Here is a 111,400-nt window from a genome sequence, read left to right as displayed (position 1 = left end):
TTGTCCTGGGCCGATTTCATTTCCACGGCGGCAAACTCGGTGCCGCCAGCGCTGACGGCGCTGTTGACCGCAGATTGCGTGACCGCGTATTGCTCCGAAGGTGGGTTGCCGGCACAACCGGCCAGAATGAAGCTGCTACCGATAGCCAGGGCAGCCAACTTCAGGCCGCGCAGGCCAGTGGATGAGGGTTTGGCAGTGCAGGTATTCATAGGCTTCAACTCCATTGGAAAACTCCTGAAAAAAACACCATTCCATGCTGGGACCGAAGCCGTGACGTCTGTTTTGGCGCTGGCGCCAGGGCGCGTTTTTTTAAACGGCCGTTCCAGTATGGTTATTCGGTGTGACCCGAGGCGTTTTTCAAAAGTTCAGGCAAGGATGGCCATTCGCCAAAAGAAATACTGACTGATTGGTCAAGCGCCAAAAAGCTGAACTTTCAAGGCGGGCAGCGGTATTCCAGCGCGACTGGGACAGGCTCCGCGCTGGAATTTCGCACGCTGGAAAGGGCGGCAATCAGTGTTTGGATTTGTCGCTGTGGGAGGAAAGTTCGCGCAGATGACGGCGTGACAGCGCGAGAAAACGTGGCGTCGGGCCCACGTCTTCGTACAGCGGATCACCTTCCTCATCGGTCGATACGACTTGCGATCCCTTGACGTAGGGGAAGCTGGCTTCCAGCTCTTCCAACGCGGCGCCGATCAGCTCCCCGAGCAGTTCTTCGGGCTGACGCTTGGGGTACATGTCGCAGATGGCCGCCAGGCGCGCAGCGGCCTCTACATCGAGATGAATCGTGTAGCCGGTCTGGGTCAGGCGACCCTTGGCATTTTCTTCCCAATGCTGGGCAAGCTCACGGATTTTCATGATGACCTCATCAATAGCCCTGCTTATGGCAGGCGCGACAGTGACAAGCCGTTGTGTGGCTTATCTTGAGACTAGCTTTGTCCGACAAGGTTTAATGTCCCTTCGTCGCTTGTCATAAACGATCAGCATCGGCACTCTCTCCTACAAAGCTGTCCGGACCTTTTGCTGGAGAACTGCTGATGACCGATATCGATGCCCGCCTGCGCGAGGATGTCCACCTGCTCGGCGAATTGCTGGGCAACACCATTCGCGACCAGTACGGGGACACCTTTCTCGACAAGATCGAGCAGATCCGCAAAGGCGCCAAGGCGGACCGACGTGGTTCCATGGACGCCGAACTGAGCGCCAGCCTCAATCAGTTGAGCGAGGAGGAATTGCTGCCGGTCGCGCGAGCGTTCAACCAGTTCTTGAACCTGGCCAACATCGCTGAGCAATACCAGTTGATTCATCGGCGCGAAGAATCCAAGCCTGCGCCGTTTGAAGCGCGAGTGTTGCCCGAGTTGCTGGCACGCTTGCGCGCCGAAGGCCACAGCGCCGAATCGCTGGCCCGGCAGTTGGGCCGGCTCGATATCGAGTTGGTCCTCACCGCCCACCCCACGGAAGTCGCCCGGCGTACGCTGATCCAGAAATACGACGCCATCGCCGCGCAACTGGCGGCCCAGGATCACCGTGACCTCACCAGTGCCGAGCGCGCGCAGATCCATGAGCGCTTGCAAAGATTGATCGCCGAAGCCTGGCACACCGAAGAAATCCGCCGCACCCGGCCCACGCCCGTGGACGAGGCCAAGTGGGGCTTTGCGGTGATCGAGCATTCGCTGTGGCAGGCCATCCCCAATTACCTGCGCAAGGCCGACCAGGCCCTGCACGCCGCCACCGGGCTGCGCTTGCCGCTGGAAGCCGCGCCGATCCGCTTTGCCTCCTGGATGGGCGGCGACCGGGATGGCAACCCGAACGTCACCGCCGCGGTCACACGCGAAGTGCTGTTGCTGGCGCGTTGGATGGCGGCGGACCTTTATCTGCGCGATGTCGATCACCTGGCGGCCGACCTCTCCATGCAAAAGGCCAGCGAGGCCTTGCGCGCCCAGGCCGGTGACAGCGCCGAACCCTATCGCGCGGTACTCAAGCAATTGCGTGAACGCCTGCGGGCCACCCGCAACTGGGCCCAGGCCTCCTTGAAAGCCACTACGCCGGCCTCTGCCGAAGTGTTGCAGGACAACCGCGAACTGCTCGATCCGCTGGAGTTGTGCTATCAGTCCCTGCACGAGTGCGGCATGGGGGTGATTGCCGACGGGCCGCTGCTCGATTGCCTGCGCCGCGCGGTGACCTTCGGGCTGTTCCTCGTACGCCTCGATGTGCGCCAGGATTCGACGCGCCACACGACGGCCATGACCGAGATCACCGATTACCTCGGGCTTGGACGCTATGAAGACTGGGACGAAGAGCAGCGCATCCGTTTTCTGCTGGATGAGCTGAATAACCGACGTCCGTTGTTGCCGCCGCATTTCAAACCGTCGGCCGACACTGGTGAGGTCCTGGCGACCTGTCGGGAAGTCGCGGCGGCGCCGGCGGCGTCCCTGGGTTCCTACGTGATCTCGATGGCCGGTGCCGCTTCCGATGTGCTGGCAGTGCAATTGCTGCTCAAGGAAGCCGGCGTGTTGCGGCCGATGCGGGTGGTGCCGCTGTTCGAAACCCTCGCCGACCTGGACAACGCTGGGCCGGTGATGGAGCGCCTGCTGGCGTTGCCGGGTTATCGCTCGCGCCTGCATGGACCCCAGGAGGTGATGATCGGCTATTCCGATTCAGCCAAGGACGCCGGGACCACGGCGGCGGCCTGGGCACAGTATCGAGCGCAGGAGCGACTCGTGGACATCTGCCGCGAGCAGCAAGTCGAACTGCTGTTGTTTCATGGTCGCGGGGGTACGGTAGGCCGTGGCGGTGGCCCGGCGCACGCGGCGATCCTGTCGCAGCCGCCAGGTTCGGTGGCGGGGCGGTTCCGCACCACTGAGCAAGGCGAAATGATTCGTTTCAAATTCGGCCTGCCGGACATCGCCGAACAGAACCTCAACCTTTATCTCGCTGCGGTGCTGGAAGCGACCCTGCTGCCACCGCCGCCGCCCACGCCAGAATGGCGCCATTTGATGGACGAATTGGCCGCTGACGGTGTCAGTGCCTACCGCGCGGTGGTGCGGGAAAATCCGCAATTCGTCGAGTATTTTCGCCAGTCCACGCCGGAGCAGGAGTTGGGTCGTCTGCCCTTGGGCAGCCGTCCGGCCAAGCGTCGCGCCGGGGGGATCGAGAGCTTGCGGGCGATTCCGTGGATCTTCGGCTGGACCCAGACCCGCCTGATGCTGCCAGCCTGGCTCGGTTGGGAAACCGCCCTGGGCAAGGCGCTGGAGCGCGGCGAGGGTGAATTGCTGGGGCAGATGCGCGAACAATGGCCGTTCTTCCGCACCCGCATCGACATGCTGGAGATGGTGCTGGCCAAGGCCGACGCCGATATTGCCCAGTCTTACGATGAGCGTCTGGTGGAACCGGCATTGCTGCCGTTGGGCGAGCATTTACGCGACCTATTGTCGCAGGCCTGCTCGGTGGTCCTGGGGTTGACCGGCCAGTCGCAGCTACTGGCACATAGCCCAGATACCTTGGAATTCATTCGCCTGCGCAACACTTACCTCGACCCCTTGCACCTGTTGCAAGCCGAACTGCTGGCACGGTCGCGGCAGCAGGACGTTGCCCAAGGCAGCCCCGTGGAACAGGCATTGCTGGTGTCTGTAGCCGGGATCGCCGCCGGTTTGCGCAACACCGGCTGACGTCGGGTCGTTACCCGCGACAACTCGCCCGGCTCGTCCGGGCGTAGCCGTTTATGGAGAACGACAGGTCGGCCAGGCGACAGTTTGTTGTCAGGTTGCGACTCTCGCCACCTCGTACGAAGGTCGCGTTCGACGCGGGTTCCTCCGACTTTCGGCGGCTTGTGTGGGTCGGGCCTGCTGTGTATCTTGATCAGCCTTTGGCCGTTTGGGCGGCCACGATCCTGTTTTCCGAGATTGGCCCCACGAGGCGAATCCGAGCGTTTACATAAAAAAATTGAGGAGCACATCGATGCGCGTCATTCTGCTGGGAGCTCCCGGGGCCGGTAAAGGTACTCAGGCAAAGTTCATCACCGAAAAATTCGGTATCCCGCAAATCTCCACCGGCGACATGCTGCGTGCGGCGGTCAAGGCCGGCACCGAGCTGGGCATCAAGGCCAAGAGCATCATGGATGCCGGCGGCCTGGTGTCGGATGACCTGATCATCGCCCTGGTCAAGGATCGTATCGCTCAACCTGACTGCGCCAATGGCTTCCTGTTCGATGGTTTCCCGCGCACCATTCCACAGGCTGAAGCCCTGGTGAGCGCCGGCGTCGAGCTGGATGCAGTCGTTGAAATCGCCGTCGAGGACGAAGAAATCGTCCAGCGCATCGCCGGTCGACGTGTTCATGAGCCGTCCGGCCGTGTCTATCACACCGTCTACAATCCTCCAAAAGCCGAAGGCAAGGACGATGTGACGGGTGAAGAACTGGTGCAGCGCAAGGACGATACCGAAGAAACCGTGCGTCATCGTTTGTCGGTCTACCACTCCCAGACCAAGCCGCTGGTGGATTTCTACCAGAAGCTGTCGGCTGCCAACGGCAAGCCGAAATACAGCCATATCGAAGGCGTCGGTTCGGTTGAGGCCATCACTGCCAAAGTGCTTGCGGCCTTGAGCTGAAAAGTCTGATCGGCAGCAACAACTACGGCCCGCTTGCGGGCCGTAGTTGTTTATACTGGCGCACTTTTTCCCCACCTGATTTACGGACACATCGATGAGCACCTTGCTGGCCCTGGACACCGCGACTGAAGCTTGCTCCGTTGCCTTGCTGCACAACGGCAAGGTCACGAGCCATTACGAGGTGATCCCGCGTTTGCATGCGCAGAAATTGCTGCCGATGATCCAGCAGTTGCTCAGCGATGCCGGCACCAACTTGCAAGCGGTGGATGCAATCGCCTTCGGTCGCGGGCCCGGGGCTTTCACCGGTGTGCGCATCGCCATCGGCGTGGTGCAGGGCTTGGCCTTTGCCCTGGAGCGCCCGGTGCTGCCGGTGTCGAACCTGGCGGTGCTGGCCCAGCGCGCCCTGCGCGAACACGGTGCGCGCCAGGTCGCCGCGGCGATCGATGCGCGCATGGACGAGGTGTATTGGGGCTGCTATCGCGAAGCCAACGGCGAGATGCGCCTGGCGGGGCCTGAAGCGGTATTGCCACCCGAGGCGGCGGCGCTGCCGGCTGAGGCGAGCGGTGATTGGTTCGGCGCCGGTACGGGCTGGGGTTATGCCGAGCGGATCGGTGTCAGCCTTGTTGGCCAGGACGCCTCGATGTTGCCCCATGCCGAAGACTTGCTTGCGCTGGCACGCTTCGCCTGGGAACGCGGCGAGGCCATTGCGGCCGATGATGCCCAGCCGGTTTACCTGCGGGACAAGGTAGCAACGCCAAAATCCGAGCGGCTCTGACCTCAAGCGAACGGCCTTCGTGGCGAGGGAGCTTGCTCCCGCTGGGACGGTCCGACGCTTCGGGCGGAGCGGCCCCGACCTTGGTGTGAAAGCCAACTATCGAGCGAGTGCTACGCACTCGAGCGGGAGCAAGCTCCCTCGCCACAAGGGCATCGACCAATTTCAGATTTGCGCTTGAAAAGTCATTTCTCTAACTAAAAGTCACACGCCACATTGCCAGTCGTCACTTTTCCGGCCCGTTTTTAAACCTTTTTAGCTTTCTGTGTTCTAGTTATCACTTGCGCGTTTGCGCGGCTACGAATGTGCCGCTAAATTGCCATCATTGATACCGAGCATTCTGTCATGCGTATAGACGGCGTTTCATCCCAGTCCTACCCGATCAAGCGTCGGCCTCGTGCGGGTAAATCCGCTGAGCCCGAAAACTTCGATGATATCGATGGCGACCTGGAATTTCCGTCCGAAGAGCAACTGGCCGCACGTGCCGCCAAAGCCTCTGCGCAGCGCCTGAGCAATCTCCCCGCCCGTCAGCAGGACATGCTGTATCACCGCGCCATGAGCCGCAGTGTCGCCACGGCCCTTGCCAGTTATTTGAGCACTGCCGGTTTTGTCGACTGGGATATGGAAGTGCTAGGGCTCGACCTCTACATCTGATGCGGTTGCCTTATTACCTGGGCTGCCCATCCTGGAGCGAAAACGCCTGGCGCGATTATCTTTATCCCCAAGACGCAAAAAGCTCCGACTTCCTGAACCTCTATAGCCAGGTTTTCAATGCCGTGGAAGGCAACACGACCTTCTATGCGAGCCCGTCTGCGGCCACTGTCCAGCGCTGGGCGGAAATCATGCCCGAGCATTTTCGTTTCACGGCCAAGATCCCGGGCGACATCAGCCATGGCGGCGACTTGCGTGAACACCTGACCGCCACTGAAACCTTCGTTCAACTGCTCAGCCCGCTGGGCAAGCGCGTCTCGCCGTTTTGGCTGCAGCTGTCCAAGGCCTTCACGCCCAATCGGATGCAGGAGCTGGCGGCGTTTATCGACGCGTTCCCGAGCCCGTTGGCGGTCGAGGTCCGTCACGACGAGTTTTTTGCCAAGGGCGATGCCGAGCGCCGGCTCAATCGCCTGTTGCTCGATCGCGGCGTGGAACGCATCTGTCTCGATCCACGGGGCTTGTTCAGCTGCGCCTCGACCGATCCCTCAGTGCTTGATGCGCAATACAAGAAGCCTCGGGTGCCTACGCGGCCAGCGGCTTTCACTCAATGCCCGCAGGTGCGCTTCGTCGGCCATCCAGTGGTGGAAGCCAACGAGCCGTTCCTGACGCCCTGGGTGGAAAAAATCGCCGAGTGGATCGAAGAAGGGCGCACCCCGTACATGTTCCTGCACACCGCCGACAACCTTCTGGCGGCAAAGCTCGCGATGCGTTTTCACAGCCGCTTGATGAACCGTTTGCCTGGCTTGCCGGCCCTGCCTGAGCTATATAGAGAACCCGCCGCCGAGCAACTGGGATTGCTCTAAGGCAAACCCTCCCATTGCTCAGGAGCGACTCTGATGGATGCACAAACCCGGCGAGCCCAGGCGTTCAAGGCCCTGCATGAACGCGAAGGGGCCTTTGTAATTCCCAATCCGTGGGATGCCGGATCGGCGAAGATGCTCGCCAGCCTTGGCTTCGAAGCCTTGGCGACCACCAGTGCCGGCCACGCTTTTTCCCTGGCGCGGCCCGATGGTGCTCTGGGCCTGGATGACACCCTGGCCAACGTGCGAGCGATTGTGGCGGCCACGGATCTGCCAGTTGCGGTCGACCTGGAAAACGGCTTTGCCGATGCGCCCGACGCATGCGCGGCCAGCCTGCTGCGTGCGGCAGAGGCCGGGGCGGTGGGGGGCTCCATCGAGGACGCCACCGGGCGCGAAGACAGCCCGATCTATCGTTTCGATCAAGCAGTGGCGCGGGTCAAGGCCGCGGCCGAGGCGGTGCGCAGCCTGCCGTTCCCGTTCATGCTCACCGCCCGCGCGGAAAATTTCCTGCACAACAAACCCGACCTGGACGACACGATCCGACGCCTCAAGGCGTTCGCCGACGCAGGCGCCGACGTGTTGTACGCGCCAGGATTGAGCAGCGCCGAACAGGTCCTCGCGGTGGTACAAGCGGTGGCGCCCAAACCGGTCAATGTGCTGATGTCCGGCGCCCTGGACCTTACCGTGGCGCAGTTGAGCGAACTGGGCGTCAAGCGCATCAGTGTCGGCTCGGCGTTGGCGCTGGCGGCCTATGGCGAGTTCTTCCGCGCCGCGCAGGAAATCCAGGAGCAAGGCACGTTCACCTTCACCCGTCGCTCGATGCCATTCAAGCAGGCCAATCAATTATTCAAGGGCTGATGCCCGGGGCGTTGTCGTGCGGTTTTTCAAAGGTTTGATGGTGGTGCTGCTGATCGTCGGCGCCGCAGTGCTTGGCGTATGGCGCGGCTGGTTGTCGGTGCCGCCGCAATGGAATCCCTGGGCGCCGCTGGACGTCAGCGCCCCGCCGAACATGCTGACCCGCTACAAGCTGATGGCCCTGCGCAACGACCCGCAACTGTGCGACCAGGCGCTCGCTACGTCAGGGCTTCGGACCTCTCGCCAGGCGGACAGCGGCGCCAACACCACCTGTCCGTTGACCAATGTGTTGCGAGTGCAGGGCGGCGATGTGGCGCTGAGCAGCAGCTTCCTGGCCAGTTGCCCGCTGGCCGTGGCTTTCGCGTTGTTCGAGCGTCATGCGCTGCAGCCGGCGGCAACGGCGGCCTATGGGCAGAAAGTCACGCGGGTCGATCATCTGGGCAGCTTTGCCTGTCGCAACATGTACGGCCGTGAGAGCGGGGCGCGCAGCCAGCACGCCACCGCCAGCGCGCTCGATATTGCCGGGTTTCGCCTGGCCAATGGGAAGGCGATCAGCGTGCTCAGGGACTGGCCGAAAGACAACACCGATGCGCAGTTCCTGCGGCAGGTGCGAGATGGCGCCTGTGAGATGTTCAGTGTGGTGTTGAGTCCGGACTACAACGCGGCGCACCGCAACCACTTCCATCTGGATGTAGGGCCGTGGTGGATCTGTCGGTAAGAATCAGGCGGCGATACGAAGGTTCTGCAGAACGATCGGACGTGCCCAACGGGTATCGAAATCGAGTTGTTTCTGCTGCGCCACCAATTCCTCTTCCGGGAACGGAGGGAACGGTTTATCCAGCAAGTCGAGTTCGAACTCGGCGATCGGCAGGTGCAATGGACGCGGGTGCGGCGCCGGGCCCGGTTCCGACTGTGGCTGGCCGGCTGTGAGGACGATCGGGCGAACCCAGTTGCTCTCGAAGGTTTGCTGCTTTTGCTGGGCAACGATTTCTTCGGGCGGGAACGGTGGGAACGGTTTGTCCAGCAAATCCAGTTCGAACTCGGCAATCGGCAGGAACAACGGCTCTGGCGGCTTGACCTGGGTTTCCTTCACGTCGCAGGTGCGCTGGCTGACGATGTGCTCCAGCAGCTCGGCGCCAAGGGTCGGTTCAACCGCTTCATCGAGGGCGACGGGCTGGTAGCTGCCAGGCGCCGGTGCGTTTTCACCCAGTTGATCGGCCAGGGCCCGGGCAAAAAAATCCTGCCACAGGTGACTGACGCCGCTCAGCGCTTGGGTGTTACGCAGGCTGTAATCGCCGTAAGGGGAGATAACGCCTATCGATGTGGATTGAATGTCTGACATTTTTCTCGGTCGACGCTCAGCTCTGGCAAAATGCCGTTCACCGTTGTTATCGGCTGGTTTTGCCGATCCTTAATTTTTTCGAGCGTGTTTTCATGATTGAGCAACCCGCGGCCTGCCGCATCCATGTCGAGGCCTTGATTCCGGCGTTCCAGCCCCAGGCCGAACAATGGGCAGAGCGGCTTGGCCTGCCTTTGCAAGTGGACGATGGCGAGTTTGCCTTGCAGGTCGGCGAGCAGGGATTGCAATTGCAGCAATTGGGTCCGGACGCGCCGGGACCGGTGCGGGTGGATTTCGTCGAGGGTGGCGCGGCCCATCGGCGCTTGTACGGCGGTGGCAGCGGTCAGATGATCGCCAAGGCGGTCGGTGTCGCCCAAGGTGTGCGTCCGCGGGTACTCGACGCCACGGCCGGGTTGGGCAAGGACGCGTTTGTGCTGGCGAGCCTGGGCTGCGAAATGAGCCTGATCGAGCGCCAGCCGCTGATCGGTGCACTGCTGGAAGATGGCCTGGCCCGTGGCGCGGAAGATTTCGACGTGGCGCCGATCGTGGCGCGCATGCGTTTGCTCAAGGGCAACTCCATCGAGGTGATGCGCCATTGGGAAGGCGAGCCGCCCCAGGTGATCTACCTGGACCCGATGTTTCCCCATCGAGAGAAAACCGCCCTGGTGAAAAAGGAAATGCGCCTGTTCCGACCTTTGGTGGGCGATGACAATGACGCACCGGCGCTGCTGGCCGCGGCGCTGGCGCTGGCGACCCACCGGGTGGTGGTCAAGCGCCCGCGCAAGGCGCCTTGCATCGAAGGGCCGAAGCCGAGCCATGGGCTCGAGGGCAAGTCCAGTCGGTACGATATCTATCCCAAGAAGGCGCTCAAGGCTTGAAACCGAGGCGCCCCCGTTCGCGAGCAGGCTCGCTCCCACACGGAACACCACGATCCCTTGTGGGAGCGAGCCTGCTCGCGAATGAAGCCCCCAGGTGATGGCGCTTGGGAACTAGGGCCGATAGGCCCGCATGAACAACCCCACCACTTCCTGCACATGAGCCTCGGCCGCCTCGGCGTCTTGCGGTCCGTCGCAGCCGTACAGCAACCTGAAGTTGGCCGCCCCCTTGATCAGGCAGAAAAAATGCTCGGCGGCATTTCGCGGTTTGTCGATGCTCAAGGCGCCGCTCTGGTTGACCTTGCTCAATAACCGCTCCATGCCGCAGAGCATGCGTTGCGGGCCGGCCTCGTAGAAAATCGTCGAGAGCTTCGGATCCTGACTACCCAGGGCGACCATTAGCCGATGCAGATTCACCGACTCGTCGCTGTTGATCAGTTGATTGAAGCCCCGGGCGATGTTCATTAACACGTGCTCGATCGGGACGCCTTCGACCCATTCGAAGAACAGCGGCGGCACTTGCTCTTCGCACTTGGCGATCACCGCGGCGGAAAACAGCGTTTCCTTATCGTTGAAGTGGCTGTAGACCGTCAGCTTCGATACACCGGCCTCGGTCGCCACCGCATCCATGCTGGTACTGGCGTAACCCAGGCTCAGGAAGAGATTTTTGGCCGCATCGAGAATGGCCTGGCGTTTGGCCAGATCCTTCGGACGACCAGGGCCGCTGGGAGGGGGAGGATTGTTCGACATTCTTCGCTTTAATACTGGACTGGTGAGTTTGCTATTAATAACATACCCGCCAGTATAATTATTCCAAGCATCATTAGCGAAAGGTCATCCACCATGTTCCGCTATGTCCTGCCCCTCGCCGTGCCAGTCAGCCTGGCTTTTTTATTGTCTGCGTGTGGCCACGAGGAGCCGGTGGCCGTCACCGTCCGCCCGGCCATGGTGGTCAAGCCCGAGCCCTCGGCCCAGGCGATGGACAGTTATCCTGGCGAAGTGCGGGCGCGATTCGAGCCGGACCTGGCCTTTCGCATCGGTGGCAAAGTCAGCCGACGGCTGGTGGAGGAGGGGCAGCGGGTCAAGGCCAATCAACCCTTGGCTGAACTCGATCCCGAAGACGTGCGTCTGCAACTCGAGGCGAGCCGGGCCCAGGTCGCTGCCGCCGAGGCCAACCTGAGCCTGGTGCGTGCCGAGCGTGACCGCTACAAGACCTTGATGGAGCGGCAGATGGTCAGCCGCTCCCAATACGACAACGCCGAAAATCTCTTTCGCTCCGGGGCCGCGCGGGTCAAGCAGATCAAGGCTGAATTCGACGTTGCCAGCAACCAGGCCAGCTATTCGATTTTGCGTGCGCCCCAGGATGGCGTCGTGGCCCGGCGTTCGGTGGAAGTGGGTCAGGTCGTGTCGGCCGGTCAAACCGTCTTCACCCTGGCCACCGACGGTGAACGCGAGGTGCTGATCAGCCTGCCGGAGCAGAGTTTCGGTCGGTTCAAGATTGGCCAGCCGGTTTCGGTCGAGCTGTGGAGCCAACCTGACCAGCGCTTTAGCGGACGTATCCGCGAACTCTCGCCGGCCGCCGATCCCAGATCCCGCACCTTCGCCGCTCGTGTCGCCTTCACCGCCGGCAGCGTCCCGGCGGAACTGGGCCAGAGCGCCCGGGTGTTTATCCAGAATGCCGAAAAGGTCCCCCTGTCAGTGCCGCTGTCGGCCCTCACCGCCGAGAACGGCGCGACTTATGTCTGGGTGGTCAACCCCGACAACACCCTCAAGAAAGTCCCGGTGCGTGTCGGTGCCTTTGGCGAAAACAACGTGCCGGTGCTTGAAGGCCTGGGTGCCAATGACTGGGTGGTGGCCGCTGGCGTGCATGTGCTCCTGGACGGCCAGCAGGTGCGGCCGGTGGATCGCTCCAACCGCGTAGTCAACCTGGCGGCCAAGGAGTAACCCCCGATGGGCTTCAATCTTTCCGAATGGGCGTTGCGGAACCGCCAGATCGTACTGTTCCTGATGCTGTTGCTCGCAATCGTCGGGGCGCTTTCCTACACCAAGCTTGGCCAGAGCGAAGACCCGCCGTTCACCTTCAAGGCCATGGTCATTCGCACGATCTGGCCAGGCGCCACGGCTGAGGAAGTGTCGCGCCAAGTCACCGAGCGCATCGAAAAGAAGCTGATGGAAACCGGCGATTACGAAAAGATCGTCTCGTTCTCCCGCCCGGGCGAATCCCAGGTGACGTTCATGGCTCGCGACTCCTTGCATTCCAAGCAGATTCCCGAGCTGTGGTATCAGATCCGCAAGAAAATCAGCGATATCCGGCATACCTTGCCGCCGGGTATCCAGGGGCCGTTCTTCAACGATGAGTTCGGCACCACGTTTGGCAATATCTACGCACTCACCGGTGACGGCTTCGATTATGGCGTGCTCAAGGATTATGCCGACCGCATCCAGATCCAGCTGCAGCGGGTCAAGGATGTGGGCAAGGTCGAATTGCTCGGCCTGCAGGACGAGAAAATCTGGGTCGAACTGTCGAACGTGAAACTGGCGACCCTCGGCCTGCCGCTGGCGGCGGTCCAGCAAGCCCTGGAAGCGCAGAACGCGGTGTCTACGGCCGGATTCTTCGAGACCGCCAGCGAGCGATTGCAGCTACGGGTTTCCGGGAATTTCCAGACCGTGGAAGAGATCCGTGACTTTCCGATCCGCGTGGCCGACCGCACCTTCCGCATCGGCGATGTAGCAGACGTGCGTCGCGGCTTCAACGATCCACCCGCGCCGCGCATGCGGTTCATGGGCGAAGATGCCATCGGCCTGGCCGTGGCGATGAAGGAGGGCGGTGACATCCTTGTGTTGGGCAAGGCCCTGGAAGTCGAGTTTGCCCGCATCCAGAACACGCTGCCGGCGGGTATGCAATTGCGCAAGGTTTCCGACCAGCCCGCGGCGGTGAAGACCGGTGTCGGCGAGTTCGTCCAGGTGCTGGTGGAAGCGCTGACCATCGTGTTGCTGGTGAGCTTTTTCTCCCTGGGGCTGCGTACCGGGATGGTGGTGGCGCTGGCGATTCCGCTGGTGTTGGCGATGACCTTCGCCGCGATGTACTACCTGGGGATCGGCTTGCACAAAATCTCCCTCGGCGCGCTGGTCTTGGCCCTGGGGCTGCTGGTGGACGACGCGATCATCGCCGTGGAGATGATGGCGATCAAGATGGAGCAAGGCTTCGACCGGATCAGGGCGGCCAGCTACGCCTGGACCAGTACGGCGTTTCCGATGCTCACCGGGACTTTGATCACCGCGGCGGGCTTCCTGCCGATCGCCACCGCCCAATCGGGCACCGGCGAGTACACCCGTTCGATTTTCCAGGTGGTGACCCTCGCACTGTTGGCTTCCTGGGTGGCTGCCGTGGTATTCGTGCCGTACCTGGGGGAAAAACTCCTGCCGGACCTGGCGAAGATTCATGCGGCCAAGCATGGCACGGTGGACGGCCAGCCCGATCCCTACGGTACGCCGTTCTACCAGCGTGTACGGCGATTGGTGGAGTGGTGCGTGCGTCGGCGCAAGACCGTCATCGCGTTGACCGTGCTGCTGTTCCTGGGCTCGGTCGTGTTGTTCCGTTTTGTCCCGCAGCAGTTTTTCCCGGCGTCGGGGCGCCTGGAGCTGATGGTCGATTTGAAATTGGCCGAAGGCGCTTCGTTGGTCAACACCGCCGAGCAGGTCAAGCGCCTGGAAGCGTTGCTCAAGGACCACGCCGGTATCGACAACTACGTCGCTTATGTCGGCACCGGTTCACCGCGTTTCTATCTGCCCCTGGATCAACAACTGCCGGCGCCGAGCTTCGCCCAATTCGTGGTGTTGGCCAAGACCATCGAAGACCGCGAGCCGTTGCGCAGTTGGCTGATCACCACCCTGAACGAGCAATTCCCAACCTTGCGCTCGCGGGTGACGCGCCTGGAGAACGGTCCGCCGGTGGGCTACCCGGTGCAGTTTCGCGTGACAGGCGAGCACATCGAGGAGGTGCGGGCCCTGGCGAGGAAAGTGGCGACAAAAGTCCGGGAAAACCCCTACGTTGCCAATGTGCATCTGGATTGGGAAGAGCCCAGCAAAGTGGTCTATCTGAACATCGACCAGGACCGTGCGCGAGCCTTGGGGGTGACCACCGCGAATCTGTCGAGCTTCTTGCGAAGCTCCCTCACCGGATCCAGCGTCAGCCAGTACCGTGAAGACAACGAGTTGATCGAGATTCTGCTGCGCGGCACGGTGCATGAGCGCACGGAGCTGTCGCTGTTGCCAAGCCTGGCGGTGCCGACCGACAACGGCACGACCGTTGCCCTGTCGCAGATCGCCACGCTGGAGTATGGCTTTGAAGAGGGCGTGATCTGGCACCGCAACCGCCTGCCGAGCGTGACCGTTCGGGCCGATATCTACGGCAAAGAACAGCCGGCGACCCTGGTGCAGCAGATTTTCCCGACACTGGATCCGATCCAGGCGGAACTTCCGGATGGTTATCTGCTTGAGGTGGGTGGCACGGTAGAGGACTCGGCCCGAGGCCAGAAATCGGTGAACGCCGGTGTGCCGTTGTTCATCGTGGTGGTGCTGACCTTGTTGATGCTGCAACTGCGCAGCTTCTCTCGCACGGCCATGGTCTTCCTCACCGCGCCGCTGGGGTTGATCGGCGTGACGCTGTTCCTGTTGGTGTTCCGCCAGCCGTTCGGTTTCGTTGCAATGCTTGGCACCATCGCCTTGTCCGGCATGATCATGCGCAACTCGGTGATCCTGGTGGATCAGATCGAACAGGATATCAAGGCCGGGCTTGCCCCGTGGCAGGCGATCATCGAAGCGACGGTGCGACGGTTCCGCCCGATCGTGCTCACCGCGCTGGCGGCGGTGCTGGCAATGATCCCGCTGTCACGCAGCCTGTTCTTCGGCCCGATGGCGGTGGCGATCATGGGGGGATTGATCGTGGCAACGGCATTGACGCTGCTGTTCCTGCCGGCGTTGTATGCGGCGTGGTTCAGGGTCAAGAAGACTTGAACCGATTCTGATAGCACTGAAAATCAAATGTGGGAGCGAGCCTGCTCGCGATTGCGGTGCTACAGCCAACAGAGATGTTATGGCTGATACCGATATCGCGAGCAGGCTCGCTCCCACAGTGTTTTTGCGCTTGGCTTAGAGAGTGCCAAAAACCTTCTTCGCCAAACTGGTCGCCGCAGCCGCCGGATTCTGGCGAATGGTGGCTTCCTGTTTTGCGATCATCTCGAACAAACCATCCAGCGCCTGTTCAGTCACATAGTTCTCGACATTGGCGCTCTTGGCATCGACCACTCCCAGTGTCGCGGCTTGGCCGGCAAAGGCGTTGTATTGCTGGGCCAGGCCGACCTTGTCGGTGGCTTGCTTGACGATGGGCAGGAACTTGGCGCGAATCTGCTCGCGGCTGCTCTTGTTCAGGTACTGGGTGGCCGAATCGTTGCCGCCGCTCAATATGCCCTTGGCGTCGCTCACGCTCATGTTCTTCACGGCGTCGACCAGGATCGGCTGGGCCTGCACCACCGCGGCTTCGGCCGCCTGGTTCATGCTGGTTTCCAGCTGATCCACCTGGTCGCCCATGCCGAAGGCTTTCATCTTGCTGGCGACTTTGCCGAGCTTGCCTGGCAATTCAATCTTGACGTCCGGGTTGTTGCTGAACCCGCCTGGGGTGCCCAGCTGCTTGACCGCCACCTGGGCGCCTTGGGTCAGGGCATCCTTGAGACCACCCGTGGCGTCTTTCTGGGAAAGGTCGCCGAGGGACAGGGCCATGGCATTGGCGCAGATCAACAGGCCGGCGCACAGGCCGGTGAAACGAAGGGTAAAGCGGAGCATGGCAGCTTCCTTGAAGAGTGGAACAGGAATCAGCGTGCAGCGTTGACGCGAATCTTCAACGGCTGCGGATCTTTGCCATCGAGCTGCACGGTGTGTTGTTCAGTGCTGATGAACATCAACTGGCCGTCGACTTCGATGCGGGCGCTCACGGCATAACGGTGGCCGGGCTTGACCTGCGCCGGATCATAACTGAGCTTGAATGGTAATGGGACTTGGCCTTTGACGGGGCCCCGCTGCTCATCGACCGTCACGGCTGGCGCGTCGGCGAGGGAGACGTCTTGCAGGCTCACGGTCAAGGTAGCAGTGGGCGGCAAGGCGATGCGTTGCAGGTAGAACACCTCGCCGTCGAGGCTGTTCTTGCTGGCCAGCGGCGTGCTGGAGCAGGCGCTGAGCAACGTGGCAGCAGCGACGAGAAGAAGCTTTTTCATGGGGACATTTCCATATTGGGGGCCCCAGTGAAATCCTGGGGCCTGTGACAGAATCAATCCTGGGTGACTGGCGTGTCCGGAGCCATGGCGTCTTCACTGCGATGCAACGCCACCTGGCGGATCGACAAGCGAATCTCCGCCGGCAACACACGCTTGGCCGCGCCTTCGGCCAATTCGCCGAGCAGCTCGTGATAGCTTAGCTTGCCCGCTTCATCACGGCGCAGTACGTCGAGGTCGAGCATCGTCTGGATGAAGTGGCGGAACAGGCTCTTGTCGAAGAACTCCGGCGCGTTCAGTCCGTGCAGGATCGACAGCCGCTGGGCCATGACTGTGCAGAGGTCTTCCAGTTCTTCGGCGCTGATGCTGTTCTGCCCGCTGTTGAGCAGCAGCGAAACGGTCATGTAGAAGCGCTGCAAGGTCTGGGCGATGCTCTTCGATAGCAAGGTCAGCAGCACAAAGTGTCGAGAACTTGGAACGGGACGCAAGTACAGGTCTTTCTCGAAGCGCAGCAGGCCCTGCTCGACGAACGCTTTAAGCCACTGGTCGACCACATCGTCCAGTTCTTCCAGCGACCAGCGAATGAACAGCTCCGATTGCAAGTACGGATACAGGGCCCGTGTATAACGCAGGATCTGTTCGCGGCTCATGCGCGAGCTGCTCTGGAAGAAGCTCGCCAGCAGCGCCGGAAGGGCGAAGATGTGCAGCACGTTGTTGCGGTAGTAGGTCATCAACACGGCGTTCTGTTCATCCAGATACAGAATCTTGCCCAAGGCATCGCTCTGTTCCGACAGCAGGTCCATGCCTTTGACATGCTCGATCAACGCCCGGCCGTCGCCCTCAGGCAAGGTGGTGTGGGGCGAATAGGGCACTTTGCGCAGCAGCGCGAGGTACAAGTCCAGCACGCGGGCCATGGCCTGGTCGTCGAGAGCCAGTCGGCTGGTGGACAGCAATGCCAGGGCGACAAGGTTGACCGGGTTGATAGCGGCGGCCTCGTTCAGGTGCCGCGCCACGCGTTCGCCGAGGCGGTTGGTGGTCGCGTTGAGCCAGGCCGGCTTGAATTGCGGGCCCAGCTCCTGCTGGCGCCAGCCAGGTTGCTCGCCGTCGAGGAATTCCGCCAGCTTGATCGGCTCGCCGAAGTTCACCGCCACTTGGCCGAAGCGTTGCTTGAGGGCGCCGATGACCTTGAAGATGTCGAAGATCGACTCCTTCTTCTTGCTCGCGCCGCGCAGTTCGCCCAGGTAGGTACGGCCTTCCAGGACCCGCTCATAACCGATGTACACCGGCACGAAGACGATGGGCATGCGTGACGAGCGCAAGAAGCTGCGTAGGGTAATGGCGAGCATGCCGGTCTTGGGTTGCAGCATGCGCCCGGTGCGCGAACGGCCGCCTTCGACGAAGTACTCCACCGGGAACCCCTTGGTGAACAGCGTATGCAGGTATTCGTTGAACACGGCGGTATAGAGCGGGTTGCCCTTGAACGTGCGGCGCATGAAAAACGCCCCGCCGCGGCGCAGCAGGCTGCCGATCACCGGCATGTTCAGGTTGATGCCGGCGGCGATGTGCGGTGGCGTCAGGCCATTGCGAAACAGCAGGTACGACAGCAGCAGGTAGTCGATATGACTGCGGTGGCAGGGGACATAAATGACTTCATGGCCTTGGGCAACGTTTTGCACGCCTTCGATGTGGTTGACCTTGATGCCGTCGTAGATCTTGTTCCAGAACCAGCTCAGCACCACTTCCAGGAAGCGGATGGCCGTGTAGGTGTAGTCCGAGGCGATCTCGTTGCCGTAGCGCAGGGCCTGGGCTTTGGCTTTCTCCGGCGAGATCTTCTCCCGCTCGGCTTCTTCGGCGATGGCCTGCTTGACCAGCGGCTGGTTCAACAGACCCTTGACCAGATGGCGTCGGTGGGAGATGTCGGGACCGATGACCGCCGCTTTCAAGTTGCGAAAGTGTACCCGCAGGATCCGCTGGGCCATGCGCACGGTGCGTTCGTGGCCCTTATCGTGCTCGATCAGTTCGCGCAGATGGATCGGGGCGGAGAACTGCACGCGGGTCTTGCGCCCCAGGATCATGATGCTCAGCAATCGGCGCAGGCGTCCGGTGACCGCCCAACTGTCGGCGAACAACAGTTTCCACGGGCTGGATTCGCTGTCGGGCGATTGGCCCCAGAACACGCTGACCGGAATGATCTGCGCGTCCTCGGCGGCGTTGTGGGTCAGCACGTCGACCAGCCGCGTCAGGGTGGGCGGCGCACCGCGTTTATCCTGGCGCCCGAGCCAGTCCGGTGCCGGCGTCAGGTAGAAAAATGCCGCCGGCTCCAGCAGGTTGCCCACCGAGACCGGCAGTACCGGGCGCGGCAGGCCGGCCTTGGTGCATTCGGTGTCGAGCACCGCCAGGTCGGTCAGCGAAGGGTCTTGCAGGACGTAGAACACGGGGCGACTGCGGTCGAGGTTGAGGGTAAAGGACGACTGATTGATCGTCTCGGAGCGAACCCAGAGATATAAAAGTCGGCGCAAGGTGCCAAACACAAGACGGCGGAACGGGGAGCGGGTCATACGGCTTCTGCATGAGTGAATGGGATGGAGCGGGCGCCAGTGTGCCGGATTCGTCGAAAATCGGCAAAAAAGCACCGAAGTAAAGTCAGTTGAGAGTTTTTCCGGGTGTCATATACTCGGCCGGTTACTGCCCGGGGCTTCCCCATGGACGTTCGGACGGTGGCTTAGGTTCGTACGGCTTTGCCTTTTCAATCGGGCGGGAAAAGCCGACTTAACAATAAGAAAACAGGAGTGAGCATCATGGCAACACGCGAAACCGGCAGTGTGAAGTGGTTCAACGACGCCAAGGGCTACGGCTTTATCCAGCGCGAGGGCGGAGCGGATGTGTTCGTGCATTACCGCGCGATCCGTGGCGAGGGCCACCGCTCACTGACCGAAGGCCAGCAGGTCGAGTACGCGGTCGTGGAAGGCCAGAAGGGCCTGCAGGCTGAGGATGTGGTGGGGTTGTAAGCCGCATTCACCGGCAACACAAAACCCTGTGGGAGCGAGCCTGCTCGCGAAAGCTGTGTATCAGACAATGACTCATTAACTGTCACACCGCTTTCGCGAGCAGGCTCGCTCCCACATTAGATCAGCGCTGGGCGCTAAATCACGCCGTTTTCCAGGTAATCTCTTCTTCCCCATCGGCGCTGATGCGGATCCAGCGGTCCGCCGATTCTTCCCCTTCTTCTTCCACCCAGGAGCCGGGCGCGCAGCGCACTTCGACGTTCAGCGCGGCGAAGGCGGCGCGGGCGCAGGCAATGTCGTCTTCCCACGGGGTCTGGTCACTTTCCAGATAGAGGCTGTTCCATTTTCCTACGGCCTTGGGCAGCCAGGTCACCGGAATGTGGCCAGCCTTGCACTTGTAGGTCTGGCCTTTCTGTACCCAGTCGCTGCATGGGCCCAGGGCCTCGCCTAGCCAGTGGGCGATGGCCTTGTGGTCAACGTCGGCGTCCTTCAGGTAAATCTCGATATCGGGTTGGCGCATGGATGTCCTCACTGTGGTCTTGAAAAATCCATTCGCGGATTTAGCTGGCCCCAAGCGATTGCCAGGGGCCAAAGGTTAATTATTGAACAATGAAATAATCGTAGCGCATCGACACCGTGACTTCGAACGGCTCGGCCTGTTCGATCACGTTGGCGCGGCGCTCGGCGCTGGCGCGCCAGCCGTGGGGCGTCATCGCCAGCAGATTGGCGCGGTCCTGGCCGCTGTCGAGCGTCAGCTTGAATTCCAGGGTTTCGCTGTGATCCAGCGCCATGCCGGGCGGCACCAAGGCCAGGTGCTTGTCGTCCGTGTACCCGCGCACTTCGTCGTACAGGCGCTCGCGCAATTCCATCAGGTGGCCGGCGGTAGGGCCGACTTTCATCAGGCCGCCGCCGGGGCTGAGCAAGCGCTTGGCCTCTTGCCAATCCAGCGGGCTGAACACACTCGCGAGGAACTGGCAGCAGCCATCCGCCAGCGGCACCCGGGCCATGCTGGCGATCAACCAGGTAAGCCGCGGGTTGCGTTTGCAGGCGCGCTTGACCGCTTCGCGGGAGATGTCGAGGGCATAGCCATCGGCGTTGGGCAGGGCATCGGCGATTTGCGCGGTGTAGTAGCCCTCACCACAACCGATGTCGAGCCAACGTCCAGGTGCCCGTTCGGCCGCCAATTCGGCCAGGCGCCGGGCGACCGGGGCGTAGTGCCCGGCGTTGAGAAAGTCGCGGCGAGCTTCGACCATCGCCTGGTTGTCGCCGGGGTCGCGGCTGTTCTTGTGCTGCACCGGCAACAGGTTCAGGTAACCCTGCCGCGCACGGTCGAACCGGTGGCCGGCGGGGCACACGACGCCGTTGTCCACGGCGTTCAGCGGTTCACTGCAGATCGGGCAGGCGAGCATCAGGCGAGCAACTTGATCAGCGTCTTGTAGTAGATCTCGGTGAGCACGTCGAGATCAGCCGCCAGCACGCGTTCGTTGACCTGGTGGATGGTCGCGTTGACCGGCCCCAGCTCCACGACTTGCGTGCCCATGGTGGCGATGAATCGACCGTCGGACGTACCGCCGCTGGTGGAGGCTTTCGTCTCGCGGCCCGTCACGTCCTTGATGCTCGATGACACGGCGTCCAGCAGGGCACCCGGCTCGGTGAGGAATGGCAGGCCGGACAAAGCCCAGTCGATGTGCCAGTCCAGCTGATGCTTGTCGAGGATATCGGCGACGCGCTGTTGCAGGCCCTCGACGGTGGATTCAGTGGAGAAGCGGAAGTTGAACACCGCTTCCAGATCGCCGGGGATCACGTTGGTCGCGCCGGTGCCAGAGTTCAGGTTGGAGATCTGGAAGCTGGTCGGTGGGAAGAAATCGTTGCCATGGTCCCAGTGCTCGGCGGCGAGTTCGGCCAGGGCCGGCGCGGCCAGGTGGATCGGGTTCTTCGCCAGGTGTGGATAAGCCACGTGACCCTGTTTGCCGCGTACGGTGAGTTTCGCGCCGAGGGAGCCGCGACGGCCGTTCTTGACCACATCGCCCACCAGCGTGGTACTCGACGGCTCGCCGACGATGCACCAGTCCAGGCGCTCCTGGCGGGCCTTGAGGCGTTCGACCACGGCTTTGGTGCCGTGGTGGGCCGGGCCTTCTTCATCGCTGGTGATCAGGAAAGTCAGCGAGCCCTTGTGGTCCGGGTAGTCGGCGACAAACCGCTCGGCCGCCACAACCATCGCCGCCAGGCTGCCTTTCATGTCCGCCGCGCCGCGGCCGCAGAGCATGCCGTGTTCGTCGATGACCGCATTGAACGGGTCGAGCTGCCACGCCTGCACCGGACCGGTCGGCACCACATCGGTGTGGCCGGCGAAGCACAGCACCGGGCCGTCCTGCTTGCCATGGCTGGCCCAGAAGTTATCCACATCCTCGATGCGCATCGGCTCCAGCTTAAAACCGGCGTCGCCCAGGCGCTGCATCATGATTTTCTGGCAATCGGCATCCAACGGCGTCACGGACGGACGGCGGATCAGGTCGATGGCGAGTTGCAGGGTCGGCGAAAGGTCGGCGTGGGCCGTCATGGAAGCTCCGGGAATAATGTGGACGCAAGGCTAGTGCGGGAGCGGGCTGGCTCGCGCAAAATGGCGGTTATCTTATAGCAAAACGACTCTCATGGGCCCCTGGTGCTGGTCGGTTGGAACACAAATCCTGTGGGAGCGAGCCTGCTCGCGATGGCGGTGGATCAGTCGATACTCTATTGACTGGATTGACGCCATCGCGAGCAAGCTCGCTCCCACAAGGGGAAATTGGTGGGATTCAATTCGCGAACAGCTCGAATTGCCACGGCAAAGCCCTATAATGCGCGCCGGTTTTTGGGGTAACGGTCATGAGTACAGAAGATCCACGGTTTGCCGGCATCGCCCGTTTGTATGGCATCGAAGGCCTGGAGCGCCTGCGGGCGGCCCATGTGGCAATTGTCGGTGTTGGCGGCGTCGGATCCTGGGCGGCGGAAGCCATTGCCCGTTGTGGCGTAGGCGAGATTTCGCTGTTCGACTTGGACGACGTCTGCGTCAGCAACGCAAACCGCCAACTACACGCCCTGGATAGCACCGTCGGCAAGCCCAAGGTCGAGGTGATGGCCGAGCGGCTGCGCGGCATCAACCCCGATTGCACCGTGCATGCAGTCGCGGACTTCGTCACCCGCGACACCATGGCCGAGTACATCACGCCGAACATCGACTGCGTGATCGACTGCATCGACAGCGTCAACGCCAAGGCCGCGCTCATCGCCTGGTGCAAGCGCCGCAAGATCCAGATCATCACCACCGGCGGCGCGGGCGGGCAGATCGACCCGACGCTGATCCAGGTCTGTGACTTGAACCGCACCTTCAATGACCCGCTGGCGTCCAAGGTGCGCTCGACCTTGCGCCGCGACTACGGCTTCTCCCGCACCGTGACCCGCCACTACAGCGTGCCGTGCGTGTTCTCCACCGAACAGCTGCGCTACCCGAAACCGGATGGCAGCATTTGCTTGCAGAAGAGTTTTGTCGGAGACGGCGTCAAGCTCGACTGCGCCGGCGGGTTCGGCGCGGTGATGATGGTCACGGCGACGTTCGGCATGGTCGCGGCGACCAAGGCTGTGGATAAGATTGTCGCGGGCGTGCGGCGGCCGGCGGACAGGGTCAAGCCCGGGGAGTGATGCAGCGCGGTTGACTAAGGGAGTGATGACCTGTGGCGAGGGAGCTTGCTCCCGCTGGGCTGCGCAGCAGACCCATTAATGTGAGCGCTTCGCGCTCAAGCGGGAGCAAGCTCCCTTGCCACAGGTTATTGCGTCAGTTCGCGCATGCGCTTCAACACCGCATTCAATCCATTGCTGCGCGACGGCGATAGCTGCCGCGATAACCCCAACTGATTGAACCAATCCGGCAAATCCACCTGCTGTAACTCGTCAGCGGATAAGCCATTGACCCGCGCGAGCAACAACGCCACCAAGCCACGGATCAATCTCGCATCGCTGTTGGCGGAGAACTGCCAGTGGCCATCGCGCAACTGCCCCACCAACCACACCTGGCTCTCACAGCCGTGGACAAGGTTGGCGTCGCACTTGTCTGCATCGCTCAATGGCGCCAGGCGATCGCCCCATTGCATCAGCAGGCGGGCCCGCGGTTCCCAACCGGAGGCGTCCTGAAAAACTTGCAGCGCGGCGACCGCATCGGCAGGCAGGTTCATCGCAGCATCTCCAAGGCCTGGTCCAGGGCCTCGAAGAAACGTTCGAGATCGGCGGAGTCGTTGTACAGCGCCAGCGACACCCGAATCGCCCCGGACAGCTTCATATGCCTGAACAGCGGCATTGCGCAGTGATGCCCGGCGCGCACGGCGATGCCTTGCTCGGTCAGCAGGTGCGCCAGGTCGGCATTGTGGATACCGTCGACCACAAAACTGACGAGGGCCCGTTGCGGCTCGCCCACCAGGCGCACGCCGTTGCGCGCCTGCAGGCCGTGAAGCAGATAGTCATGCAGGGCAGTTTCATGATCGATGACCGCCTGCCCGTCGAGGCCGGACAGGTAATCGAAGGTCGCTCCCAGGCCGATCACACTGGCGATAGGCGGCGTCCCGGCTTCGAAACCCAGTGGCGCCGGGCGGAAGGTGGCGCTGTGGTAATCGGCCTGCTGCACCATTTCGCCGCCAAACTGCCAGTGACGCAGTTGGCCAAGCGCTGCGGTGCGGCCAAACAGCACACCCAAGCCTTCCGGGCCGTACAGCTTGTGACTGGAAAACACATAGAAGTCGCAGCCCAAGGCCTCCACATCATGACGACCATGGACGACGCCTTGGGCGCCATCGATGACCGTCAGCGCACCCTGCGCCTTGGCCATCGCCAGCAATGCCGGCAACGGCTGCCAAGTGCCAAGCACGTTCGACAATTGGCTCACCGCCAACAGGCGCGTGCGAGGGCCGATAAGCTCGGCGGCCGCAGCGCTGTCGATAACGCCGTCGGCGTCCAGTGGCAGTACCACCAGTGTCAACGCGCGGCGCTCGGCCAGTTGCTGCCAGGGCAACAGGTTGGCGTGATGCTCCAGGGCGCTGACGACAATTTCATCGCCTGGGTTGAACAGGTGTTCCAGCCCGTAGGCGAGCAGGTTCAACGCCGAAGTGGCGCCGTGGGTGAATACGATTTGCCCGCAGTCACCCGCGTTAAGCCATTGTGAGACCTTGAGGCGACTGTCTTCGAATGCCTGGGTGGCCAGGGCTCCGGGCAGATGTTGCGCCCGGTGCACGTTGGCCGCGCCGTTGGCGTAGTAATGCGCCAGAGCGTCGAGCAAAGCTTGGGGTTTTTGCGTGGTGGCGGCGTTGTCCAGGTAGGTCTGGCCTTGCCGTTGCAGGGCGGCGATGGCCGGGAAATCGGCACGCCAGGGGGATTGAATCAACATGCTTGCGGGCCCTGCTGGAGTTACGCCGGACCCTGTGGGAGCAAATCTGCTCCCACAGGTGATGGTGTGAAGCTTAGTTGTGCGCGTGCAATGCTTCGTTGAGCTCGATGGCCGACTTGTGGGTCTTGCATTCCACCGCGCCGGTCTCGGAGTTACGGCGGAACAACAGGTCCGGCTGGCCGGCCAGATCGCGGGCCTTGACCACTTTGACCAGCCGGTTGTTCTCATCCAGCAGGGCGACTTTGGTGCCGGCGGTCACGTACAGGCCCGACTCCACGGTGTTGCGGTCGCCCAGCGGGATACCGATGCCGGCGTTGGCGCCGATCAGGCAGCCTTCGCCGACCTTGATCACAATGTTGCCGCCGCCCGAGAGAGTACCCATGGTCGAGCAGCCGCCACCCAGGTCCGAGCCCTTGGCGACGAACACGCCCGCCGAAACACGGCCTTCGATCATGCCCGGGCCTTCGGTGCCGGCGTTGAAATTGACGAAACCTTCGTGCATGACCGTGGTGCCTTCGCCCACATAGGCGCCCAGGCGCAGGCGCGCGGCGTCGGCGATACGCACGCCGGCCGGGACCACGTAGTCGGTCATTTTCGGGAATTTATCCACCGAGAACACTTCCAGCAACTCGCCACGCAAGCGGGCTTCGAGCTGGTGCTCGGCCAGTTCGGCCAGGTCGATCGCGCCCTGGCTGGTCCATGCCACGTTTGGCAGCAGCGGGAAGATACCGGCCAGGTTCAGGCCGTGAGGCTTGACCAGACGATGGGACAACAGGTGCAGCTTCAGGTAAGCCTCAGGGGTGGAGCTCAGTTGGGCATCCTCGGCCAACAGGGTGGCGACCAGCGGCTTGTGGCTTTCAGCCAGGCGAGTCAGCAGCTTGGCTTGCGCGGCGTCGACGCTGCGAAGTGCCTCGGCCAGTTGCGAGGCCTGGGCGGTGGTGAATGTGATGGCCTGGTTGCCTTCACTGTAGCCAAGGATCGGCGCGACGGCTGCCACGATTTCGGCCGACGGGTTGAGCAATGGCTGTGCGTAGAACACTTCCAGCCAGGCGCCTTCACGATTTTGGGTGCCGACGCCGAAGGCCAGGCTGAACAGGGTAGTGGACATGAAATTACCTCTACAAAATGGACTGGGCAGGCTTACTTGATTTCTGCCGCGTAGATATCTGGCTTGAAGCCAATCAGGGTACGGTCACCGAGGTCGAGCACCGGGCGCTTGATCATCGAGGGTTGGGCGAGCATCAGTTCGATGGCTTTCGTCTGGTCGAGATCGGCTTTGCGTTCGTCGTCGAGTTTGCGAAAGGTCGTACCGGCGCGGTTCAACACCACTTGCCAGCCATGCTCGTCGCACCATTGAGTCAGGTGCTCACGGTCGATGCCGGCGGTCTTGTAGTCATGAAAATCGTAATGCACAGCGTGATCATCGAGCCAGGTGCGCGCCTTTTTCATCGTGTCACAGGCTTTGATGCCGAAAAGGTGCAACGTTTTGCTTGAATCGGTCAAGGAACTGCCCCCTTTGCAGGTGCCGGAAATAAAAGGTGAAGGATTATGCCATGACCGGACGGTTTCGCGGCGGCCCAGGTTGATGTACACCAAAACCTGTGGGAGCGAGCTTGTGGGAGCAAAGCTTGCTCGCGATACAGGCGACACGGTTCAACTGCAACACTGTGTCATCGTTCATCGCGAGCAAGCTTTGCTCCCACAGGCTCATTCCACAGGGCAGGGCTGCGACATAGGTGTAACGGCCAAGCTGATGTTAGGCGGTCAATATGGCACTTCAACTGCAAGCTGTTGCCGGATATGTGTAGCTGGCATTGCAGTTAAGCTTATTCCGACCCGTCTGCCTGGCTGGGTCAACGCCGAGAGGGATCCAGAAGATCAACAATTTGCGACCATCGAGATCACATCCATTTTCTGATCCTTACCCTAACGACAAAGCCCGCAGATGTGGGCTTGTCGTTTCTGGAAGACATAAAAAAGCCCGGACTGCCCGGGCTAGTATCAGGCAGCTTTTACTGGCTTTATCAGGCTTTCTGCTGGAATGCCGAACATATCGTGAAGCTTCCAGATCATGGGCAGAGTTAACGAGCGTTTACGGTTGAGCACCTCGTATACGCGGTTCGTTTTTCCGATAGCGGGAGCCAGATCGGCCGCGGTGAGTCCGGATTGCTCCATGCGAAACTTGATGGCTTCAATTGGGTCAGGCAGATCAACCGGGAAGTTCTTGGTTTCGTAGGCCTCGATCAGAGTGATCATGACTTCGAAAGCATCGCCTTCCGGGGTGCCAGGTTCAGGCTCATTCTCAAACAGGGGAGAGATCTCTTTGAGAGCTATCCGGTATTCGTCATCGGTGCGGATTGGGCGAATGTTCATGGTGATTACTCCATTTCCACGGTGTTTGCGTCGATCTCATCGTACCGACTATGAGTGCCAACAAACTTGATGTACACAGCGCCGAAGCGGTAAGCAATGGCGACCACCAGGCGGTAGTCGTTACCCTTGATGTTGAATACCACGCGGCGACTCTTGAGAATGCTTGCGTTACCGTATTGCGCCTTGATGTCGTTTGGGTTGGTCCAAGTGGCTTTTTTGGCATCGTCAAGCCAAGCCTTAAGCTGCTGTTCGGAATCTGGGTATTTCTCCCAGAAGGCTTTCAGGTGACTGATGGCGATAATTCTCATGGGTGAGAATGTAGTCCCGTGGTGGGACTTTTGCAAGCATTCACAAGCAACAGCTTGCAGTTCTGCCGGGCACTCTGTTTCCGATATCTTGGGCCCATCTTCCACAGGGGACGCCATGAGATTGTTCGTAGGCGCGGTAGCTATTGCTTTGCTGGCGGGGTGTTCTACGTCGCCAGTTTCTCCAGGCGAAGCGAAGCCGGTTCCGAAAGACTGTTCCTTGCTTTCTCCGCAAAGCCGAAAGAGACATACGGAACCGTAGTCGTGACTCGAGACACGGGGTTCCTGGGGCGCGACTGCTATGTCGCTGTCCATATCGACGGAACGCTTGCTGCACGAATCGATGCCGGTGAGGTGGCGAAATTCTTTCTGCCCACGGCGATCACTTCGTCGGGCTCGGCATAGACAAGCAAGGCGGCATGTGCAGCTAGCCAGACCTCATAAAAAGCAAAGCCGCCCGAAGGCGGCTTCAATCGACACGCAGTTGAGCTTGCTCTGCCCCTTCTGCGTGACTGGGTCAACCCGGAGAGGGACCCAGACTCCTGCCAGCGTTCGCCGGTGACGGGGGCGATCATGGCTACTGATATCTGCGAATTCAAGCGAGCTTGATTCTTGAAACAGGCTGCATGAGTTTTTTTGCGGTGTTAAACCCGTAAAATCAAGGGCTTGCTTCGATGAGGTGCGTTTTATTTCTTTTCTTGTCTGAGCAAGCGCTTGTGGTCTGTCAGACGCACCGAAGTTTCCGACAAGTTTTTAAGGTTGTCCGTCGGAAGCGAGGGCTCTAGCCTCTGGGTGTTGCTGCCAGTTCAGCGACCGGACGTGAGAATCCGAACTCCTCTAGGCGCGCAGGCGTCGACCATATAAAGTGCAGGCGCTTTTCGTCTGCGCATTATGTTATGGCGGCTGTGCGCGGGCATGCTTCGGCATGGCCGGGCTTCTAGGGACTCGGATTCTCACCCCGCGTACGGCTGCCACCCTTCGGTCCGTGAGAAGACTCGGTGGCGGCTCCCAATTCTCTAGGAGCAATAACATGATCAAAGATACGCCTAATCCTCCAAAGCCAGCCTCCACTTTCCCCTACGGCGATTACGCCCCCGAAAAATTGCAAGAAGCAGCTGACCGTGTGCTGGATCAATATCTCAAGCCTGATGACGACAGCAAGTCAGAGCCCAAGCCCTCAGTGCAGTTATTCACGGTGGCTGACGGTATCGACACCGAAGTGTTGCTGGCCAACCTCAGCGAAACCCTGGCTTCGGCCAATGCGATGCTCAATGATCTTGCCTTCGATCAGGACGGCTCGCGACGGCATGTAGCGTTGGGGGTGGCGCAGATGATTGAGTTGGGGATGTTGTTGGCGAACAAGTGCCTAGATCGGGTAGAGCTTCGGACTTGATGTAATAAGTGCCGGCCTCATCGCGAGCAGGCTCGCTCCCACAGGGTATGTGGTGTCAACAAATATGAGGTCTACATCAAACCCCTGTGGCGAGGGAGCTTGCTCCCGCTGGGCCGGGCTGGCGCTCCAGCGCGAAGCAGCCCTGAAACCGGGCAGCGCGGTATGTCAGGCAGATTGAGTTGACTGCTTTGGGGCTGCTACGCAGCCCAGCGGGAGCAAGCTCCCTCGCCACAACAGCTGTTATGCGTGGGTTTCTTCCTGCTCAGGCACCAGCCGTACTTCCACCCTCTGACCCAACGCACGCGCTGCGCTGGCAAGTGTTGCCAGCGTCATCCCCGCATCGTTCTGATCCAGCGCACGATCAACAGCAGTGCGACTGGTGTGCATCCGCTGTGCCAAGGCCTTTTTGGTCACTTTCTGAAGCTTCATTGCTTCGGCAATCTGCCAGGCAATAACGCGTTTGAGCGCAGCTGCGGAAACTTCTTCGGCGATACCTTGCTCGGCGAGGAAGTCGTCAAAATCAGATCCGATGTGTTTGTTCATTTGCTGTGCCTCATAGTCTTGCTTTGCGTTGCTTGGCGGTTGCCATGTCGGTGGTTGGCGTTTTTTGACTTTTCTTTATGAAAGCGTGGAGCAGAACCATGTCAGAGCCCACCACAGTGAAGAGAACGCGGGCGATGGTATCTCCAAGGTCAATCCTGACCTCCCATAGCCCAGTGTCCAGCTTGCGAACCACCGGCATACCTATAGGCCAACCAATCTGAACGGTTTTGATGTCAGTCCCGATCATCCGTCTATGCTCGCGAGGCAGGTCAGTCAGCCATTCGCGAACAGGCTCATTCCCGGCGTCGGTGCGGAAGAAACGTACGTTCAGTATGGGGGCAATATCAACCATGAATGGAAGTGTACCGAAATAGGTGCATTTCACAAGTCCGGTTGCTACTGAGAATGTCTACAGAATCCTGCGATTGCGGGCATCTCCTGGCCTCGGCCTATGCAATACTCAGCAACCTGACGTTTGACCTGGACGGCTCGCGACGGCATGTAGCGTTGGGGGTGGCGCAGATGATTGAGTTGGGGATGTTGTTGGCGAACAAGTGCCTGGATCGGGTAGAGCTTCGGACTTGATGTAATAAGTGCCGGCCTCTTCGCGAGCAGGCTCGCTCCCACAGGGTATGTGGTGTCAACAAATATGAGGTCTACATCAAACCCCTGTGGCGAGGGAGCTTGCTCCCGCTGGGCCGGGCTGGCGCTCCAGCGCGAAGCGGCCCTGAAACCGGGCAGCGCGGTATGTCAGGCAGATTGAGTTGACTGCTTTGGGGCTGCTACGCAGCCCAGCGGGAGCAAGCTCCCTCGCCACAACAGCGGTCCGCTTCAGCGCGATACAGCCATCAACCCCGGCGCTGGATAAACGCTCGGATCCGCTCCGCCGCTTCCACGCATTCGGCCAATGGCGCAACCAGGGCCATGCGCACGCGGCCGGCGCCTGGGTTGACGCCGTCCACGTCGCGGGACAGGTACGAGCCTGGCACGACGGTTACGTGTTCCTGTTCGAACAAGTCGCGGCAGAAGGCGGCATCATCGCCCGCTACGTTCGGCCACAGGTAGAAGCTGCCATCGGGGCGTTGTACGTCCAGCACCGGGCTGAGGATTTCCAGCACGGCGTCGAATTTTTCCCGGTACAGGGCGCGGTTGGCTCGCACGTGCTCTTCGTCGTTCCACGCGGCGATGCTCGCCAGTTGGGTCTGAACCGGCATCGCGCAGCCATGATAGGTGCGGTACAGCAAAAAGCCCTTGAGGATATCGGCGTCGCCGGCCACGAAACCGGAGCGCAGGCCGGGCAGGTTGGAGCGCTTGGAGAGGCTGTGGAACACCACGCAGCGCTTGAAGTCCTTGCGGCCCAGTTCGACGCAGGCGGTGAGTAGGCCTGGCGGCGGGGTTTGTTCGTCGAAGTAGAGTTCGCTGTAGCACTCGTCCGAGGCGATGACGAAGTCATATTCATCCGCCAGGGCGATGAGTTTCTTCAGCACATCCACCGGGATCAGCGCGCCAGTCGGGTTGCCGGGGGAGCACAGGAACAGGATCTGGCAACGTTTCCAGACGTCTGGCGAGACGGCATCGAAATCCGGATTGAAACCGTTCGTGTCCAGGCACGGCAGGTAATGCGGCTTGGCCCCGGCCAGGAACGCCGCGCCTTCGTAGATCTGGTAGAACGGATTCGGGCTCACCACCAAGGCGTTGTCGCCACGGTTGACCACGGTCTGGGTGAAGGCGAACAGGGCTTCGCGGGTGCCATTGACCGGCAGCACGTGGCGCGCCGGGTCGAGCCAGCCGTTCGGCACGTTGAAGCGGCGCTCGCACCAGCCGGTGATGGCTTCACGCAGTTCCGGGATGCCGAGTGTGGTCGGGTACACCGCCATTTTTTCCAGATTGCTGGCCAGCGCCTCGGCCACGAAGCTTGGCGAGCGATGCTTGGGCTCGCCGATGGACAACGCGATCGGGCGCTTGTCTGGGTTCGGCGTGACGCTGCCGAGCAGGGCGCGGAGTTTTTCGAACGGGTACGGCTGGAGCTGGTTCAAAGCGTTGTTCATCGGGGGCCTCGTTCAATGTGGGCGCGATCCTTTGTGGGAGCGAGCTTGCTCGCGACAGCGGTGGATCAGGCAACATCGGCTTGGATGTTCCGCGGCCATCGCGAGCAAGCGCGCTCCCACAGGGAGTGGTGTTCGTTCAGATGCTAATGCGAGTCAGGTGAGCATCGGGTTCCTGGTTGACGCTCAAGTGCTGGACGATCGCTTCCTGCAAGCGGCTGCAAAGCTGCGGATCGGACAACGGCTGGTTGTGGGCGTCGGTGATGAAGAAAACGTCTTCCACCCGCTCGCCGAGCGTGGCGATCTTGGCGTTCTGCAGCGACAGGTCGAATTCCAGGAAAATATGGCCGACTCGCGCCAGCAGGCCCGGGCGATCCGGTGCGCTGAGCTCCAACACCGTGACCTGACGCTGGGCGTCGTTGTGGATCGTCACTTGTGGTGCAAAGGCAAAATGCTTGAGCTGGCGGGGCACGCGTCGCTGGATGATGGTCGGGTAGTCCGCCGGGTTGCGTAGGGCGTCGGTGAGTCCGTCGCGAATCTGCTTGACCCGCGCCGGGTTGTCGCCAATAGAGTCGCCGTCAGTGTCGAGCACGATATAGGTGTCGAGGGTGAACTGGCTGGTGGACGTAATGACCCGAGCGTCATGGATGTTGAGATTGAGCTGGTCCATCGCCGCCACCGTCACCGCGAAGAAGTCGTGCTGGTCCGGCGCATAGATGAAGATCTGCGTGCCGCCCTCGAACTCGCGCTGGGTGGTTTCCTTGATCAACACCAGCGGCCCGCCATCGGCCGGTTGCTGCAGGATCGCGTCGCTGTGCCAGGCCACGTCGCCGGCGGTATGGCGCAGGAAATAATCATCACCCAATTGCGACCAGAGCTGCTCGACGTCGTCCGGATCAGTGCCCCCGCGCACCAGGATATCCAGGGCCGCGCTTTGGGTGCGGCGGATCTGCTCTTCGCGGTCCACGGGGTTTTCCAGGCCACGGCGCAAGGCGCGCTTGGTCTCGGTGTAGAGCTGGCGCAACAGGCTGGCGCGCCAGGAGTTCCACAGGGTCGGGTTGGTGGCGTTGATGTCGGCAACGGTCAGCACGTAGAGGTAATCCAGGCGGGTTTCGTCGCCAACGGCCTGGGCGAAGTCATGGATCACCTGCGGGTCGGACAGGTCCTTGCGCTGGGCGGTGGTGGACATCACCAGGTGGTTCTGCACCAGCCAGACGATCAGCCGGCTGTCCCAAGTTGGCAGTTGGTGCCGCTGGCAAAAAGCCTCGGCATCCACCGCGCCAATCTCGGAATGGTCGCCCTGGCGGCCCTTGCCGATGTCGTGATACAGCCCCGCCATGTAGATCAGCTCGGGCTTGGGCAGCTTGGCCATGAGCTTGCTGGCCAGCGGAAATTTCTCCGACACCTGGGTGTACTGCAGCTTACGCAGATGCTTGATCAGGTTCAGGGTGTGGGCGTCGACCGTGTAGATGTGGAACAGGTCGTGTTGCATCTGCCCGACGATGTAGCCGAATTCCGGCAGGTAGCGCCCCAGGATCCCGTAGCGGTTCATGCGTCGCAGGTTGCGGTGCACGCCGATCTTGCACTTGAACAGTTCGATGAACAGGCTGGTGTTGCGGATATCGTGGCGGAAATCATCGTCGATCAGATGCCGGTTTTCCCGCAGCAGGCGAATGGTATCGGCGCGCACGCCCTTGATTTCCGGTTGCTGGGCCATGAGCACGAAAATCTCGAGCATGGCGAACGGGGTGCGGCGGAACACATTGGCATTGCGCGCTTCGATGTAGCCGTCGTGCAGTTGGAAGCGCGAGTTGATCGGCTGCGGCGGCTCCTCGTCCTCGGGGGCGAGGATGACCTCTTCGAAGTGCTGGATGATCAGTTCGCTGAGCTGGGCGATGCTCATCACGACACGGTAGTACTGCTGCATGAAGTTTTCGATGGATTGCTTGGCATCCTGTCCTTCGAAACCCAGCAGGCCGGCAATGGAGCGCTGATGATCGAACAGCAAGCGGTCCTCGGAGCGTCCGGCGAGCATGTGCAGGGCGTAGCGGACCTTCCATAAGAATTCCTGGGACGATGCCAGCAAGGCGTTCTCGCTTTCCACCAGGAAACCTTCGCCGGCCAGGGCTCGCAGGTTCAGCGTGCCGTACTGACGGCGGGCGACCCACAGGATCGTCTGGATGTCACGCAGCCCGCCGGGCGAGCCCTTGACGTTGGGCTCCAGGTTGTATTCGGTGTCGTTGTACTTGTGGTGCCGGGCCTTCTGCTCGGCATGCTTGGCCAGGAAAAAGTCTTTGCTGGGCCACATGTGCGCGGTGCTGGTCACATCCAGCATGCGCTGGCGCAGGCGCTCGGGGCCGGCGATGGTGCGGCTTTCCATCAGGTTGGTGATCACCGTCAGGTCGGCGCGGGCCTCGTCGGCGCATTCCTGCACAGAACGCACGCTTTGGCCGACTTCCAGGCCAATGTCCCACAGCAGCGTCAGGAAGCGCTCGATGGAATCGCGGAAAATCTCGTGGTCCGCGCTATCCAAAAGGATCAGCAGATCAATGTCGGAATAGGGGTGCAGTTCGCCACGCCCGTAGCCGCCCACCGCCACCAGCGCGATGTCGGCATTCTCGCTCCAGTTGAACTGGTCCCAGGCCTTTTGCAGGATGTTGTCGACGAACCAGGCGCGGTCTTCGATCAACCGGCGGATATCGCGGCCACTGCGAAAGCGCTGGTCGAGCACTTCGTGGGCCTGGCGGATCGCCTTCTTGAACGCCGAAATGGGGCTTGCCTTCAGGGCCAGTTCAGCCTGGAACTGGCCGCGGTCGAAGAGTTCGGGGTCCACCTGCGGCATCGAATGACTTTCCTTTCTATCTATATCTATAGGCTGGGTACGGGTCAGGCGGAAACACGCGCGATGGTGTCATCGCTGCGCAGGGTAAAGATTTCGTAGCCGGTCTCGGTGACGAGCAGCGTGTGCTCCCATTGGGCCGACAACTTGCGGTCCTTGGTGATGGCGGTCCAGCCGTCGCCCAGTACCTTGGTGTCGGCGCGGCCCTGGTTGATCATCGGCTCGATGGTGAAGGTCATGCCCGCCTGCAGTTCCATGCCGGTGCCGGCGCGGCCGTAATGCAGGATTTGCGGTTCTTCATGGAACACCTTGCCGATGCCGTGGCCGCAGAACTCGCGCACCACCGAGAAACCGTTCTTCTGCGCGTGCTTCTGGATCACTTCGCCGATGTCGCCCAGGCGGCAGCCCGGTTTCACCAGTTCGATGGCCATGTACATGCATTCCTGGGTGACCTTGGACAGGCGTTCGGCCCACTCCGGTACGTTGCCGACATGGAACATCCGGCTGGTATCGCCATGGTAGCCATCCTTGATGACAGTGACGTCGATGTTCAGGGTATCGCCGTCCTTCAATGGTTTCTCATTGGGGATGCCATGGCAGACCACATGGTTGATCGAGGTACAGATCGACTTCGGAAAGCCTTTATAGTTGAGCGGGGCAGGGATGGCTTTCTGCTCGTTGACGATATAGTCGTGGCAGATGCGGTCCAGCTCTTCAGTGGTAACGCCCGGCTTGACGTAGTCGGCGATCATTTCCAGCACTTCGGCGGCGAGTTTGCCGGCGACACGCATTTTAGCGATGTCCTCGGGAGTCTTGAGGGTAACGGTCATACAGGCTCTCTCTGCGCCCGACGGCGCTGTTCAAAACGAAATGGGCGGCGGATGATGATCCATGCGGCCCTGAAAGAGGCGATTCTAACAGACGATCAGCGCAAATCCCCGTCCACATGCATCGCTTCTCTCTATAGGGGTGTGCATCCATGGCCCATGAAAGGGCTGTGGGAAGGGGGCTTCACCGGGATTTCAGAATCCGTGTTCCGTTTTCGCCCTTGCTGTGGTATAAAATGCGCCGCTTTCCGGGGATGACCCCGTAAGCTTAAATCCACACACGTGTCGACACGATGACCTGGGTGCCTTCGGCTTTCACCGCCGCTGGTTGGTCATTGGGATACGTGGAGGCCAAACCCGACTTATCAAGGAACTATCATGTCCCAAGTCAACATGCGCGATATGCTGAAGGCCGGTGTGCACTTCGGCCACCAGACCCGTTACTGGAACCCGAAAATGGGCAAGTACATTTTCGGCGCGCGCAACAAGATCCACATCATCAACCTTGAAAAAACCCTGCCGATGTTCAACGAAGCACTGACCTTCGTAGAGCGCCTGGCCCAGGGCAAAAACAAGATTCTGTTCGTCGGCACCAAGCGTTCCGCCGGCAAGATCGTTGCTGAAGAAGCAGCACGTTGCGGTTCGCCGTACGTCGATCACCGCTGGTTGGGCGGCATGCTGACCAACTTCAAGACCATCCGCGCTTCCATCAAGCGTCTGCGTGACCTTGAAGTCCAGTCCGAAGATGGTACTTTCGCCAAGCTGACCAAGAAAGAAGCGCTGATGCGCACTCGCGATCTTGAGAAGCTGGACCGCTCCCTGGGCGGTATCAAGGACATGGGCGGTCTGCCTGACGCACTGTTCGTGATCGACGTTGACCACGAGCGCATCGCGATCACCGAAGCCAACAAGCTGGGTATCCCGGTCATCGGCGTTGTCGATACCAACAGCAGCCCGGAAGGCGTTGACTACATCATCCCAGGCAACGATGACGCCATCCGCGCCATCCAGCTGTACATGGGTTCGATGGCTGACGCTGTTATCCGTGGTCGCAACAACGTTAATGGCGGCACCGAAGTCTTCGCTGAAGAAGCTCCGGCGGCAGCCGCTGAGTAATTGACGCCCTGGCGTTGACTCAGTAAGCAAAAAGGGGGCTTGGCCCCCTTTTTGCCACCTCGAAAACCACTTGTCGCAAGCGCAGCTACCTGTTTGTAACCTGCAGCGATCTATAAACAGTGGTTTTTCCAGGAAGAATTGATCGCCCGTTCGGTCGGGTGGAATGGTTGAAAACCTATCCAAGAGGATTTTGAAATGGCAGAGATTACTGCAGCGTTGGTCAAAGAACTGCGCGAGCGTACCGGCGAAGGCATGATGGACTGCAAGAAAGCCTTGACCAAGGCTGGCGGCGACATCGAGAAAGCCATTGATGACATGCGCGCTTCGGGCGCCATCAAGGCTGCCAAGAAAGCTGGCAACGTTGCCGCTGAAGGCGCCATCGCCATCAAGGACGACGGTAAAGCCGCCGTTCTGCTGGAAGTCAACTCCCAGACCGACTTCCTGGCTCTGCAGGATGACTTCAAGGCATTCGTCGCTGCCAGCGTCGAAAAAGCTTTCGCTGACAAACTGACCGACGCAGCTCCGCTGATCGAAGCTCAGGAAGAAGCCCGCCTGGTCCTGGTTGGCAAGACCGGCGAAAACGTCAACATCCGTCGCCTGGTTCGCGTTGAAGGTGATGTGGTTGGTACCTACCTGCACGGCAACAAGATCGGTGTTGCAGTTGTCCTGAAGGGCGGCGATACCGAGCTGGCGAAAGACATCGCCATGCACGTGGCTGCAACCAACCCTGAGTTCCTGCTGCCTTCGGACGTTTCGGCTGAAGCGATCGAGCGCGAGAAGGGTGTTTTCCTGCAGCTGAACGAAGAGAAGCTGAAAGGCAAGCCTGCTGAAATCGCTGAAAAAATGGTCAGCGGCCGTATTTCCAAATTCCTGGCCGAAGCCAGCCTGGTTGAGCAGGCGTTCGTCAAGAACCCGGAAATCAAGGTCGGCGACCTGGCTAAGAAAGCCGGCGCTGAAATCGTTTCGTTCACCTACTTCAAAGTAGGCGAAGGCATCGAGAAGCCGGTCGACAACTTCGCTGAAGAAGTTGCTGCCCAGGTAGCTGCTGCCAGCAAGCAATAAGACGGTTCAACGACTGTCGCCCAGAAGAGGCTGCCCGCTCACGCGCGCAGCCTCTTTTTGGATGAGGATGCCGATTTATATTGGTTTCCTGTCGGAACTGGCTTACAAAGCCGTGTTCCGATGGCGCTGTGTCAGCGTCAAGCTAGAGTGAACGAGGCTGCAAACAGCCCGTTAAGAATTTTTTGAGAAAATACGCCGCAGGAGAGATTCGCAATGGCTCAGCAGGGCAGTGGTTATCAGGCTCGCTATAAACGCATTCTACTCAAGCTTAGCGGCGAGGCCCTGATGGGCTCGGAAGAGTTCGGGATCGATCCGAAAGTGCTGGACCGCATGGCTCTGGAAGTTGGCCAGTTGGTCGGGATCGGCGTACAGGTCGGCCTGGTCATCGGCGGCGGCAACCTGTTCCGTGGTGCAGCGCTGAGCGCGGCGGGCATGGATCGGGTCACGGGCGACCACATGGGCATGCTGGCCACTGTGATGAACGCTCTGGCTATGCGCGACGCGCTGGAGCGTGCCAATATCTCGGCCATCGTGATGTCGGCCATTTCCATGGTTGGCGTGACCGATCACTACGATCGCCGCAAGGCCATGCGCCACCTCAACTCCAAGGAAGTGGTGATCTTTGCCGCCGGTACCGGTAATCCGTTCTTCACCACGGATTCGGCCGCGTGCCTGCGAGCGATCGAAATCGATGCCGATGTCGTGCTCAAGGCAACCAAGGTAGATGGCGTGTACACCGCTGACCCGTTCAAAGACCCGCATGCCGAGAAGTTCGATCATCTGACCTACGATGAAGTGCTGGATCGCAAGCTGGGTGTAATGGATCTGACGGCTATCTGCCTGTGCCGCGACCACAAGATGCCGCTGCGCGTTTTCAACATGAACAAACCCGGTGCCCTGCTGAACATCGTCCATGGCGGCGCCGAAGGAACACTGATCGAGGAAGGCAAGCAATGATCAACGAAATCAAGAAAGACGCTGAAGAGCGCATGAAGAAATCCTTGGACTCCCTGAGCCACGCATTCGGTCAGATTCGTACCGGCAAGGCTCACCCGAGCATCCTCGGCAGCGTCATGGTGCCTTACTACGGCACTGACACACCGCTGAGCAGCGTTGCCAACGTCACCGTGAAAGATTCGCGCACCCTGCAGGTCGTGGCTTTTGAGCGCAACATGCTCGCTGCTGTAGACAAGGCGATCCAGAGCGCCGGTCTGAACCTCAACCCAACTAACCTGGGTGAGCTGCTGCTGATCCCGATGCCGGCTCTCACCGAGGAAACGCGCAAAGGATTTACCAAACAGGCCCGTAGCGCTGCGGAAGACGCGCGTGTTGCCGTGCGCAACATCCGTCGTGACGCGTTGGGTGAGCTGAAGAAGCTGGTCAAGGATAAGGAAATCAGTGAAGACGAAGAGCGTCGTGCCATCGCTGATATCGATAAGCTGACCAAAGAATCCGAGGCCCAAATCACCAAGGCCACGGACGAGAAAGAAAAAGACCTGATGGCCGTATAAGGGTCTCGTTTTAATGGATAAGACCAAGCAGGCCGTGCCGTTCGCGGTGCCGCGCCACGTGGCGATCATCATGGACGGCAATAACCGCTGGGCCAAGAAACGCTTTATGCCCGGCGTCGCCGGGCACAAAGCCGGGGTTGATGCGGTCCGTGCAGTCATCGAGGTGTGTGCCGAGGCCGGCGTCGAGGTGCTCACCCTGTTCGCCTTCTCCAGCGAGAACTGGCAGCGTCCGGCCGATGAGGTCAGTGCCTTGATGGACCTGTTCCTCAAGGCCTTGCGACGTGAAGCCAAGCGCCTGGACGAAAACAAGATCAGCTTGCGGATCATCGGCGATCGTTCACGTTTTCATCCTGAGCTGCAGGCGGCAATGCGTGAGGCTGAGTCAGCCACGGCTGGCGCCGATCGGTTTGTCCTGCAAATCGCCGCCAATTATGGCGGCCAATGGGATATTGCCCAGGCCGCCCAGCGGCTGGCGCGGGAGGTTCAGGCCGGTCATTTGCGGCCAGAGGACATCACTGCCGACCTGTTGCAAACGTGCCTGGCGACCGGCGACCTGCCGCTGCCGGACTTGTGCATCCGCACCGGTGGCGAACACCGCATCAGCAATTTCCTGCTGTGGCAGCTGGCTTACGCCGAGCTGTACTTCTCCGACCTGTTCTGGCCGGACTTCAAACACGAAGCCATGCGCACCGCATTGGCCGATTTCGCTTCCCGTCAGCGTCGTTTCGGTAAAACGAGCGAGCAGATCGAAGCTGGAGCCCGGGTTTAATGCTAAAACAACGAATCATCACAGCCTTGATCCTGTTGCCCATCGCGTTGGGTGGTTTTTTCCTATTGGAAGGTGCGGGCTTCGCCCTGTTCATCGGCCTGGTCGTGACGTTGGGCGCTTGGGAATGGGGGCGGCTGGCGGGTTTTGCCGCTCAATCGGCGCGCGTGACCTACGCGGCGGCGGTAGCGGCCATGTTGTTCATCATGTATGTGGTGCCTGGTATCGCGCCCTGGGTACTGGGAGCGGCGGTGCTCTGGTGGGCAACCGCGACGTTCCTGGTCTTGACCTATCCGCGTACCACGCACCATTGGTCCAATGCCGCGACCAAGCTGGTGATAGGGCTGCTGATCCTGTTGCCGGCCTGGCAAGGGCTGATCTGGATCAAGCAGGGGCCTCTGGGCAACTGGCAGATCATGGCGGTGATGGTGCTGGTGTGGGGCGCCGATGTCGGAGCCTATTTTTCTGGCCGTGCCTTCGGCAAGCGCAAGCTGGCGCCAAAGGTCAGTCCTGGCAAGAGCTGGGAAGGCGTCTATGGCGGCCTTGCCTTGAGCCTGGTCATCACGGCGGTGGTCGGCTTCGTGCGAGACTGGACCGTCGCGCAACTGTTGATGGGGTTGTTCGGCGCGGCCCTCATCGTGTTTGTCTCGGTGGTCGGCGACTTGACCGAAAGCATGTTCAAGCGCCAGTCCGGGATCAAGGACAGCAGTAACCTGCTGCCGGGTCACGGCGGCGTACTGGATCGTATCGACAGCCTGACTGCCGCGATTCCTGTCTTCGCCGTTCTGCTCTGGATGGCCGCGTCGTGAGTCGTGCACAGCAGATCACTGTGCTGGGCGCTACGGGTTCGATCGGCCTCAGCACGCTGGACGTCATTGGCCGGCACCCTGAGCGCTACCAGGTGTTCGCCCTCAGTGGTTTCACGCGCTTGAGCGAGTTGCTGGCGCTGTGCATTCGCCACGCGCCACGGTTTGCCGTAGTGCCCGAGGCTAGCGTGGCGAGCGCGCTGCAAGACGACCTACGGGCCGCGGGGCTGCGAACCCGGGTGCTCGTGGGGGAAGAGGGTCTTTGCCAGGTGGCTTCCGATCCGGAAGTCGACGCCGTGATGGCGGCGATCGTGGGTGCGGCGGGGCTGCGCCCGACCTTGGCGGCGGTGGAGGCTGGCAAGAAAATTCTGCTGGCCAATAAAGAGGCGCTGGTGATGTCTGGCGCGCTGTTCATGCAAGCGGTGCGCAAAAGCGGCTCGGTACTGTTGCCGATCGACAGCGAACACAACGCGATTTTCCAATGCATGCCGCAGGACTTTTCCCGTGGCCTGGAGGCAGTGGGCGTCCGGAGGATTCTTCTGACGGCGTCCGGTGGTCCGTTCCGGCAGACACCGCTGGAAGAATTGGTGCATGTTTCACCCGAGCAGGCCTGCGCTCATCCGAACTGGTCCATGGGGCGCAAGATATCCGTGGATTCAGCCAGCATGATGAACAAAGGGTTGGAGTTGATCGAGGCCTGCTGGCTGTTCGACGCCAAGCCGTCGCAGGTAGAAGTGGTGATCCACCCGCAGAGCGTGATCCACTCCCTCGTCGACTACGTCGATGGTTCGGTGCTGGCCCAGTTGGGCAACCCGGACATGCGCACGCCGATCGCCAACGCGTTGGCCTGGCCGGAGCGGATTGATTCGGGAGTGGCGCCGCTGGACCTGTTCGCGATCGCGCGCCTGGATTTCCAGGCGCCCGATGAACAGCGCTTTCCCTGCCTGCGCCTGGCGCGGCAGGCGGCCGAGGTGGGCAACAGCGCGCCGGCCATGCTTAATGCCGCTAACGAAGTGGCGGTTGCAGCGTTTCTCGATGGGCGTGTCCGTTACCTCGAGATCGCGAGTATCATCGAGGAAGTCTTGAACCTCGAGGCCGTGGTCTCCCTCGATGACCTCGACGCGGTATTTACCGTGGATGCCAGGGCTCGCCAGTTGGCGGGCCAGTGGTTGAGCCGCCACGGGCGTTGAGGCTGCGGTACGTTAGCCAGGGTTGTCCTGGGCAGGATTGTGGAGAAAACAGATGAGCGCGCTCTATATGATCGTCGGCACCCTGGTTGCGCTGGGTGTGCTGGTCACTTTTCACGAATTCGGCCATTTCTGGGTCGCGCGTCGCTGTGGCGTCAAGGTCCTGCGTTTTTCCGTCGGCTTCGGCATGCCCCTGCTACGCTGGCACGACAAGCAGGGCACTGAATTCGTTGTCGCGGCCATCCCCCTGGGCGGCTACGTGAAGATGCTCGACGAGCGCGAGGGTGAAGTTCCTCTCGACCAGCTCGACCAATCCTTCAATCGCAAGACCGTTCGTCAGCGCATCGCCATCGTGGCGGCGGGGCCGATCGCCAACTTCCTGCTGGCCCTGGTGTTTTTCTGGGCGCTGGCCATGCTGGGCAGCGAGCAGGTGCGCCCTGTCATTGGCGCGGTCGAGGCGGGGAGCGTTGCGGCGCGCGCCGGGTTGGGCGCGGGCCAGGAAATCGTGGCCATCGATGGCGAGCCAACATCAGGCTGGGCCGCCGTCAATCTGCAATTGGTGCGTCGCCTGGGTGAGAGCGGTTCCCTGCAGATGATCGTTCGCGAGGAGGGATCCACCGCGGACTCGCCCCGGGAGCTGGTACTCGATAATTGGCTCAAAGGTGCCGACGAGCCTGATCCGATCCGCTCCCTCGGGATCCGTCCATGGCGTCCCGCGCTGGCGCCTGTTCTCGCCGAACTCGACCCGAAAGGCCCGGCACATGCCGCGGGCCTGAAGGCCGGTGACCGTTTGCTCGCGTTCGATGGGCGGGCGGTCAGCGACTGGCAGCAGGTGGTCGACTCGGTTCGTGTCCGTCCTGATGCCAAAATATTGCTGAGCGTGGAGCGCGACGGCGCCACGATTGATGTTCCCGTGACGTTGGCCGCCCGTGGCGAAGCCAAAGCGCCGACGGGTTACCTGGGGGCGGGGGTCAAGGCGGTCGACTGGCCACCGGAGATGGTTCGAGAGGTCAGCTTCGGCCCTGTCGCGGCAATTGGCGAGGGCGCGCGGCGTACTTGGACCATGAGTGTCCTGACCCTCGACTCGCTGAAGAAAATGTTGTTCGGCGAGCTCTCGGTAAAAAACTTGAGTGGACCGATAACCATTGCTAAAGTGGCGGGCGCTTCTGCCCAGTCGGGCGTCGCTGATTTCCTGAATTTCCTTGCTTATCTGAGCATTAGCCTGGGGGTTCTGAATTTGCTGCCCATCCCGGTACTGGATGGGGGGCATCTGCTGTTTTATCTGATCGAGTGGGCGCGTGGTCGTCCCTTGTCGGATCGGGTGCAAGGTTGGGGGATACAGATCGGTATCAGCTTGGTGGTCGGGGTGATGTTGCTTGCCTTGGTCAACGATCTGGGTCGTCTGTAACGCTTCGCTGAATTGCGAATCTGCCGCATTTTGCGGCAGTTTGTTTATTGCCAGTTGGAATAAGAAAGGACTTCATGAAACGTCTGCTGCTAACTGCGGTTCTCACCGTATTGATGATCGCCGAAGTTCACGCCGAGTCCTTCACTATCTCTGATATTCGCGTCAACGGCCTCCAGCGGGTTTCCGCAGGTAGCGTCTTTGGTGCCTTGCCGCTGAACGTCGGCGAGCAGGCGGATGATCGGCGCCTGGTGGAATCCACTCGTGCGTTGTTCAAGACCGGCTTCTTTCAAGATATCCAGCTGGGCCGCGACGGCAATGTCCTGGTCATCACGGTCGTCGAGCGCCCTTCGGTCGCCAGTATCGAGATCGAGGGCAACAAGGCGATTTCCACTGAGGACCTGATGAAAGGCCTCAAGCAATCCGGCCTGGCCGAAGGCGAGATCTTCCAGCGCGCCACTCTCGAAGGTGTGCGTAACGAGCTGCAGCGCCAGTACGTCGCCCAGGGTCGCTATTCGGCCACCGTCGACACCGAAGTGGTGCCGCAGCCACGCAACCGCGTCGGCCTGAAGGTCAACATCAACGAAGGCACCGTGGCGGCCATCCAGCACATCAACGTGGTGGGCAACACGGTTTTCCCGGATGAAGACCTGATCGACCTGTTCGAGCTCAAGACCACCAACTGGCTGTCGTTCTTCAAGAACGACGACAAGTACGCCCGTGAAAAACTTTCCGGTGACCTGGAGCGCCTGCGTTCCTACTACCTGGACCGTGGCTACATCAACATGGATATCGCTTCGACCCAGGTGTCCATTACCCCGGACAAGAAGCACGTCTACATCACCGTCAACGTCAACGAAGGCGAGAAGTACACCGTTCGTGACGTCAAGCTCAGTGGTGACCTGAAAGTCCCTGAAGACCAGGTGAAATCACTCTTGCTCGTGCAGAAGGGCCAGGTGTTCTCGCGCAAGCTGATGACCACCACGTCCGAGCTGATCACCCGTCGCCTGGGTAACGAGGGTTATACCTTCGCCAACGTCAACGGCGTGCCGCAGCCGCACGATGAAGACCATACCGTCGACATCACCTTCGCCGTGGATCCGGGCAAGCGTGCCTACGTCAACCGCATCAACTTCCGTGGCAACACCAAATCCGAAGATGAAGTGCTGCGTCGTGAAATGCGCCAGATGGAAGGCGGTTGGGCGTCGACCTACCTGATCGACCAGTCCAAGACCCGTCTGGAACGCCTGGGCTTCTTCAAGGAAGTCAACGTCGAGACCCCGGCCGTACCGGGCGTCGATGACCAGGTGGATGTGAACTACAGCGTTGAAGAACAAGCTTCCGGCTCGATCACCGCCAGCGTCGGTTTCGCCCAGAGCGCGGGCCTGATCCTGGGTGGGTCGATCACCCAGAACAACTTCCTGGGCACCGGTAACAAGGTCAGCCTCGGCCTGACCCGAAGCGAGTACCAGACCCGCTACAACTTCGGCTACGTGGACCCCTACTGGACCGCCGACGGCGTGAGCCTGGGCTACAACGCCTTCTATCGCACCACCGACTACGACGAGCTCGATGCTGACATCTCCAGCTACGCCGTGGACAGCCTGGGTGCGGGTGTGAACGTTGGTTACCCAATCAGCGAGACTTCGCGCCTTACCTTCGGCCTCACCGCGCAGCAGGACAAGATCAACACCGGTCGCTACACCGTTGACGAGATTTTCGATTTCGTCGAGAAGGAAGGCGATAACTACCTGAACTTCAAGGCGTCTGTCGGCTGGTCCGAATCGACCTTGAACAAGGGCGTGCTGGCGACGCGCGGTCGGTCCCAGAGCCTGGTGCTGGAAACCACCACCCCTGGCAGTGACCTGTCGTTCTTCAAGCTCGATTACCGTGGCCAGTTGTTCCAGCCGTTGACCGACAACTACACCATGCGCCTGCACACCGAGCTGGGTTATGGCGATGGCTACGGTTCGACCGATGGCCTGCCGTTCTATGAGAACTACTACGCCGGTGGTTTCAACTCGGTCCGTGGTTTCAAGGACAGCACCTTGGGCCCGCGCAGTACGCCGAGCCGTGGCACCAACCCGGGGACCATCCGCGATCCGGACCAGGATCCGCTGCCGTTCGGTGGCAACGTGCTCATCCAGGGCGGCGCGGAAATCCTGTTCCCGATGCCGTTCGTCAAGGATCAGCGCTCCCTGCGTACCTCGGTATTCTGGGACGTGGGTAACGTATTCGACTCCAGTTGTGATGACACCACCAACGCTAACGGTACGAGTTCCAATACCAAGTGCAACGACATCAGCCTCAGCAACCTGGCCAGCTCCGTCGGTGTGGGCGTGACCTGGGTAACCGCGCTGGGCCCGTTGAGCTTCGCGTTGGCGATGCCGATCAAGAAACCGGACGACGCTGAAACCCAAGTGTTCCAATTCTCCCTCGGCCAGACGTTCTAAGCGTCTGACCCAAGATAACGACAACGGATTTTGTAGGAGTACATCGTGCGTAAGTTGACTCAATTGGTTCTTCTGGCGACCGTGCTGGTCGCAGGCCCGGCTTTTGCCGACATGAAAATCGCCGTGCTGAACTATCAGATGGCCTTGCTGGAGTCCGACGCGGCGAAGAAATACGCCGTAGACGCCGAGAAGAAATTTGGCCCGCAACTGACCAAGCTCAAAGGCCTGGAAAGCAGTGCCAAAGGCATTCAGGACCGTCTGGTGGCCGGTGGCGACAAGATGGCCCAGGGCGAGCGCGAACGCCTGGAGCTTGAATTCAAGCAGAAGGCTCGTGACTTCCAGTTCCAGTCCAAGGAACTGAACGAAGCGAAAGCCGTGGCCGACCGTGAAATGCTCAAGCAGCTCAAGCCGAAACTCGACAGCGCCGTGGAAGAAGTCATCAAGAAAGGTGGTTTCGACCTGGTGTTCGAGCGGGGCGCAGTGATCGATGTCAAACCTCAATACGACATCACGCGCCAGGTCATCGAGCGCATGAACCAGCTGAAGTAATCCATGACAGCGACTATCAAGCTCGGCCAATTGGCTGAGTTCCTCGGCGCCACCCTGCGTGGCGACCCGGAGAAGGTCATCACTGGGCTAGCCACTTTGCAAGAGGCTGGCCCAGCTCAGTTGAGCTTCCTGGCAAATCCCCAGTACCGCAAATACCTGGCTGACAGCCGGGCTGCCGCGTTATTGCTCAAGGCTGGCGATGCCGAAGGGTTTGTCGGCGATGCGCTGATCGTGGCCGATCCGTACCTGGCGTACGCGCGAATTTCCCATCTGTTCGATCCCAAGCCCATGTCGGCGGCAGGCATTCATCCCAGCGCGGTGATCGCGTCGGATGCCGTCGTCGATCCCTCGGCCAGTATCGGTCCCTTCGTCGTCATCGAAAGCGCGGCCCGGATTGGCGCCGGCGTGACGCTGGGCGCCCATTGCTTCATCGGTGCGCGTAGCGAGATCGGCGAGGGCGGTTGGCTGGCTCCGCGGGTCACCCTCTACCACGATGTACGCATCGGCAAACGGGTGGTGATCCAGTCCGGCGCGGTGCTGGGCGGTGAAGGGTTCGGTTTCGCCAATGAGAAGGGCGTCTGGCAAAAGATCGCCCAGATTGGTGGCGTGAGCGTTGGCGACGACGTGGAGATAGGCGTCAATACGGCCATCGACCGTGGCGCGCTGGCCGATACGGTCATCGGCAATGGCGTCAAGCTCGATAACCAGATCCAGATCGCCCACAACGTCCAGGTCGGTGATCACACCGCCATGGCGGCTTGTGTCGGCATTTCCGGCAGCACCAAAATCGGCAAGCACTGCATGCTCGCCGGCGGCGTGGGCCTGGTGGGCCATATCGATATTTGTGACAACGTATTCCTGACCGGGATGACCATGGTGACCCACTCGATTACCGAGCCGGGTGCCTATTCTTCCGGCACAGCCATGCAACCGGCTGCCGAGTGGCGAAAGAGCGCGGCGCGTATCCGCCAGCTCGACGACATCGCGCGGCGCCTCAAGCAGGTGGAAAAGCGTGTAGGGGACGTGACCCCTGGCGGTAATGCTTCATCAGATGGCTGATACCATTTCCATATCAAGTGTGCACAGCCGCTAGGCCCTGGCCTCCTTGATTTGCTAGCGGGGTGCGCGTCAATCGTGCGCTCCCAATCTTTACATAGGCTTCCCCCCGAAATGATGGACATCAACGAGATTCGCGAATACCTGCCTCACCGTTACCCGTTCCTGCTGGTGGATCGGGTCGTGGACCTGGATGTTGAAGGCAAGCGCATTCGCGCCTACAAGAATGTCAGCATCAACGAACCGTTCTTCAATGGCCACTTCCCAGCGCATCCAATCATGCCGGGCGTGTTGATCATCGAAGCGATGGCTCAGGCTGCCGGGATCCTTGGTTTCAAAATGCTCGACGTGAAGCCTGCCGATGGCACGCTGTATTACTTCGTCGGCTCCGACAAGCTGCGTTTCCGCCAGCCGGTGACCCCGGGCGATCAATTGATCCTCGAGGCCAAGTTCATCAGTTGCAAGCGCCAGATCTGGAAATTCGAATGCCAGGCTTCGGTCGACGGCAAGCCGGTCTGCTCCGCTGAAATCATCTGCGCGGAACGCAAGCTATGAGTTTGATTGACCCTCGCGCAATCATCGATCCGTCGGCCGTGCTGGCCGCCGATGTCGAGGTTGGCCCTTGGTCAATCATCGGCGCAGGTGTGGAAATCGGCGAGGGCACGGTGATCGGTCCCCACGTAATTCTCAAGGGCCCGACCCGGATCGGCCGGCACAATCGCATCTACCAGTTTTCATCGGTAGGCGAGGACACGCCCGATCTCAAGTACAAAGGTGAAGAAACCCGCCTGGTGATCGGCGATCACAATGTGATTCGCGAAGGCGTGACGATCCACCGTGGCACCGTCCAGGACCGTTCCGAAACGACGCTGGGCGATCACAACCTGATCATGGCCTATGCCCATATCGGTCACGACAGCATCATTGGCAACCATTGCATCCTGGTCAACAACACCGCGTTGGCCGGCCATGTGCATGTGGATGACTGGGCGATCCTGTCCGGTTTCACCCTGGTTCACCAGTATTGCCATATCGGTGCCCACAGTTTCTCCGGCATGGGCACCGCCATCGGCAAGGATGTCCCGGCCTATGTCACGGTGTTCGGTAACCCGGCCGAAGCCCGCAGCATGAACTTCGAAGGCATGCGTCGTCGTGGTTTCAGCGAAGAGGCGATCACGGCCTTGCGCCGCGCCTACAAGGTCGTCTACCGCCAGGGCCTGACGGTCGACCAGGCGCTCGCCGAACTGGCCGAAGCGTCAGTGCAGTTCCCGGAGGTCGCGACATTCCGCGACTCCATCCAGTCTTCGACCCGCGGCATCACCCGCTGACCATGGCCAATCTGCGTATTGCGCTGGTGGCGGGAGAGGCTTCCGGTGACATCCTGGGTGCCGGCTTGATGCGCGCGCTCAAGGCGCAGCATCCCGCGGTCGAATTCATCGGTGTCGGCGGCCCGTTGATGCAGGCCGAAGGCCTGGAGTCCTACTTTCCCATGGAGCGGCTGTCGGTCATGGGCCTGGTGGAGGTGCTCGGGCGCTTGCGCGAGTTACTGGCCCGTCGCAAGAAACTGATCCAGACGCTGATCGAGGAGAAACCGGACGTCTTCATCGGCATCGACGCGCCGGACTTCACCCTCAATATCGAGCTCAAGTTGCGCCAGGCTGGCATCAAGACCGTGCATTACGTCAGCCCGTCCGTCTGGGCCTGGCGGCAGAAGCGGGTGCTGAAGATTCGCGAAGGCTGCGACCTGATGCTCACGCTGCTGCCATTCGAAGCCCGCTTCTACGAAGAAAAAGGCGTGCCGGTGCGGTTCGTCGGGCACACCCTGGCCGATACCATTCCCCTGGAGGCAGACCGCGCGGCGGCTCGCCAGGCATTGGGCCTGCCGGAAGGGCCGCTGGTGGCGTTGATGCCTGGCAGCCGGGGCGGCGAGGTCAGTCGCCTGGGCGGGTTGTTCTTCGACGCCGCCGAACGGATGCGGACGATGCGTCCCGATGTCAGGTTTGTCCTTCCTTGTGCCAGCCCGCAGCGGCGCGGCCAGCTTGAAGCCTTGCTGGCCGGGCGCGATTTGCCGGTGATGCTGCTCGACGGTCAGTCCCACCAAGCGCTGGCCGCCTGCGATGCCGTGTTGATTGCCTCTGGCACTGCTACCCTTGAGGCGTTGTTATACAAACGCCCAATGGTGGTCGCGTATCGTTTGGCGCCGCTGACGTTCTGGATTCTCAAGCGCATGGTCAAGAGCCCTTACGTTTCCTTGCCGAATCTTCTGGCCCAGCGCTTGCTGGTACCCGAGCTGCTTCAGGACGACGCAACCGCCGAGTCGCTGGCCAATACGCTGTTGCCCCTGATCGACGGCGGCGAGGAACAGACCCGGGGCTTTGACGAAATCCACCGCACCTTGCGACGCGATGCGTCCAACCAGGCTGCGGAGGCTGTATTGACCCTGATCGGCAAGAAACAATGAGCAACGTAAAGCTGCAGATGGGCCTAGATTTCAACCTGGTCGCCGAGGTGGAACAGCTTGTCGCCGGTGTCGATGAAGTAGGACGCGGCCCGTTGTGCGGCGCGGTGGTCACGGCGGCGGTGATTCTCGATCCGACACGGCCGATTCTGGGTCTCGATGACTCGAAGAAACTCACCGAGGCCCGTCGCGAAAAGCTTTATGACGAAATCTGTGAAAAAGCCTTGAGTTGGTGCATCGCCCGGGCCGAAGTCGAAGAGATCGATGAACTCAATATCCTGCACGCCACCATGCTCGCGATGCAGCGTGCGGTGCACGGGCTGCATGTCACGCCGAAGCTGGCGATGATCGACGGCAATCGCTGTCCGAAACTGTCGATGCGCGCCGAGGCGGTCATCCAGGGCGACGGCAAGGTTCCGGCCATCGCAGCCGCCTCGATCCTGGCCAAGGTCAGCCGCGACCGGGAAATGGCCGCGTTCGAATTGATCTACCCCGGCTACGGGATTGGCAGCCACAAGGGTTATCCGACCCCGGTGCATCTGGAAGCCCTGGCACGCCTTGGGCCGACGCCGATCCACAGGCGTTCGTTTGCGCCGGTTCGGCTGGCTTATGAAGCGCGTGTTGGGCTGATCGTGAGTAATCAGGCTCCCATTACATAAAGGCGAATGTGGATTTGTGGCGAGGGGATTTATCCCCGCTGGAGCGCGAAGCGGTCCTTTAGCTGACAACCCGTTGCCTGATGGGCTTTTGGGGCCGCTTCGCAGCCCAGCGGGGATAAATCCCCTCGCCACAAAAGTAGTGTGCGCATTTGCCTGACGGGATACACATGGCTGATGTTTTACCCAAGGCCCGGTACAATCCGGGCCTTGTTGTTTTCATGACTTAACGCAGGATCACTATGCCGGCTTCATTCGTTCATCTACGCCTGCACACTGAATATTCCCTGGTCGACGGTCTGGTGCGGATCAAGCCCCTGGTCAAGACCCTGGTGGGCATGAACATGCCTGCCGTGGCGGTTACCGACCAGAACAACATGTGCTCGCTGGTCAAGTTCTACAAGAACGCCATGGGCGCCGGGATCAAGCCGATCTGCGGCGCCGACCTGTGGCTGGCGAGCAAGGACCCGGATGCGCCGCTGAGCCGTATCAGCCTGCTGGTGATGAATGCCGTGGGCTACCGCAACCTCACCGAGCTGATTTCCCGCGGCTTTATCGACGGCCAGCGCAACGGCTCGATCATCATCGAGCGCGAATGGGTGGCCGAGGCCAGCGAAGGGTTGATCATGTTGTCGGCGGCCAAGGAGGGCGAGATCGGCCTGGCCCTGCTCAGCGGCAATACCGAAGAAGCCGAGCAGCTCGCTCGCGACTGGATGGCGGTGTTCCCGGATCGCTTCTACATCGAGGTGCAGCGAACCAGCCGTCCCAATGACGAAGAGCACCTGCACGCCGCCGTGGCCCTGGCCGACAAGCTCGGTGCGCCGCTGGTGGCGACCAACGACGTGCGGTTTATCAAGCAAGAAGATTTCGAGGCCCACGAGACCCGCGTCTGCATCGGCGAGGGCCGCGCCCTCGACGACCCGCGTCGGCCGAAGAACTACAGCGACCAGCAGTACCTCAAGAGCGCCGAGGAAATGGCCGAGTTGTTCAGCGACCTGCCCGAAGCGCTGGAAAACACCGTCGAGATCGCCAAGCGCTGCAACATCGAAGTGAAGCTGGGCAAGCACTTTTTGCCCAACTTCCCGATTCCCGATGGCATGACCATCGATGAATATTTCCGCAAGGTCTCGTTCGACGGCCTCGAAGAACGGCTGAGCGTCCTGTTGCCCAAGGACACCACCGAAGATTACGAAGCCAAGCGCCAGGTCTATGTCGATCGGTTGAATTTCGAACTGGATATCATCATCCAGATGGGGTTCCCCGGTTACTTCCTGATTGTGATGGACTTCATCCAGTGGGCCAAGAGCAACGGCGTGCCGGTAGGCCCTGGCCGGGGGTCGGGCGCCGGGTCGCTGGTGGCCTACGTGCAGAAGATCACCGACCTCGACCCGCTGGAATATGACCTGCTGTTCGAACGTTTCCTCAACCCGGAACGGGTTTCCATGCCCGACTTCGACGTCGACTTCTGCATGGACGGTCGCGACCGGGTGATCGACTACGTGGCCGAGAAGTACGGCCGCAACGCAGTGAGCCAGATCATCACTTTCGGTTCCATGGCCGCCAAGGCTGTGGTGCGCGACGTGGCGCGGGTGCAGGGCAAGTCCTACGGCCTGGCGGATCGCCTGTCGAAGATGATCCCCTTCGAAGTCGGCATGACCCTGGAAAAAGCCTACGAGCAGGAAGAAATCCTGCGGGACTTCATCAAGGTCGACGAAGAGGCCGCGGAAATCTGGGAGATGGCCCGCAAGCTCGAAGGCGTGGTGCGTAACGTCGGCAAGCACGCCGGTGGCGTGGTGATCGCGCCGACCAAGCTGACCGACTTCTCGCCGATCTATTGCGATGAAGAGGGCGACGGCCTGGTCACCCAGTTCGACAAGGATGACGTCGAGGCGGCGGGCCTGGTGAAGTTCGACTTCCTCGGCCTGCGAACCCTGACCATCATCGACTGGGCGCTCAAGACCATCAACCGCGACCGGGCCAAGGTCGGCGAAGAGCCGCTGGACATTGCCTTCATTCCGCTTGACGACAAGCCGACCTACAGCCTGTTGCAGAAAGCTGAAACCACGGCGGTGTTCCAGCTTGAATCCCGAGGCATGAAGGAGCTGATCAAGAAGCTCAAGCCCGACTGCCTGGAAGACTTGATCGCACTGGTGGCCCTGTTCCGTCCGGGCCCGCTGCAATCGGGCATGGTGGACGACTTCATCAACCGTAAGCACGGGCGCGCCGAGCTGGCCTATCCGCACCCCGACTACCAGTACGAGGGCCTCAAGCCAGTACTGGCACCGACCTACGGCATCATCCTGTATCAGGAACAGGTGATGCAGATTGCCCAGGTGATGGCCGGCTACACCCTCGGCGGCGCGGATATGCTGCGTCGAGCAATGGGTAAGAAAAAGCCCGAGGAGATGGCCAAACAACGCGGCGGTTTCATCGAAGGTTGTGCAAACAACGGCATCGATGCGGACCTGGCGGGCAACATCTTCGACCTGGTGGAAAAATTCGCCGGCTATGGCTTCAACAAATCCCACTCCGCCGCCTATGGCCTGGTGTCGTACCAGACGGCATGGTTGAAAGCACACTACCCGGCGCCGTTCATGGCGGCGGTGCTCTCGGCGGATATGCACAACACCGACAAGGTCGTGACCTTGATCGAAGAAGTGCGGACCATGAAGCTGCGCCTCGACGCGCCGGACGTGAACGCTTCGGAGTTCAAGTTCACGGTGAACGACGAAGGCCGCATCATTTACGGCCTCGGCGCGATCAAGGGCGTGGGCGAAGGCCCGGTGGAGGCGATCACCGAAGCGCGCCAGGACGGGCCCTTCAAGGACCTGTTCGATTTCTGCGCCCGGGTCGACCTCAAACGTATCAACAAGCGTACCCTCGACGGGCTGATCCGCAGTGGCGCCCTGGACCGTTTGGGCCCGTACTTCCATGACGAGCCCAAGGCCTACCAGGCCAACATCGACCGCAACCGCGCGGTGTTGCTGGCGGCGATGGAAGAAGCGATCAAGGCCGCCGAACAGACGGCCCGCACCCACGACAGCGGCCACGCCGACCTGTTTGGCGGGTTGTTCGTCGAGGAAGACGCCGATGTGTATGCCAATCATCGCAAGGCCAAGGAGCTGACCCTCAAGGAGCGCCTCAAGGGCGAGAAAGACACCTTGGGTCTGTACCTCACCGGTCACCCGATCGATGAATACGAAGGCGAGATCCGCCGCTTCGCCCGTCAGCGCATCATCGACCTGAAGCCGGCACGCGACACGCAAACGGTCGCCGGCATGATCATCGCCCTGCGGGTAATGAAAAACAAAAAGGGCGACAAGATGGGCTTCATCACCCTCGACGACCGCTCTGGGCGTATCGAAGCGTCATTGTTTGCCGACGCGTTCCATTCGGCGCAGTCGTTGCTGCAGACGGATGCGATGGTCGTGGTGGAAGGGGAGGTCAGCAATGATGACTTTTCCGGCGGCCTGCGGTTGCGGGTCAAACGCGTAATGAGCATGGAGGATGCCCGCACCAACCTGGCCGAGAGCCTGCGCCTGAAGTTGCAGACCCAGGATCTGAAGGGCGATCAGCTACGCTGGTTGGGTGAATTGTTCAAGCGTCATCGCGGTGCTTGCCCGATTACCATGGAGTACGTGCGCCCCGACGCCAAGGCCGTGCTGCAGTTTGGCGAGGGGTGGCGGATCGACCCGGCGGATGCGTTGATTCAAGCCTTGCGTGACCAGTTCGGCAAAGACAACGTCTTCCTCCAATACCGTTGACGGCCAGGGGCCACTCCCGCACCCGGAGCGCCCCTGACCTCGACTCGAATTTTTAATCTCGACCTGAACGCGCCTCTCCCTTAAGGTAGGGCGCGAATAGACAACCGGCCGGCCCAAGCTCTCTTGGACGTCGACCCAAGACGGACGCCTATGAACCCGAATTTTCTAGATTTCGAACAGCCGATCGCCGACCTGCAAGCCAAGATCGAAGAGTTGCGCTTGGTCGGTAACGACAATTCGCTGAATATCGGCGATGAAATCTCTCGGCTGCAGGACAAGAGCCGCACGCTGACCGAAGACATCTTCGGCAAGCTGACCAGTTGGCAGATCGCGCGTCTTGCGCGTCATCCGCGTCGTCCCTACACCCTGGACTACATTGAACACATCTTCACCGAGTTCGATGAGCTTCACGGCGACCGTCATTTCTCCGACGACGCCGCGATTGTCGGTGGTGTCGCCCGCCTGGACGACCAGCCAGTGATGGTGATCGGTCACCAGAAGGGCCGCGAAGTGCGCGAGAAGGTGCGTCGCAACTTCGGCATGCCGCGTCCGGAAGGCTACCGCAAGGCTTGCCGCCTGATGGAAATGGCCGAGCGCTTCAAGATGCCGATCCTGACCTTCATCGACACCCCGGGCGCCTATCCGGGCATCGACGCTGAGGAGCGCAACCAGAGCGAAGCAATCGCCTGGAACCTGCGCGTGATGGCGCGCCTGAAGACCCCGATCATCGCCACCGTGATCGGCGAAGGCGGTTCTGGCGGTGCGTTGGCCATCGGTGTCTGCGACCAATTGAACATGCTGCAATATTCCACCTACGCGGTGATTTCGCCGGAAGGTTGCGCTTCGATCCTCTGGAAAACCGCCGAGAAGGCACCGGATGCCGCCGAAGCCATGGGCATCACCGCCGAGCGCCTCAAGGGCCTGGGCATCGTTGATAAAGTGATCAACGAGCCAGTGGGCGGCGCCCATCGCGATCCGGCCGCAGCAGCGGCGCTGATTCGCGCTGAACTGAGCTCGCAGTTGTCGATGCTCAAAACCTTTGACAACGACGCGCTGCTGGCCCGTCGCTATGAGCGCTTGATGAGCTACGGTCTCTGATCTGATTGCAATACCTTGTGGGAGCGAGCCTGCTCGCGATAGCGATTTAACATTCAACTCCTGAGTTGACTGAGACACCGCCATCGCAAGCAAGCTGAACTGGCCTAATGATTTTGGACACTTCAATCGGGCGCTATGATAGCGCCCAAATCTGAGGTGTTTGGATATGCGTAAATCTTATTCGAGTGAGTTCAAGCTCAAGGCTGCCAGCATGGTGCTGGATGAAGGCCAGCCGGTTACCGAGGTCTGTGCCAGCCTAGATATCGGCCCCACTGCTCTGCGCCGCTGGGTCGATCAAGTGCAAAAAGAACGCCTGGGTTCGACCCCGGTAGGGGCCAAGGCGATTACCGCTGATCAGCGAGAAATCCAGAGGCTCAAAGCCCTACTCAGGGAGAAAGACCTGGACATTGAAATCCTAAAAAAGGCCAGTGCTCTCCTGCTTTTGGACGCCAAAGATCATTCACGCTGATCGATGAGCTGGACGAGCAATACGGCGTTAAAAGGTGTTGCCGGGCGTTTGGGATCAACCGCAGTAGTTTCTACGCCTGGCGCCAGCGCCAAGGCAGAGCAAATCCTGAACGGGACAAGCTCAAAGCCGCGCTGGTCAGGCACCACAGGGCGTCCAGAGAGTCGGCCGGCGCACGTACTTTGTCCAAGGAGCTAAAAGCCAAAGGGCATCGTATCGGACGTTATATGGCTCGCAGTTTGATGCGCGAAGCTGGCATCGCTAGTCGTCAGCGCAGGCGCCATAAGTACAAGTCGCCGGGCGTTGAGGCATTGGTGGCGCCGCACGTGCTCAAGCGAAAATTTGATGTAACGGCGGTTAACCAGGTGTGGTGTGGCGACGTGACTTACATCAAGGTCGGCAAGCGGTGGATGTACTTCGCCGCCGTTCTGGATCTGTACGCTCGGAGGATCGTGGGTTGGTCGTTCTCGATGATTTCTGATGCCAACCTGACCTGCGAAGCGCTACGCATGGCGGTTGAGCTACGCGGCCACCCCCAGGATGTGTTGTTTCATTCAGACCAAGGTTGTCAGTACACCAGTCATAAATTCCGAAACGAGCTTGTGAAACACGGGTTTAGGCAAAGTATGAGCCGTAAAGGCGAGTGCTGGGACAACGCCCCCATGGAGCGTTTCTTTGGTAGTTTGAAATCAGAGTGGGTTCCTGAAACGGGCTACAAACTGGAACATGAGGCCCGGGCAGACGTGCAGCGCTATGTCTCGCGCTACAACATCAGCAGGCCTCACAGCTACAACGACTACCGGTCGCCGGTCGCGAAGGAAAGGTTGGCGGCGTGAACCTTAATCGGTGTCCAAGATTACTTGACCAGTTCAAGCTCGCTCCCACAGTTGTTTATGCCCTAGGCTGACTCCTATGAACTCAAACACGGATCTGCCCACCCGGCTTCTCGCTCAGTTATCTGACTGGCGCAACGCGTCCACCTGGCGCATCGCCTTCTCCGGTGGCCTCGACTCCACCGTCCTGCTGCACCTGCTCGTTTCCCTGGCAAAAAGCCAGGTCCTGCCGCCCCTCAGCGTCATCCATGTCCACCATGGCCTCCAGGCCGTCGCCGAGGCGTGGCCGGAACATTGTCGCCGGGTCTGCGAGACCCTTGGGGTACCGCTGCAAGTGATCAGCGTTGAGGTCCGGCCCGGCGCCAGTGTCGAGCGCGCTGCCCGGGATGCGCGTTACACGGCTTTCATCGCGGCGACGCAGAACAACGAAGTGCTGCTCACGGCGCAACACCGGGACGACCAGGCCGAAACCCTGTTGTTTCGTTTGCTGCGCGGGGCCGGGGCGCGAGGCTTGTCGGCGATGCCGAAGCAGCGGCCCTTGGGGCAGGGGCATTTGCTGCGGCCATTGCTCGATGTCTCCCGGGCGGAACTGGAGGCCTATGCCAGCCGGCATGGCTTGAGCTGGGTTGAAGATCCCTCCAATGACGATCATCGTTACGCCCGCAATTTCCTGCGGCAGCGGGTCTTTCCAGTCTTGGCCGAGCAGTGGCCCCAGGCGTCGCTGACCCTGGCCCGCAGCGCCGCGCACCTGAGCGAGGCGCAAGGCTTGCTGGACGAGCTGGCGCAGATCGACCTGGCGTGCGCCCTCACGCCGAATGCCTTCGATTGGCTCGGGCTGCGGTCCCTTGAAATGACATCTTTTCGGGCCCTGTCCCCCGCCCGGCAACGCAATGCGTTGAGTCATTGGCTGGCGCCCGTCACGCGGCTTCCCGACAGTGACCATTGGGTTGGCTGGGACTCGTTGCGTGATGCCAGGGACGATGGCCATCCTGTCTGGCGACTGGCCGATGGGGAAATACACCGGACCGGCGGACGCATCTGGTGGTTATCCGACCACTGGCTGCAGCCAGTCTCAGGCCCCGTTGAATGGCCTTGCGTGGATCAGCCTTTGGCCTTGCCGGGCAATGGCCGGGTGAGCTTGCGCGGCGAAGCCCCCCCGGGACCGCTTTGCGTTCGCTATCGCCGGGGCGGCGAAGTCATGGAATTGCCGGGTCGTGGACACCGGGACCTCAAGCGTTTGCTCAACGAAAACAGCGTGCCGGCGTTCGTCCGTGGCCGTTTGCCGCTCCTGTACCGGGGCGAGCAATTGCTGGGGTTGGCCAATCTGAAGGGGTTCGATCGGGACGCCAGTGACCGTTGGCAACTCATTTGGCAGCCATGAAAGGAAGATCTGGGTTTGAGCTGAAAGGGGCTTTCCGGTAGACTACGCTCCCTTCTTGATACAACTTCTGTGGATTCGCCTGAATTGCAGGAGTTGCCGATTACCAAGCAGTCTTTGCTGGGCGATTCCAAAAAATGTGTAGCGAGCAACGTACCGGTGATTTCACCTCCGGTCTGTCCCGACGCGGCGGTTTTTTTGAAAGGTGCACTGTGATTAATGCAGGTGATCGGGGGCTTCGGCCTTCCTTCGCTTTCCCCGGCGGCTCGGACCGCTTTAACGCAGACTTCTAGGGTTTTTCATGACGCGCTACATATTCGTCACGGGCGGTGTTGTTTCTTCATTGGGGAAAGGCATTGCCTCGGCTTCATTGGCGGCCATCCTGGAGGCGCGGGGACTTAAGGTCACCATGCTCAAGCTGGACCCGTACATCAACGTCGACCCGGGCACCATGAGCCCGTTCCAGCACGGTGAAGTGTTCGTTACCCATGACGGCGCCGAGACCGACCTGGACCTGGGCCACTACGAGCGGTTCATCCGCACGACCATGACCCAGAACAACAACTTCACCACCGGCCGTGTCTACGAGCACGTGCTGCGCAAGGAACGCCGTGGTGACTACCTGGGCGCGACCATCCAGGTCATCCCGCACATCACCGACGAAATCAAGCGCCGCATCATCAAGGGCGCCGGCGACGCGGACGTGGCGATGGTAGAGATCGGCGGTACCGTGGGCGACATCGAGTCCCAGCCGTTCCTCGAAGCCATCCGCCAGTTGCGTTTCGAAATCGGTGCCAAGCGCGCGATGCTGATGCACCTGACGCTGGTGCCGTACATCGCCACGGCCGGCGAAACCAAGACCAAGCCAACCCAGCACTCGGTCAAGGAACTGCGTTCCATCGGCTTGCAGCCGGACGTGCTGGTATGCCGCTCCGATCACCCGATCGATATGTCCTCGCGTCGCAAGATCGCCCAGTTCACCAACGTGGAAGAACGCGCGGTCATCGGCCTGGAAGACGCCGACACCATCTACAAGATCCCGGGCATCCTGCACTCCCAGGGCCTCGATGATTTCGTCGTCGAGCGCTTCGGCCTGCAATGCGCCAGCGCGGACCTGTCTGAGTGGGAGGCCGTGGTCGATGCCAAGCTCAACCCGGAACACGAAGTCACCATCGCCATGGTCGGCAAGTACATGGAGCTGCTGGACGCCTACAAGTCGCTGATCGAGGCGATGAGTCATGCCGGCATCAGCAACCGCACCAAGGTCAACCTGCGCTACATCGACTCCGAAGACATCGAGAATCAGGGCACCGGCCTGCTCGAAGGCGCCGATGCGATCCTCGTGCCGGGCGGCTTTGGCCTGCGCGGCGTGGAAGGCAAGATCACCGCGGTGCAATACGCTCGTGAAAACAAGGTGCCGTACCTGGGCATCTGCCTCGGGATGCAAGTGGCGGTCATCGAGTTTGCACGTAACGTGATGGGCTGGAAAGACGCCAACTCCACCGAATTCGATCGTGCCAGTGGCCACCCGGTCGTGGGCCTGATCACCGAGTGGGAAGACGCCACCGGTGCCGTCGAAGTGCGTACCGAAAGCTCCGACCTGGGCGGCACCATGCGCCTCGGCGCACAGGAATGCCTGCTCGAAGCCGGCTCCAAGGTGCACGACTGCTACGCCAAGGATGTGATTGTCGAGCGCCATCGCCACCGCTACGAAGTGAATAACAACCTGCTGCCTCAACTGATCGAAGCCGGCCTGAAGATCTCCGGTCGTTCCGGTGACGGCGCGCTGGTCGAAGTGGTCGAAGCTGCCGACCATCCATGGTTCGTGGCCTGCCAGTTCCACCCGGAGTTCACTTCGACACCGCGCGACGGTCACCCGCTGTTCAGCGGTTTCGTGAAAGCCGCTTTGGCTCAACACCAGAAAAAGGCATAAGACGATGGCCCAGAAGATCATCCGCGTCGGCGACATCGAGATTGCCAACGACAAGCCCATGGTGCTGTTTGGTGGCATGAACGTGCTGGAAAGCCGCGACATGGCGATGCAGGTCTGCGAAGAATACGTGAAGGTGACCCAGAAGCTGGGTATCCCTTACGTCTTCAAGGCCAGCTTCGACAAGGCCAACCGTTCGTCGGTCACCTCCTACCGAGGCCCCGGCCTGGAAGAAGGCATGCGGATCTTCCAGGACATCAAGCAAGCGTTCGGCGTGCCGATCATCACCGACGTCCACGAGCCGGCCCAGGCCGCGGTCGTCGCCGAAGTCTGCGACATCATCCAGTTGCCGGCCTTTCTGTCGCGCCAGACCGACCTGGTAGTCGCGATGGCCAAGACCGGCGCGGTGATCAATATCAAGAAAGCCCAGTTTCTCGCGCCCCAGGAAATGAAACACATCCTGAGCAAATGCGAAGAGGCCGGGAATGACCAATTGATCCTCTGCGAGCGTGGTTCGAGCTTCGGCTACAACAACCTTGTCGTGGACATGCTCGGCTTCGGCATCATGAAGCAGTTCGAGTACCCGGTGTTCTTCGACGTGACCCACGCGCTGCAAATGCCCGGCGGTCGCTCCGATTCCGCCGGCGGTCGTCGCGCCCAGGTGACCGACCTGGCCAAGGCCGGCATGAGCCAGTCTCTGGCTGGCCTGTTCCTTGAAGCCCACCCTGATCCCGACAATGCCAAGTGCGACGGCCCTTGTGCCTTGCGCTTGAACAAGCTGGAACCTTTCCTGTCTCAGCTCAAGTCGCTGGATGAGCTGGTCAAGGGTTTTCCGACGATAGAAACCGCGTAACGCGGTTTTCTCCGGTAAAGTACCGCTCGATCAACGCTCTGGCCTGCGGGCCGGGCGTTGTCGTCGGCGAGCCTGCCCGCTGCTCTACACCCGCCGACCGTAAAAGTTTTCTTCTCGCTGCGTCGTTTTCGTCAACTTTGGAGTGTTTACAACAATGGCAAAAATCGTCGACATCAAAGGTCGTGAAGTTCTCGACTCCCGTGGCAACCCCACTGTCGAAGCGGACGTGCTTCTCGACAACGGCATCATCGGCAGCGCCTGCGCGCCGTCCGGTGCTTCCACTGGCTCGCGCGAAGCGCTGGAGCTGCGTGATGGCGACAAGAGCCGTTACCTGGGCAAGGGCGTGCTGAAAGCCGTCGCCAACATCAACGGTCCGATCCGCGAACTGTTGCTGGGCAAGGACCCTGCCGACCAGAAGGCCCTCGACCAGGCCATGATCAAGCTCGACGGCACCGAAAACAAAGCCACTCTGGGCGCCAACGCGATCCTCGCAGTGTCCCTGGCCGCCGCCAAAGCCGCCGCTCAGGACCAGGACCTGCCTTTGTACGCCCACATTGCCAACCTCAACGGTACGCCAGGCGTGTACTCGATGCCGGTGCCAATGATGAACATCATCAACGGCGGCGAACATGCCGATAACAACGTCGACATCCAGGAATTCATGGTGCAGCCGGTTGGCGCCAAGTCCTTCTCCGAAGGCCTGCGCATGGGCACCGAGATTTTCCATCACCTCAAGGCTGTGCTGAAGGCCCGTGGCCTGAGCACCGCCGTGGGTGACGAAGGCGGTTTCGCACCGAACCTGGCGTCCAACGAAGACGCCCTGAAAGTGATCTCCGAAGCCGTGGCCAACGCTGGCTACAAGCTGGGCACCGACGTGACCCTGGCCCTGGACTGCGCGGCCAGTGAGTTCTTCGAAGACGGCAAGTACAACCTGTCCGGCGAAGGCCAGGTGTTCACCGCCGAAGGGTTCGCCGACTACCTCAAGGGCCTGACCGAGCGCTATCCGATCATTTCCATCGAAGACGGCCTGGACGAGTCCGACTGGGCTGGCTGGAAAATCCTCACCGACAAGATCGGCGAGAAAACCCAGCTGGTGGGCGACGACCTGTTCGTGACCAACACCAAGATCCTGAAAGAAGGCATCGACAAGAAGATCGCCAACTCTATCCTGATCAAGTTCAACCAGATCGGCACCCTGACCGAAACCCTGGAAGCCATCCAGATGGCCAAGGCTGCCGGCTACACCGCCGTGATCTCCCACCGCTCCGGTGAGACCGAAGACTCGACCATTGCCGACCTGGCCGTGGGCACCGCGGCGGGCCAGATCAAGACCGGTTCGCTGTGCCGCTCCGACCGCGTTTCCAAGTACAACCAACTGCTGCGCATCGAAGAGCAGTTGAACGGCAAGGCCAAGTACAACGGTCGCGCCGAGTTTCGCGGTTAAGCGGTAAATGGTAAAAAGACAGCGGATTGCGTCGCAACAATTACCAACGCGGTGGTTTTGCCTCTAATCTGATGCCTTATCAAGCACAAGCCTGGATCTTCCAGGCTTCGTGCTATCAGACGCTTCAAAGTTTGGCATGGCGGTCTTTTTTCACTGGATACCTGATATTCGATGCGCAGTCCCAATTGGTTGTTTCTCGTCTTGCTCCTGTTGCTGGCCGGCCTGCAGTACCGCCTGTGGGTGGGTAATGGCAGCCTGGCGCAAGTGGCCGAGCTGAATCAGCAGATTGCCGACCAGCACGCCGAAAACGAGGCATTGCTGGAGCGCAATCGGGTGATGGACGCCGAAGTGATGGAACTGAAGAAAGGCATGGAGACCGTCGAAGAGCGGGCTCGCCATGAATTGGGCATGGTCAAGGAGGGCGAAACCCTCTACCAGTTGGCCCAATGAGCATTCGTCCACCGGCCTTCTGGGCCGTGATTCCTGCCGCGGGCGTTGGTGCTCGCATGGCCGCGGACCGACCCAAGCAATACCTTCAACTGGGCGCACGCACAATTCTTGAACACAGCCTCGGCTGTTTCCTCGATCACCCGACCGTCAAGGGCGTGGTGGTCAGCATTGCTCACGACGATCCCTATTGGCCGACCCTGGCCTGCGCCAGCGATCCCCGGATCCAGCGGGTGGACGGCGGCGAGCAGCGTTCGGATTCGGTCCTCAATGCATTGCTGCACTTACACGAACAGGGCGCCGACGATTTCGATTGGGTGCTGGTTCACGACGCTGCGCGTCCCAATCTCGCCCGGGTCGACCTGGATACGTTGCTCCATGAGCTGGCGAACGACCCGGTCGGTGGCCTGCTGGCCGTCCCGGCTCGCGACACCCTCAAGCGCGCCGACAAGCATGGCCGTGTGTTGGAGACCGTCGATCGCAGCGTGATCTGGCAAGCCTATACACCGCAGATGTTCCGTCTTGGCGCCTTGCACCGGGCCCTGGCCGACAGCCTGGTGGCCGATGCCGTGATAACCGATGAAGCGTCCGCCATGGAGTGGGCGGGGCAAGCGCCTCGGCTGATTGAAGGGCGGGCGGATAACATCAAGGTCACCCGGCCGGAAGACCTTGAGTGGTTGCGCCAGCGGTGGGCGAATCGGCGTTAAGCGAGCAATGGAGGCGTCTTCAGGATCGCCATCGCGAGCAGGCTCGCTCCCACAAGGGATGTTGTCTGTACGCAAAGTTTGTATCCGCTGAAGATCCACTGTGGGAGCGAGCCTGCTCGCGATAGCAATCGATCAGGCAATATAAAACCAGCGTTACCCCCGATACTCCGGCCGCTCAGCCAACCCTTCCTTCAAGTAATCCACCAACTTGCGCACCTTCGGCGACAGATGTCGCTGCTGCGGATAAAGCGCCCATACCGCCGTGTTTGGGGGCTGATGGGCTTCCAGCAACGAAATCAACGCACCGCTGTGCAGATGCTCCAGCACGTAATAATCCGGCAACTGGCACAACCCCACGCCTTGCAACGCAGCGTCCAGCACCGCTTGCCCGCTGTTGCAGCGCCAGTTTCCCTGCACCCGCTGGGAAAATTCCCGGCCGTTCTGCTCCAGTTGCCAGATGTCGGAGCTGCCGATCAGGCAGTTGTGGCGGCTCAGTTCCGACAAGCTATGGGGCCGACCATAACGTTCCAGGTAGGACGGCGAAGCGCAAAGGTACATCCGCCGCGGTGCCAGGCGCGTGGCTACCAGCCGTGAGTCCTGCAAGCGGCCGAGGCGAATCGCCAGGTCCAGGCCTTCATGCACCAGGTCCAGCGCGCGATTGCTCAGCTCGATGTCCACCCGTAACTGTGGATAGATCCCCATGAACCGCGTCACCAATGGCACGATGAACCGTTCACCGTAGGCAACGGCACAGGTCAGGCGCAGCATGCCCTTGGGTTCGCTGGCAAGATCACCGACGGCCCGCAATGCTTCCTCGCGCCCATCCTGCAAGCGCTGGCAATGCTGCAAGAAGGTCTGCCCGGCTTCGGTCAGCGTTACCCGACGGGTACTTCGATAAAGCAAGCGTGTCTGCAGGCGCTCCTCAAGCCGTACGATTTGTCGACTGATATGGGAAGACGACACACCGAGACGTTCGGCTGCGGCGGTGAACTGGCTGCATTCGGCCACAGCCACGAACTCATCGATGCCTTCCCAGCGGTTGTCTGACATGGCTGATTATCCCTATATGGCAATAATGTTTTGCTTTCGGCTGGATTATTCAGTTTCCGGCATAGGATTACACTCCTTGTCTCGTTTTATTTTGCTGGAGTATCCGGATGATCAAGTCACGCGCTGCCGTTGCCTTCGAGGCCAAGAAACCCCTGGAAATCGTTGAAGTCGACGTGGCCATGCCCAAGGCGGGCGAAGTGCTGTTGCGCGTGGTGGCTTCGGGCGTTTGTCACACCGATGCCTACACGCTGTCCGGCGCTGACCCGGAAGGGATCTTCCCCTCGATTCTTGGCCATGAAGGCGGCGCCATTGTCGAAGCCATCGGCGAGGGTGTGACATCGGTGGCGGTGGGTGACCATGTGATCCCGCTGTACACCCCGGAGTGCGGCCAGTGCAAATTCTGTAAGTCGGGCAAGACCAACCTCTGCCAGGCCATCCGCGCCACCCAGGGCAAAGGCCTGATGCCGGACGGTACTTCGCGCTTTTCCTACAAGGGCGAGTCGATTTTCCACTACATGGGTACGTCGACGTTCTCTGAATACACCGTGCTGCCGGAAATCTCCGTAGCGAAGATCCAGAAAGATGCGCCCCTGGAAAAGGTCTGCCTGCTGGGTTGCGGCGTTACCACCGGCATCGGCGCCGTGTTGAACACCGCCAAGGTCAAGCCGGGTGACACCGTGGCGATCTTCGGCCTGGGCGGTATCGGGCTTTCGGCCGTGATCGGTGCCGTGAAGGCCAAGGCCGCGCGCATCATCGCCATCGACATCAACCCGGCCAAGTTCGAAATCGCCAAGCAGCTGGGCGCCACCGATTGCGTCAATCCGAAAGATTTCGACCGTCCGATCCAGGAAGTCATTGTCGACATGACAGACGGCGGCGTGGACTTTTCCTTCGAGTGCATCGGCAATGTGCAGTTGATGCGTGCCGCCCTGGAATGCTGCCATAAAGGTTGGGGCGAATCGGTGATCATCGGCGTGGCCGGGGCCGGCCAGGAGATCGCCACCCGTCCGTTCCAACTGGTAACCGGACGCGTCTGGCGCGGTTCGGCGTTTGGCGGCGTGCGCGGTCGCAGCGAACTGCCGAGCTACGTGGACATGGCTGAAAAGGGCGAGATCCCGCTGGATACCTTCATCACTCACACCATGGGCCTGGAGGACATCAACAAGGCATTCGACTTGATGCATGAAGGCAAGAGCATCCGTACCGTTATTCATTTCTGAGGTCGGTCATGAGCCTGGAAAACATTTCCTGCCAGAAGAGCTTCGGCGGCTGGCACAAGCGTTACCGGCACCGTTCCGAAGTGCTGGGTTGCGACATGGTCTTCGCCGTGTATCTGCCGCCGCAAGCGGAGCAGGGCGGTAAGTTGCCGGTGCTGTACTGGTTGTCCGGCTTGACCTGCACGGACGAAAATTTCATGCAAAAGGCCGGCGCCCAGCGCATGGCCGCCGAGTTGGGCTTGATCATCGTCGCGCCGGACACCAGCCCCCGTGGCGCCGAAGTGCCCGGTGATCCGGACGGTGCGTGGGACTTCGGCCTGGGGGCAGGGTTCTATCTGAACGCCACGCAGGATCCTTGGGCGCGACACTATCGGATGCATGACTATGTCGTGCAGGAATTGCCGGCGTTGGTCGAAGCGCATTTCCCGGCTTCGGATAAGCGTGGCATCAGCGGTCATTCCATGGGCGGTCATGGCGCGCTGGTCTGCGCCTTGCGCAACCCCGGGCGTTACCGTTCGGTGTCGGCCTTTTCTCCGATCAACAATCCGATGGATTGCCCGTGGGGACAGAAAGCGTTCGCCCGCTACCTTGGGGAAGACCGTTCGAAATGGCGCGAATGGGATGCCTGCGCGTTGATCGCCGAAGCGGGAGAAAAGCTGCCGCTGTTGGTGGACCAGGGTGATCGCGATGATTTCCTCGCCAACCAGCTCAAGCCCGAAGCCTTGCAACAGGCGGCCAAGGCGGCCGATCACCCGTTGGAACTGCGGCTGCAACCCGGCTATGACCACAGCTACTTCTTCATTGCCAGCTTCATCGATGAACACTTGCAACATCATGCACGCGCCCTGAACGGCTAATGCAGGTAGAATCACGCCCTGACAAAAATCGGGGCGTTTTTTTTATGCGTATTGGCCACGGCTACGATGTTCACCGTTTTGCTGAAGGCGACTTCATTACTCTGGGCGGCGTGCGGATCGCACACGGCTTCGGGCTGCTTGCGCATTCTGATGGTGACGTGTTGCTGCACGCCTTGAGCGATGCCTTGCTCGGCGCTGCCGCCCTGGGCGATATCGGCAAGCATTTCCCTGACACCGACCCGCGATTCAAGGGCGCCGACAGCCGTGTGCTGCTACGTCACGTGGTTTCCTTGATCCATGCCAAGGGCTGGAAAGTGGGCAACGTCGACAACACCATCGTTGCCCAGGCGCCAAAGATGGCGCCGCACATCGAAGCGATGCGCCAGCGGATTGCCGAAGATCTCCAGGTAGACCTGGACCAGGTGAACGTGAAGGCCACCACCACCGAGAAGCTGGGCTTCGTCGGTCGGGAAGAAGGCATAGCCGTCCATTCCGTTGCCTTGTTGTTGCGCTCATGACCGAACTTGAACTACTGGGGCCACGGGCCTATGGCGAGTCGTTGGGCAGCGCGGTACTGAAAGCCACGGCGGAGGATTTCCAGGTCGATGAAGTGCTCGACATTCCGTTGACCGGCGATGGAGAGCACTTGTGGATCTGGGTGGAAAAACGCGGTTTGAACACCGAGGAGGCTGCCCGGCGTATCGCCAAGGCCGCCGGCGTGCCGCTGCGCACGGTCAGCTACGCCGGACTCAAGGATCGCCAGGCACTGACTCGTCAGTGGTTCAGCGTGCAATTGCCAGGCAAGGCCGACCCGGACCTGTCGGCGGCCGAAAACGACACCCTGAAAATCCTCAAGACCGCCCGCCACAGGCGCAAGCTGCAGCGCGGTGCGCACTCGGCCAACGGTTTTACCTTGCGCCTGACCCAGTTCACAGGCGACAAAGCGGCGATCGAGGCACGCCTGCAACAAATTGTTCGCCAGGGCATCCCTAACTATTTCGGCGCCCAGCGCTTCGGCCACGAAGGTGGCAATGTTGTCGATGCTCGTGCATGGGCGGCGCGCAAAGCCTTGCCGGAACAGCGCAACGTGCGTTCACGCCTGCTGTCGACGGCCCGCAGTTTTCTCTTCAACAAAGTGCTGGCGGCCAGAGTGGCCGACGGTACCTGGCAACACGCCCAGGTGGGCGATCTGCTGGCTTTCACCGACAGCCGCAGTTTTTTCCCGGCCGGGGAGGCTGAATGCAGCGATCCGCGCCTGGCGATTCTCGATCTGCACCCGACCGGTCCCCAATGGGGCGAAGGCCCTTCACCCGCCGCTGGCGTGGTCTTTGAATTAGAGCAGGCCGTCGCCCAGAGCGAGGCGGACCTGCGCGACTGGTTGATAAACGCGGGGATGAGTCACGAACGTCGCATCCTGCGGCTGCCCATTGGCGGGCTGTCGTGGCATTATCCCTCGCTGGACATTCTGCAATTGGAATTCGTCCTGCCGGCCGGATGTTTCGCCACTGTCTTGGTGCGCGAACTCGTCGATCTGGTGCCTGCAGGGCAGACGGACAACCCATGCGTATTCTGATTTCTAACGACGACGGGGTGACAGCACCCGGTCTTGCCGCGCTTTATGCTGCGCTGGCGGATTTTGCCGAGTGCGTGGTGATCGCCCCGGACCAGGACAAAAGCGGCGCCAGCAGTTCGCTGACGATCGATCGTCCGTTGCACCCTTGCTATCTGGACAATGGTTTCATCAGCCTCAACGGTACGCCGACCGATTGCGTGCACCTGGGCCTGAACGGCCTGTTGGAGCGCGAGCCGGACATGGTGGTCTCAGGTATTAACCTGGGGGCAAACCTGGGGGACGATGTGCTGTATTCGGGTACGGTTGCCGCGGCCCTGGAAGGTCGTTTCCTGAACCACACCTCTTTTGCCTTTTCGTTTGTTTCACGGCAGGTCGACAACTTGCCTACCGCCGCCTACTTCGCCCGCAAGCTGGTGGAGGCCCACGGCGAACTGGACCTGCCGCCGCGCACGGTGCTGAACGTGAACATCCCGAATTTGCCGCTAGACCATATCCGTGGCATCCAGCTCACTCGCCTGGGCCATCGTGCCCGCGCGGCCAAACCGATGCATGTCGTCGATCCGCGCGGCAAGGCCGGCTACTGGATCGCGGCCGCCGGCGACGCCGAAGATGGCGGGCCTGGCACGGACTTCCATGCGGTCATGCAGGGCTACGTCTCGATCACGCCGTTGCAGCTGGATCGAACCTTCAACGATGCCTTCAGGCATCTCGAAGGCTGGCTGGAGGGGCTGCACTGATGTCACGTGAACAAGACGATATGCTGCGCCGGGGAATTGGCATGACCTCCCAGCGCACCCGGGAACGGTTGATCCAGCGGCTTTACGAAGAAGGGCTGTCGAATGCCCAGGTGCTGGAGGTGATTCGTCGCACGCCGCGTCACCTGTTCGTCGATGAGGCGCTGGCCCATCGCGCCTATGAAGACACGGCGTTGCCGATCGGCCATAACCAGACCATTTCCCAGCCTTATATGGTGGCCCGCATGAGCGAGCTGCTGCTGGAGGCTGGGCCGCTGGACAAGGTGCTGGAGATCGGCACGGGTTCGGGCTATCAGACCGCCGTGTTGTCGCAGTTGGTGGAACGTGTGTTTTCCGTGGAGCGGATCAAGGTGCTGCAAGATCGCGCCAAGGAACGTCTCGTGGAATTGAATCTTCGCAACGTGGTATTTCGCTGGGGAGACGGTTGGGAAGGCTGGCCAGCGTTGGCGCCTTATAACGGCATTATTGTCACGGCGGTGGCCACAGACGTCCCCCAGGCCTTGTTGGATCAGCTTGCTCCGGGCGGACGACTGGTCATTCCGGTCGGTGCGGGTGAAGTCCAGCAGCTGATGTTGATTGTGCGCGAAGAGCACGGTTTTTCACGACACGTCCTCGGGGCGGTGCGTTTCGTACCGTTGCTCAACGGGCCGTTGGCCTGAGCATTTGTGATCGGATGCTGAATTCCAGGACACGGACTGTGTCTTACGGCAGCACCCGTTCGCCGGGCTTCGGTTTGCCAGATAACGTTAAACAGCGTCGAGCAAACGTGTGCGGGCGGCCATTGCGCTTCCTTTATAGACGCGCAATGTCGGCGAGCCATAGGGCAACATGTCTGCCTGGGCAGGCAGTTTCGAATTTCTTCAGCCACCACAAAGGGAGCGGCGGGTGAGTCTCACAGTCATTGCGCAGCGTATGGGTATCACGAGCTTAAAGCGCCTGGTGACTGGCCTTCTCTTGGGTACCTTGCTGGTCGGTTGTTCCAGCACGCCTTCGGGTAACGTCCGAGTGGTCGATCGCAACAATGCGACACCGCAACGGCCAACGGTCACGACCGGCCAGTATGTAGTCCGGCGTGGCGATACGCTGTTTTCCATCGCTTTTCGCTACGGCTGGGACTACAAAGCCCTCGCGGCCCGGAACAACATTCCTGCGCCTTATACGATCCACCCAGGTCAGACAATTCGCTTTGACGGGCGCAGCGGTTCAACGCCTACGGCGGTCGTCACCCAGTCCGGTTCCACACCTTCTTCCTCGAGTAAAACCACGGTTATCCGTCGTCCGGCGGGTGCCGCGCCGGCGGCTGTACCGTCCGTCGCGAACAAGCCGGCCCCTGCTCCGATGCCTCCTGCAGGCCCCGCCCCGACTGGCTGGGGATGGCCTTCTAATGGCGTTCTCATTGGAAAATTCTCTTCAAACGGTAGTTTGAATAAAGGAATTGATATCGCCGGGGATTTGGGACAGCCTGTTTTAGCCGCGTCTGATGGCACGGTTGTGTACGCCGGGAGTGGTTTGAGGGGCTACGGCGAACTCGTGATCATCAAACACAGCGATACCTACGTCAGTGCCTACGGTCACAACCGCAGGCTGTTGGTTCGGGAGGGGCAGCAGGTCAAGGTCGGACAGACAATTGCCGAGATGGGATCAACGGGTACAGACCGGGTGAAGCTGCATTTTGAGATTCGCCGACAAGGTAAACCTGTAGATCCGCTGCAATTCCTGCCACGTCGTTGATTCGGTTGTCAGCCTGTTCCGTCACGTAGAGGGAACAGGCTCCAGCGTTGCCAAGGATAAAGGCGTCGCTCGAGCTTGAGGTCGAACTCACCAAAGGACTATAACAATGGCTCTCAGTAAAGAAGTGCCGGAGTTTGACATCGACGATGAGGTTCTCCTTATGGAGACCGGCATCGCTATGGATTCGATGTCGAATGATGAAGGGGCGACTCCACCTTCCGTTCGTGCCAAATCCAAACACTCCGCTTCACTTAAACAACATAAGTACATTGACTACACCCGGGCGCTGGACGCCACTCAGCTGTACCTCAACGAAATCGGTTTCTCGCCGCTGCTCTCCCCCGAGGAAGAAGTTCATTTTGCGCGCCTGTCGCAACGTGGCGACCCGGCCGGTCGGAAACGCATGATTGAAAGCAACCTGCGCCTGGTGGTGAAAATCGCCCGACGTTATGTCAATCGTGGGCTTTCGCTGCTGGACCTGATCGAAGAGGGAAACCTGGGGCTGATTCGCGCTGTCGAGAAATTCGACCCCGAGCGCGGCTTCCGTTTCTCGACCTACGCGACCTGGTGGATCCGCCAGACCATCGAACGGGCGATCATGAACCAGACCCGGACCATTCGGCTGCCGATCCATGTGGTCAAGGAGTTGAATGTCTATCTGCGGGCTGCCCGTGAACTGACCCAAAAGCTGGACCACGAACCTTCACCTGAAGAAATCGCCAACCTGCTGGAAAAACCTGTGGGTGAGGTCAAGCGCATGCTTGGGCTCAATGAGCGGGTTTCGTCGGTGGACGTTTCCCTGGGGCCGGACTCTGACAAGACGCTGCTCGATACCCTGACCGATGACCGTCCCACCGATCCATGCGAGTTGCTCCAGGATGACGATTTGTCCCAGAGCATCGACCAGTGGCTCTCGGAGCTTACGGACAAGCAACGGGAAGTGGTGATTCGCCGCTTCGGCTTGCGCGGCCATGAAAGCAGCACGCTGGAAGATGTCGGCCTGGAGATTGGTTTGACTCGGGAGCGGGTGAGGCAGATCCAGGTCGAAGGCCTCAAGCGCCTCCGGGAGATCCTGGAGAAAAATGGCCTGTCGAGCGAATCGTTGTTTCAATAACACTCACCAAGCGCAGCAGAGAAAGCCCCGACTGGTTCGGGGCTTTTGCGTTTCTGGGCCATTTGATTTTCCAGTCCTACCCATTTTGTAGTTTCAGTTTGTAAGCCTTTGCCTACTGTTACGTAAGCGTTCGGTTTTCCTTCAATGGGACAGATGACTAACGAATGCGGTGAAAAATAGTTAACTAGTTGTTTTTAAACAAGATAAGTTTCTGTGAACGAACTGTTACAGAGGGCAGGAAGACGCCTGCGGGCCATTGCACAGAAATGGGAAAACACTAATATCAGTCCTGTGTCGACGGACAGACACACCTGTCAAGGATGATGGGAAGGAAAGGATATCGCAGGATGCGATTCATCAGGACGATGAATAGGATTAAAGGGATTAGGGAAAAAATGTGGGCGGGTCAAACCGCCCCTTTTTTTTGCCTGCGATTTTGTTTTCAACCAGCAAAAAGGCCCGCAAGGGGCCTTTGGTGACGCGGGAAAGATCAGCGCTCGAGGTCTGCGATCTTGCCTGGCTTGCCATCCCACTCTTCAGCGTCCGGCAAGGCGTCTTTCCTTTCGGTGATGTTCGGCCAGATGTCCGCCAATTCAGCGTTCAGCTCGATGAAGTTCTCCATGCCAGCTGGCACTTCGTCTTCCGAGAAAATGGCATTCGCCGGGCATTCCGGTTCACACAGGGCGCAGTCGATGCACTCGTCCGGGTGAATGACCAGGAAATTCGGGCCTTCGTAAAAGCAGTCCACCGGACACACTTCTACGCAGTCGGTGTACTTGCACTTGATGCAGTTGTCGGTGACGACGAAGGTCATTTCTAATTCTCTCCTCAGGCGGCTGCGGCGAAGCCCCTTCACGGTAGGGGTCGCGGGGTTCGGGAGCGATAGTCTGCAAACCCAGGCTAATAGGCAGCAGCATCCCAAACCGCGCGAGATTCTAACAGCTTGAAAGCCTGTGCGTTAGATCCGTGTCTTCAATGTATAAAGCAATTCGAGTGCACGGCGTGGCGTCAGGTCGTCCAGGTCAACCTTGGCCAGTTCATCCAGCACCGGATGGGGCAGGCTGGCGAACAGGTCGCTTTGCTGCGGCGCGGCCGGTTTGCCTTTGGTCGGGCGGGGTACTTCGTGGGGCAGGCTGGTGGTTTCCAGGCGGCTCAGGTGCTCGCGGGCGCGGGTGATGACATCGCTCGGCACGCCGGCTAGCTGCGCCACCGCCAACCCGTAGCTCTGGCTGGCTGGGCCGGGCAACACGTGATGCAGGAAGACGATGCGTTCGTTGTGCTCGGTGGCGTTGAGGTGGACGTTTGCTACCAGCGGTTGGCTTTCCGGCAGTACGGTCAATTCGAAGTAGTGCGTGGCGAACAGCGTGTAGGCGCGCAGTTGAGCCAGGCGTTCAGCGGCAGCCCACGCCAGGGACAGGCCGTCGAAGGTGCTGGTGCCCCGGCCGACTTCGTCCATCAGCACCAGGCTGCGTTCGGTGGCGTTGTGCAGGATGTTAGCGGTTTCGCTCATTTCCACCATGAACGTCGAACGCCCACCCGCCAGGTCATCGCTGGAGCCGATCCGGGTGAAGATGCGGTCCACCAGGGAAAGTTCGCAGCTGGCCGCCGGCACGAAGCTGCCGATGTGGGCCAGCAGCACGATCAACGCCGTCTGGCGCATGTAGGTGGACTTACCGCCCATGTTCGGGCCGGTGATCACCAACATGCGGGTATTGTCGTCCAGGCTCAGGTCGTTGGCCACGAACGGCGTGGTCAGTACTTGCTCGACCACCGGGTGACGACCCTGGCTGATGCGCATGCACGGTTCGCTGACGAAGCGCGGGCAGTTCAGGTCCAGGTTCAACGCGCGTTCGGCCAGGTTGCTCAACACGTCCAGTTCAGCCAGGGCGGCGGCGGTGTCCTGCAGCGGCGGGAGCTGGCTGATCAAGTCTTCGAGCAGGGCTTCGTAGAGCATTTTTTCCCGGGCGAGGGCGCGGCTCTTGGCCGACAGCGCCTTGTCTTCGAACGCCTTGAGCTCCGGAGTGATGAAACGCTCGGCGCCCTTGAGGGTCTGGCGGCGAATGTAATCGGCCGGGGCTTGCTCGGCCTGCTTGCTCGGCAGTTCGATGAAGTAGCCGTGGATGCGGTTGTAGCCGACCTTGAGGTTGGCGAGGCCCGTACGGGCTTTTTCCCGGGCTTCGAGGTCGATCAGGAACTGGCCGGCGTTCTCGCTCAGCGATTGCAGTTCGTCGAGCTCGGCGTCGTAGCCGGTTTTCAGCACGCCACCGTCACGGATCACCGCCGGCGGATTGTCGATAATTGCTTTTTCCAACAGCGCGGCCAGTTCCGGGTAGGTGCTGGTGATGCGCGCCAGTTGTTGCAGGTGCGGTGCTTCGATGTCGGTCATCGCCACTTGCAGTTCCGGCAGCGCGCCGAGGGCGTCGCGCAGGCGCGCCAAGTCACGGGGACGGGCGTTGCGCAGGCCGATACGGGCGAGGATCCGCTCGATGTCGCCGATTTCCTTGAGCTGCGGTTGCAACTGCTCGAAGCGATAACGGTCCAGCAGGCAAGTAATGGAAGACTGGCGCGCTGTCAGTACCGTCAGGTCCCGCAGCGGACGGTTCAACCAGCGGGTCAACAGGCGGCTGCCCATGGCGGTCTGGCAGCGATCGACCACCGACTGCAAGGTGTTGTCGCGTCCGCCGGCCAGGTTGGTGTCCAGCTCCAGGTTGCGTCGACTCGCGCCGTCCAGCACCACCGTGTCATCCAGGCGTTCGTGACGCAGGCTGCGCAAGTGGGGCAGGGCGGTGCGCTGGGTTTCCTTGGCGTAGGCCAGCAGGCAACCGGCAGCGCCGATGGCCAGGGTCAGGTTTTCGCAACCAAAGCCCTTGAGGTCTTGCGTGGCGAACTGTTGGCAAAGACTTTTCAGCGCCGAATCGCGCTCGAAGTCCCACGGTGCCCGACGACGTACGCCACGGCGTTTTTCCGCCGGCAGGTCTTTGGGCCAGTCGTCGGGAATCAACAGCTCCACCGGGTTGACCCGTTCCAGCTCCGCCAACAGATTTTCCCAGCCCTTGATTTCCAGCACCGAGAAATTGCCGCTGGTGATGTCCAGCACCGCTAGACCGAACAGGCGCTCGTCGCCCAGGACTGCAGCAATCAGGTTGTCCCGACGCTCGTCCAGCAAGGCTTCGTCACTGACCGTGCCCGGCGTGATGATCCGCACGACCTGGCGTTCCACCGGCCCTTTGCTGGTGGCCGGGTCGCCGACTTGCTCGCAAATCACCACGGACTCGCCGAGTTTGACCAGCTTCGCCAGATAACCTTCCGCTGCGTGGTAAGGAATCCCACACATCGGAATCGCCATGCCCGCCGATTGCCCACGCGCCGTCAGGGTGATGTCCAGCAGCTTGGCGGCTTTCTTCGCATCTTCGTAGAAGATCTCGTAGAAGTCGCCCATGCGGTAGAACATCAGCTGATCGGGGTGCTGGTTCTTCAGGCGCCAGTACTGCTGCATCATCGGCGTGTGGGAGGACAGGTCGTTCACGGCTGTATTCATTGGGGTCAGGCAAAGCTCGTTGAAAGGTGTAGGCAAAAGGAGGGGCATCGGCCCGGCTTTTCCGCGATGGGCGCAAGGTTAACATGGGCGGTCTGATGCTACCCAGGGATGAGTGCTTCGATGTTGGTGAAGCTGGGCTTCTTCCTTCCGATATCGCTTCTAGATGCGGCGCGGAAATATGCCTGAGGTATGAAACCAGGCAACAAAAAGCCCGACACATGGTCGGGCTTCGTTCCAGTCTTGACATCAGGCTCGTTTCGCCTCGGCCTGCATCATGACTAGGTTTTGCTGCTTGGTAGCCTCCGTCAAAACCTCGCTATAAACACGCTTCTTTTGGTCCGATTTCGCGTTACGAATAAAATCGGCGAAGGTGCTCTTGGTTCCTTTGGACAAGCCAAGCTTGATCGAAATCATAGGTGCCCTCCTGATGGTGCTCCGAGCATGGCCTCTAGGTCCGCCCGCGTGTGTTGCTCAGGATATGGTAGTCAATCTTATCGACACCAGCCTTGTAAAGTCGTCCCGAATTGTCGATATGTTTGAGCAACAGATCTACATGGACATCACCTTGATACTCTAGCTTAAGCGCGTTCACGACGTCACGTGCTGCGAAGTATTGCTGGATGAAATGCTCTTTGTGAATCCTCCTACCCTCGGCCGCCTCACGAGCGTTGACAAACCCCCAGGCAAGCACAGGTGATTGATAGACATACAAAATTTGTATGAATCGGCCTTTTTTCAATGAGCGGTCGACGTTCCGTCTTGCAACATCTATGTTGGAAAACGTCCCGTCAAGGATAAACGATTGCCTTTGATCCAATGCGAAATCCAGGATTTTGTCGACCAGAATCGAAACCCCACCCTGAAAAAGCCACGAATTTGTTCCCGTATAAGCTGGAAACTCACTTCGCAGCTCATCAGCATCTATCCGTAGAATGGCGGTATCCGCAAAGAGATTCACCAAAGCTATTGAGGCCTCGGTTTTACCTGCGCCAGGGGAACCCGCCATGAAAACTGATACCGGCGCTTCTTCTGGTGGATAAAGCTCCTTATCTGTAAGTCGTTTTGCGATTGCTTTTTTATTGGATCGAGCGAAGCGCAATGCGTCTTCATAAACGGTTCGATCTGCTAAAGCCACTTCCTGATTGCGAGTGTTGGCATCCTCCATCATTAATCTAATCCTTTTTAATATTCCTGTGTTTGCCGGACTCAAGCGACCTATTGGTGTCCAGTGCTGTCCATGATGGAAATCGGTGAAGCGGTGGCGAGGGAGCCTGCTTCTGCTTGAGTGCGGAGTGCACACAAAAAAGGAGGGCTCCCAAGCCCAGCGGAGCGAACTCCCCCAACAAGCTCTTCGTTTTCTTAAGTGAACACTATGGCTATACATACGGCCATTTATGTTTCTGCTTAATGGGACCTGTTTACCTCACCTCAACCACATCCAACGCCCGGTTCGCCAGCAACTGGCTCAGCTCGATCATCTGTTGAACCCCCAGCAGGATATTCCGCCGCGAGCCCTTCAGGTCGAATGCCAGGTCGCTGACCATGGCGTTGGCCGAGGCCAGGGTTTCGCTGAGGTTGGCGAGCAGGCATTCGGCGTCGATGTTGGGAGCTATGACATAGAGCGTATCGAGTGATTCTGAGGTTTCTTTGTCGGTTTTCGGCTTGAGGTAGTAGTTCAGGGCGCGGGTGGCCGCGTCGTCGAGTTTCTTGGCGTTGGCCGATTGGGTGCGGGAGATGTGATCGTCTGGGGGATTTGGAGTGTTCTTGCTCATGATGCTTGGATCCTCGAAGTGGGAGCCATCACCGATTCGCTACTAAACGAAGTGGGTGGCAGCTGTACGCAGGTTAGTAGACCGGGGATCCAAGAAACCGGCGCACCCGAGGGCGCCCTGCGCACAGCTACCATCGAATACAGGAATGGGAATACCTGACTGGATGGAGCGATGTACATCTTGGAAATACCGGGCTACTAAACCCGATCACTGATGGGCAGTGACAGGATCAAAAGTACCGGTGGCCCCCAAGGCGCACAAGCCGGCGGATTCTGGCGTAGTTGTAGGCAGAGGCGCAAGGAAACGTAGCCTTGGGTCGCACATTTGAAGGACGCCTTTGAAGCCTTTTCCCAAGGGCTTGTAGGACGAATTCCGTGGCGAGGGAGCTTGCTCCCGCTGGGCTGCGCAGCAGACCCTTCTTGTGAGCGCTTCGCACTCAAGCGGGAGCAAGCTCCCTCGCCACAAGAAATGCGCGACGCTGGAATTGCATATTTATGCAAATCAGCATTTGTCTTCCGCCAAAAGAACAAGCATTATGCGCGTTATGCAAAAACGCAACGTTTCTACTGTATTAAGAGTATTGCTCGATCAGCACGGGATCTCCCCCACGGAGCTTCACCGGCGTACCGGCGTGCCTCAGTCCACCCTCTCGCGGATCCTCAGCGGCAAGATCGTCGACCCTTCGGATAAACACATCTCGAAGATCGCCGAATATTTTGCCGTGAGCACCGACCAGTTGCGCGGGCGCGCGGACGTTGTGCCCGCCGGCAATGCCCGCCGCGACGAGCCGCATTCCGAACTCAAGGACATAAGCCTGTGGGACGATGACACACCCGTCGAGGAAGACGAGGTGTCCGTTCCTTTTCTGCGTGAGGTTGAATTGGCTGCTGGATCAGGAAGATTCGTCATCGAGGAAAGCGAGCGCTCCAGCCTGCGCTTCGGCAAGCGCAGCCTGCGCCACAACGGCGTGCAGTTCGACCAGGCCAAGTGTGTGACGGTACGCGGCAACAGCATGTTGCCGGTGCTGCGTGACGGCGCCACGGTTGGGGTGAACGCGGGCAAATGCGGGATCGGCGACATTGTCGACGGTGACCTCTACGCCATCAACCACAACGGCCAACTGCGGGTGAAACAGCTATACCGCTTGCCCACTGGCATTCGTCTGCGCAGCTTCAACCGCGATGAACATCCGGATGAGGACTACACGTTCCAGGAAATGCAGGACGAGCAGATCGTCATCCTCGGTCACGTCTTCTGGTGGGGCATGTACGCCCGTTAACCCCTCCGCTGTCAGATAAAACCCGCCGCCGCGCGGGTTTTTTTTCGCCTCCTGAAAAGTGGCAACCCTCAGTGTTTCTGCGGGCTTCATGCGTTGATGCATTTGCCATGCATAAATAAATGCATTTACGCATTGACTGTATATGCATCCATGCATATTCTGTGTCCAAGCCGCTCGACAAAGCGGCTGGCAACAAAGCTCTTTAGTTCTACCCACAGGCAGCGATGAACCGGCCTTAACGGTTCAGAGGGTTGGCAACTGGCCCGGGTGTGCAGCGTAAAGCACCAGAAGCAGTTATCCGGCGGGCAGGGACCGCGGCCGGAAAAACAATTTGAATGGATCCGTACCGCGCCAGTCGCGCCGAAAGATCAAGCGCATTACTGAAAAGCCTGGGTAACCGGGCTTTTTGGAATGCCTCTGCCGCGAGGCACTTCAAACCGCCGCCAATGGGAGGGCTTTCGATGCTGAAGGATTTCAGATGCGGTCACTGTAAAAAACTTCTGGCCCGGATGGGCGAGAACACCGAACTCCAGATCAAGTGTTCCCGATGCGGGACGTTGAATCATGTGAAGGCCGTTGAGCTTCGAGTGAACGCCGTCGAGCGAACAGTGTGCGGAATAGACCCTGCACGCCGTACTCAATGACATCATCGAGGTAAGAAAAATGAAACTGCTCAAAAAAGCCCTACTAACAACTGTGTTTTTGTCGTCCTTCGTATCCCTGAACAGTTGGGCTGATACGGCCCTGTCGTGGAACCTGGCCCGGGACATGTACCTGATGACCGAAGCCGCACCGGCCGGTTCGCCGTGGTCGTTCATGCAAAACAAATCGGGCGTGAATGCCTCGGCCAACTACACGCTCTTTCCGACATTTCAGGCCGGGGTCTGTAGTGGCAAGCCAACGACATGCTGGCGCGACGATGTGACGGGCGCTTGGATCTCCATTCCAAATGAAAGCTTCACCTTCACCGGCTCGGGCACCAGCTTCGTGTTCAAGCAGGGCGATGTCGCCACGCATCCCGGTACCAACAGCCAGAGCATCTTCCGCTGGGCCAGTCCCGTCACCGGCAATATCAACGTACTGGGCCGGGTCAATGACCTGCATAACGCTTGCGGGGACGGTGTCGGCTGGTCGCTCAACCTGGGCGACACGGTGCTTCAGTCCGGGAGCCTGGCAAACGGAGGCACTACCACGTTCATGTTGAACAACGTCGCCGTCACGCCGGCGTCTTCGCTTTATCTGGCCATCGATAGAAAGGCTAACAACTCTTGCGATGCGACCAGTGTGGACATGCTGATTACAAAGTGATGTCAGCTTTCAAATAACCCGACAAATGTTTGAACCCCGTTTCTAGCAACTTAATGGGTTGCACCGATCCACATCTCATTCCACTTCAAACAACTTCCCCGCCCAATCTTAATCACCCCAGGAAACGAGACATGACAAACGAGCAACAAGCGTTGCTGGACATGCCGATCTGGCTGGTCATCGTGCTCGCCCTGGTGGGCGGGGTGACTGGCGAGATGTGGCGTGCCGATAAGGAAGGCGCCCGTGGCTGGTCGCTGCTGCGGCGCCTGGCGCTGCGTTCCGGTGCCTGCATGGTCTGTGGCGTCTCGGCGATCATGCTGTTGTACGCCATGGGCCTGTCGATCTGGGCCGCTGGTGCCTTCGGTTGCCTTACCGCAATGGCCGGGGCGGACGTGGCCATAGGGCTTTACGAACGCTGGGCCGCCAAACGGATGGGCGTGAGTGAACTGCCGCCGCGTGATTCCCGTTCCGATCCACATTGATCCCTCACTGGCGTTCTTCGTGCCGCCGTAAAAAAGGAGGCCTCGATGCCTGCCGTCCTCGAAAAACCGTCGCAGCTGTTCTTCGCCATTGCCCAGACGCTGCGCGCCACTTATCCCGCCTTGAAGATCGGCAGCCCCCAAGAATTCGACGGCACCGACGACCAACCTTGGGTGCTGATCGCCATTGAGCGCGATGCGTCCGGCCTTCGCGCCAACGACGGGCGTATCGCCCATGTGCTGACGGTGTCTTTGCAGGTGGTCATGGCCGTTCCGGGATGGGACGCCTGCGATTTGGCCGCAGAGCTGAAGCAATTGGTCATGGATAACCGCTGGGGGCTGTCCGGTGATCAATGCGACCTGCCGACGGAGCTCGATGGCCTCCCGTCAACATTCATCCATCCGGCGCGGCAATACACCGCCTGGACCCTTTCTTTCAGCCAGGCCCTGTACCTGGGGCCAACGCTGCTGGATGACCCGTTGGGCATTCCGAAATTCGCGCGAACCTGGGAAGTCTTGAGCATCGACGACCCAGATCAATACACAGCACTCGAGGGTTGAACCATGTTTGATGCGCTGTTGCGGATGCATCTGGGGCCGATCATCGAGCGTCTGGCGCAGATGGAAACCGAGCTCGAAGACCTGCATCGGCGTGCGGAAAGTTTCTGTCGCATCGGTGTGTGTCAGGAAGTCGATGCCGCCACCAATACCTGCAAGGTCAGCCATGGCGGGCTGCTGACACCGGCGATCCGCTTCTTCAACCCGAGCGCCGGTGCCCAGAGCGAGTCGCGGATTCCGTCCGTGGGCGAGCAGTGCCTGTTGCTCAACCATGGCGGCGGCGACGGCGGTGGCCAAGCGGTGGCGCTGTTCGGCCTTAACGGTGGTCAGTTTCCGCCCGTCTCGACCCAGGCTTCGCTGACGCGTCGCCTCTATCAGGACGGCGCGGAAAACGGCTACGACCACGCCAGCCATGTCCTGCATTGGAACAACGGTCCGGCGGCATTCAGCGGTTCCCGCGAATCCCTCCGGTTGAACATTGGCCCATCCAGTTTGGTGATGACGCCGCAAACCATCGAGTTGCAACTGGGCGCTGTTGGCATTCGCCTCGACGCGTCGGGTGTGCACCTGAGCGGCCCGGTGGTGGATCACCAGGGACGCGTCATCAGTACCGCATAAGAGATTTCCCCATGATTGGAATCGATCGAAATACCGGCGCCACGGTCGACGACTGGCTGCAGTTCGTGCAGCGCGCTACCCGTGCCTTGACCACGCCGTTGGGCACTCGTCAGAAGCGTCCGTTATATGGCTGCGCACTCACGCAGTTACTGGGGCAGAACCTCGGTGACGACCTGCTGATCCTCGCCCAGAGCCATGCGGCCCAAGCGTTCTACAACCCGCACAACGGTATCGATGATTTCGAGCCGCAGGTCATCGTTGCCAGCCGGCACGGTGCGGGATTGCTGCTGCGTTTCGCCGGCACCTGGAGAAACCGCAAACAGACTTTCGAGGTGGTGGCATGAGCATGTTGATACCCGGCCAGAACCAACTGGCCGAACCGGCCATCGTCACCGTCGAGGCATTCGAGGATCTGCTCGCAGAATTCAAGACCTTCGTGGTGGAGTATGTCGCGGCACGCTCTCCCGCAAGCGCCGCAAAACTGGTGGACAGCCTCGAAAACGAAAGCGAACTGCTGACCCTGGCCCTCGAGGCGTTCTGTGTCCGGCTGCAAACCCACGAACGCAAATACAACGCCCGCATCAAGCAGATGCTGGCGTGGTGGGCCACCGGCACCAACCTCGATGCTCGCCTCGCGGACATGGGTCTTGAACGCCAGTTGCTCGACCCGGGCGATCCGGCGGCATTCCCGCCCGTTCCCCCGGTCTACGAGAGCGATGACGATGCGCGGCTGCGCTACTACCTGGCGCCCCATGCCCCGGCGGCTGGCTCGCGCATGCAATATCGACGGGAAATTTTCACCCTGGGGCAACGCCCCGTCGTGAAGGTTGAAAGCGCTTCGGCGGGTGTGGTGACGGTCACGTACACCTTCGACCCGGACAGCTACGCCGCCCAGATCAAGGACGGCAACGGACGCCGCACCGCGCCCGGCGAAGTCACGGTCACGGTGCTGTCCCGAGACGGCGATGGAACGCCATCCGAAGCGTTGCTCGACGGCGTTCGCGAGCACTTCGCCCGACCGGATGTACGACCGGAAACGGACCGGGTCATCGTCCAACCCGCGCAGATCAAGAACTACAAGATCCGCGTCGTGGCGAAGATCAATCCCGGCCCTGACTCGGGCCTGACCCAGGTTGCTGCACAGCGGCAACTGCAGGAATACGCCGAGGCCTGCCATCGCCTGGAAGGTCGGGTGGACCCGAGCTGGATTGACTACACGCTGCACAGCGCCGGCGCGGTTCAACTGCAGATTCTCGAACCGCTTGCGCCGATCGTGACGACGGCTTTCCAGGCGCCGTACTGCACGGGCGTCGAGGTCGAGGTGGATACGTTATGAGCGACGACACATCTCGACCGAGCCTGCTGCCGGTCAACAGTTCACCGCTGGAGCGGGCGCTGGATCTTGGGTTTGCCCAATTGCTGGAGCGCATCGATCCGCCGTTTCCCGAGTTGATGAACCCGGCGGCCACGCCTTTGGCGTTCCTGCCGTATTTGGGGGCGGATCGTGGGGTCAGTGAGTGGAGCACCGCGGCGCCCGAGGCTGAAAAACGCCTGACCGTGGAACTCGCTTGGCCCACCGCGCGGCAGGCCGGGACGCGAACGGCGCTGGAAAATGCCGCGAAGGGTTTGCAACTCAGGCCCGAAGTGCGCGCCTGGTATGAACAAACGCCACCAGGCCCGCCCTACAGTTTTTCCGTCAGGGCGTTCACGGAACAGCCCTACAGCGAAACCATCGACGCCCGTCTCGACCGCCGCCTGGCCGATGCCAAGAGTGAGCGCGACACCTTGGGCGTTTCGGTCGGCTTGAGTGCCTTCGGCCGTCACGTCATCGGCGCCGCCACGCTGTGCGGTGAGCTGACTACCGTCTTCCCGATTGTCATCGAAGGGCTGGAAGCCTCGGGCCAAGCCTATATGGCCGCCGGGCTCTACACCGTCGAAACCTCCACTATTTATCCACAGGGGTCCTAAATGGCCGACTACTACACCCTGCTCACCGATGCGGGGATCGCCTACGAAACCGCCTGCAAGGCGGCGGGCACACCGATCAAGTTGTCCCAGATTTCCGTCGGTGACGGCGGCGGTGCGCAATACAACCCGGCGGCTACCGCCACCGCGCTCAAGCGCGAAGTCTGGCGCGGGCCGCTCAATGCGCTGTTCCAGGATGAGAAGAATCCGAGTTGGTTGCTGGCCGAGGTCACCATCCCGTCCGACGTGGGCGGCTGGTATGTGCGTGAGGCGGGGATCTGGACCGATACCGGGATTTTGTATGCGATCGTCAAATATCCGGAGTCGTTCAAGCCGGTATTGGCGACTTCGGGCTCGGGGAAAGAGTTTTATATCCGGTCGATTTTCGAGACGAGTAATGCCGAGCTGGTGACGTTGTTGATTGACGATACCGTGGTCAAGGCGACGCGAGCCTGGGTGATGAGCTATTTGGCTGATGAATTGGCAAAGCTTGATGGTAAGCAGTCGGTTCGTGTGGCTGCGACGGGCAACGTTGTGTTGAGCGGTGCTCAGCAGATCGACGGTGTAGCGGTTACGGCTGGACAGCGAGTGCTATTGCCGGTGCAAACGGCGGCCAAGGAAAACGGGATCTGGGTTGTAGCTAATGGCGCATGGTCGCGAGCTGCGGACGCCAATGTCAGCGCGAAGTTGACCTCTGGCTTGATGGTGATGGTCGAGGAAGGCGCGAAGAATGGCGACTCGCTCTGGCACTTGGTTACGAACGGGCCGATCTCGCTTGGGACCACGGCGCTGATATTCGAGATGCTTGCGGGTCGGACTGGCATCGCCCCTGGGACCTACAAAAGTCTGACGGTCGACAAATACGGTCGGGCGCTGAGTGGGGAGAATCCGGACACACTGGCCGGTTTCGGCATCAAAGACACTTACACGAAGCCGGCAATTGAATCGATGATCGCGCAGGCGTCGGCTCTTCCGGTAGGCGCAATGGTTGCGTTTCCAGTTAACAGCATTCCTCCAGGCTTTCTAGAAGTCGACGGCAGTGTAAAGAGCATTGCTGCATACCCAAGCCTGGCGGCCTTCCTAGGCACGGTATTCAATATGGGCGATGAGGGGGGCGGAAACTTCCGCTTGCCTGAATCGCGTGGCGAGTTTTTGCGCGGTTGGGACCATGGACGTGGTGTCAACATCGGACGAGGTATCGGAACTTACGAGCTAGATGAAATCAAGTCGCATAGTCACATGCTTCCGAACAACCCCAACAACAATGCTCCGGGCTCGGGGTCCGACGGGGGCGAGGGCGCCGCTGGATATCTTGAAACGGGTCGAACAGCTATGGAGGGCGGCTCAGAGACTCGCCCCCGAAACCTTGCGGTCATGTGGTGCATCAAGGCTTGGAACGCGCCGATCAATCAGGGAAATATCGATATCGCAGCACTGCAAGCGTTGGCGGTGCAAGCCACGGAAATCAACCGCGGCACTGCGAAAATTGCGACGCAGGCACTGACTGATGCTGGCACGGATGACAGCAGTATCGTGACGCCGAAGACGCTTCGCTGGAAAGTGTCGTTTCTTATCGCACCCAATGGGTACGTGGCTTTCCCCTCCTGGCTTGGCGGCTTGATTGTCCAGTGGGCCAGTACCCAGGTAACCACAAACGGCGCCAATGGCGGTACCGGGACGGTCACATTGCCTATGGCTTTTCCACATGCATCGTTTGGCGTAATTGCGATCAAGCGGACTACGGCTTTACTAAATGGGGCGGAAACCTACCAAGCGGCACCGTCTGGATTGGCTCAAGCCGTCATAAGCATTGATTCGGCCTCTGGTAATGAAAGTTCTGGTACTCGTGATGTCTTCTATCTCGCGTTGGGTAATTAATTATGAAGAAATATTTTTTTTGTCCTGAAACGCTTGGGCTCTATCCAAACACTCTTTATGGCGATGCGATGGGGAAGGCCAGTATCGAATTGAACGAAAGCGAATATCGCGCGCTTGCAGGTCACGCTTTGGCTTTAGACAAGGACAGACGCCCTGTATTGGCTGTGGCTCTGCCACTTACTTTCGAGCAACTTGCAGCCAAAGAACGGGCTTGGCGTGATAGCGAGCTAAGCGGAACGGAATGGCTGACCGCTCGTCACCGCGACGAAATCGATATGGGTTCCCCTATCACCTTGGCTGCTGAGAAATACAGCGCCTTATTGACTTGGCGCCAGGTGCTACGTGATTGGCCTGCTTCAGCTGAATTTCCCACCGCGGAAAATCGGCCGCCAAAGCCGGAATGGATTGAACAACAAACCCAATAAAAACGCCCCGCACCGACGGGGCGTTTTCCTACCCAACACCAAGGCCCCTTCTCAAGGGGCTTTTTCACATCCGGAGAAACCCAAATGGCACCACGCCAAACCTACACCGTGCTCCTCCCATACCCCACCGGCGGCGGTCACTGGTCGACCACCGGCCAGGAACTCGACCTCCTCGACGTCGAGGCCAACGCCTTGCTCAGCGCCGGTCGCCTGGCATTGAAAAAAACCGAAGCCGGCGAATCGGCTTCCGCATCCACCCCGGCCAAAAAGGCCACCACCAAAAAGGCTGAATAACCATGGCTGAGGTTTTGAACTTCGAGCACAACGGCATCACCGTCAATGCCACCGAATCTCCCGAGGCCATGGGTGGCCTGGGGGACAACGTCATCGGGCTGGTCGGCACCGCGCCGAATGCCAACCCGCTGATTCCGAAAAATACCCCGTTTTGCATCAACAGTTTTACCACCCAAGCCCAGCTCGACCCGAGCGGTGCCGAGGCCGGGACGTTGTTCCACGCGGTGTACCAGATCCTCAAAGTGGTCAAGGTGCCGGTGTATGTGGTCATCGTCGAAGAGGGCGCGACACTGGCCGACACGCAGAACAATGTAATCGGCGGCATCGAGGCGCAGACCGGGCGCAAGTTGGGCCTGGCCGCGTTGAGTGGCGTGGCCGAAGACCTGACGATCATCGGCGCGCCGGGCTTCACCGGCACCAAGGCCGTGGCCGGCGAGTTCGCTTCGTTCGGCAAGCGCATCAAGGCCCGTGTGGTGCTGGATGGCAAGGACGCCTCGGTCGCTGATCAAGTGACCTACAGCCAGGAATTGGGCGGCGCCGACCTCGGTTTCGACCGTTGCCTGGTGGTGCACAACATGCCGGCGGTGTACTCCAAGGCGGCGAAGAAAAACGTCTTCCTGGCCCCGTCGAGCCTGGCCATCGCCGCACTTGCCAAGGTCAAGCAGTGGGAGAGTCCAGGTAATCAGGTGACCTTCGCCGAGGACGTTTCCCGCACCGTCGAATACAACATCCTCGACACCTCCACCGAAGGCGATCTGCTCAACCGCTACGGCGTCAGCTATTACGCCCGCACCATCCTCGGCGGCTTCTCTTTGCTGGGCAACCGTTCCATCACCGGCAAGTTCATCAGCTACGTCGGCCTGGAAGACGCCATCAGCCGCAAGCTGGTGAAGGCCGGCCAAAAAGCCATGGCCAAGAACCTGACCAAGTCGTTCATGGACCAGGAGGTCAAGCGCATCAACGACTGGCTGCAAACCCTGGTGGCCGACGAAACCATTCCTGGCGGCAGCGTGTACCTGCACCCGGAACTGAACAGCGTCGAGAAGTACAAGAACGGCACCTGGTACGTAGTCATCGACTACGGCCGCTATGCGCCGAATGAACACATGATTTATCAACTCAATGCCCGCGATGAAATCATCGAGCAGTTTCTGGAGGACGTTCTCTAATGTTTACCAACCGCGTAAGACAGGCCATTGCGGCCACCCTGCAGGGCCTGCCGTTGTCGGCGACCGTGGAAGAATTCACGCCGCCGAAAATTGAATTCGAAATGGAAGAAATGCGCGGCGGACGCTTCATCGGCGAGGAAATGGCCAAGAGCGGCAAAGCGCTGACAGCCAAACTGGTGCTGCAAGGTGTCGGCCCGGAAATCATGCTGGCGCTGGGCGTGAGCGTCGGAGACGACATCCTGCTGAACGTGCGCGAGGCGGGCCAGGATCAGGACGGCAATACCTGGTTCACCTACCACACTGTGGGCGGCAAGTTGAAATCCCTCGACGAAGCCACCCTGAAAATGAACGAGACGCCCACCACCACCCTGGAGCTGTCCTGCCGCACCTACAGCCGCCTGGAAAACGGCATCCCAGTGATCGACATCGACGTGCGCACCCAGAAGTTCGTGCTCAACGGCGTCGACATTCTTGGCGATGCGCGTCGTGCGGTGTTGCTGCCTTAAGCAGTTGCCAGCCGGCTAGATGCAATCCCTGTGGGAGCGAGCTTGCTCGCGATAGCGGAGTGTCAGACACCTTGATATTGAATGAACCGTCGCCATCGCGAGCAAGCTCGCTCCCACAGGGGATCCCCGATTTTTCAAGGAATTGATTTTATGTCCTGGATGCCTCCAACCCTTGAGCTGTTATCGCCGATCACCGATGACGACGGTTCGCAGCTCGAGCAACTGCAACTCAGGCCGCTGTACTACGCCGCGCAAAAAGACGCCTTGGCCCGTGCCGGCGATGACGAAGACGAGCAATTCTTCGAATTGGCCAAATTGGCCACCGGCCTGTCGGGCAAGGAGCTCGATCAGCTCAAGCGTCCGGATTACGTGAGCATTGCCCAGTACGTGCACGAAATGTCCACGCGCCCGGCGTCGTATTTCCTGGATGACCCACAGGCCGATCCTGACCAGATGCCGCTGCTGCAACCACTCGACGTCGCGGGCCGCAGCCTGACCTCATTGACCCTGGAAATGCCGGTTCTGCGGGCCACCAAGGCGATGAAGAAACTGAAGACGGCCAAGGAACGCGCCGAGTTCATCACGGCCCATTGCACCGGCCTGATGCTGCCCGATCTGGCCTCGCTGACTGTGCCTGACTGGACGCAACTTCAGGTGCGCATCGACGATTTTTTAAACAAACCGGCGGACTTCTTTCGGAGCGCGACATCGAAGTGATCCTCGATGTGGTGCCGCTCATTTACTCGGTAAGTGAAGCGGAAATCCTTGAGTGGGACGCCGGCAAGGCCTTGCGCCGATACGACATCGCGATCACTCGCCTTGGCGTGAAACAGGAGTAGAGCGGGATGGCGGACGATAGATATTCGCTCAGATACGCAGCCTTCACTGAGAGTGGGTCGGCGGCCTCAAATACGAACCCTGCGAGCAGTGTGATCATCTCCGCTGGGGATCGGCTGTCAGGACTGAGCCTCGCGATGGAAAACCTTGGGCTCAAGCTCGGCCGACTGACCACGGCAATCGAGTCGCTGACCGTCAAGCTTTCGGCGCAGCGATTGTTTTCCCAGGCAATGGGAACCGGCGCCAAGGGCGAGACAGCCAAGGAACCGAAGGGTCAGCCGGCCGGCGGTATTGAGCCACCAGAACTGCTGAAACCCGCGATAGCGATGGATTCAGCCATTGCCGATCTGAAGATGGCCACCCAATTCGGCCCTCGCCAGATTGCCGAGATGGCTGAGCCCACCCAGCGCATCGCCAGCGCGCCATTGGTGGCGGCGGGCGGGACCACGGCGGTTGATGTCGTGAGGATGGAAAGCCTGGCGGCCAGGGCGGGAATCAGCAGCGATCTGCCCAATGCCTCGGACCGGCAATTGGCACTGTTGCGCTTTGCCAGTGATGCAGGGGTGACGGCATCCACATTCAAGATGCCGGCCATGGAAGCCGCCGAGATGCTGCTCGGCTGGCGCACCGCCATGAAACTCAGCGCTGAAAAAGCGTTTGACCTGGCGGATGCAACCAACCACCTCGGCAAGCTCCCCGGCGGTGCGAAAGCCAGTGAGATCGGTACCGTGTTGCAGCGTGACGGTGCGGCCGCGACCTCGGCGGGTTTGCAACCAGCGCAAGCCGCAGCGTTGACGGCGGCGTTGCTCAACACCGGTTCGCAACAAGCTGAAGCCGGCGCCGCGCTGGATAGCTTCGCGAAGGCTTTGGGCAAGGGCAATCAAGCCTCCGCGACCGAGCAGGCAGCCTGGAAGCAGTTGCGGCTTGACCCTGAGGAAGTGGCGAGTGGGCTGCGTGCCAAATACGCAGCGCCCGGTACGGTGATGTCGGTATTGGCGGCCTTGAATGCGCAGCCTGTGGACCAGCGCCCGAACCTCGCCGCTTCGCTGTTTGGCGTGGGCGACCAAGCGGTGCTACGCATGGCTCAGAAGCTTGACGATGTGAACGCAGCGTTCTGGCAGGTGAAAGACCCGGCCCACTACGCCACGTCGCTATTGGGTGACAAGGGCTCGGTGCGGCAGGATGCGTTGGCGTTGTCGAACACCCAGCAAGGTCGGTGGAACGTCTTCAACGCCAGCAATGAGCGTTTGTCGGCGGCCGCTGGCAATGCCGTGACACCCGTTGTGGACAGCTCGCTGCAATGGCTCGGGTCGTTGAACGATGACATGAGCGAGTTGGCTGAAACCTCACCTAAAGCCGCCGCCGCCATTGTGCTGGTCGGCGCGGCGATCAAGCCGCTGGTGGGGGCGTTGCTCAAGGCCCTCACGGATGAATTGGGCAGTCGAGCGGCCAACCGAATTTTGGAGCCGACGAGCGCTGCGAAGGCCGAGGGTGGTGTGAGCGGCGGCCGCTCCCTGCAAGGCGTGACCAGTTCATTGCGTACGGTGACTCGTTTAATGCCCAAAGCGATGGTTTTAGGTGCCGCCGCTGAGGTCGTCGAGGGCGCGATCAATGGGGACGGCGGAATGATCGGAGAGGGCCTGGGGGCCGCTGGCGGCGGCTGGGCGGGCGCGTCGGCAGGCGCTGCGATTGGCACCTTTTTCGGTCCGGGCATCGGCACCGTCCTCGGTGGAGCGATCGGCGCGCTTGTTGGCGGCCTGACGGGAAGCTCGATGGGCAGGGAGGCGGGGTCCTGGCTGGGTGACAAACTCGCCACGCCCGCCGACAGGCTCGCCGCCCCAGAGCAGGTCAGCAAAGACCTGCACGGCACCCAGGCAACCACCCAGCAAAACACCCTGACCGCAAACATCTACATCAACGGCCAGGATCAGGCCAGTGCCGCCCAATTGGCGAACCTGGTGGTGCAACAAATCAGCAGCCAATTCCAACTCATGCCCAACCCACTCGCCATGCGCAGTGACGCGGCCCTGACGGACGGAGGTACGTGATGCGTCAACAAATGGCGTTGGGCAATTTCATTTTCGGCCTCTCCCGCAACTTCGCTTATCACTCGCTGGTTCGCACCTCGGACGGTGGCTGGAAAAACATCGACATCCTCACCAGCAAACCCAGGTCCAGTCAGGTCGGGCAAGGCTTGCAAGGGCTGACGATCACCGGCAAATCGATGTACGCGACCGCCATGGATCGCCTCGATGAATTGCGAGCGCTGCAAGCCTTGCGCATCCCTTTGCCATTGGTCGATGGCATCGGTCGCAACTGGGGGCTGTGGCAGATCAACAAGGTGTCGGAGACCCAGACCGAGGTCATCGACGATGGCACGGCGATGGTGGTCGGTTGGGTGATTGATTTGACGGAGTTCGCCAATGCGTAGGGTTCGAAGTATCGCCGGTGATTCGGTGAATCTGTTGCTGTACCGCGAGCTTGAGCGCTGTGACGACCTCGTTGAGGAGGCGCTCTGGCTGCTAAATCCGGGGTTGGCGCAATGGGGCCCGGTATTGCCGGCGGGCGTATGGATTGTCCTGCCGGAAGTGGATCTCAAGCCCGTGGCGATCCCTCCGGTTTCGGCCTGGGATTAAGGAGGCGACATGTCATTGGGTTTCACGCCTGCGGTGGAAATTTATGGTGCGAACGCCGCGCTGCTCAACGAACGCCTGCTCGGTTGGAGCCACGTCGACGCGGCGGGGATCGAGTCCGATCAATTGACGCTCACCATCAGCCTGGACGGACTCGAAGGGTTGCCAAGCCTGGGCGGGAAAATCGGCCTGCGGGTCGGTTATCTTGAATCGGGGCTGGTGGACAAAGGCGAGTTTGTCATCACTCGGCGCACGCCGTTGCTGTTTCCTCTGCAACTCGTTCTGGTGGCCATGGCGGCGCCGTTCAGCGCGGCTGACCAGACGGGCTTCAAGCAGCGCCGATCCATCAGCCATGGCCCGACGACCCTGGGGGCGTTGTTTCGGGAGCTGACGTCCAGGCACGGGTTCTCGCCCCGTGTGGCGCCGGAGCTTTCGCTGATTAAAATCGAGCACATTGACCAAACCAACGAAACCGACATGGGCTTGCTGACCCGCCTGGCCCATCGTTATGACGCTGTGGCCAAACCAGTCAACGAGTTGTATGTGCTGGCCCGGCGCGGTCAGGCGAAGTCGTTGTCGGGCAAGGTCCTGCCCGAGATAAGGCTGTCGGTGACGACGAACAATCGCCCGGGCGACCACGCTTTCATTTCGGCCAAGCTGGATGAAACCGCGCGGGCGAAGTACGAGGGTTGCAAGACCTGTTGGTGGGATGCGGCGGCGGGCAAGCTGCGGGTCGAGGAGAGCGGCATCGCGCCGTTCAAGACCCTGCGCCAGCGCTTCCAGAGCGCAGAAGAGGCCCGCGCCGCCGGCGAAGGCGAGGTGCGCCGGATGCTGCGCGAGGCCCTCAAGGTGACGATCGAATGCCCGGGTAACCCGGCGCTGTCCGCCGAGGGCATCGTGCTGCTCGATCCTTCCTGGCCCGATTTCATGCGCGGTCGCTGGTCGATCGACAAGGTCACCGCCAGCGGTAGCCGGGAGAAAAGCTACCGCTGCAGCGTTGAGGCGACTTGCCTGGATGCAAGAGCGTGACCGGGGCTTGGAGGGGCCATCATTCAGTTACGTAGCATTCGCCGTGCGTCGTCGAGACTGATTTTTTTGATGATATCTGCCGGCACCCTTGAGGTCGCGGACAAGTTATACACCTGAAAATCATCATCAATGATCTGCTTGGACATCAGTTTTAGAGAAGGCAGGATGCGAGTCTTGTAATGCTGATCCAACCCGCAGGGCGAGCGTTTGCTTTCGACCGTTTCATAGAATCGGCCGGCCGCTTGGTCCAAGTCGAAACCTACAAGGAAAACCCTATTGAAGCCCAGATGGTAGGCGACCTGTAAGGCCAAATACATCACCGTCCTGGCATCGAAGCAACCGAGGGTCATATTTTTGCTGAAGCCGATGTCTTTGCTTCGCTTGCTAAAAAGAGATCTGTACCTGACGAGAGACTTCTGCGGGTTGAATAACGTGGAGCAGATCGAGGCCCTGGGAGCTTTTTTCAAGCCGAAGGCTCGCCCGCTTGGCTTAGCTTGGACGATGTCGAACTGGTCCTCCCATAAGGCAACGTTCTCACTGAGCCGCATAGCGGTTGCAAAAAGATCGGGCTGCTGGAGCGGGAAGTGGGTATCGGAGCAGATGTAAAAAAAGGGTTTTGTATGCGCTTGGCTGAACATGGATATAGCGCCGTTCATGGTAATCATGGGTACGGCTGAAAACTCCTCCAGCGGAAAGCCCTTCGCTGAGTTGCCCGAGGCGATGATGAAAACCGGTCCACTTTTTACATTCCTACATTCGCTAAAGCTCATGTTTTCAAACGGTGTAAACGATGACTCCGTAATGAGCGATTTCTCAAAACTACTTCGCCTGCTCATTCATTCCATTCCGTTAGTCAATGATCGTTGTTGTATTCATTCGCGTTAAAGAGAGCGCCATGTTCATCACCCCAGCCCAACTACTGCGTATCCTCCCAAACGCCGGCGACAATGCCGGCGTTTTTGCACCTCTCCTAGGCACTGCCATGGAGCTTTACCAGATCATCGGCCCCAAGCGTGCCGCCGCATTCATTGCGCAGGTGGGGCACGAGTCCGGCCAGCTGCGGCACGTACGGGAGCTAGGCAACGATGTTTATTTATCAAAGTATGACACTGGCCGATTGGCTTCGTGCCTGGGCAACTCCCCCGAAGCCGATGGCGACGGGCAAAAATACCGTGGGCGAGGTCTGATCCAGATCACCGGGCGGGCTAATTACCAGGCCTGCGGTAAAGCCTTGAGTCTGGATCTGATGGAGCAGCCTGCATTGCTGGAGCTGCCGCGATGGGCCGCGCTTTCGGCTGCGTGGTTCTGGGCGTCGCATGGGCTTAATTCTCTCGCTGATGCTGGTCGATTCGACGCCATCACGCAGCGGATCAATGGCGGCCAGAATGGCGCGGCGCAGCGGCGGGCCTTGCATGGGCGGGCGTTGCAGGTGTTGGGATGAATCCGGCGCTGTTGAGGTTCTTTCCCATCACAGTATTGGGGCTTTTACTGCTGGCGACCAGCATGGCATGGAAGGTCCAGGATTGGCGTTACGGCAGGGTCTTGGCCGAGCAAGCGCGGGCGCAGGCCGAGACCTTAAAGCAGATGACCGCGGCAGCTGCGGCTTCCCAGCATAAGGAAACACAGAAACGCCTCGCCCTGGAACAACAACTCTCCACCAGCGAACAAACCCATTACCGAGCCCTGAGCGATGCCCAACGTGATCAGGATCGCCTGCGCGATCGCCTTGCTACTGCCAATGTCCGGCTGTCAGTCCTCCTCGACGCCGACGATGTCGCCGCCGGTTGTACAGTGCCTGCCACCACCGGCACCGGCGGCGTGGATCATGGCGCCTCACGCGCCCGACTTGACCCGGCGCATGCTCAACGAATTATCGCCATCACCGACGCGGGCGACCGTGGACTGATTGCCTTGCAGGCCTGCCAGGCGTATGTCAGGGCGCTGGGCCGGTAATCCGCCGAGTCTTGCAAGCGGCGATTGCTCGTGTACGGTAGGGCCCATTGCGTCGAATCAGGAGAGCAGCGTGGACGACATCACTGAACTGGCCGCTGAATTGGGTAGGCGCTTGCAGGTGCTAAATGCCCATGTCACCACGGCCGAGTCTTGCACCGGCGGGGGGATCGCCGAGGCAATCACTCGGATTCCGGGGAGCTCGGCCTGGTTCGAGGCCGGTTTTGTCACGTATTCCAATCGCCAGAAAACCCAGCAGTTGGGTGTTCCCGCAGAGCTGTTCGACAAAGTCGGCGCGGTCAGTCGCGAGGTGGTGGAGGCCATGGTGCGCGGCGCCCAGCAGAAAAGCCTGGCGCGGTTTGCCGTGGCGGTCAGCGGCGTGGCCGGGCCGGACGGGGGCTCGCCGAGCAAGCCGGTGGGCACGGTGTGGCTTGCCTGGGGTGTTGGCGAGGCGGTGTACAGCGAGCAGAAATTCTTACCTGGCAACCGCGACGAGGTCCGCCGACAAACGGTGAAGGCCGCGCTAGACGGGCTGTTACAACATGCCGCCGCAGAAATCTCAAATCAGGGGTAGGCGATCCCCGATCGCTGTGGAATAATACTGGCTACTTATACAGGTGTTGGCCGTCAGGCCTTATTGATTACGTGAGGACTTTAATGGACGACAACAAGAAGAAAGCCTTGGCTGCGGCCTTGGGTCAGATCGAACGTCAATTCGGCAAGGGTGCCGTAATGCGTATGGGCGATCAGGACCGCCAGGCTATTCCCTCCATCTCCACCGGCTCCCTGGGCCTGGACATCGCGCTTGGCATCGGCGGCTTGCCAAAAGGTCGTATTGTTGAAATCTACGGTCCCGAATCTTCCGGTAAGACCACGCTGACGCTGTCCGTGATCGCCCAGGCTCAAAAAGCGGGCGCTACCTGCGCCTTCGTCGACGCCGAACACGCCTTGGACCCGGAATATGCCGGCAAGCTGGGCGTCAACGTCGATGACCTGCTGGTCTCCCAACCGGACACCGGCGAGCAGGCCTTGGAGATCACCGACATGCTGGTGCGCTCCAACGCAGTTGACGTGATCATCGTCGACTCCGTGGCGGCCCTGGTACCGAAAGCGGAAATCGAAGGTGAGATGGGCGACACGCACGTGGGTCTGCAGGCTCGCCTGATGTCCCAGGCCTTGCGCAAGATCACCGGTAACATCAAGAACGCCAACTGCCTGGTGATCTTCATCAACCAGATCCGCATGAAGATCGGCGTGATGTTCGGCAGCCCTGAAACCACCACCGGTGGTAACGCGTTGAAGTTCTACGCCTCGGTTCGCCTGGACATCCGTCGTACTGGCGCGGTGAAAGAAGGTGATGAGGTTGTCGGCAGCGAAACCCGCGTCAAGGTTGTGAAGAACAAGGTGGCATCGCCGTTCCGTCAGGCTGAGTTCCAGATCCTGTACGGCAAGGGTATCTACCTCAACGGCGAAATGATCGATCTGGGTGTGCTGCACGGTTTCGTCGAGAAGTCGGGCGCCTGGTATGCCTACAACGGCACCAAGATCGGTCAGGGCAAGGCCAACTCGGCCAAATTCCTGGCGGACAACCCGGAAGTCGCGGCAGCCCTCGAGAAGCAACTGCGTGACAAGCTGTTGAGCCCGGTGGCGGACGTCAAAGCCGTGGCCAACCGCGAGACTGCCGACGACCTGGCCGACGCTGATATCTGATTGATCCGATGACCGCCGTACTCGATACCCTCGTCGCGGTGCGGCGAGCTGCGATGGACCTGCTCGCCAGGCGCGAGCACGGTCGTGTGGAGCTGACGCGTAAACTGCGTCAACGCGGGGCTCATGATGAGTTGATCGACGCCGCTCTTGACCGTTTGACGGAAGAGGGGCTGTTATCGGAAGCGCGGTACCTCGAGAGCTTCGTCTCTTATCGCGCCCGCTCCGGCTACGGTCCAATGCGCATTCGTGAAGAGCTTGGCCAACGCGGGTTGCAACGAGCGGATATCGAATCAGCCTTGCGCGAGAGCGGTATCGATTGGCAGCAACAGTTAGCCGAGACCTGGCGCCGCAAGTTTTCGGGACATTTGCCTATCGACATTCGGGAGCGTGCCAAGCAAGGGCGTTTCCTGGCGTATCGAGGCTATTCCATGGAAATGATCAACCGCTTGTTCAGTGGTCGCAGCATGGACGACTAAAAACGGCCCGCTATGTCGATAGCGGGCCGTTTTTTTATGGGCTCACGTTACCTTGATCGGCTCCCAAGTCAGGGGGTGGGCCTTGGCGGTGGGTTGGGCCCAGTTTTCCGGCAGGTTGATGTAGTCCACCAATTCCCTTAAGCGACCGTGGTCACGGGCGTTGAACGTAAATGCCAATCGCGTCAGATGACTGAAGGGCGCTTCCTCGGGTTCTTCGCCGTTGTAAGCGTGCTGATGGAAACAGTCATTCAGGCACAGGTCGGCGAACTCGGCCTGCATTTGTTGCAGTGCTTGTTCACTGAGTTCGTGATTCATGCGGATCACGAACTGATGCTTGAGCCAGCGGCTGGAATGGAAGTTACGGTAGAACTGGTTGATTTCCCCCACAGCGTCCTCGGCGCAGTACACCAGGCGCATCAACTTCATGTCGGTCGGCAGGATGTAGCGGTTTTCCTCCAATTGTTCGCGGATAAAGTCCAGGGCGCTCTGCCAGAACTTGCCTCCGGGCACGTCCAGCAATACCACCGGTACCAATGGGCTTTTGCCCGTCTGCACCAGAGTCAGGACCTCCAATGCTTCGTCAAGAGTGCCGAAACCGCCGGGGCACAGCACCAAGGCATCGGCTTCCTTGACGAAAAAAAGCTTGCGAGTGAAGAAGAAATGGAACGGCAACAGGTTCTGCGTCCCTTCGACGGTCGGGTTCGCATGCTGCTCGAAGGGCAGGGTGATGTTGAATCCCAGGCTGTGCTCGCGGCCCGCGCCTTCATGGGCCGCGGCCATGATCCCGCCGCCTGCGCCGGTGATCACCATCATGTCTGACCGAGCCAGCGCCGCTCCCAGCTCCCGTGCCAAGCCATACAAAGGGTGTTCGATGGGCGTTCGGGCCGAGCCGAAGACCGTAACCTTGCGGCGCCCTTTGAATTGTTCCAGCGTTCGAAACGCATGTTCCAGTTCCCGAAGGGCCTGAAGCGTGATCTTGGCATTCCAGCGGTTGTGATCTTCCTGGGCCATGCGCAGCACGGTCAGGATCATGTCGCGGTAGATGGGGAGGTTGGGGCTGTTGGGCGATACCAGGTTGAGTTGCTCTTCGACCTTGCGGGTGAGGTCGTGGCCATGGTTCTCAAAATGACGGCTGAGCAGGTCATTCGGTTTGTAAGGCATTCAGCTTCTCCTTCTGAACAGGACCCCGGTCCTGACGAGAGATTCATCAGGGCCACGACACTTCCTGTGCCGTTGTGAGTCCGGGCGCGTGCCCGGGCGTAAACCTGGCTCGACGTAATCTGCAGCAAGGCGGCCAAGCCATCCAACGGGTCCTGCTGTTTCCCTTGGATGAAAAACGGTTGAACATCGCTTATTGGCGAGGGCAGCCTCTTTCTGCCCAGTAAAAACGATACGTTGAATCTAGCCTCTGGCGGTGAACTTCGCTGTCCAGATCATGGCGCTCGGATGTGAACGTTTGCAACATTTCCCCGTAGTCCTACGCTCATCGGTCGCTCGCGATGGGTCAGTAATGACGTCGGACCGTACCGCTCGTCAGCTCACCGGCTGGGTGCGTACCGCTCTGATTTACTCCTTTAAAGGCGTGCCAACGTAGTTCGACGTCCAGGGCTGGACGTCCGCGCGATGAAATGCTGCATTGATGGGCAGGGAGGCGGGAGAAATGACCAGGGTAACGCTGGAGCTCGAAGGGCAGTTGTATTTGATGTTGTTGGAAGCGGCTCAAGCCAATCGGGTAAGCCTGGAAGAGGAATGTTGCCGTCGGCTGGAAGGTCGGGAATGGCGCTCACGCTATTTGCAGGCGCTGGTGGCGGAACTGCGCGCCGACGAAGAGCAGCGGCGCGCGCGCGCGGGTTGATTATTTCTTGGTCTTGGCCGGTTTCGGGCAATCCGATTCCTGGAAACGTTCGCTGGCGACCGGACGGTTGGTCTTCACTTCGGTGAACTCGTAGCGCATGGTCGCGCCCTTGGCCATCAGTTTGCGGAACCCTGGATTGGTGCACACCGTGGAGCCCAGCTGGAAATAAACCGCCTTGGGATCCGCGCGCATTTTTTGCGCATGGCTGCTTTGGACGCTGAGATGGTTGATCAGCTCGGTGCCTTCGACGGTGTAGCCCTGGTCAAGAATGTCTTCGTTGATCGCGCGCGGCGTGCCGACACTGCTTTGCTTGGCAACGTTCTGCAGCATCTTGTTCAGTTCGAGTTCTTTCAGCGACGCAGCCTGAGCGCTGATGGACGTCGCCAGCAGAACGGCAACGGTTGGAACGATAAGGCGCAGCATGAAACTCTCCTGGTTCAGTAACTGGTGGTTCGACCGGTCACGTGACTGTGCGTTCAGTGGCGGCGATTATAGGGAAGCCCGGGTAGACGGTACAGGTTTGCGCGCTCTGGTAGACTGCCGGTCTTCATTGCCCTTGCGAGTGTGGTTCGTGTCAAGTTTTCCTGTCTGCGGGCGTTGCCCGCGATGAGCTGTGCTTCCAACGCCGTAGCCCGCTTGCGCGACCAACGCGTCGATGAAGGCATCAAGCCGCTCCAGGCCCGAGGGTGGCGCGCGCCCCGTTGTGGCGCCTGTCGAGTGATCAAGAGCCATTGCTTATGTGCCTGGCGTCCGAGCGTCGAGACCCGTTCCGGCGTCTGCCTGATCATGACCAATAAGGAAGTCTTCAAGCCGAGCAACACGGGCTGGCTGATCGCCGATGTGGTACGGGATAACCATGCCTTCATCTGGTCGCGCACTGATGTCGATGAGCAACTCCTGGCTTTGTTGAACGATCCACAATGGCAACCGTACCTGGTATTTCCAGGTGAGTATGTCGAACCCTCCCGGGTAACCCACACGGTTGATCTGGCTCGGGGCAAGCGTCCCTTGTTCATCTTGCTGGATGCCACTTGGACGGAAGCGCGCAAGATGTTCCGTAAAAGTCCTTACTTTGACCGGCTGCCCATCTTGAGCCTGCTGCCCGACAGGCTGTCGCGCTATCGCTTGCGGCGCTCCACACGCAGTGAGCACCTGTGCACCGCCGAGGTAGCGGCGCTGTGCCTTGAGCTGGCGGGCGATAGCGACGCGGCGTCGGCCCTGGACGCCTATTTCGATGTGTTCAGCCAGCATTACCTGGGCGCCAAGCGTCAGCAGGAAGTGAACGTGTCGACTCCGGCCCATGCCGAACTGCTGCCCTTTGTCCGCTCGGCTCAGGCGGCGTTGGCCTAATAGTGGCCCATACTGGGTACAGCGGTGGCCGTGCAGCTTGACCACCCCGGTTTCGCTGGGCATGCTTGGCGCCGACCAGGGTGCGGCCGGAGTTTAAGACGCTGTGATTGGCGTTGAACGTGCCCCTGTGGATAACGCTGAATGGCGTTATCTTGAGTTGCATGGCGAGGCGCGAATGCATCGGGCCTGCCTTAAAAAAACAGGATCATTTGAAAAATGGCCACATACGAAATCCTGATTGCCGATGACCACCCGCTCTTTCGCAGCGCGTTGCATCAGGCGGTGACCCTGGGCCTTGGTTCGGATGTCCGGTTGACGGAGGTGGCCAGCATCGCGGAGTTGGAAGCCCGATTGGCGGAAAAGGCTGATTGGGACCTGGTGCTGCTGGATCTGAACATGCCCGGCGCGTATGGTTTTTCAGGGCTGGTCCTGTTGCGTGGGCAGTATCCGCAGATTCCCGTGGTGATGGTCTCAGCCCAGGAAGAAGCTTCGGTGATGGTCAAGGCCCGCGAATTTGGTGCCAGCGGGTTCATCCCCAAATCCAGCTCCCTCGAAATGATTCAACGGGCGGTTAAGGCCGTCCTCAGCGGTGATGTATCCTGGCCGCCGCAGGCGTTCGAGGCGGTGAGCGTGTCCGACGAGGCCAAGGCGGCCAGCGAAGGGCTCGCGAGCCTGACGCCCCAGCAGTTCAGAGTGCTGACCATGGTTTGTGAAGGTCTGTTGAACAAGCAGATCGCTTACGAACTGAATGTGTCAGAGGCCACCATCAAGGCTCATGTTACGGCGATCTTTCGTAAATTGAATGTGCGCACCCGGACCCAGGCTGCCTTGTTGTTGCAACAACTTGAGTCAATTTCGCCGCAGTCGTAGCGCCTGAATTCACGCTTTTTTGACTGCAATTACAGTAGCTTCTCCACTCCTATCGATCAGTTGCCCACTCTATGTCTCCTTTCAAAGGCCAAACCGGCCTGAAACGCATCCTCAATGCCTCCGGCTATTCCCTGGACGGGCTGCGTGCAGCTTTCGTCGGCGAAGCGGCGTTCCGTCAACTGGTCCTGCTTAACGTCATCCTGATTCCGTTGTCGTTTTTCCTGAACGTGAGCCGCGTGGAGCAGGCGCTGTTGATAGCGGTGTGCCTGCTGGCCTTGATCGTGGAGTTGCTCAACTCGGCGGTAGAGGCGGCGATCGACCGTATTTCCCTTGAGCTGCACCCCTTGTCGAAAAATGCCAAGGACATGGGCAGCGCGGCCCAACTTGTCGCCCTGACGATGATTGCCCTGGTCTGGGGCCTGGTGCTGCTCTGATTCAAGCGATGGCAGGCAGGACGATCTCGTCGCTGCGCTGGACCCCAGCGGTGAAAGCTCGGCAGAGGTCGAGGAATTCACGCATGGCTGAGGTCTGGTACTTCTGTTTGTGCCAGATGAAATAAAACTGCCGCGCCAGGTCCATGTCCGGGGTTTCCACGGCCACGAGGCTGCCGCGACGGAAAGCATCACGTAAGGCCAGGCGCGAAATGCAGCCAATGCCCAGGCCCGATTCCACTGCTCGCTTGATCGCTTCGGTGTGTTCCAATTCCAGGCGGATGTTGAGCGCGCTGCGGTGGTGGCGCATGGCCTGATCGAAGGTCAGCCGCGTACCTGAACCCTGCTCCCGCAAAATCCACGCTTCATGGGTCAATTCCTCCATGGTCGCCTGACCACGCTTGGCCAGTGGATGCTGGGGCGCGCAGAACACCACCAATTCATCCTCGACCCAGCTCTGCACCTCAATGTCCGGATGGCTGCAATCGCCTTCGATTAGACCCAGATCAATTTCGTAATGGGCGACCTGGTGCACGATATTGGCAGTGTTTTGCACGTGCAGCTTCACCTGGCTTTCCGGATGGCGCTGCATGAATCCGCCGATCAGCAGCGTCGCCAGGTAATTGCCGATGGTCAGCGTGGCCCCGACCGCCAGCGAACCGAAGCCGGACTTGCCGTTGAGTAAGTCTTCGATCTCTTTGGCCTGGTCCAGCAATGCCACGGCCTGGGGCAGCAATTGCTTACCCAAGGCGTTGAGGCTCAGGCGCTTGCCGGCGCGGTCGAACAGTTGGCAGCTGGATTGACGCTCCAATTCAGTGATGGAAGTGCTGGCGGCCGACTGCGACAGATTGAGCAAGCCCGCGGCACGGGACACGCTTTCCTGCTGGGCGACAGCGACGAAGACTTGAAGTTGCCGTAGAGTAAATCGCATATCGATATAACCGATAACCCTTATCTTAATAATCCATTTAACAGATATTGTCGCCGCCATTAGAATGCGATGCAATTGCGCAGATTACCGGCGCAGGCATCATTTCCAGGAGTCCCCCGTACATGAGCAACATGAACCACGAGCGTGTCCTCAGTGTTCATCACTGGAACGACACTCTGTTCAGCTTCAAGTGCACCCGCGATCCGGGCCTGCGCTTCGAGAACGGTCAGTTCGTGATGATCGGCCTGCAGCAGCCCAACGGCCGCCCGCTTATGCGCGCTTACTCGATTGCCAGCCCGAACTGGGAAGAGCATCTGGAATTCTTCAGCATCAAGGTCCCTGATGGTCCGCTGACTTCCCAGTTGCAGCACTTGAAGGAAGGCGACGAGATCATCATCAGCAAGAAGCCCACCGGCACGCTGGTGCTGGACGACCTCAAGCCTGGCAAGCATTTGTACCTGCTCAGCACCGGTACTGGCCTGGCGCCTTTCATGAGCGTCATCCAGGATCCGGAAACCTACGAGCGTTTCGAAAAAGTGATCCTGTGCCACGGCGTGCGTTACGTCAATGAAGTCGCCTATCGCGAATTCATCACCGAGCACCTGCCACAGAACGAGTTCTTCGGCGAAGCGCTACGCGAAAAGCTGATCTACTACCCCACCGTGACCCGCGAGCCGTTCGAGAACGAAGGTCGCCTGACCGACCTGATGCGCAGCGGCAAGTTGTTCCGCGACATCGGCCTGCCGCCGATCAACCCGCAAGACGACCGCGCGATGCTGTGCGGCAGCCCAAGCATGCTCGACGAAACCAGCGAAGTGCTCAACAGCTTCGGCCTGACCGTTTCGCCGCGTATGCGCGAGCCGGGTGATTACCTGATCGAGCGCGCGTTTGTAGAGAAGTAAGCTTCGGCATTTGCGGTGGCTGACCGACCGCCATCGCGAGCAGGCTCGCTCCCACACTGGATATGTATGACCACAACTTTGGTGGTCGCTGCAAATCAGTTGTGGGAGCGAGCCTGCTCGCGATGGCAGCGACTTGGTCCAACTGACAGACCATAAAAAGCCCGCGCCGCCTGATAAAGGCCGCGCGGGCTTTTTCGTTTCCGGGTTTTATACAGCCGTAGGAACGACTTCCAACACCCGAATCACCCCCGGCTCCGGGTAATGCCAGCGCACGTCCAGATCCCAGAACCGCGCACCGTATTCCCGTTCAGCTGTAGGTACCTGATACGCCGGGCGTGGGTCTTGGGCCAGGCATTGTTCGATCAGCTCCACCAAGGGCTCTTCGAGGCGCCTTGCGTGGTCGCGTGCCTGAAGCAGGGCAGAGTCCGCCCATTGCACTGGAATCAACTCAGGGGCGGCGCTGGCGATCCTGTTGGAGGCCGAGTCGATGATGTCCGCATAGGGGACGTAGGGCTTGATATCGAGCACGGGTGTGCCGTCCAACAGGTCGATGCCCGAGATCCACAGTCGAGCGGCCTCCGCCCGTTCCAGCTTCACCACCGACTGGCCGATGCCGTTGGGGCGATGGGTGGCTCGGGTGGCGAAGACGCCCATGGATTTATTGCCGCCCAGGCGCGGCGGCCGTACTTTCAATCGTGGCTTGTCTTCCAGGGCTTGATGGAACAGGAACAGCAACCAGACATGGCTGACCTGCTCCAGACCCTGCACGGCCTCGCCCTGGTCGAACGGCGCCACCAGCTCCAACACACCGCGCGCGGCCGGGGCCAGTTGTGGTTGGCGCGGAATGGCGAACTTCTCCTTGAAGCAGGAGCGTACGAAGCCGATGGGGGAGACGTTGTAGGTCATGGGCTGGGATCAAGGCAGGGTTGAAAGGGCATCATAGCGCGGGCGGTTGGTCTTGCCGTTTATGGCGGGGGCTTTTGTGGCGAGGGAGCAAGCTCCCTCGCCACAAAAGCTCTGCCACCATCAGCAGCGCTTCAAGAAATGACAGCCCTTCGGCATTAGCCGCGAACGCGCAGCGTCAGGCCCTTGACGAAGTTGCGCAGCAACTGGTCGCCACACGGCCGGTAGTTGGTATGGCCGAACTTGCGGAACAATGCGCTCAGTTCCGGCTTGGACACCGGGAAGTCGGCGGCCTTGAGGATGGCGTGCATGTCGTCTTCCTTCAGCTCGAAGGCCACCCGCAGCTTCTTCAGGATGATGTTGTTGGTGACCGGCACTTCGATCGGCTGCGGCGGACGGCTTTCGTCCTTGCCGCGCTTGAAGATCACCAGCCCGTCGAGGAAATGCGCCATGACCAGGTCGGGGCAGAACACAAAGCCTTCTTCTTCATCTTTCTTGAGGTAGCCGGCCAAATCTTCCAGGGAGATTTCCAAGCCGCCCAGCTTGATGATCTCGACGACTTTTTTGTCGCTGATGTCGAGCATGTAGCGCACGCTGCGCAGTACGTCGTTGTGAATCATGTGTGCAATCCTGATGAAGGCAGTGGGCGCCCCGGTTCGGTGCGGCGCCGGAAAATTAGAATTTCTCTTTGGCGGACAGGTAGCGCCATTGGCCCAACGGCACCTTGCCGATCGACACGCCGCCTATGCGGATGCGGCGGATGGCAACGACCTTGAGCCCGACGGCCTGGCAAAACAGCGCGATAACGCCCGGTTGCGGGTTCTTCATGGCGAAGCGCAGGCGGTTCTCGTTCTGCCAGCTGGCCTTGACCGCCGGCAATTCCTTGCCTTTGTAGGTCAGGCCGTGGTTCAAGCGATTGAGACCGTGGGCGACCATCTCGCCCTCGACTTCCACCACATACTCCTGCTCGATCTTGGCCGCGTCGGCGGTGAGCTTGCGCAGGATTTTCCAGTCCTGGGTGAATACCAAAAGGCCGCTGGCGCCAGCCTGCAAATCGGCGCTGGCGGTCAGGCGCAGGAAGTGGCCCTTGAGCGGGCGCTTGCCGAAGCGATGTTCTTCGCTCAAGGTCTGTGGCCCCAGGGTTGCCATTGCCGCGTCGACATCCATGCCAGCCGGGACGTTCAGCAGGAGGGTCACAGGCTCTGGCGCGGTGGCCTTGGCTTGGGGGTCGAGTTCGACCTTTTGGGTGGTGACCTTGAACTGCGGTTCATCGATGACTTCGCCGTCCACGGTGACCCAGCCGCCCTCGATGAACAGCTCAGCCTCCCGACGGGAACAGCCGACGAGTTCGATGAGACGCTTGGAGAGACGAATCGGGTCAGTCATGACGGGGCCGTAACAAAAAGGGGTGGGCATTGTACCTGTCTGGCGCCGGTTAATCGCGGGTCCATTTGCCTCATGCCGTTTTTAGCCGCGCCCCGCTTTCAGATCGGGCTGCTTGTAGCGCATATGCAGCAGCGGGTAGGGCTGGTCCATGCCATCCTTTGCCGAGCGACCGATAACTTCGAACCCTTGCTTGAGATAAAAGCCAAGGGCTTGCGGGTTCTGTTCGTTGACGTCCAGTTCATCGGCGTTCAGGTGTTCAATGGCATAGCGCAGCAGTTGTTTGCCCAGGCCTTGGCCGCGATGCTCGGGGTCGATGAAGAGCATTTCGATCTTGCCAGCCGCGACCCCGGCGAACCCTGTGATGCGCTGGCGTGAATCACGGGTGCAGATGAGCATCACCGCGTCCAGGTAACGGGTGAGCACCAGGTTTCTGAGCAGTTCGATATAACTGTCGGGCAGGAAATCATGGGTGGCCCGTACCGATGCCTCCCAGACCCGGGTCAGTTCCTGATAATCGCTCGGTTTCGGTGTATGGATGACCGAATGCTGGCGCATGTCCGCCTGTTCCTTGTGGTGGAGTTTTCTTGTCTGCATACGATAGCCGTAAAAAAGCCCTGCTTCTTGTTACAGAGCAGGGCTTCAGAAAGTTTTTTTAGAGGCGGCGATTGGCTGGCAAACAACCTGTGGCGAGGGAGCTTGCTCCCGCTCGATTGCGTAGCAATCGCAAGGATAGGGCTACTTCGTAGCCCAGCGGGAGCAAGCTCCCTCGTCACAAAAGCCTATTCGGCTTGGGTCCAGGCCTGGATCAACCGATCTGCTCAGCCCACAAGTCATACTCGTCGGCGTCGGTGACCTTGCACCAGACCTTGTCGCCTGGCTTGAGATTGCTGCCGTTGTCGATGAACACGTTGCCGTCGATTTCCGGAGCATCGAAGAAGCAGCGGCCGACGGCACCTTGTTCGTCGACTTCGTCCACCAGCACTTCGATCTCACGGCCGATGCGCATTTGCAGGCGCGCCGAGCTGATGGCCTGCTGGTGCGCCATGAAGCGCTCCCAACGGTCCTGCTTGACGTCATCCGGCACCACGTCCAGGTTCAGGTCGTTGGCCGGTGCGCCTTCGACGGGCGAGTACTGGAAGCAGCCGACGCGGTCGAGCTGGGCTTCGGTCAGCCAGTCCAGCAGGTATTGGAAGTCTTCTTCGGTTTCCCCCGGGAAGCCGACGATGAAGGTCGAGCGGATGATCAGCTCGGGGCAGATTTCACGCCAGTTCTTGATGCGCGCTAGGGTCTTGTCTTCGAAAGCCGGGCGTTTCATGGCCTTGAGGACTTTCGGGCTGGCGTGCTGGAACGGGATGTCCAGGTACGGCAGGATCTTGCCGGCGGCCATCAGCGGGATCAGCTCGTCGACGTGCGGGTACGGGTAGACGTAATGCAGGCGGACCCAGACACCGAGGGTGCTGAGGGCTTCGCACAGTTCGGTCATGCGGGTTTTCACCGGCGCGCCGTTCCAGAAGCCGGTGCGGTACTTGACGTCGACGCCGTAGGCGCTGGTGTCCTGGGAAATCACCAGCAATTCCTTGACGCCGGCCTTGACCAGGCGCTGGGCTTCGTCGAGCACGTCGCCCACCGGACGGCTCACCAGTTTGCCGCGCATCGAGGGGATGATGCAGAAGCTGCAGCTGTGGTTGCAGCCTTCGGAAATCTTCAGGTAAGCGTAGTGACGCGGGGTCAGCTTGATGCCTTGTGGCGGCACCAGGTCGATCAGCGGATTGTGGTCCTGGCGCGGCGGCACGACTTCATGCACGGCGTTGACCACTTGTTCGTACTGCTGCGGCCCGGTCACGGACAGCACGCTCGGGTGCACGTCGCGGATGTTGCCTTCTTCCACACCCATGCAGCCGGTCACGATGACCTTGCCGTTTTCCTTGATAGCTTCGCCGATCACTTCAAGGGATTCGGCCTTGGCCGAGTCGATGAAGCCACAGGTGTTCACCACCACCACGTCGGCGTCCTGGTAGGTGGACACAACGTCATAACCTTCCATGCGCAGCTGGGTCAGGATGCGCTCGGAGTCGACCAGCGCTTTCGGGCAACCCAGGGATACGAAGCCAACCTTGGGATTGGCTGGCGCGGTAGTGGTGGACATGTCTAACCTCGGTGTAGGGGGATCGTCTCTTGCGGAGACAGGGCGCCTGACGCGCCTCTGATCAAAAAGTGCGCAATTCTATCCGTGGTCGCCGCACTTGACCAGCTTTATACCGGGAAATACGACGAGTGCTGCGCTATGCTTCGCGCCTTTGCCTTCTGGCGAACGCTGCAGTCAACAGAACGTCTGTAACAAAGCGTAAAACCGCCCATGCTGCGTCACAAGAGCGTACGGCTTCTTTCAAGAAGGCAGGTCTGGAAATCAGGAGTGTTGGATGGGTCATGCAGGTAGTCAGGCGGCGGGCGCCGAGCATTCGGCAGCCAAACCGCTGAGCATGCTGGTCGCGGCGGTCGGGGTGGTTTATGGCGACATTGGCACGAGCCCGCTGTACACCCTTAAAGAAGTGTTTTCCGGTGGTTATGGCGTGCCCGTCAACCATGACGGGGTGCTGGGGATCCTGTCGCTGATTTTCTGGTCGCTGATCTGGGTCGTGTCCATCAAGTACATGATGTTCGTCCTTCGCGCGGACAACCAGGGCGAAGGCGGAATCATGGCCTTGACTGCCCTGGCGCGGCGCGCGGCGGCCGGCAGGGCGCGGCTGCGTACGTTGTTGGTGATCTGCGGCTTGATCGGTGCGGCGCTGTTCTATGGCGACAGCATGATCACCCCGGCGATCTCGGTATTGTCGGCGGTCGAAGGCCTGGGCCTCGCATTCGAAGGCATCGACCACTGGGTGGTGCCGCTATCGGTGGTGGTGCTGGTGGCGTTGTTCCTGATCCAGCGCCACGGCACCGCGCGCATTGGCATCCTCTTTGGTCCGATCATGGTGACCTGGTTCCTCGTCCTCGGCGCCTTGGGCGTGTATGGCATCAGCCAGCACCCGGAAGTATTGAACGCAGTGAACCCGGCCTGGGCCGTGCGTTTCTTTGTCGTCCACCCGGGCATGGGCGTAGCGATCCTTGGCGCGGTGGTGCTGGCGCTGACCGGGGCCGAAGCGCTGTACGCCGACATGGGCCACTTCGGCCGTAAACCCATCGCCCGTGCCTGGTTCATCCTCGTGCTGCCGGGCCTGATGCTCAACTATTTCGGCCAGGGCGCCTTGCTGCTCGGTGATCCTGAAGCGGCGCGCAACCCGTTCTATCTGCTGGCGCCGAGCTGGGCATTGCTGCCCTTGGTGGGCCTGGCGACGCTGGCGACGGTGATTGCCTCGCAAGCGGTGATCTCCGGCGCGTTCTCCCTGACGCGCCAGGCAATCCAGCTCGGCTACATCCCGCGCATGTACATCCAGCACACCTCCAGCGCCGAACAGGGCCAGATCTACATCGGCGCGGTGAACTGGTCTTTGATGGTCGGCGTGGTCTTGCTGGTGCTGGGCTTCGAGTCGTCCGGAGCGCTGGCATCGGCCTACGGCGTGGCGGTGACCGGTACGATGTTGATGACCACGATCCTGGTCTCCGCCGTGATCCTGTTGCTATGGAAATGGCCGCCGCTGCTGGCGGTGCCGGTGCTGTTCGGTTTCTTGCTGGTAGATGGGCTGTACTTCGCCGCCAACGTGCCGAAAATCATCCAGGGCGGCGCATTCCCGGTCATAGCCGGCATTGCCTTGTTCGTATTGATGACCACCTGGAAACGCGGCAAGCAGCTGTTGGTGGAGCGGCTGGACGAAGGGGCGTTGCCGCTGCCGGTCTTCATCAGCAGCATCCGCGTGCAGCCGCCGCACCGGGTCCAGGGCACGGCGGTGTTCCTGACGGCGCGCTCGGATGCGGTGCCCCATGCGCTATTGCACAATCTGCTGCACAACCAGGTGCTGCATGAGCAGGTGGTGTTGCTGACAGTGGTCTACGAAGACATTCCCCGCGTGCCGCCACAACGGCGTTTCGAGGTCGATGCCTATGGCGAGGGCTTCTTCCGGGTGATCCTGCATTTCGGTTTTACCGACGAGCCGGACGTGCCCGAGGCGCTCAAGCTCTGTCATTTGGACGACCTGGATTTCAGTCCGATGCGCACCACCTACTTTCTCAGTCGCGAGACTGTTATCGCCTCCAAGCTGGAGGGCATGGCGCGTTGGCGTGAGTCGTTGTTTGCTTTCATGTTGAAAAATGCCAACGGCAACCTGCGCTTTTTTAATCTGCCGTTGAATCGGGTGATTGAATTGGGGACGCAGGTGGAGATGTAGCACCGGGAAACAAAAAGCCCCCATTGCCTTGCGGCGGTGGGGGCTTTTTTGTGGGAGCCTCTTGGGCATTTGGTCGGTTGGTCTTTCCTTACCTTGATTTGCGTCTAATATGACGTAATATTTTACAGTTAAAGATGTGTTTTAAAGTATGCGGAATCAGGTGGAAGGAGGTGGGGTATGGCAGCACTACTGGAGCGGGCGGATCAAGCGATATCCGTTACGGCAATGGTCAGGGGGTTCAGCGCGAAGCTCAAGGAAGTATCGAGTCGTGCAACCGAAAGGCTGGTGATCTTCAAGGACAATGAACCCGCAGCGGTGATCATCAACGTCGACGCTTATCAGGAAATGCTCGATGAGCTGGAAAATCTTCGCGTCGAGGCGACGGCTCGTGAACGCTTGATCAATTTCGATCGGGCCAAGGCCGTCAGTCATGAGGATATGCGGGCGCGGTATGCCAAAAACGACTGAAGGGGCGGTGAATGGCTTGGAACGTTGTTTACCATCCGGAGGTTCAAGACGATCTGGATCAGTTGGGTGCTGCGGCTGCGAACCGTATCCTTGATGTCATCGAAGAGCGGATCATCAATGGCGAGCCGGACAAGATCGGCAAGCCGCTCAGAGCCAGCCTGGCCGGGTGCCGAAGGATCCGAACGGGTGATACCCGCATTGTTTACAGGGTCGACGGAAAAGCGATTCAGGTGCTGATAGTCGCCGTTGGCGCGCGGCGAGATAAAGAAGTATACGACGCGGCAGAACGTCGCCGTTAACAAAAGCCCCCAAGTGCCTTGCGGCGGTGGGGGCTTTTGTCTGGCTTGCCCCCGCTTACTGCACGGCAGGCTTGGTTTGGCGCTTGTCGATCTCGCCGATCAGGCGCTTGGCCAGGGCCGGGTAGTTTTCATCGAAGTGGTGGCCGCCCGGCAACTTGATGACTTCGCCCACGGCAGTCTTGTCGGTGCAGCCGCTTTCGTTGGCCTCTTCGGCGCCGTAGATGCACACCACTTTTTCGGCGGGCAGCTTGGCCATCTCCGGGCCGGTGGCGGCTTCGGTGCCGGCGTTGCCGAGCCAGCCCTCGACTTCGATTTCGAAGCTGCCGGTGCGAGCGAAGGCGAGCAGGATGATTGCATCGACCCGCTGTTGCTCTGTCGCCGGTAGACGGTTGTAGATCGCCGGCAGCACATCGGCGCCGAAGGAGTAGCCGGTCAGGATGAAGCGCTTGGTGCCCCAGATCTGGCGGTAGTGCTGCATCAGCTCGGTCAGGTCGGCGGCGCTCTGTTCGGGGCTCTTGTGCTGCCAGTAGTAACGCAGGGTGTCGATGCCGACGACCGGGTAGCCGACCTTGGCCATTTCATCGGCCACGTCGCGGTCCAGGTCACGCCAGCCACCGTCGCCAGAGAGAAACAGCGTCACGGTATCCCGGGCCTGGCTGGCGGGCACCTCCACCACCGGGATGCTCAGGCCGCCCTTGCCCTTTTCGGCACCTACCAGGATCTTGCGCAGTTCATTGTTCAGCACTTGCGGCAGGTTGATGTCGTAGTCGCTGATGCTGGTTTCGGCATTGTGTTGATCACGAACGAACCCGGCGCTGGTGTCGTCGGGGTTATCGTTCCAGGCGACCAGCCAGTGACCGTGTGCGGCGCTCTTGGGCAGCAGGTGCGTGCAGCCAGGTTTTTCCAGAGCCAGGTCCACCGAGACGGCCCGGGCATTGTCGTCCTTCTGCTCGGCCAACCAGCGCCAGGCCAGCACGGCGCCGGGGCCGATGCCGCTGACCAGCGTGGCCGGGCCGTGGAGTTGTCTCAGGCCGGCCTGTAGAGCACGGCCTTGCAACATGCAGTCCTTGGGCAGGATCACTTGGACGATCTGTGCCGAGCCGCTGCGGCTGAGGGTCGTCAACTGGGTGTCGCTGAGCTTTTGGTCCTCATTCACGGCCACCAGCACCTGGGCGCGGGGCTTGGTGCCGGGGATGATGCGCGTCATTGGCACGCCGTCGGCGGGTTCCAGTTGTTCCAGGGTCGGTTGCGGGGCAGGGCGGTTCCAATACCAGTAGCCGCCACCGAGAATCACAGCCAGCACCAGCAGGGCGGCCACTACGTATCGCCACGAGCGTTGCATCATCAGCGTTTCACCAATCCAGTCAGGCCGCCTGCAATCAGGGCGGCGGTATCAGCCAGTGCAACCAGCGGATCGAGTCCGGCGGGCACGGCCATGTAACGAGGTTCCCAGTCAGGCTGGAATTTGTCTTTGAAGCGGCGCAGCCCCTGGAAATTGTAAAGCTGCTCGCCACGGCGAAACACCATCGACCCCAGGCGCTGGGTCAGCGGTGCGCCGCGACGCGGCTGCAAGCCCGACAAAGGGACCATGCCGAGACTGAAGCGAGCGTAGCCATGGTTTTTGTAATGCTGGATCAGGCCGACCATCATGAATTCCATGGTCAGCTTCGGCGCGTCGGGGTGGGCGCGCATCAGGTCGAGGCTGGCCAATTCGTGGTTGTGGGTTTCCAGCAGGTTGGCGAATGCCACCGGCCGGCCTTCGAAACGAATCACCGCGATGCGGAAATGCTTGAGGTACTCATCGCTGAACCGTCCGAGGGAGAAGCCTTTTTCCCGGACGTTCTTGCCGGTCAGCCAGGCGTCGGAGATGACTTTCAGTTCGTCCATGGGCGCCTGGCCCGGCTCGTGGATTTCCAGCGACAGGCCATCGCGGGTGCCGCGATTCCAGGTGTAGCGCAGGTCCTTCATCTCTTTGCCCTTGGCTTCGAGATCGAAACGTTTGAGGTCGACTCGCGCCTCTTCGCCCAGCTTGATCGCGGTCAGGCCGATGTCCATGT

The 111,400-nt window shown here is 60.3% G+C and carries 115 protein-coding genes and 2 pseudogenes (2 of these 117 cut by a window edge); 79 read left to right on the top strand and 38 right to left on the bottom strand.

Annotation, left to right across the window (positions count from 1 at the left end; translation table 11 throughout):
• On the bottom strand, window positions 1-224 hold the 5' portion of the coding sequence (locus J3P90_RS20615; protein ID WP_014336761.1) for a DUF4398 domain-containing protein. Its footprint begins 190 nt before the window's first position; only the first 224 of its 414 coding nucleotides appear in the window; it begins with the start codon at window positions 222-224; the stop codon falls past the left edge of the window.
• Between the two features lie 286 nt (window positions 225-510).
• Entirely contained in the window at window positions 511-855 is a 345-nt protein-coding gene (locus tag J3P90_RS20610) for a pilin assembly protein (protein WP_420764210.1), read from the bottom strand.
• Window positions 856-1,034: 179 nt separating this feature from the next.
• Between J3P90_RS20610 and ppc the strand changes: the two genes are divergently transcribed.
• The 7 genes from ppc (at window position 1,035) to J3P90_RS20575 (ending at window position 8,458) form a co-directional block, all read left to right on the top strand.
• On the top strand, window positions 1,035-3,665 hold the full coding sequence (gene ppc, locus J3P90_RS20605) for a phosphoenolpyruvate carboxylase (protein ID WP_434675312.1): 2,631 nt from the start codon (window positions 1,035-1,037) through the stop codon (window positions 3,663-3,665).
• Between the two features lie 289 nt (window positions 3,666-3,954).
• Window positions 3,955-4,602: an adenylate kinase gene (adk, locus tag J3P90_RS20600; protein ID WP_420764212.1), complete on the top strand. Its 648-nt coding sequence runs from the start codon at window positions 3,955-3,957 to the stop codon at window positions 4,600-4,602.
• 94 nt (window positions 4,603-4,696) lie between these two features.
• Entirely contained in the window at window positions 4,697-5,377 is a 681-nt protein-coding gene (tsaB, locus tag J3P90_RS20595; protein ID WP_434675311.1) for a tRNA (adenosine(37)-N6)-threonylcarbamoyltransferase complex dimerization subunit type 1 TsaB, read from the top strand.
• A gap of 342 nt (window positions 5,378-5,719) precedes the next feature.
• Window positions 5,720-6,028 (top strand): hypothetical protein, encoded by a 309-nt coding sequence (locus tag J3P90_RS20590; RefSeq protein WP_420764214.1) that lies wholly within the window; start codon window positions 5,720-5,722, stop codon window positions 6,026-6,028.
• Window positions 6,028-6,888: a DUF72 domain-containing protein gene (locus J3P90_RS20585; protein WP_434609789.1), complete on the top strand. Its 861-nt coding sequence runs from the start codon at window positions 6,028-6,030 to the stop codon at window positions 6,886-6,888. Before J3P90_RS20590 ends, J3P90_RS20585 begins: the two co-directional genes overlap by 1 nt.
• A gap of 33 nt (window positions 6,889-6,921) precedes the next feature.
• On the top strand, window positions 6,922-7,743 hold the full coding sequence (locus tag J3P90_RS20580) for an isocitrate lyase/PEP mutase family protein (protein ID WP_434609792.1): 822 nt from the start codon (window positions 6,922-6,924) through the stop codon (window positions 7,741-7,743).
• 16 nt (window positions 7,744-7,759) lie between these two features.
• The gene (locus J3P90_RS20575; RefSeq protein ID WP_434675310.1) at window positions 7,760-8,458 is read left to right on the top strand and encodes an extensin-like domain-containing protein; all 699 of its coding nucleotides are present in this window, start codon (window positions 7,760-7,762) and stop codon (window positions 8,456-8,458) included.
• A gap of 3 nt (window positions 8,459-8,461) precedes the next feature.
• Here the strand turns inward: J3P90_RS20575 and J3P90_RS20570 are convergent, their stop codons facing one another.
• A complete protein-coding gene (locus J3P90_RS20570) occupies window positions 8,462-9,082 on the bottom strand; it encodes an energy transducer TonB (protein WP_420764218.1) in 621 nt (206 codons plus the stop codon).
• A 92-nt stretch (window positions 9,083-9,174) separates the two neighbouring features.
• Here J3P90_RS20570 and J3P90_RS20565 point away from each other — a divergent pair, with 92 nt between their 5' ends.
• Complete coding sequence (locus J3P90_RS20565) at window positions 9,175-9,957, top strand: class I SAM-dependent methyltransferase (RefSeq protein WP_420764219.1); 783 nt, start codon at window positions 9,175-9,177, stop codon at window positions 9,955-9,957.
• A gap of 111 nt (window positions 9,958-10,068) precedes the next feature.
• Here the strand turns inward: J3P90_RS20565 and J3P90_RS20560 are convergent, their stop codons facing one another.
• Window positions 10,069-10,704 (bottom strand): TetR/AcrR family transcriptional regulator, encoded by a 636-nt coding sequence (locus J3P90_RS20560; RefSeq protein ID WP_434609795.1) that lies wholly within the window; start codon window positions 10,702-10,704, stop codon window positions 10,069-10,071.
• Window positions 10,705-10,797: 93 nt separating this feature from the next.
• On the opposite strand from J3P90_RS20560, the gene J3P90_RS20555 reads away from it, so the two are divergent.
• Together J3P90_RS20555 and J3P90_RS20550 are read left to right on the top strand one after the other, a co-directional pair.
• Window positions 10,798-11,898 carry an efflux RND transporter periplasmic adaptor subunit gene (locus J3P90_RS20555; protein WP_420764221.1) on the top strand — a complete coding sequence of 367 codons (1,101 nt, stop codon included), beginning with the start codon at window positions 10,798-10,800 and terminating at the stop codon, window positions 11,896-11,898.
• Window positions 11,899-11,904: 6 nt separating this feature from the next.
• Entirely contained in the window at window positions 11,905-14,970 is a 3,066-nt protein-coding gene (locus J3P90_RS20550) for an efflux RND transporter permease subunit (RefSeq protein WP_434562513.1), read from the top strand.
• A gap of 135 nt (window positions 14,971-15,105) precedes the next feature.
• On the opposite strand, the gene J3P90_RS20545 is transcribed toward J3P90_RS20550, so the two are convergent.
• The 3 genes from J3P90_RS20545 to plsB are packed head-to-tail and all read right to left on the bottom strand — an operon-like array spanning window position 15,106 to window position 18,778.
• Window positions 15,106-15,795: a DUF4197 domain-containing protein gene (locus J3P90_RS20545; protein WP_434562515.1), complete on the bottom strand. Its 690-nt coding sequence runs from the start codon at window positions 15,793-15,795 to the stop codon at window positions 15,106-15,108.
• Window positions 15,796-15,824: 29 nt separating this feature from the next.
• Window positions 15,825-16,223, bottom strand: a complete 399-nt coding sequence (locus J3P90_RS20540) for a YbaY family lipoprotein (RefSeq protein ID WP_420764223.1) — start codon at window positions 16,221-16,223, stop codon at window positions 15,825-15,827.
• A gap of 53 nt (window positions 16,224-16,276) precedes the next feature.
• Window positions 16,277-18,778, bottom strand: coding sequence for a glycerol-3-phosphate 1-O-acyltransferase PlsB (gene plsB / locus J3P90_RS20535; protein WP_434675309.1), 2,502 nt, complete (start codon window positions 18,776-18,778; stop codon window positions 16,277-16,279).
• Between the two features lie 240 nt (window positions 18,779-19,018).
• Between plsB and J3P90_RS20530 the strand changes: the two genes are divergently transcribed.
• Window positions 19,019-19,228 (top strand): cold-shock protein, encoded by a 210-nt coding sequence (locus J3P90_RS20530; RefSeq protein ID WP_007927922.1) that lies wholly within the window; start codon window positions 19,019-19,021, stop codon window positions 19,226-19,228.
• A gap of 139 nt (window positions 19,229-19,367) precedes the next feature.
• Here the strand turns inward: J3P90_RS20530 and J3P90_RS20525 are convergent, their stop codons facing one another.
• The 3 genes from J3P90_RS20525 to dapE all read right to left on the bottom strand — a co-directional run bounded on the left by J3P90_RS20525 (window position 19,368) and on the right by dapE (window position 21,785).
• Complete coding sequence (locus J3P90_RS20525; RefSeq protein WP_420764225.1) at window positions 19,368-19,745, bottom strand: hypothetical protein; 378 nt, start codon at window positions 19,743-19,745, stop codon at window positions 19,368-19,370.
• Window positions 19,746-19,824: 79 nt separating this feature from the next.
• Complete coding sequence (locus J3P90_RS20520) at window positions 19,825-20,634, bottom strand: putative RNA methyltransferase (protein ID WP_434609804.1); 810 nt, start codon at window positions 20,632-20,634, stop codon at window positions 19,825-19,827.
• Complete coding sequence (dapE, locus tag J3P90_RS20515) at window positions 20,634-21,785, bottom strand: succinyl-diaminopimelate desuccinylase (RefSeq protein ID WP_434562521.1); 1,152 nt, start codon at window positions 21,783-21,785, stop codon at window positions 20,634-20,636. Before dapE ends, J3P90_RS20520 begins: the two co-directional genes overlap by 1 nt.
• A 305-nt stretch (window positions 21,786-22,090) precedes the next feature.
• Between dapE and tcdA the strand changes: the two genes are divergently transcribed.
• Window positions 22,091-22,903 carry a tRNA cyclic N6-threonylcarbamoyladenosine(37) synthase TcdA gene (gene tcdA, locus J3P90_RS20510; protein WP_053182857.1) on the top strand — a complete coding sequence of 271 codons (813 nt, stop codon included), beginning with the start codon at window positions 22,091-22,093 and terminating at the stop codon, window positions 22,901-22,903.
• A gap of 125 nt (window positions 22,904-23,028) precedes the next feature.
• Here the strand turns inward: tcdA and J3P90_RS20505 are convergent, their stop codons facing one another.
• The 4 genes from J3P90_RS20505 to J3P90_RS20490 all read right to left on the bottom strand — a co-directional run bounded on the left by J3P90_RS20505 (window position 23,029) and on the right by J3P90_RS20490 (window position 26,084).
• A complete protein-coding gene (locus J3P90_RS20505) occupies window positions 23,029-23,433 on the bottom strand; it encodes a SufE family protein (RefSeq protein ID WP_434675308.1) in 405 nt (134 codons plus the stop codon).
• Window positions 23,430-24,635 (bottom strand): aminotransferase class V-fold PLP-dependent enzyme, encoded by a 1,206-nt coding sequence (locus J3P90_RS20500; RefSeq protein WP_434675307.1) that lies wholly within the window; start codon window positions 24,633-24,635, stop codon window positions 23,430-23,432. Before J3P90_RS20500 ends, J3P90_RS20505 begins: the two co-directional genes overlap by 4 nt.
• A 73-nt stretch (window positions 24,636-24,708) precedes the next feature.
• On the bottom strand, window positions 24,709-25,743 hold the full coding sequence (gene dapD, locus J3P90_RS20495) for a 2,3,4,5-tetrahydropyridine-2,6-dicarboxylate N-succinyltransferase (protein ID WP_434675306.1): 1,035 nt from the start codon (window positions 25,741-25,743) through the stop codon (window positions 24,709-24,711).
• Between the two features lie 32 nt (window positions 25,744-25,775).
• Window positions 25,776-26,084, bottom strand: coding sequence for an arsenate reductase (locus J3P90_RS20490; protein WP_238349422.1), 309 nt, complete (start codon window positions 26,082-26,084; stop codon window positions 25,776-25,778).
• A gap of 37 nt (window positions 26,085-26,121) precedes the next feature.
• Here J3P90_RS20490 and J3P90_RS20485 point away from each other — a divergent pair, with 37 nt between their 5' ends.
• Window positions 26,122-26,553: a hypothetical protein gene (locus tag J3P90_RS20485; protein ID WP_434609810.1), complete on the top strand. Its 432-nt coding sequence runs from the start codon at window positions 26,122-26,124 to the stop codon at window positions 26,551-26,553.
• An 83-nt stretch (window positions 26,554-26,636) separates the two neighbouring features.
• On the opposite strand, the gene J3P90_RS20480 is transcribed toward J3P90_RS20485, so the two are convergent.
• Both J3P90_RS20480 and J3P90_RS20475 read right to left on the bottom strand, forming a co-directional pair.
• On the bottom strand, window positions 26,637-27,008 hold the full coding sequence (locus J3P90_RS20480) for a helix-turn-helix domain-containing protein (RefSeq protein ID WP_434609812.1): 372 nt from the start codon (window positions 27,006-27,008) through the stop codon (window positions 26,637-26,639).
• Window positions 27,009-27,013: 5 nt separating this feature from the next.
• On the bottom strand, window positions 27,014-27,316 hold the full coding sequence (locus J3P90_RS20475; RefSeq protein ID WP_434675305.1) for a type II toxin-antitoxin system HigB family toxin: 303 nt from the start codon (window positions 27,314-27,316) through the stop codon (window positions 27,014-27,016).
• Window positions 27,317-28,343: 1,027 nt separating this feature from the next.
• Here J3P90_RS20475 and J3P90_RS20470 point away from each other — a divergent pair.
• Window positions 28,344-28,706, top strand: a complete 363-nt coding sequence (locus J3P90_RS20470; RefSeq protein ID WP_434609816.1) for a DUF6124 family protein — start codon at window positions 28,344-28,346, stop codon at window positions 28,704-28,706.
• 240 nt (window positions 28,707-28,946) lie between these two features.
• Here J3P90_RS20470 and J3P90_RS20465 read toward each other — a convergent pair whose 3' ends face one another.
• Together J3P90_RS20465 and J3P90_RS20460 are read right to left on the bottom strand one after the other, a co-directional pair.
• Window positions 28,947-29,249 (bottom strand): Fis family transcriptional regulator, encoded by a 303-nt coding sequence (locus J3P90_RS20465; RefSeq protein WP_420764233.1) that lies wholly within the window; start codon window positions 29,247-29,249, stop codon window positions 28,947-28,949.
• Between the two features lie 10 nt (window positions 29,250-29,259).
• Window positions 29,260-29,601 carry a type II toxin-antitoxin system RelE/ParE family toxin gene (locus tag J3P90_RS20460; protein WP_028237030.1) on the bottom strand — a complete coding sequence of 114 codons (342 nt, stop codon included), beginning with the start codon at window positions 29,599-29,601 and terminating at the stop codon, window positions 29,260-29,262.
• 86 nt (window positions 29,602-29,687) lie between these two features.
• Here J3P90_RS20460 and J3P90_RS20455 point away from each other — a divergent pair.
• Window positions 29,688-29,834: pseudogene (locus J3P90_RS20455) on the top strand (DUF6124 family protein); the annotation flags it as partial.
• A gap of 263 nt (window positions 29,835-30,097) precedes the next feature.
• On the opposite strand, the gene dapC reads toward J3P90_RS20455, so the two are convergent.
• The 3 genes from dapC to map all read right to left on the bottom strand — a co-directional run bounded on the left by dapC (window position 30,098) and on the right by map (window position 34,963).
• Window positions 30,098-31,297, bottom strand: coding sequence for a succinyldiaminopimelate transaminase (gene dapC, locus J3P90_RS20450; protein WP_434675304.1), 1,200 nt, complete (start codon window positions 31,295-31,297; stop codon window positions 30,098-30,100).
• 136 nt (window positions 31,298-31,433) lie between these two features.
• Window positions 31,434-34,136 (bottom strand): [protein-PII] uridylyltransferase, encoded by a 2,703-nt coding sequence (locus J3P90_RS20445; RefSeq protein ID WP_434675303.1) that lies wholly within the window; start codon window positions 34,134-34,136, stop codon window positions 31,434-31,436.
• 44 nt (window positions 34,137-34,180) lie between these two features.
• Window positions 34,181-34,963, bottom strand: a complete 783-nt coding sequence (gene map / locus J3P90_RS20440) for a type I methionyl aminopeptidase (RefSeq protein ID WP_186705495.1) — start codon at window positions 34,961-34,963, stop codon at window positions 34,181-34,183.
• Between the two features lie 375 nt (window positions 34,964-35,338).
• Between map and rpsB the strand changes: the two genes are divergently transcribed.
• From rpsB to ispD, 24 genes are all read left to right on the top strand, one after another.
• Entirely contained in the window at window positions 35,339-36,076 is a 738-nt protein-coding gene (gene rpsB / locus J3P90_RS20435) for a 30S ribosomal protein S2 (RefSeq protein WP_003198231.1), read from the top strand.
• A gap of 195 nt (window positions 36,077-36,271) precedes the next feature.
• Window positions 36,272-37,138 carry a translation elongation factor Ts gene (gene tsf, locus J3P90_RS20430; protein ID WP_072387961.1) on the top strand — a complete coding sequence of 289 codons (867 nt, stop codon included), beginning with the start codon at window positions 36,272-36,274 and terminating at the stop codon, window positions 37,136-37,138.
• Between the two features lie 213 nt (window positions 37,139-37,351).
• A complete protein-coding gene (gene pyrH / locus J3P90_RS20425) occupies window positions 37,352-38,095 on the top strand; it encodes a UMP kinase (RefSeq protein WP_039591983.1) in 744 nt (247 codons plus the stop codon).
• Window positions 38,092-38,649: a ribosome recycling factor gene (gene frr, locus J3P90_RS20420; RefSeq protein WP_420764236.1), complete on the top strand. Its 558-nt coding sequence runs from the start codon at window positions 38,092-38,094 to the stop codon at window positions 38,647-38,649. Before pyrH ends, frr begins: the two co-directional genes overlap by 4 nt.
• Window positions 38,650-38,662: 13 nt before the next feature.
• Window positions 38,663-39,418, top strand: a complete 756-nt coding sequence (uppS, locus tag J3P90_RS20415; protein WP_434562533.1) for a polyprenyl diphosphate synthase — start codon at window positions 38,663-38,665, stop codon at window positions 39,416-39,418.
• Window positions 39,418-40,224 carry a phosphatidate cytidylyltransferase gene (locus J3P90_RS20410; protein ID WP_434609827.1) on the top strand — a complete coding sequence of 269 codons (807 nt, stop codon included), beginning with the start codon at window positions 39,418-39,420 and terminating at the stop codon, window positions 40,222-40,224. Before uppS ends, J3P90_RS20410 begins: the two co-directional genes overlap by 1 nt.
• Window positions 40,221-41,411: a 1-deoxy-D-xylulose-5-phosphate reductoisomerase gene (ispC, locus tag J3P90_RS20405; RefSeq protein ID WP_434609829.1), complete on the top strand. Its 1,191-nt coding sequence runs from the start codon at window positions 40,221-40,223 to the stop codon at window positions 41,409-41,411. Before J3P90_RS20410 ends, ispC begins: the two co-directional genes overlap by 4 nt.
• 52 nt (window positions 41,412-41,463) lie before the next feature.
• The gene (gene rseP, locus J3P90_RS20400) at window positions 41,464-42,816 is read left to right on the top strand and encodes an RIP metalloprotease RseP (protein ID WP_434675302.1); all 1,353 of its coding nucleotides are present in this window, start codon (window positions 41,464-41,466) and stop codon (window positions 42,814-42,816) included.
• Between the two features lie 74 nt (window positions 42,817-42,890).
• Window positions 42,891-45,266: an outer membrane protein assembly factor BamA gene (gene bamA, locus J3P90_RS20395; RefSeq protein WP_420764241.1), complete on the top strand. Its 2,376-nt coding sequence runs from the start codon at window positions 42,891-42,893 to the stop codon at window positions 45,264-45,266.
• Window positions 45,267-45,311: 45 nt separating this feature from the next.
• Window positions 45,312-45,815: an OmpH family outer membrane protein gene (locus tag J3P90_RS20390; protein ID WP_003184901.1), complete on the top strand. Its 504-nt coding sequence runs from the start codon at window positions 45,312-45,314 to the stop codon at window positions 45,813-45,815.
• A 3-nt stretch (window positions 45,816-45,818) separates the two neighbouring features.
• A complete protein-coding gene (gene lpxD / locus J3P90_RS20385) occupies window positions 45,819-46,874 on the top strand; it encodes a UDP-3-O-(3-hydroxymyristoyl)glucosamine N-acyltransferase (protein WP_434675301.1) in 1,056 nt (351 codons plus the stop codon).
• A gap of 111 nt (window positions 46,875-46,985) precedes the next feature.
• Window positions 46,986-47,426 carry a 3-hydroxyacyl-ACP dehydratase FabZ gene (gene fabZ / locus J3P90_RS20380; RefSeq protein ID WP_003184897.1) on the top strand — a complete coding sequence of 147 codons (441 nt, stop codon included), beginning with the start codon at window positions 46,986-46,988 and terminating at the stop codon, window positions 47,424-47,426.
• Entirely contained in the window at window positions 47,423-48,199 is a 777-nt protein-coding gene (lpxA, locus tag J3P90_RS20375) for an acyl-ACP--UDP-N-acetylglucosamine O-acyltransferase (protein WP_434650101.1), read from the top strand. The genes fabZ and lpxA overlap by 4 nt, the downstream gene beginning before the upstream one ends.
• A gap of 2 nt (window positions 48,200-48,201) precedes the next feature.
• Window positions 48,202-49,332 (top strand): lipid-A-disaccharide synthase, encoded by a 1,131-nt coding sequence (gene lpxB, locus J3P90_RS20370; protein ID WP_420764244.1) that lies wholly within the window; start codon window positions 48,202-48,204, stop codon window positions 49,330-49,332.
• A gap of 11 nt (window positions 49,333-49,343) precedes the next feature.
• Entirely contained in the window at window positions 49,344-49,988 is a 645-nt protein-coding gene (gene rnhB / locus J3P90_RS20365; protein WP_434676594.1) for a ribonuclease HII, read from the top strand.
• Window positions 49,989-50,227: 239 nt separating this feature from the next.
• On the top strand, window positions 50,228-53,749 hold the full coding sequence (gene dnaE / locus J3P90_RS20360; RefSeq protein ID WP_434562539.1) for a DNA polymerase III subunit alpha: 3,522 nt from the start codon (window positions 50,228-50,230) through the stop codon (window positions 53,747-53,749).
• A 150-nt stretch (window positions 53,750-53,899) separates the two neighbouring features.
• Complete coding sequence (locus tag J3P90_RS20355; protein ID WP_420764246.1) at window positions 53,900-54,847, top strand: acetyl-CoA carboxylase carboxyltransferase subunit alpha; 948 nt, start codon at window positions 53,900-53,902, stop codon at window positions 54,845-54,847.
• A 166-nt stretch (window positions 54,848-55,013) separates the two neighbouring features.
• Window positions 55,014-56,149 (top strand): IS3 family transposase gene (locus J3P90_RS20350; protein WP_434627779.1). Its coding sequence is split into 2 segments (ribosomal slippage): window positions 55,014-55,263 and window positions 55,263-56,149, totalling 1,137 coding nucleotides; the frame shifts between segments, so codons are not numbered across the junction.
• A gap of 76 nt (window positions 56,150-56,225) precedes the next feature.
• A complete protein-coding gene (tilS, locus tag J3P90_RS20345; protein ID WP_434675300.1) occupies window positions 56,226-57,527 on the top strand; it encodes a tRNA lysidine(34) synthetase TilS in 1,302 nt (433 codons plus the stop codon).
• Window positions 57,528-57,825: 298 nt separating this feature from the next.
• On the top strand, window positions 57,826-59,457 hold the full coding sequence (locus J3P90_RS20340) for a CTP synthase (protein WP_420764248.1): 1,632 nt from the start codon (window positions 57,826-57,828) through the stop codon (window positions 59,455-59,457).
• A gap of 4 nt (window positions 59,458-59,461) precedes the next feature.
• A complete protein-coding gene (kdsA, locus tag J3P90_RS20335; RefSeq protein ID WP_122565457.1) occupies window positions 59,462-60,307 on the top strand; it encodes a 3-deoxy-8-phosphooctulonate synthase in 846 nt (281 codons plus the stop codon).
• A 154-nt stretch (window positions 60,308-60,461) separates the two neighbouring features.
• Entirely contained in the window at window positions 60,462-61,751 is a 1,290-nt protein-coding gene (eno, locus tag J3P90_RS20330) for a phosphopyruvate hydratase (protein WP_434650104.1), read from the top strand.
• 171 nt (window positions 61,752-61,922) lie between these two features.
• Window positions 61,923-62,201 carry a cell division protein FtsB gene (gene ftsB, locus J3P90_RS20325; RefSeq protein ID WP_420764249.1) on the top strand — a complete coding sequence of 93 codons (279 nt, stop codon included), beginning with the start codon at window positions 61,923-61,925 and terminating at the stop codon, window positions 62,199-62,201.
• Window positions 62,198-62,905: a 2-C-methyl-D-erythritol 4-phosphate cytidylyltransferase gene (gene ispD / locus J3P90_RS20320; RefSeq protein ID WP_420764250.1), complete on the top strand. Its 708-nt coding sequence runs from the start codon at window positions 62,198-62,200 to the stop codon at window positions 62,903-62,905. Before ftsB ends, ispD begins: the two co-directional genes overlap by 4 nt.
• A gap of 153 nt (window positions 62,906-63,058) precedes the next feature.
• Here the strand turns inward: ispD and J3P90_RS20315 are convergent, their stop codons facing one another.
• The gene (locus J3P90_RS20315; protein WP_420764251.1) at window positions 63,059-63,955 is read right to left on the bottom strand and encodes a LysR substrate-binding domain-containing protein; all 897 of its coding nucleotides are present in this window, start codon (window positions 63,953-63,955) and stop codon (window positions 63,059-63,061) included.
• Window positions 63,956-64,062: 107 nt separating this feature from the next.
• Between J3P90_RS20315 and J3P90_RS20310 the strand changes: the two genes are divergently transcribed.
• The 8 genes from J3P90_RS20310 (at window position 64,063) to rpoS (ending at window position 71,202) form a co-directional block, all read left to right on the top strand.
• Window positions 64,063-65,175 carry an S-(hydroxymethyl)glutathione dehydrogenase/class III alcohol dehydrogenase gene (locus tag J3P90_RS20310; protein WP_434609841.1) on the top strand — a complete coding sequence of 371 codons (1,113 nt, stop codon included), beginning with the start codon at window positions 64,063-64,065 and terminating at the stop codon, window positions 65,173-65,175.
• Between the two features lie 8 nt (window positions 65,176-65,183).
• Window positions 65,184-66,029: an S-formylglutathione hydrolase gene (gene fghA / locus J3P90_RS20305; protein WP_434562551.1), complete on the top strand. Its 846-nt coding sequence runs from the start codon at window positions 65,184-65,186 to the stop codon at window positions 66,027-66,029.
• Between the two features lie 44 nt (window positions 66,030-66,073).
• Window positions 66,074-66,547 (top strand): 2-C-methyl-D-erythritol 2,4-cyclodiphosphate synthase, encoded by a 474-nt coding sequence (gene ispF, locus J3P90_RS20300; RefSeq protein WP_434562553.1) that lies wholly within the window; start codon window positions 66,074-66,076, stop codon window positions 66,545-66,547.
• Complete coding sequence (truD, locus tag J3P90_RS20295; RefSeq protein WP_434650105.1) at window positions 66,544-67,602, top strand: tRNA pseudouridine(13) synthase TruD; 1,059 nt, start codon at window positions 66,544-66,546, stop codon at window positions 67,600-67,602. Before ispF ends, truD begins: the two co-directional genes overlap by 4 nt.
• On the top strand, window positions 67,590-68,339 hold the full coding sequence (gene surE / locus J3P90_RS20290; RefSeq protein ID WP_420764256.1) for a 5'/3'-nucleotidase SurE: 750 nt from the start codon (window positions 67,590-67,592) through the stop codon (window positions 68,337-68,339). The genes truD and surE overlap by 13 nt, the downstream gene beginning before the upstream one ends.
• 41 nt (window positions 68,340-68,380) lie before the next feature.
• Window positions 68,381-69,016 (top strand): protein-L-isoaspartate(D-aspartate) O-methyltransferase, encoded by a 636-nt coding sequence (locus tag J3P90_RS20285; protein WP_161796107.1) that lies wholly within the window; start codon window positions 68,381-68,383, stop codon window positions 69,014-69,016.
• A 226-nt stretch (window positions 69,017-69,242) separates the two neighbouring features.
• The gene (locus J3P90_RS20280) at window positions 69,243-70,088 is read left to right on the top strand and encodes a peptidoglycan DD-metalloendopeptidase family protein (RefSeq protein ID WP_420764257.1); all 846 of its coding nucleotides are present in this window, start codon (window positions 69,243-69,245) and stop codon (window positions 70,086-70,088) included.
• Window positions 70,089-70,194: 106 nt separating this feature from the next.
• On the top strand, window positions 70,195-71,202 hold the full coding sequence (gene rpoS, locus J3P90_RS20275; RefSeq protein ID WP_420764258.1) for an RNA polymerase sigma factor RpoS: 1,008 nt from the start codon (window positions 70,195-70,197) through the stop codon (window positions 71,200-71,202).
• A gap of 490 nt (window positions 71,203-71,692) precedes the next feature.
• On the opposite strand, the gene fdxA is transcribed toward rpoS, so the two are convergent.
• The 5 genes and pseudogenes from fdxA to J3P90_RS20250 all read right to left on the bottom strand — a co-directional run bounded on the left by fdxA (window position 71,693) and on the right by J3P90_RS20250 (window position 76,512).
• Window positions 71,693-72,016, bottom strand: coding sequence for a ferredoxin FdxA (gene fdxA, locus J3P90_RS20270; protein WP_065886008.1), 324 nt, complete (start codon window positions 72,014-72,016; stop codon window positions 71,693-71,695).
• Between the two features lie 144 nt (window positions 72,017-72,160).
• Window positions 72,161-74,728: a DNA mismatch repair protein MutS gene (gene mutS / locus J3P90_RS20265; protein ID WP_434675299.1), complete on the bottom strand. Its 2,568-nt coding sequence runs from the start codon at window positions 74,726-74,728 to the stop codon at window positions 72,161-72,163.
• Between the two features lie 258 nt (window positions 74,729-74,986).
• Entirely contained in the window at window positions 74,987-75,154 is a 168-nt protein-coding gene (locus J3P90_RS20260) for a hypothetical protein (RefSeq protein WP_186611217.1), read from the bottom strand.
• Window positions 75,151-75,905 (bottom strand): annotated as a pseudogene (locus J3P90_RS20255) (zeta toxin family protein). The gene J3P90_RS20260 and the pseudogene J3P90_RS20255 overlap by 4 nt, the downstream one beginning before the upstream one ends.
• A 253-nt stretch (window positions 75,906-76,158) precedes the next feature.
• Complete coding sequence (locus J3P90_RS20250; protein WP_434609853.1) at window positions 76,159-76,512, bottom strand: DUF6124 family protein; 354 nt, start codon at window positions 76,510-76,512, stop codon at window positions 76,159-76,161.
• 544 nt (window positions 76,513-77,056) lie between these two features.
• Between J3P90_RS20250 and J3P90_RS20245 the strand changes: the two genes are divergently transcribed.
• From J3P90_RS20245 to J3P90_RS20155, 19 genes are all read left to right on the top strand, one after another.
• A complete protein-coding gene (locus J3P90_RS20245; protein ID WP_420764450.1) occupies window positions 77,057-77,791 on the top strand; it encodes a LexA family transcriptional regulator in 735 nt (244 codons plus the stop codon).
• A gap of 461 nt (window positions 77,792-78,252) precedes the next feature.
• Window positions 78,253-78,435 (top strand): Com family DNA-binding transcriptional regulator, encoded by a 183-nt coding sequence (locus tag J3P90_RS20240; protein ID WP_434611523.1) that lies wholly within the window; start codon window positions 78,253-78,255, stop codon window positions 78,433-78,435.
• Window positions 78,436-78,454: 19 nt separating this feature from the next.
• Entirely contained in the window at window positions 78,455-79,099 is a 645-nt protein-coding gene (locus tag J3P90_RS20235) for a hypothetical protein (protein ID WP_434675298.1), read from the top strand.
• Between the two features lie 131 nt (window positions 79,100-79,230).
• Window positions 79,231-79,581, top strand: a complete 351-nt coding sequence (locus J3P90_RS20230) for a phage holin family protein (RefSeq protein WP_420764262.1) — start codon at window positions 79,231-79,233, stop codon at window positions 79,579-79,581.
• Between the two features lie 45 nt (window positions 79,582-79,626).
• Complete coding sequence (locus J3P90_RS20225) at window positions 79,627-80,139, top strand: hypothetical protein (protein ID WP_434675297.1); 513 nt, start codon at window positions 79,627-79,629, stop codon at window positions 80,137-80,139.
• 3 nt (window positions 80,140-80,142) lie between these two features.
• Window positions 80,143-80,754, top strand: coding sequence for a phage baseplate assembly protein V (locus J3P90_RS20220; protein ID WP_434609857.1), 612 nt, complete (start codon window positions 80,143-80,145; stop codon window positions 80,752-80,754).
• A gap of 11 nt (window positions 80,755-80,765) precedes the next feature.
• Window positions 80,766-81,098 (top strand): phage baseplate protein, encoded by a 333-nt coding sequence (locus J3P90_RS20215; RefSeq protein WP_420764265.1) that lies wholly within the window; start codon window positions 80,766-80,768, stop codon window positions 81,096-81,098.
• Window positions 81,095-82,090 (top strand): baseplate J/gp47 family protein, encoded by a 996-nt coding sequence (locus tag J3P90_RS20210; protein ID WP_434628314.1) that lies wholly within the window; start codon window positions 81,095-81,097, stop codon window positions 82,088-82,090. The genes J3P90_RS20215 and J3P90_RS20210 overlap by 4 nt, the downstream gene beginning before the upstream one ends.
• Entirely contained in the window at window positions 82,087-82,722 is a 636-nt protein-coding gene (locus tag J3P90_RS20205) for a phage tail protein I (RefSeq protein ID WP_434675296.1), read from the top strand. Before J3P90_RS20210 ends, J3P90_RS20205 begins: the two co-directional genes overlap by 4 nt.
• Window positions 82,723-84,597 (top strand): phage tail-collar fiber domain-containing protein, encoded by a 1,875-nt coding sequence (locus J3P90_RS20200; RefSeq protein WP_434675295.1) that lies wholly within the window; start codon window positions 82,723-82,725, stop codon window positions 84,595-84,597. It begins immediately after the preceding gene.
• Between the two features lie 2 nt (window positions 84,598-84,599).
• Window positions 84,600-85,022 carry a phage tail assembly chaperone gene (locus J3P90_RS20195; RefSeq protein ID WP_420764269.1) on the top strand — a complete coding sequence of 141 codons (423 nt, stop codon included), beginning with the start codon at window positions 84,600-84,602 and terminating at the stop codon, window positions 85,020-85,022.
• An 84-nt stretch (window positions 85,023-85,106) separates the two neighbouring features.
• Window positions 85,107-85,316 (top strand): hypothetical protein, encoded by a 210-nt coding sequence (locus tag J3P90_RS20190; protein WP_434562576.1) that lies wholly within the window; start codon window positions 85,107-85,109, stop codon window positions 85,314-85,316.
• 2 nt (window positions 85,317-85,318) lie between these two features.
• The gene (locus J3P90_RS20185) at window positions 85,319-86,485 is read left to right on the top strand and encodes a phage tail protein (RefSeq protein ID WP_434675294.1); all 1,167 of its coding nucleotides are present in this window, start codon (window positions 85,319-85,321) and stop codon (window positions 86,483-86,485) included.
• Entirely contained in the window at window positions 86,485-86,991 is a 507-nt protein-coding gene (locus tag J3P90_RS20180) for a phage major tail tube protein (protein ID WP_434675293.1), read from the top strand. The genes J3P90_RS20185 and J3P90_RS20180 overlap by 1 nt, the downstream gene beginning before the upstream one ends.
• Before the next feature lie 150 nt (window positions 86,992-87,141).
• The gene (locus tag J3P90_RS20175) at window positions 87,142-87,708 is read left to right on the top strand and encodes a phage tail assembly protein (protein ID WP_434609873.1); all 567 of its coding nucleotides are present in this window, start codon (window positions 87,142-87,144) and stop codon (window positions 87,706-87,708) included.
• Window positions 87,709-87,965: 257 nt separating this feature from the next.
• Window positions 87,966-89,876 carry a phage tail tape measure protein gene (locus J3P90_RS20170; RefSeq protein ID WP_434675292.1) on the top strand — a complete coding sequence of 637 codons (1,911 nt, stop codon included), beginning with the start codon at window positions 87,966-87,968 and terminating at the stop codon, window positions 89,874-89,876.
• Window positions 89,876-90,259, top strand: a complete 384-nt coding sequence (locus tag J3P90_RS20165) for a phage tail protein (protein WP_420764275.1) — start codon at window positions 89,876-89,878, stop codon at window positions 90,257-90,259. The genes J3P90_RS20170 and J3P90_RS20165 overlap by 1 nt, the downstream gene beginning before the upstream one ends.
• Entirely contained in the window at window positions 90,252-90,464 is a 213-nt protein-coding gene (locus J3P90_RS20160; protein WP_420764276.1) for a tail protein X, read from the top strand. The genes J3P90_RS20165 and J3P90_RS20160 overlap by 8 nt, the downstream gene beginning before the upstream one ends.
• Before the next feature lie 9 nt (window positions 90,465-90,473).
• Entirely contained in the window at window positions 90,474-91,490 is a 1,017-nt protein-coding gene (locus J3P90_RS20155) for a phage late control D family protein (protein WP_434675291.1), read from the top strand.
• A 23-nt stretch (window positions 91,491-91,513) separates the two neighbouring features.
• Here the strand turns inward: J3P90_RS20155 and J3P90_RS20150 are convergent, their stop codons facing one another.
• A complete protein-coding gene (locus J3P90_RS20150; RefSeq protein ID WP_420764278.1) occupies window positions 91,514-92,326 on the bottom strand; it encodes a lipopolysaccharide biosynthesis protein in 813 nt (270 codons plus the stop codon).
• Window positions 92,327-92,385: 59 nt separating this feature from the next.
• Here J3P90_RS20150 and J3P90_RS20145 point away from each other — a divergent pair, with 59 nt between their 5' ends.
• From J3P90_RS20145 to recX, 5 genes are all read left to right on the top strand, one after another.
• Window positions 92,386-92,931, top strand: a complete 546-nt coding sequence (locus tag J3P90_RS20145) for a glycoside hydrolase family 19 protein (protein ID WP_420764279.1) — start codon at window positions 92,386-92,388, stop codon at window positions 92,929-92,931.
• Window positions 92,928-93,443 (top strand): lysis system i-spanin subunit Rz, encoded by a 516-nt coding sequence (locus J3P90_RS20140; protein ID WP_434609880.1) that lies wholly within the window; start codon window positions 92,928-92,930, stop codon window positions 93,441-93,443. Before J3P90_RS20145 ends, J3P90_RS20140 begins: the two co-directional genes overlap by 4 nt.
• A 70-nt stretch (window positions 93,444-93,513) precedes the next feature.
• Window positions 93,514-94,014, top strand: a complete 501-nt coding sequence (locus J3P90_RS20135) for a CinA family protein (protein WP_434562588.1) — start codon at window positions 93,514-93,516, stop codon at window positions 94,012-94,014.
• A gap of 83 nt (window positions 94,015-94,097) precedes the next feature.
• Complete coding sequence (recA, locus tag J3P90_RS20130; RefSeq protein ID WP_420764282.1) at window positions 94,098-95,150, top strand: recombinase RecA; 1,053 nt, start codon at window positions 94,098-94,100, stop codon at window positions 95,148-95,150.
• An 8-nt stretch (window positions 95,151-95,158) separates the two neighbouring features.
• The gene (recX, locus tag J3P90_RS20125) at window positions 95,159-95,626 is read left to right on the top strand and encodes a recombination regulator RecX (protein ID WP_434609886.1); all 468 of its coding nucleotides are present in this window, start codon (window positions 95,159-95,161) and stop codon (window positions 95,624-95,626) included.
• Window positions 95,627-95,668: 42 nt separating this feature from the next.
• On the opposite strand, the gene J3P90_RS20120 is transcribed toward recX, so the two are convergent.
• Window positions 95,669-96,787 carry a TIGR00730 family Rossman fold protein gene (locus J3P90_RS20120; protein ID WP_434675290.1) on the bottom strand — a complete coding sequence of 373 codons (1,119 nt, stop codon included), beginning with the start codon at window positions 96,785-96,787 and terminating at the stop codon, window positions 95,669-95,671.
• Between the two features lie 499 nt (window positions 96,788-97,286).
• Here J3P90_RS20120 and J3P90_RS20115 point away from each other — a divergent pair, with 499 nt between their 5' ends.
• On the top strand, window positions 97,287-97,481 hold the full coding sequence (locus J3P90_RS20115; protein ID WP_420764285.1) for a hypothetical protein: 195 nt from the start codon (window positions 97,287-97,289) through the stop codon (window positions 97,479-97,481).
• Here the strand turns inward: J3P90_RS20115 and J3P90_RS20110 are convergent, their stop codons facing one another.
• Window positions 97,482-97,904: a quorum-sensing-regulated virulence factor family protein gene (locus J3P90_RS20110; protein ID WP_420764286.1), complete on the bottom strand. Its 423-nt coding sequence runs from the start codon at window positions 97,902-97,904 to the stop codon at window positions 97,482-97,484.
• 183 nt (window positions 97,905-98,087) lie between these two features.
• Here J3P90_RS20110 and J3P90_RS20105 point away from each other — a divergent pair, with 183 nt between their 5' ends.
• The 3 genes from J3P90_RS20105 (at window position 98,088) to J3P90_RS20095 (ending at window position 100,135) form a co-directional block, all read left to right on the top strand.
• Complete coding sequence (locus J3P90_RS20105) at window positions 98,088-98,831, top strand: tRNA-uridine aminocarboxypropyltransferase (RefSeq protein ID WP_434675289.1); 744 nt, start codon at window positions 98,088-98,090, stop codon at window positions 98,829-98,831.
• A gap of 216 nt (window positions 98,832-99,047) precedes the next feature.
• The gene (erdR, locus tag J3P90_RS20100) at window positions 99,048-99,701 is read left to right on the top strand and encodes a response regulator transcription factor ErdR (protein ID WP_434562592.1); all 654 of its coding nucleotides are present in this window, start codon (window positions 99,048-99,050) and stop codon (window positions 99,699-99,701) included.
• Between the two features lie 71 nt (window positions 99,702-99,772).
• Window positions 99,773-100,135, top strand: coding sequence for a diacylglycerol kinase (locus J3P90_RS20095; RefSeq protein ID WP_420764289.1), 363 nt, complete (start codon window positions 99,773-99,775; stop codon window positions 100,133-100,135).
• A gap of 1 nt (window position 100,136) precedes the next feature.
• Here the strand turns inward: J3P90_RS20095 and J3P90_RS20090 are convergent, their stop codons facing one another.
• The gene (locus tag J3P90_RS20090; RefSeq protein ID WP_039594356.1) at window positions 100,137-101,063 is read right to left on the bottom strand and encodes a LysR family transcriptional regulator; all 927 of its coding nucleotides are present in this window, start codon (window positions 101,061-101,063) and stop codon (window positions 100,137-100,139) included.
• Between the two features lie 122 nt (window positions 101,064-101,185).
• Here J3P90_RS20090 and fpr point away from each other — a divergent pair, with 122 nt between their 5' ends.
• Window positions 101,186-101,965 carry a ferredoxin-NADP reductase gene (gene fpr, locus J3P90_RS20085; protein WP_003198368.1) on the top strand — a complete coding sequence of 260 codons (780 nt, stop codon included), beginning with the start codon at window positions 101,186-101,188 and terminating at the stop codon, window positions 101,963-101,965.
• A 207-nt stretch (window positions 101,966-102,172) separates the two neighbouring features.
• On the opposite strand, the gene tsaA is transcribed toward fpr, so the two are convergent.
• The 5 genes from tsaA to rimO all read right to left on the bottom strand — a co-directional run bounded on the left by tsaA (window position 102,173) and on the right by rimO (window position 106,400).
• Window positions 102,173-102,871 carry a tRNA (N6-threonylcarbamoyladenosine(37)-N6)-methyltransferase TrmO gene (tsaA, locus tag J3P90_RS20080; RefSeq protein ID WP_434675288.1) on the bottom strand — a complete coding sequence of 233 codons (699 nt, stop codon included), beginning with the start codon at window positions 102,869-102,871 and terminating at the stop codon, window positions 102,173-102,175.
• A gap of 155 nt (window positions 102,872-103,026) precedes the next feature.
• Window positions 103,027-103,488, bottom strand: coding sequence for a DUF1456 family protein (locus J3P90_RS20075; protein WP_434675287.1), 462 nt, complete (start codon window positions 103,486-103,488; stop codon window positions 103,027-103,029).
• A 55-nt stretch (window positions 103,489-103,543) separates the two neighbouring features.
• Window positions 103,544-104,254, bottom strand: coding sequence for an rRNA pseudouridine synthase (locus J3P90_RS20070; RefSeq protein ID WP_420764292.1), 711 nt, complete (start codon window positions 104,252-104,254; stop codon window positions 103,544-103,546).
• 81 nt (window positions 104,255-104,335) lie between these two features.
• Window positions 104,336-104,809, bottom strand: a complete 474-nt coding sequence (locus J3P90_RS20065; RefSeq protein WP_420764451.1) for a GNAT family N-acetyltransferase — start codon at window positions 104,807-104,809, stop codon at window positions 104,336-104,338.
• 250 nt (window positions 104,810-105,059) lie between these two features.
• On the bottom strand, window positions 105,060-106,400 hold the full coding sequence (gene rimO, locus J3P90_RS20060) for a 30S ribosomal protein S12 methylthiotransferase RimO (RefSeq protein ID WP_420764293.1): 1,341 nt from the start codon (window positions 106,398-106,400) through the stop codon (window positions 105,060-105,062).
• A gap of 334 nt (window positions 106,401-106,734) precedes the next feature.
• On the opposite strand from rimO, the gene J3P90_RS20055 reads away from it, so the two are divergent.
• The 3 genes from J3P90_RS20055 (at window position 106,735) to J3P90_RS20045 (ending at window position 109,343) form a co-directional block, all read left to right on the top strand.
• A complete protein-coding gene (locus J3P90_RS20055) occupies window positions 106,735-108,576 on the top strand; it encodes a potassium transporter Kup (RefSeq protein ID WP_420764452.1) in 1,842 nt (613 codons plus the stop codon).
• Between the two features lie 177 nt (window positions 108,577-108,753).
• Window positions 108,754-109,044 carry a type II toxin-antitoxin system Phd/YefM family antitoxin gene (locus J3P90_RS20050; RefSeq protein WP_434562598.1) on the top strand — a complete coding sequence of 97 codons (291 nt, stop codon included), beginning with the start codon at window positions 108,754-108,756 and terminating at the stop codon, window positions 109,042-109,044.
• An 11-nt stretch (window positions 109,045-109,055) separates the two neighbouring features.
• On the top strand, window positions 109,056-109,343 hold the full coding sequence (locus J3P90_RS20045; protein WP_434562600.1) for a type II toxin-antitoxin system RelE family toxin: 288 nt from the start codon (window positions 109,056-109,058) through the stop codon (window positions 109,341-109,343).
• Between the two features lie 55 nt (window positions 109,344-109,398).
• Here the strand turns inward: J3P90_RS20045 and J3P90_RS20040 are convergent, their stop codons facing one another.
• A complete protein-coding gene (locus tag J3P90_RS20040) occupies window positions 109,399-110,688 on the bottom strand; it encodes a virulence factor family protein (RefSeq protein ID WP_434609897.1) in 1,290 nt (429 codons plus the stop codon).
• Window positions 110,688-111,400: the final stretch of a bifunctional lysylphosphatidylglycerol flippase/synthetase MprF gene (gene mprF, locus J3P90_RS20035; protein ID WP_434676593.1), read on the bottom strand. Its footprint extends 1,855 nt past the window's final position; the window shows 713 of its 2,568 coding nt (coding positions 1,856-2,568); its start codon lies beyond the right edge, outside the window; its stop codon occupies window positions 110,688-110,690. Before mprF ends, J3P90_RS20040 begins: the two co-directional genes overlap by 1 nt.

This window comes from Pseudomonas sp. D3-10 (assembly GCF_051132175.1).
GTDB lineage: Bacteria > Pseudomonadota > Gammaproteobacteria > Pseudomonadales > Pseudomonadaceae > Aquipseudomonas.
The sequence above is the reverse complement of the archived record's forward strand: the minus strand, read 5'-3'. Positions and strand labels throughout refer to the sequence as shown.

Bases quoted from the DNA above. Each gene is read 5' to 3' on its own strand.
- J3P90_RS20185 (WP_434675294.1), top strand. From the start codon at position 85,319: ATGGCTGAGGTTTTGAACTTCGAGCACAACGGCATCACCGTCAATGCC.
- lpxB (WP_420764244.1), top strand. From the start codon at position 48,202: ATGGCCAATCTGCGTATTGCGCTGGTGGCGGGAGAGGCTTCCGGTGAC.
- J3P90_RS20480 (WP_434609812.1), bottom strand. From the start codon at position 27,008: ATGAACATTCGCCCAATCCGCACCGATGACGAATACCGGATAGCTCTC.
- J3P90_RS20445 (WP_434675303.1), bottom strand. From the start codon at position 34,136: ATGCCGCAGGTGGACCCCGAACTCTTCGACCGCGGCCAGTTCCAGGCT.
- rimO (WP_420764293.1), bottom strand. From the start codon at position 106,400: ATGTCCACCACTACCGCGCCAGCCAATCCCAAGGTTGGCTTCGTATCC.
- J3P90_RS20145 (WP_420764279.1), top strand. From the start codon at position 92,386: ATGTTCATCACCCCAGCCCAACTACTGCGTATCCTCCCAAACGCCGGC.
- J3P90_RS20560 (WP_434609795.1), bottom strand. From the start codon at position 10,704: ATGTCGAACAATCCTCCCCCTCCCAGCGGCCCTGGTCGTCCGAAGGAT.
- J3P90_RS20590 (WP_420764214.1), top strand. From the start codon at position 5,720: ATGCGTATAGACGGCGTTTCATCCCAGTCCTACCCGATCAAGCGTCGG.
- J3P90_RS20175 (WP_434609873.1), top strand. From the start codon at position 87,142: ATGTCCTGGATGCCTCCAACCCTTGAGCTGTTATCGCCGATCACCGAT.
- surE (WP_420764256.1), top strand. From the start codon at position 67,590: ATGCGTATTCTGATTTCTAACGACGACGGGGTGACAGCACCCGGTCTT.
- J3P90_RS20115 (WP_420764285.1), top strand. From the start codon at position 97,287: ATGACCAGGGTAACGCTGGAGCTCGAAGGGCAGTTGTATTTGATGTTG.
- J3P90_RS20180 (WP_434675293.1), top strand. From the start codon at position 86,485: ATGTTTACCAACCGCGTAAGACAGGCCATTGCGGCCACCCTGCAGGGC.
- J3P90_RS20260 (WP_186611217.1), bottom strand. From the start codon at position 75,154: ATGATTTCGATCAAGCTTGGCTTGTCCAAAGGAACCAAGAGCACCTTC.
- J3P90_RS20215 (WP_420764265.1), top strand. From the start codon at position 80,766: ATGATTGGAATCGATCGAAATACCGGCGCCACGGTCGACGACTGGCTG.
- J3P90_RS20490 (WP_238349422.1), bottom strand. From the start codon at position 26,084: ATGAAAAAGGCGCGCACCTGGCTCGATGATCACGCTGTGCATTACGAT.
- map (WP_186705495.1), bottom strand. From the start codon at position 34,963: ATGACCGTTACCCTCAAGACTCCCGAGGACATCGCTAAAATGCGTGTC.
- truD (WP_434650105.1), top strand. From the start codon at position 66,544: ATGACCGAACTTGAACTACTGGGGCCACGGGCCTATGGCGAGTCGTTG.
- J3P90_RS20220 (WP_434609857.1), top strand. From the start codon at position 80,143: ATGTTTGATGCGCTGTTGCGGATGCATCTGGGGCCGATCATCGAGCGT.
- rpoS (WP_420764258.1), top strand. From the start codon at position 70,195: ATGGCTCTCAGTAAAGAAGTGCCGGAGTTTGACATCGACGATGAGGTT.
- J3P90_RS20245 (WP_420764450.1), top strand. From the start codon at position 77,057: ATGCAAAAACGCAACGTTTCTACTGTATTAAGAGTATTGCTCGATCAG.
- tsaA (WP_434675288.1), bottom strand. From the start codon at position 102,871: ATGACCTACAACGTCTCCCCCATCGGCTTCGTACGCTCCTGCTTCAAG.
- tsaB (WP_434675311.1), top strand. From the start codon at position 4,697: ATGAGCACCTTGCTGGCCCTGGACACCGCGACTGAAGCTTGCTCCGTT.
- recA (WP_420764282.1), top strand. From the start codon at position 94,098: ATGGACGACAACAAGAAGAAAGCCTTGGCTGCGGCCTTGGGTCAGATC.
- J3P90_RS20565 (WP_420764219.1), top strand. From the start codon at position 9,175: ATGATTGAGCAACCCGCGGCCTGCCGCATCCATGTCGAGGCCTTGATT.
- J3P90_RS20545 (WP_434562515.1), bottom strand. From the start codon at position 15,795: ATGCTCCGCTTTACCCTTCGTTTCACCGGCCTGTGCGCCGGCCTGTTG.
- J3P90_RS20225 (WP_434675297.1), top strand. From the start codon at position 79,627: ATGCCTGCCGTCCTCGAAAAACCGTCGCAGCTGTTCTTCGCCATTGCC.
- tcdA (WP_053182857.1), top strand. From the start codon at position 22,091: ATGAGTACAGAAGATCCACGGTTTGCCGGCATCGCCCGTTTGTATGGC.
- J3P90_RS20090 (WP_039594356.1), bottom strand. From the start codon at position 101,063: ATGCGATTTACTCTACGGCAACTTCAAGTCTTCGTCGCTGTCGCCCAG.
- J3P90_RS20205 (WP_434675296.1), top strand. From the start codon at position 82,087: ATGAGCGACGACACATCTCGACCGAGCCTGCTGCCGGTCAACAGTTCA.
- J3P90_RS20150 (WP_420764278.1), bottom strand. From the start codon at position 92,326: ATGAGCAGGCGAAGTAGTTTTGAGAAATCGCTCATTACGGAGTCATCG.
- dapD (WP_434675306.1), bottom strand. From the start codon at position 25,743: ATGTCCACTACCCTGTTCAGCCTGGCCTTCGGCGTCGGCACCCAAAAT.
- fdxA (WP_065886008.1), bottom strand. From the start codon at position 72,016: ATGACCTTCGTCGTCACCGACAACTGCATCAAGTGCAAGTACACCGAC.
- J3P90_RS20120 (WP_434675290.1), bottom strand. From the start codon at position 96,787: ATGCCTTACAAACCGAATGACCTGCTCAGCCGTCATTTTGAGAACCAT.
- J3P90_RS20160 (WP_420764276.1), top strand. From the start codon at position 90,252: ATGCGTAGGGTTCGAAGTATCGCCGGTGATTCGGTGAATCTGTTGCTG.
- pyrH (WP_039591983.1), top strand. From the start codon at position 37,352: ATGGCTCAGCAGGGCAGTGGTTATCAGGCTCGCTATAAACGCATTCTA.
- J3P90_RS20055 (WP_420764452.1), top strand. From the start codon at position 106,735: ATGCTGGTCGCGGCGGTCGGGGTGGTTTATGGCGACATTGGCACGAGC.
- J3P90_RS20475 (WP_434675305.1), bottom strand. From the start codon at position 27,316: ATGAGAATTATCGCCATCAGTCACCTGAAAGCCTTCTGGGAGAAATAC.
- dapE (WP_434562521.1), bottom strand. From the start codon at position 21,785: ATGACGGCCCACGCCGACCTTTCGCCGACCCTGCAACTCGCCATCGAC.
- tilS (WP_434675300.1), top strand. From the start codon at position 56,226: ATGAACTCAAACACGGATCTGCCCACCCGGCTTCTCGCTCAGTTATCT.
- recX (WP_434609886.1), top strand. From the start codon at position 95,159: ATGACCGCCGTACTCGATACCCTCGTCGCGGTGCGGCGAGCTGCGATG.
- J3P90_RS20045 (WP_434562600.1), top strand. From the start codon at position 109,056: ATGGCTTGGAACGTTGTTTACCATCCGGAGGTTCAAGACGATCTGGAT.
- tsf (WP_072387961.1), top strand. From the start codon at position 36,272: ATGGCAGAGATTACTGCAGCGTTGGTCAAAGAACTGCGCGAGCGTACC.
- J3P90_RS20195 (WP_420764269.1), top strand. From the start codon at position 84,600: ATGAAGAAATATTTTTTTTGTCCTGAAACGCTTGGGCTCTATCCAAAC.
- J3P90_RS20235 (WP_434675298.1), top strand. From the start codon at position 78,455: ATGAAACTGCTCAAAAAAGCCCTACTAACAACTGTGTTTTTGTCGTCC.
- J3P90_RS20470 (WP_434609816.1), top strand. From the start codon at position 28,344: ATGATCAAAGATACGCCTAATCCTCCAAAGCCAGCCTCCACTTTCCCC.
- J3P90_RS20170 (WP_434675292.1), top strand. From the start codon at position 87,966: ATGGAAAACCTTGGGCTCAAGCTCGGCCGACTGACCACGGCAATCGAG.
- J3P90_RS20110 (WP_420764286.1), bottom strand. From the start codon at position 97,904: ATGCTGCGCCTTATCGTTCCAACCGTTGCCGTTCTGCTGGCGACGTCC.
- J3P90_RS20315 (WP_420764251.1), bottom strand. From the start codon at position 63,955: ATGTCAGACAACCGCTGGGAAGGCATCGATGAGTTCGTGGCTGTGGCC.
- fabZ (WP_003184897.1), top strand. From the start codon at position 46,986: ATGATGGACATCAACGAGATTCGCGAATACCTGCCTCACCGTTACCCG.
- lpxD (WP_434675301.1), top strand. From the start codon at position 45,819: ATGACAGCGACTATCAAGCTCGGCCAATTGGCTGAGTTCCTCGGCGCC.
- J3P90_RS20580 (WP_434609792.1), top strand. From the start codon at position 6,922: ATGGATGCACAAACCCGGCGAGCCCAGGCGTTCAAGGCCCTGCATGAA.
- J3P90_RS20555 (WP_420764221.1), top strand. From the start codon at position 10,798: ATGTTCCGCTATGTCCTGCCCCTCGCCGTGCCAGTCAGCCTGGCTTTT.
- J3P90_RS20250 (WP_434609853.1), bottom strand. From the start codon at position 76,512: ATGAGCAAGAACACTCCAAATCCCCCAGACGATCACATCTCCCGCACC.
- J3P90_RS20520 (WP_434609804.1), bottom strand. From the start codon at position 20,634: ATGCTCGCCTGCCCGATCTGCAGTGAACCGCTGAACGCCGTGGACAAC.
- J3P90_RS20550 (WP_434562513.1), top strand. From the start codon at position 11,905: ATGGGCTTCAATCTTTCCGAATGGGCGTTGCGGAACCGCCAGATCGTA.
- J3P90_RS20190 (WP_434562576.1), top strand. From the start codon at position 85,107: ATGGCACCACGCCAAACCTACACCGTGCTCCTCCCATACCCCACCGGC.
- J3P90_RS20525 (WP_420764225.1), bottom strand. From the start codon at position 19,745: ATGCGCCAACCCGATATCGAGATTTACCTGAAGGACGCCGACGTTGAC.
- J3P90_RS20500 (WP_434675307.1), bottom strand. From the start codon at position 24,635: ATGTTGATTCAATCCCCCTGGCGTGCCGATTTCCCGGCCATCGCCGCC.
- adk (WP_420764212.1), top strand. From the start codon at position 3,955: ATGCGCGTCATTCTGCTGGGAGCTCCCGGGGCCGGTAAAGGTACTCAG.
- bamA (WP_420764241.1), top strand. From the start codon at position 42,891: ATGAAACGTCTGCTGCTAACTGCGGTTCTCACCGTATTGATGATCGCC.
- uppS (WP_434562533.1), top strand. From the start codon at position 38,663: ATGGATAAGACCAAGCAGGCCGTGCCGTTCGCGGTGCCGCGCCACGTG.
- plsB (WP_434675309.1), bottom strand. From the start codon at position 18,778: ATGACCCGCTCCCCGTTCCGCCGTCTTGTGTTTGGCACCTTGCGCCGA.
- J3P90_RS20050 (WP_434562598.1), top strand. From the start codon at position 108,754: ATGGCAGCACTACTGGAGCGGGCGGATCAAGCGATATCCGTTACGGCA.
- fpr (WP_003198368.1), top strand. From the start codon at position 101,186: ATGAGCAACATGAACCACGAGCGTGTCCTCAGTGTTCATCACTGGAAC.
- J3P90_RS20310 (WP_434609841.1), top strand. From the start codon at position 64,063: ATGATCAAGTCACGCGCTGCCGTTGCCTTCGAGGCCAAGAAACCCCTG.
- ppc (WP_434675312.1), top strand. From the start codon at position 1,035: ATGACCGATATCGATGCCCGCCTGCGCGAGGATGTCCACCTGCTCGGC.
- kdsA (WP_122565457.1), top strand. From the start codon at position 59,462: ATGGCCCAGAAGATCATCCGCGTCGGCGACATCGAGATTGCCAACGAC.
- J3P90_RS20065 (WP_420764451.1), bottom strand. From the start codon at position 104,809: ATGCGCCAGCATTCGGTCATCCATACACCGAAACCGAGCGATTATCAG.
- J3P90_RS20460 (WP_028237030.1), bottom strand. From the start codon at position 29,601: ATGGTTGATATTGCCCCCATACTGAACGTACGTTTCTTCCGCACCGAC.
- J3P90_RS20285 (WP_161796107.1), top strand. From the start codon at position 68,381: ATGACCTCCCAGCGCACCCGGGAACGGTTGATCCAGCGGCTTTACGAA.
- J3P90_RS20340 (WP_420764248.1), top strand. From the start codon at position 57,826: ATGACGCGCTACATATTCGTCACGGGCGGTGTTGTTTCTTCATTGGGG.
- J3P90_RS20240 (WP_434611523.1), top strand. From the start codon at position 78,253: ATGCTGAAGGATTTCAGATGCGGTCACTGTAAAAAACTTCTGGCCCGG.
- dapC (WP_434675304.1), bottom strand. From the start codon at position 31,297: ATGAACAACGCTTTGAACCAGCTCCAGCCGTACCCGTTCGAAAAACTC.
- J3P90_RS20585 (WP_434609789.1), top strand. From the start codon at position 6,028: ATGCGGTTGCCTTATTACCTGGGCTGCCCATCCTGGAGCGAAAACGCC.
- lpxA (WP_434650101.1), top strand. From the start codon at position 47,423: ATGAGTTTGATTGACCCTCGCGCAATCATCGATCCGTCGGCCGTGCTG.
- ftsB (WP_420764249.1), top strand. From the start codon at position 61,923: ATGCGCAGTCCCAATTGGTTGTTTCTCGTCTTGCTCCTGTTGCTGGCC.
- rseP (WP_434675302.1), top strand. From the start codon at position 41,464: ATGAGCGCGCTCTATATGATCGTCGGCACCCTGGTTGCGCTGGGTGTG.
- J3P90_RS20075 (WP_434675287.1), bottom strand. From the start codon at position 103,488: ATGATTCACAACGACGTACTGCGCAGCGTGCGCTACATGCTCGACATC.
- J3P90_RS20210 (WP_434628314.1), top strand. From the start codon at position 81,095: ATGAGCATGTTGATACCCGGCCAGAACCAACTGGCCGAACCGGCCATC.
- ispF (WP_434562553.1), top strand. From the start codon at position 66,074: ATGCGTATTGGCCACGGCTACGATGTTCACCGTTTTGCTGAAGGCGAC.
- ispD (WP_420764250.1), top strand. From the start codon at position 62,198: ATGAGCATTCGTCCACCGGCCTTCTGGGCCGTGATTCCTGCCGCGGGC.
- J3P90_RS20040 (WP_434609897.1), bottom strand. From the start codon at position 110,688: ATGATGCAACGCTCGTGGCGATACGTAGTGGCCGCCCTGCTGGTGCTG.
- J3P90_RS20140 (WP_434609880.1), top strand. From the start codon at position 92,928: ATGAATCCGGCGCTGTTGAGGTTCTTTCCCATCACAGTATTGGGGCTT.
- J3P90_RS20465 (WP_420764233.1), bottom strand. From the start codon at position 29,249: ATGAACAAACACATCGGATCTGATTTTGACGACTTCCTCGCCGAGCAA.
- J3P90_RS20610 (WP_420764210.1), bottom strand. From the start codon at position 855: ATGAAAATCCGTGAGCTTGCCCAGCATTGGGAAGAAAATGCCAAGGGT.
- J3P90_RS20155 (WP_434675291.1), top strand. From the start codon at position 90,474: ATGTCATTGGGTTTCACGCCTGCGGTGGAAATTTATGGTGCGAACGCC.
- erdR (WP_434562592.1), top strand. From the start codon at position 99,048: ATGGCCACATACGAAATCCTGATTGCCGATGACCACCCGCTCTTTCGC.
- fghA (WP_434562551.1), top strand. From the start codon at position 65,184: ATGAGCCTGGAAAACATTTCCTGCCAGAAGAGCTTCGGCGGCTGGCAC.
- J3P90_RS20200 (WP_434675295.1), top strand. From the start codon at position 82,723: ATGGCCGACTACTACACCCTGCTCACCGATGCGGGGATCGCCTACGAA.
- rpsB (WP_003198231.1), top strand. From the start codon at position 35,339: ATGTCCCAAGTCAACATGCGCGATATGCTGAAGGCCGGTGTGCACTTC.
- J3P90_RS20540 (WP_420764223.1), bottom strand. From the start codon at position 16,223: ATGAAAAAGCTTCTTCTCGTCGCTGCTGCCACGTTGCTCAGCGCCTGC.
- eno (WP_434650104.1), top strand. From the start codon at position 60,462: ATGGCAAAAATCGTCGACATCAAAGGTCGTGAAGTTCTCGACTCCCGT.
- J3P90_RS20105 (WP_434675289.1), top strand. From the start codon at position 98,088: ATGAGCTGTGCTTCCAACGCCGTAGCCCGCTTGCGCGACCAACGCGTC.
- dnaE (WP_434562539.1), top strand. From the start codon at position 50,228: ATGCCGGCTTCATTCGTTCATCTACGCCTGCACACTGAATATTCCCTG.
- J3P90_RS20070 (WP_420764292.1), bottom strand. From the start codon at position 104,254: ATGACTGACCCGATTCGTCTCTCCAAGCGTCTCATCGAACTCGTCGGC.
- J3P90_RS20230 (WP_420764262.1), top strand. From the start codon at position 79,231: ATGACAAACGAGCAACAAGCGTTGCTGGACATGCCGATCTGGCTGGTC.
- J3P90_RS20530 (WP_007927922.1), top strand. From the start codon at position 19,019: ATGGCAACACGCGAAACCGGCAGTGTGAAGTGGTTCAACGACGCCAAG.
- J3P90_RS20355 (WP_420764246.1), top strand. From the start codon at position 53,900: ATGAACCCGAATTTTCTAGATTTCGAACAGCCGATCGCCGACCTGCAA.
- J3P90_RS20570 (WP_420764218.1), bottom strand. From the start codon at position 9,082: ATGTCAGACATTCAATCCACATCGATAGGCGTTATCTCCCCTTACGGC.
- J3P90_RS20410 (WP_434609827.1), top strand. From the start codon at position 39,418: ATGCTAAAACAACGAATCATCACAGCCTTGATCCTGTTGCCCATCGCG.
- J3P90_RS20165 (WP_420764275.1), top strand. From the start codon at position 89,876: ATGCGTCAACAAATGGCGTTGGGCAATTTCATTTTCGGCCTCTCCCGC.
- J3P90_RS20505 (WP_434675308.1), bottom strand. From the start codon at position 23,433: ATGAACCTGCCTGCCGATGCGGTCGCCGCGCTGCAAGTTTTTCAGGAC.
- frr (WP_420764236.1), top strand. From the start codon at position 38,092: ATGATCAACGAAATCAAGAAAGACGCTGAAGAGCGCATGAAGAAATCC.
- J3P90_RS20095 (WP_420764289.1), top strand. From the start codon at position 99,773: ATGTCTCCTTTCAAAGGCCAAACCGGCCTGAAACGCATCCTCAATGCC.